Raw genomic sequence first — 83,202 nt, 5'->3', positions numbered from 1 at the left:
AGCGGTGACGGTCATCCATCTCGGGTGGCCGTTGCCGACCACCTCCAGCACCCTACCCGCGTGCTCGGGCGGGCAGCCCTCCAACGCACGCTGTCTGGGCTTGCTCCGGATGGGGTTTACCGAGCCGGCCTGGTCACCCAGGCCGCTGGTGGTCTCTTACACCACCGTTTCACCCTTACCCGCACCTCACGGCGCGGGCGGTCTGTTCTCTGTGGCACTGTCCCGCGGGTCGCCCCGGGTGGCTGTTGGCCACCATCCTGCCCTTCGGAGCCCGGACCTTCCTCGGCGGTGGGAGACCCACCGACGCGACCGTCCGCCCGACTCGTCCGCGGGACAGTCTAGGGGTCACCCGCGCCGGAGCAGGACGGTCCCCGTCGCGACGTCGGCGGTCTCGACCCGGACGGCGACGGTGTCGCCGAGCTTCCCGCGGTCGCCCACCGCGTTCGCGAGCACCGGCAGGTCGACCAGCTGGACCTCCATGCCCTTCTCGGTGTGGTCGACGACGACGGCGTCGAGGGAGTCCCCCGTCCGGCTGCTGAGGACGGCCGCCTCGGTGGCGTCCGCGCAGGCCCGCTCGGCGGTGCGCGCCGTGCGGTCGGTGCTCCGCATGAGGTCCGGGACCTCCGGGAGCGCGGCCCGCACCTCGGCCGGCACCTCGGCGCCACGGCACAGCGCCTCGCACACGACGAGGCCGAAGCGGTCGACGAGCCGTCGGAGCGGTGCGGTGACGTGCGCGTAGGGTGCCGCGACGGCCGCGTGCTCCGTCTGCTCCGGAACGGTGCCGTCGAGCGCGGTGTACGACGCCCCGCGGAACAGCGAGGTGGCCTCGTGGATGAGGGCGAGGTGGCAGGGGTCGGTGCGGTCGAGCCCGCGGACGAGGTCGCCGTACGGCTGGCCCTCGGGCCACTCGACGCCCAGTCCCCGTGCGGCGCGCCGGAACCGGGCGACCGCCTCGTCGGTGGGCGCCGGCATGGTGCGCAGCACTCCGACCCGGGCGTCGAGCATCATCCGCGCCGCGGCCATACCGGTGAGCAGGGAGATCTGGGCGTTCCACTCCTCGGCCGCGACGGGTGGCCGGAACTCGAGGGTGAACCCGCCCTCCGGACGGGGGGTGACCTCCTGCTCGGGCATCGGCAGGCTGGCCCCGCCGCGGGCCCGCTCGCGGGCGATCCGGAGCTCGCCGACCTTGCGGAGCAGCAGCATCTGCTCGTCCGCCGTGCCGGCGTCGACGTCACGCTGCACGCCGTCGTAGTCGAGCCGCGCCGTGCTGCGCACGAGGGCCCGGTGGACCTCGGCCGTCCCCAGCACGCCCTCGGCGTCGAGCCGGAGGTCCCAGACGAACGCCGGCCGGACCCGGCCGGGCAGCAGGCTCGCGGCGTCCTCCGACAGCACGGGCGGGTGCAGCGGCACCCGGGTGTCCGGGCAGTACACGGTCTGGCCGCGCTCGCGGGTCGCGTGGTCCAGCGCCCCACCCAGCCGGACGAAGGCAGGCACGTCGGCGATGGCGTAGCGGACCCGATAGCCGTCGCCGGAGCGTTCGATGTGCAGTGCCTGGTCGAGGTCCATCGAGCCGGGCGGGTCGAGCGTGACGTACGGGACGTCGGTACCGTCCCGATCCGGGAGGTCCGGGCCGTCGGCCAGCACCCGTTCGGCCTCGGCGAGCGCGTCCGCAGGGTAGGGGCCGTCGATGCCGAGCTCGGCACGGACCGAGGCGAACCGGGCGAGCAGGGCCGCCTCGACGTCGCGGGGCGTGTCCACGTCGGTGGGCCGGAGCACGACGATGGGGTGCGGCATGTTCCCCAACCTAACCTCCGTACGCTGCCCCTGTGCTCGTCCTCCTCCCGCCGTCGGAGTCCAAGTGGAACCGTCGCCGCGGCCACCCGGCCGACCCTGCGACCTGGTCCTTCCCCACCCTCGCACCGCTGCGGGCACGGGTGGCGGCAGCGCTCGCGGAGGTGAGTGCCACGCCCGACGCCGCCGCAGTGCTCGGCGTGTCCGAGGGTGTGCTGGACGAGGTCGGCCGCAATGTCGAGCTCGCGACCCTGCCCGCCACGCCGGCGGCGCAGGTGTACACCGGAGTCCTCTACGACGCGCTCGACCTCCCCGGGCTCGACGCCTCGGCACGCCGGCGGGCCAACCGGTGGCTCGTCGTCGTCTCCGCCCTGCACGGGGCGGTCCGGCCCACCGACCGGATCACCGCCTACCGGCTCGCGATGGGCGTCACCCTGCCGGGAGTGGGACCGTTGGCGACCGCCTGGCGGGAGGCCCTCGACGCCCCGCTCACCGAGGCCGCCGGACGCGGCGTGCTCGTCGACTGCCGGTCCGCGGCCTACGTCGCCGCGTGGCGTCCCCGCGGCACGCTCACGGAGCGGTGGGTGCAGGTCCGCGTCCCCGGAGCGAGCCACATGGCGAAGCACACCCGCGGTCTCGTCGCACGGCATCTGTGCGAGGCCGGGGTGGCGGCACGGTCGGTGCCCGCGGTCGCGGACGTCGTGTCCGGAGCGTTCGCCACCACGTTGCACGAACCCGACCGTGCCGGCACGCCCTGGGTGCTCGACGTCCGGGCGCCCTGACCCAACCTTCGACACCCGGAAGCGCGACGGGTCCATCGTCCGTTGGACGTGGTGGACCCCACGGCGGACGGAGGCACATGACGGTCATCGACGGCATCGGCCGGGCGGCGCAGCGCCGGTTGGGCCACGCCCTGCGCGCCCGGGTGGCGGGCGAGGACGCCCCGGAGCGCGCCGCGGTCATCTGGGGCCGCCGTGGGGAGCGCTGGTTCCGGCCCGACGACCCCGTCTGGCGGGTGCACGCGGAGGCATCCATGTTCCCCGGCGGTGTCGCCGCCCTGCTCCTGCAGTCCCTCCACCCTTCGGCGATGGCAGGCGTGGCGGGGCACAGCGGATACCGGGGCGACCCGTGGGGCAGGCTGCAGCGGACGTCACGGTTCCTCGCGACGACGACGTTCGGCACCGTGCCGGACGCCGAAGAGGCGATCGAACGCGTCCGGGACGTCCACGACCGGGTCCGCGGTCGGGACGACGACGGTGTCCCCTACCGGGCGTCCGACCCGGACCTCCTGCGCTGGGTGCACGTCGCGGAGGCCTGGAGCTTCCTGCGCGCCTTCCAGCGTTACGCCGCCGAACCGCTCACCGACGGTGAGGCCGACACCTACGTCGCCCAGGCGGCCGTGGTGGCCCGCCGGCTCGGGGCCGCGGACGTCCCCACCGACGTCGCGGCGCTGGACGACGCGCTCACCGCCTACCGCCCCGTGCTGCGGGCCACACCGGCGGCCCGGGACGCCGCCCGCTTCCTGCTCCTCGACCCTCCCCTGCCGTGGACCGCCCGGCCCGGGTACGGGCTCATCGCGTCCGGCGGTGTGGCGCTGCTCCCGCCGTGGGCACGTCGGCAGCTGCGGCTACCCGTCACCGGGCCGGTGGCCGGGACGGCGGGCGCCCTGGGGCTCGTGGGCACCAAGGCCGTGAGATGGGCGATGGCGGGCGTCGCGGAGGAGCGTCGGGCGGCGGTCGAGGGCGACTGACCGAGGGATGAGGGCCGCCCCCCGCACGTCCGATTCACGGTGAGCCCAGGCCGTCGTCCGGCCGGTCCCCACCTCGGAGCGGGGCCCAGGCGTCAGCCGCCCGTGACGAGCTCGTCGATGCGCTCGAGCGTCGACGCCATGTTGCGCCGCGTCATCCCCTCCATCCGGCGCACGGCCGGCTTGCTGAACGCCGCCTCCTGCGAGATGTCCCAGGACTCGGTGACGAGCGTGCCGCCGTCGACCGGCTCGAGCTCGTAGCGCCAGATGCGTCCGCCGACGAACCTGCTCAGGACGCCCCCGGCCAGCGTCTGCCAGGCGATCCGGCGGTTCGCCTCGTACTCGATGACCGTGTTGCTCGTCGAGTAGGGAGCCCCGATCTTCATGTCCATCCCGAACCGGTCTCCGAGCGTCAGGCGCCGGCCGCCGCTGCGCGCGCCGCGCACCGATCCGCCGCCGTCGATCCGGGTATGGCCCGCGGGGTCGACGAGGAGGTCGAAGATGGGCTCCGGGGCCGCGGGGATGAGGCGCTGGACGGAGACGACGTCGCGAGAGGGCATGGCGCGACGCTAACAGCGCGGTGGCCTCACCGCTCAGCGCGTGGCCGCCTCGGCCGCCGCGAGGGCGTGGTCGAGGTCCTCGAGGAGGTCCTCGGTGTCCTCGAGGCCGACCGAGACCCGGACCGTGCCGTCGGTGATGCCGACGGCAGCACGGGCCTCCGGGGTGAGCCGGCGATGTGTCGTCGTCGCCGGATGGGTCGTCAGGGACTTCGCGTCGCCGAGGTTGTTGGAGATGTCGACGAGCCGGAACGCGTCGAGCATCGCGAAGGCCGCGCCCTTGCCGCCCACGACCTCGAAGGTGACGACGGTACCCGCGCCACCTTCGAGCTGACGCAGTGCGAGGTCGTGCTGCGGGTGGCTCGGCAGGTGCGGGTAGACGACCCGGGTCAGGCCCCGGCCGTCGGCCATCCACTGCTCGAGCCTCTGCGCGATGTGCAGGGTGGAGTCGGCCATCGCGCGGACCCGGAGGTCGAGGGTCTCCAGACCCTTGGTCATGACCCACGCGTTGAACGGGGAGAGGGACGGGCCGGTGTGCCGCATGAGGTTCTTCACGGGGCCGTCGATGTACTCCGCCGGGCCGAGGACGGCACCACCGAGAGCCCGGCCCTGACCGTCGATGTGCTTGGTCGCGGAGTACACGACGACGTCCGCGCCGTGCGCGAGCGGGTGGCTGAAGACCGGGGTGCCGAAGACGTTGTCGACGACGACGGTGGCCCCGGCGGCGTGGGCGAGGTCGGAGACGGCCCGGATGTCGACGAGCTCCTGCATCGGGTTGCTCGGGGTCTCGAAGAACACGGCGGTGGTCGGGGTGGCGAGGGCGTCCTGCCACTGGTCGAGGTCGGCGCCGTCCACGAACACGGTCTCGACTCCCCAGCGCGGCAGGATCTCGTCGAGGATGACGAAGCACGAGCCGAACAGGGCCCGCGAGGCGACGACGCGGTCACCCGCGCCGCACAGCGCGGCCATCGCCGTGAAGACCGCCGCCATCCCGGAAGCGGTGGCGAAGCAGGCCTCGGCGCCCTCCATGAGGCGCATCCGCTCCTCGAAGACCGTGACGGTGGGGTTGCCGTACCGGCTGTAGATGTAGTGCTCGACCTCGTCCTTGAAGGCCGCCTCCGCCTGGGCTGCGGACTCGTAGACGAACCCGGAGGTCAGGTAGAGCGACTCGGCGGTCTCGTCGAAGCCGCTGCGCTCGAGGCCGCCGCGGACCGCGAGCGTGCGCGGCCGGAGCGCGTGCTCGGGGCCCGGGGCGTCGCTCACTGCTGCCGCCAGGGCAGCCCGTCGACCTTCCAGCCGGACACGCTGCGGTGGCCGGCCGGGTCGACCGGCCCCTCGAAGCCCTCGACGATGTTGTACGCGGGGCCGAGGCCGGCCGCGGTGGCCGCCTCGGCGGCGGCGACCGAGCGCACGCCGGACCGGCACAGGAAGTAGACCGGCCGGCCGGGCTCGAGGCCCGCGGCCCGGAGCTCGTCGACGAAGCCGTCGTTGACCGCGCCCCCGGGGAAGCGGTTCCACTCGACGAACAGCGGCCGGCGCCCCGAGGAGCCGAGCTCCGGCACGCCGACGAAGGACCACTCGGCGGAGGTGCGCACGTCGACGAGCACCGCGTCGTCCGGACCGGTGACCGCCGTGTACGCCTCGGGCGGGGTGACGTCTCCTGCGTAGGCCATGCCGACGAGGGTAGACACGTCGGCACGGCCCTGTCCCGATGTCTCATCGGACACGGTGGCCCGCGTCGGTCTCCTGGCCCGCCCTGCCTCCGGTCAGGTGCGGTTGGTGAAGGCCACGGACACGTCGTCGCCCGCCCACACCTCGACGCCGGCGAGCGAGCCCGGCGCGACCGCGAGGCGTCCGGAGCGCCCTGCGGGCATCCCGAGCACGTGGCCGAGCACCGCGCGGACCGTGTCGGGCGGGCACACGACGACCGTGGTCCCTCCTCGCCCGACGACCCGTCCCCAGGCGTCCGCCGGATCCACCCCCACGTCCCAGCCGGCGTCGACGACGGGGTCCACACCGAGCGCGTCCCCGACCTCGGCCGCGGTCTCGACGGACGCCTCCCCCGGCGCCGTGAGCAGCCGGCGGGGCGCACCGCCGAGCAGCCGTTCGACGGCCTGCGCAGCCGTCCTCGACGCCGCGCCCGTGGCCTCGGCGACGAGGACCACCCGCACCGGCGTCCCGCTCCGCACCGTGGCCGGGTCGCACGCGGCGGCCTCCCCGTCCTCCGCCTCGGAGCCGACGTCGTCGTGCCGGCGGTCGACCGTCAGACCGTCCATGCCGTCGTTGGAGAGCGCGTCTGCGTCGGAGTTCTCGGCCCGCGGGATCCACTCGTAGCGCACCGACCCCCCGGCGGTGCGGATGGCCGCCGCGACGTCGCGAGCCCGCAGCGCGAGGCGCTTCATGTCCTCGTGCTTGATCTTCCAGGTGCCGGACATCTGCTCGACGACGAGCTTGGAGTCCATCCGCACGACGACGTCGGCCCCCGGCTCGATGGCGTACGCCGCCTCGAGGCCGGCGATGAGCCCGCGGTACTCCGCGACGTTGTTCGACGCCTTCCCGAGCGGCTCGGCCCGCTCGGCGAGCAGCGCGCCGGTGGCGCCGTCCCGGACGAGCGCGCCGTAGCCGGCCACCCCCGGGTTGCCGCGCGAGCCGCCGTCGGCCTCGACCGTGAGGCGCCGGCTCACAGCCCGGACTCGGGGGTGCGCACGAGGATGCGGCTGCACTCCTCGCAGCGGACGACCTCGTCCTCGTCGGCGCTCCGGATGCGGGAGATGTCGACGGGGTTGAGCTCCAGCCGGCACCCACCGCAGCGGCGCTGGCTCAGCGCGGCCGCCCCGGTACCGCCCGAGCCGGCCCGGATCTTCTCGTACAGGGTGACGAGGTCCTCCCCCACCTCGCCGACGACGGTGGGGCGGGGCGCGGCGACCTCCGTGGCCTCGGTGTCCAGGGTGGCGAGCGCCTCGTCCCGCGCGGACTCGAGCCCGGTGATCCGTTCGGCGAGCTCGGCGCGCCCGCGCTCGAGCTCGGCGACGTCGTGCTCGGCCGCCTCGGCACGCTCCATGACCTCGAGCTCGACGTCCTCGAGCTCGGACTGGCGGCGGCCGAGCGACTCGAGCTCGTGCTGCAGCGCCTGGAGGTCCTTGGCCGTGCCCACCCCCGAGTCGAGCCGCTTCTGGTCCCGCTCTGCGCGGTCACGGACGAGCTGGACGTCCGACTCCGCCTTCGCGACCTCACGCTGGACGTCACCGAGCTCGGTGCGCGACCGCACGAGCTGGTCGTCGAGGAGGCGGGCCTTGCCCTCGAGGTCGGCGAGCTCGGCCAGCTGCGGCAGGGTGCGCCGCGCGTGGGCGATCTGGTCGAGCCGGGTGTCGATGGCCTGGAGGTCGAGCAGCCGCTGCTGGCGGGCGGACTCGGCTCTCACGGGGTACCTCCCTCGTCGGCACCGACGACGAACGTCCAGGGGTCGGTGCGCACTGTGCTGATGTGGGTCTCCACCCTAGTGGCGGCCTCCCCGAGGCCGGCACGCAGCGCCCCCTCGGCCCGGGCGAGCCACACGTGCTCGCTCGCCCAGTGCCCGGCGTCGACGAGGTACGGGGTCCCGTCGCGGGCCTCCTCCCGTGCCTCCAGCGCCGGGTGATGACGCAGGTCGGCCGTGACGTACACGTCGGCGCCGCACGCCCGCACCGCGTCGAAGAGGTCGTCTCCCGAGCCCCCGAGCACGGCGACGCTCCGGACCGGGGCGTCCGGCGGGCCGGCGACCCGCACCCCACCCGCCGTCGGCGGCAGGTGGACGACCAGCGCCTCGACGAAGTCACGCAGTGTCGTCGTGGCGTCGAGCTCACCGACCCTGCCGAGCGGCCGGCCCTCGACGACGAGCAGCGGTTCGGTGTGTCCGAGCCCGCAGGCGTCCGCGAGCGCCTCGCACACTCCCTCGTCCGCGACGTCGGCGTTCGTGTGGGCGACGTACAGCGCGACGTCCCCGACGACGAGACCGGTGACCGTCGCACCCTTGGCCGAGGTCGTGGCCACCGAGTGCACGCCCCGCAGCAGCAGGGGGTGGTGGGTCAGCAGGAGGTCGGCCCCGAGGTCGCGTGCCTCCTCGACGACCGCGAGGGTCGGGTCCACGGCGAGGTGCACCCGGCGCACCGGCTGGTCCGGGTCGCCCGTGACGAGCCCCACGCGGTCCCAGGACTGCGCGTGCTCGGGCGGGTACAGGTGCTCGACGACGTCGAGCACCTCGCGCAGGGTGGGTGCCTCGTCGCTCATGTGGGCCCGGCCGGGATCGAACCGACGACCGACGCGGTGTAAACGCGGCGCTCTACCAGCTGAGCTACAGGCCCCGAAGGGCTCACCCTGCCACGGCGGCCGGGGAGCCGCGAGCATTCTGGCAGGTCGCCGTCCCGCGTGCTCAGACCGACAGCGACTCGACCTCGGCCGTCAGGCCCGAGAAGTCCCGGGCCTCCCCCACGCCGTTGACGAGCGTCCAGCGCACCGTGCGGTCCCGTCCGACGAGGAAGGTGCCGCGCAGGGCGGCGCCGGTGCGCTCGTCCAGGACGCCGTACGCCGAGGCCACCGCACCGTGCGGCCAGGCGTCGGACAGCAGCGGGAAGAAGTACCCCTGGATGTCGGCCCAGGCACGGACACTGAACATCGGGTCGCACGAGACGCACACGACCTGGAGGTCGTCGCCGACGAAGTTCTCGAGGTGGTCGCGGATCTCGTCGAGCTCCCCGGTGCAGATGCCCGAGAAGGCCCACGGGTAGAACACGACGACGACGTTCTTCTCGGCGGTGAGCTCAGAGAGCGTGACGTCGGCGCCGTTCTGGTCGCGGAGCGTGAAGTCCGGAGCGAGGTCGCCGGGCTCCAGCGGGCTCGTGCGGGTCATGGGGCTCATCCTGCCAGTCCGGGCCGACACGATCGCGCCGGACGTCGAACCCCGACGCCCGCCGCCCGGGGCCGACGGTCAGCGGCGGGCCGACTTGGGCGCGACCAGCTTGTGGGCCCGCCAGTCGTCCGCGGCGTTGAACGTCCCGGCCAGGTGCAGACCGGTGACGACCGCCGCCTCGTCGATGTCGCTGGGGTCGACCTCGTCCTCGCCCCGCGGGGTGAGCAGGACGACGAAGCCACCGTCGTCGAGGACACCCACCATGTCGACGAGCGCGTCCCCGAGGTCGCCGTCCTCGGGCCGGAACCACAGGAGGACGGCGTCGGCGACGCCGGTGTACTCGTCGTCCTCCATCTCGGCGCCGCAGGCACCCTCCACCGCGAGCCGGAACGCGTCGTCCACGTCGGTGTCGTAGCCGAACTCCTGGACGACGAGCTCCCGGGCGAAGCCGAGCCGCTCGACGGCACCGGAACCGGCGGAGCCGGGATCAACCGGCGGAGGGGCGGGGGTGTTCACGCTGTCAACCTCTCATCTCTGACGACCCTGCGCGGCCTAGTCCACCAACCGCGGCGCGTCCGGTGCAAGAGGTGCGACCGCGAGCGGCGTGTCCCCGGACGTCGCGGTGCCGGTGCGACGCCGCGCCACGCGGGTGCGCTCGCCGACGACGTCGAGGAACCGTTCGGCGTCCGGGACGGTCAGGTGCCGCACCCCCGCGGACACCGGGCCGGGCGTCGAGACGAGCTTCGCGCTCGCGAGGCCGAGCCGGGCCTCGATCGGGCCCTGGCCGAGGGTCGTCGACTGCACCCGCGCGTACGGCACGATGGCGACGCGGCGTCCGAGCCTCCCCGAGCGCAGGTGCACGGTGGCGTCGGAGAGCGCGTAGCCGATCCGCCGCCAGGACAACGGGTCGAACCAGCGCGCGGCACGCGGCGGGCCCACCCAGCCGCCGTCCGGGCCCGAGCCGTGCAGTGCCGTGGCGACGAGCGGGTCGTCCGACCGGGCACCGAGGATCGCGAGGACCGCGAGCGTCTCCTCCAGCGTGCCCACCGGCAGCAGGGTGGTCTCGCCGTCGTCACCGTCGCTGCCGTGGACACCGGCGACGTTGACCCGTAGCCGCCACCACCCGAACGGCCGCCACCACAGCGGCTGGACGGCCTCGACGGCCTGCACGCGGTGCAACGGCACGCTCGCGGCCCGCAGCTCGGTGAGGCCGTGCCGGATGCGCAGGGCGGTCCCCGTCCGGCTCAGCGCGAAGTTGCCGTGGACGAGAAGCTCCTTGACCCGCACGACCCCGAGGCCGAAGACCACCGGGACGAGGGCGGGGGCGGCGCCGAGCACGACGACCCCGAGCTCGAGCGCACCGGCGGAGCCGAGCGCGAGAGCGGCGATGAGCGCGAGGGCCAGACTCGACCCGTGGAGGATGGTCGCGACGAACAGCCGCCCGTTCGGCACCGTGACGACCGGCTCCTCCTCGGTGGCCGCGCGGTGGGTCGTGACCCCCACGGGCCCGTCTCCGGGCCCGACCACGGCCCCCGCGACCGTCTCGTCGGCCTGTCCGGCCAGCTCGAGGAGGTGGGCCCGCACCTCCTCCGCGCGAGCCTGGTGCAGGTAGGCGAGGGCGAGATGGGAGTCCGACCCCCCGGCCGACTGGACGACGACCTGCGAGAGCCCCGTGAGCCGCGCGAGCAGCGGGCGGGTGGTCTCGACCGCCTGGATGCGCTCGAGGGGCACCTGCCGGTGCTGTCGGAAGAGCACCCCCGAGCGCAGCTCGACCTGTCCGTCCGCGACCCGGAAGCGCGCGAACCGCCACGACACCCAGCTACCGACGCCGATGAGGGCCAGCACGACGACGAGCACCGAGGCGCCGACCAGCGGCATGCGGGCCAGGAACTCCAGCCCCTCCGTCGTGTCCGGTGCACCCGGGACCCCGAGCGAGTCGTCGACCGAGCGCAGCGTGCGGTCCACGACACCGCTGACGAGGTAGCCGACCACGGCGACGAGGAAGAGCCCCCCGCGGAGCATCGGCGACAGCGGGTGCAGCCGCTGCCAGCCCTCGTCGCCGGTCCGGTCCTCGGGCGGTTCGGGCGGAGGCTCGGCGGTGCTCACAGCCCGGCCCGCTGGGCCTCGCCGCGACGGGCGAGCCGCGCCCGCAGCTCCTCGGCCTCGGCGGTCGGTAGGCCCGGCAGCGCGCCACCGCTCTCGGGCGAGGCCGTGTGCAGCTCGCAGGACGCGATGCCGAAGGCCCGCATCAGCGGACCGGACTGGATGTCGACGTACTGCAGCCGTCCGTACGGGACGCTGACGAGGGTCCGGAACAGCCGGCCCCGGCGGATGACGATCTCCTCGTCGAGCTCGACCCAGGAGATCGCGCTGACCTGCCTCCGGACGATCCAGACCCCCCACGCGGCGACGAGCAGCACGGCGAGCGTCCCGAGCCACACCCACGGGGTGACCAGGACCGCGACGACGACCGACACCACGAGCGGGGCGACGAGCACGCACCCGAGGACGATGAGCCGCACCGTGGCGAGGGCGGAGGAGACCGGCCGCCAGCCGAGGTCCCCACCGCGCAGGGTCACGTGGTCGGAGTCGTCCCCCGTCGGACCGGGCGACCCCGTGAGCGTGTCCGTCATGGCCACAGTGTGCCCGAGGACGTCGCCGGGACACCGGGCCGGGGCCGGGGTGTGTTTGGATGCCGTCATGGGTCGGGTCACCACGCGCGTCCCGCGCACCCGGGTCGACCTCGGGCGCGCGGCGACCGTGGGGCGCCCGGACACGGTCGCCGTCGAGGAGCCCCTCGAGGTGCGCGTCGACGGAGCCGTCGTCACGACGACGATGCGGACCCCGGGCGACGACTTCGACCTCACCCTGGGCCACCTGGTCACCGAGGGCATGGTCGCCGGCGCTGACGCCGTGGCGACGATGATGCACTGCACCGACCTCGGGCCGGACGGCTCGCCCACCTTCAACGTCGTCGAGGCCGCGCTCGCCCCGGGCGTCTCGCTGCTGCGTCCCGCCCGTGACCGCACCGAGGCCATGACGAGCGCCTGCGGGGTGTGCGGTGCTGCCTCGGTGGACGCCGTGCGCACCGTGAGCCGGGTCGACGTCGCGGCCGACCCGGTCACGGTCACCCCGGAGGTGCTGGCGTCCCTGCCGGACGCGCTGCGCGAGCGTCAGCCCGTCTTCGACCGCACCGGTGGCGTGCACGCCGCCGGCGTCACCACCCCCGACGGCACGGTCCTCGCCGTGCGCGAGGACGTCGGCCGGCACAACGCGGTCGACAAGGTCGTCGGCGCCCTCGCCCGAGAGCGCGACCTGCCGTTCGCCGGGACCGTGCTCGTCGTCAGCGCCCGGGCCAGCTTCGAGATCGTCCAGAAGGCGGCCGTGGCAGGTGTCCCGGTGGTCGTGGCCGTCGGGGCACCGACGTCCCTCGCCGTCGAGCTCGCGGCCGAGAGCGGCATCACCCTCGCGGCGTTCGCCCGCGGCCCACGCTTCTCCCTCTACAGCCGCACCGACCGCGTCCGCGCCTGACCGCCCTCGACGTACCGTCCAGTAGGGGGACCCGGGTTGTGACGGAGGCCGCGTCAGGGTGAAAGATGGGAGGAACGGCCCCCGACCGGGGCACGGTTCGCGAGCGCGGAAAGGACGAGCGCGTGGCTCTCCACGAAGACGTCGGACCCATCCTCAACGGCATCCCGACGCACCTGCCGGACATCGACCCTGGTGAGACAGCGGAATGGCTCGCGAGCCTCGACTCCGTCATCGACGGACCGGGCCGGATGCGCGCCCGCTACCTCATGCTCCGCCTCCTCGAGCGCGCTCGCGCGATGCAGGTCGGGGTGCCCTCGCTGACGACCACCGACTACGTCAACACGATCAGCCCCGAGCAGGAGCCGTGGTTCCCCGGCGACGAGGACGTCGAGCGACGCTTCCGCGCGTACCTGCGCTGGAACGCAGCCATGGTCGTGCACCGCGCGCAGCGACCGGGCGTCTCCGTCGGCGGCCACATCTCGACGTACGCGTCCGCGGCGACGCTCTACGAGGTCGGGATGAACCACTTCTTCCGCGGCAAGGACCACGAGGGCGGCGGCGACCACGTCTTCTTCCAGGGGCACGCCTCCCCCGGGATGTACGCCCGGGCCTTCCTCGAGGGCCGGATCAGCGCCGAGCGGCTCGACGGCTTCCGCCAGGAGAAGTCGCACGTCGTCGACGGCTCGCCGCTCGCGCTGCCCAGCTACCCGCACCCGCGGCTCATGCCGGACTTCTGGGAGTTCCCCACGGTGTCGATGGGCATCGGCCCGATGAACGCCATCTACCAGGCCCAGTTCGACAAGTACCTGCACAACCGCGGCATCAAGGACACCTCGCGGCAGCACACCTGGGCGTTCCTCGGCGACGGCGAGATGGACGAGCCGGAGTCCCGCGGCCTGCTGCAGCTCGCGGCGCAGGAGGAGCTCGACAACCTCACGTTCGTCGTCAACTGCAACCTGCAGCGGCTCGACGGACCGGTGCGCGGCAACGGCAAGATCATCCAGGAGCTCGAGGCGTTCTTCCGGGGTGCCGGCTGGAACGTCATCAAGGTCGTCTGGGGTCGCGGCTGGGACCCGCTGCTCGCGGCGGACGGCAACGGCGCGCTCGTCCACCTCATGAACTCCACCTCGGACGGCGACTACCAGACCTTCCGGGCCAACGACGGCGCCTACGTCCGCGAGCACTTCTTCGACCGCGACCCGCGCACCCGCAAGCTCGTCGCGGACTGGTCCGACGACGACATCTGGTGGAAGCTCAAGCGCGGCGGGCACGACTACCGGAAGGTCTACGCGGCGTACAAGGCGGCGCTCGGCCACACCGGCCAGCCCACGGTCGTCCTCGCCAAGACCATCAAGGGCTACGGCCTCGGCACGTCCTTCGCGGGCCGCAACGCCACCCACCAGATGAAGAAGCTGAGCCTCGACGACCTCAAGGGCCTGCGGGACTCGCTCGACATCCCGGTCACCGACGAGCAGCTCGAGAAGGACCCGTACGACGCGCCCTACTTCCACCCGGGCGCCGACGACGACGTCATCCGGTACGCCCTCGAGCGCCGCTCGAAGCTCGGCGGCGGGCTGCCCGAGCGCCGCTCCCGCCACGTGCCCCTCCACCTTCCCGGCGACTCGGCGTACGAGCAGGTCAAGAAGGGGTCGGGCAAGCAGGAGGTCGCCACGACGATGGCGTTCGTCCGGCTCCTCAAGGACCTCATGCGGGACAAGGAGTTCGGCAACCGGATCGTGCCGATCATCCCGGACGAGGCCCGCACGTTCGGGATGGACTCGTTCTTCTCGACGATCAAGATCTACAACCCGCACGGGCAGCGCTACACCCCGGTCGACGCCGACCTCATGCTCGCCTACCGCGAGGCCACCGACGGGCAGATCCTCCACGCGGGCATCAACGAGGCAGGCTCGATGGCGGCGTTCACCGCGTCCGGGTCCTCGTACGCCACGCACGGCGAGCCGATGATCCCGGTGTACGTCTTCTACTCGATGTTCGGGTTCCAGCGCACCGGCGACTCGATCTGGGCGGCCGCCGACCAGATGACCCGGGGGTTCCTCATCGGGGCCACGGCCGGGCGGACGACGCTGACCGGTGAGGGCCTGCAGCACGCCGACGGCCACTCCCCGCTGCTGGCCTCGACCAACCCGGCGGTCGTCCACTACGACCCCGCGTTCGCGTTCGAGATCGCGCACATCGTCCAGGACGGCCTGCACCGGATGTACGGCTCGGACGACTCGCTCACCGACGACCAGCGCAACGTCATCTACTACCTCACGGTCTACAACGAGCCGATCCGCCAGCCGGCCCAGCCCGAGGACCTCGACCGTGAGGGCCTCGTCAAGGGCATGTACCTCTACGCCGAGGGCTCCGAGGAGGGACTGCCGACCGACGCCCCGCGGGTGCAGCTGCTCGCCTCCGGGGTCGCGATGCCGTGGGCCCTCGAGGCACAGGAGCTGCTGCGGGACGACTGGAACGTCGTCGCGGACGTCTGGTCCGTCACGTCGTGGAACGAGCTGCGACGGGACGGCCTCCGCTGCGACGAGGAGCGCTTCCTGAACCCCGAGCAGGACGCCCCGACGCCGTGGGTGACCGAGAAGCTGCAGGACCGCAAGGGTCCGACGGTCGCGGTGTCCGACTACATGCGGGCCGTCCAGGACCAGATCGCCCCGTGGGTGCCCGGCGAGTACGCGACCCTCGGCGCGGACGGCTTCGGCTTCTCCGACACCCGTCCCGCGGCCCGTCGCTTCTTCCACATCGACGGTCCGTCGATGGTCGTGCGGGCCCTCGAGATGCTCGCCTCCCGGGGCGAGGTCGAGACCTCGGTGCCGAAGGAGGCCATCACCCGGTACCGGCTGCACGACGTGACGGCCGGGACCTCCGGCAGCCTCGAGGGAGCCGACGCCTGACCCTTTCGCCTGATGCCGGAACGTTCGGTCACGCACCCCGAAGCTCGGGGTGTCCGACCGGAGGTCGCGGTGCGTCCGGCAACCGTGACCCCGACATCGGAGGAACGTCCATGATCGTCGCGTTCAGCATCGCCGGTACGCCCGACGAGTCCGGCTCCTACGCCGAGTCCGTCGCCGAGGTCGTCCGCATCGTCCGGGCGTCCGGCCTGCCGCACGAGACCAACTCGATGTTCACCAACGTCGAGGGCGAGTGGGACGAGGTGATGGCCGTCGTCAAGCGGTGCGTCGACGCGATGACGGCGCACTCGCCCCGGGTCTCGCTCGTCGTCAAGGCCGACATCCGCCCCGGGCACACCGGGATGCTGGAGTCGAAGGTGCGCCGGGTCGAGGACCTCCTCGACGAGGGCTGACGCCGGGCGGCGACTGAGGGCCGGACGCCGCACGGCGTCCGGCCCTCAGTCGTCGCGCTCGGGTCAGGAGTGGAGGTCGAACCGGTCGTTCTCCATGACCTGGACCCACGCGGCGACGAAGTCGTCGAGGAACCGCTGCTCGCCGTCGGCGCTGCCGTAGACCTCCGCGATCGCGCGCAGCTGGGCGTGCGAGCCGAAGACGAGGTCGGCGGCTCCGGCGCTCCAGCGGCCGTCGCTGCTCTCGTAGACGTCCTCCTGGGCGGAGGTGGACCACGTGACGCCCGGCGCCAGGACGGTGGAGAAGAACCCGTTCGTCAGCTGTCCGGGGGTCTCGGTGAGCGAGCCCCCGACGCCCACGGACCGCAGACCACCGACGAGAGCGGTCATCTGCGGCGCGGTGAGGCCGAGCATGAAGGCGCGCTCGAGGAGGAGCTGTTCCGGACGGGCCTTGTCGCCGGAGCGCAGGTACCCGCGGAAGCCGTCGGCACGCGGCTCGAGCCACGCGACCGACTCGACCTCGGTCATCTCCTGGGTGGCGTCGGTACGGCCCGGCGTGAAGGGGACGGTGAGCTCGTGCCCGGCGTCCTTCGCCGCCTTCTCGAGCCCTGCGGAGCCGCCGAGGACGATGAGGTCGGCCAGCGAGACGGACCGGCCGCCCGCGTCGTCGAAGTCCTTCTTCACGGACTCCAGCGTCGACAGGACGGAGGCGAGCTCATCCGGCTCGTTGAGCTCCCAGGAGCGCATCGGCTCGAGGGCGATCCGGGCGCCGTTGGCCCCGCCGCGCATGTCGGTGCGCCGGAACGACGCCGCCGAGGCCCACGCGGTCCTCACGAGCTGCTGCACCGTCAGGCCGGAGTCGAGCAGCGCCTGCTTGAGCTGCGCGACGTCGTCGTCGGTGAGCGCATCGCCCGTGCGGGCCGGGACGGGGTCCTGCCACAGCTGGGGCTCGGCCACCCACGGCCCGAGGAACCGCTCGACCGGGCCCATGTCGCGGTGGAGCAGCTTGTACCAGGCCTTGGCGAAGGCGAGCCGGAACTCCTCGGGGTTCTCGTGGAACCGCCGCGAGATCTTCTCGTACTCCGGGTCGAAGCGCAGCGAGAGGTCAGTGGTGAGCATCGTCGGCGGACGCGACAGCGAGCCGTCCTCCGGGTCGGGGACGGTGTCGGCCCCGGCCCCGTCCTTCGGCTGCCACTGGTGCGCGCCGGCCGGGCTCTTGGTCAGCTCCCACTCGAAGCCGAAGAGGTTCTCGAAGAACTTGGTGCTCCACTGGGTCGGTGTCTGGGTCCAGGTGACCTCGAGACCGGAGGTGATGGCGTCGCGGCCCTTGCCGCTGCCGTGCTCGCTCTTCCAGCCCAGGCCCATCGCGTGGACGGGGCAGCCCTCCGGCTCGGTGCCGACGAGGTCGGGGTCTCCCGCGCCATGGGTCTTGCCGAAGCTGTGGCCGCCGGCGATGAGGGCGACGGTCTCCTCGTCGTTCATCGCCATCCGGCCGAAGGTCTCGCGGATGTCGCGCGCGGCCTTGACGGGGTCGGGCTCGCCGTTCGGCCCCTCGGGGTTGACGTAGATGAGGCCCATCTGGACCGCGCCGAGGGTCTGCGTGAGCTCACGGTCGCCGCTGTAGCGCGCGTCGCCGAGCCAGGTGTCCTCGGTGCCCCAGTTGACCTCCTCCGGCTCCCAGACGTCCGGGCGGCCGAAGCCGAAGCCGAAGGTCTCGAAGCCCATGTCCTCGAGCGCGACGTTGCCGGCGAGGACGAGCAGGTCGGCCCAGGAGACGGCCTGGCCGTACTTCTGCTTGACCGGCCAGAGGAGCCGGCGCGCCTTGTCGAGGTTGGCGTTGTCCGGCCACGAGTTGAGCGGGGCGAACCGCTGCTGCCCGCGGCCACCACCTCCGCGGCCGTCCTCGACGCGGTAGGTGCCGGCGGCGTGCCAGCTCATCCGGATGAAGAGCGGGCCGTAGTGCCCGAAGTCCGAGGGCCACCAGTCCTGCGAGGTGCGCATGACCTCGACGAGGTCGGCCTTGAGGGCGTCGACGTCGAGCCCGGCGAACGCCTCGGCGTAGTCGAACGTGCCGCCGAGCGGGTCGGCCTTGGCGTTGTTCGTGTGCAGGACCGACAGGTCGAGCTGGTCGGGCCACCAGTCCTGGTTGGTGCGGGGCCGGGCCCCGGTGGCGGGCGTGGGGCTGTCGATCGCCGGGTTCTCGCTCTCGCTGCCCTGCGGGGTCACGCCGGAGTGCTGGTCGGTCACGTGGGTCCATCTCCTGTTCGATGCGGGTGGTACGGATCGTGGTCGGACGCGCCTGTGGTGGCGCACGAGGAGCAGGTGCCCCAGTACACGACCTCGGCCTCGTCGATGGTGAAGCCGTGGTCGTCGGACGCGGTGAGGCACGGGGCCTCCCCGACGGCGCAGTCGACGTCGGCGATCGTGCCGCAGCCGCGGCAGACGACGTGGTGGTGGTTGTCGCCCACACGCGACTCGTAGCGTGCGACGGAGCCCGGGGGCTGGATACGGCGGATGAGGCCGGCATCCGTGAGCACGCGCAGGACGTCGTAGACGGCCTGGTGCGAGACGGCCCCGAGACCCGCGCGGACGACGCGGGTGATGGCGTCGGTGTCGGCGTGCGGGTGCTCGTGCACGGCACCGAGAACGGCCAGGCGCGGCCGCGTGACGCGCAGCGCGGCGTCACGGAGCATCCGGTCGTACGTCGAGGACATCGACGCCCAGCATTGCGGCTTTTCTGGAACCGGTCAAGAACTGCTGTTCAGGGCGGCGCGTCGCCCGTGCAGGCCGGTCGTCCGCTCCCGTCTCACCCGGCCGCGCGACCCCTCAGCCTCTCCCGGGCGGCGACGCAGACGTCCGGCTGGTCGCAGAAGACGCCGTCGACCCCGGCGCGCAGGTACTCCAGCACCTCGTCGGCCATCCGACCGTGCGCTGCCGGGTCGGCGCCGACCCGGTGGTCGGCAGGGAGAAAGGTGTTCTCCGCCCGGAAGGTCCAGGGGGTCACCGCGAGCCCCGCGGCGTGTGCGTCCGTGACGAGCCGGGTCGGCCCCCCCAGGCTGTCGTCGGCCTCCCACGGGATGACGAGCCGCTTGTCCGGACCGATGGCGTCCACGGTCCTGGCGAGCCGCCGCAGGGAGCGCGCCGAGAGCATCTCCTCGTAGGTCCGAGGCACGCCGGCGGCCTCCAGGTCGTACGGACCACCCGTGCGGCTCGCGAGGAACACGAGGCGGGCACGGTAGTGGTGGCGCTCGCGCAGGGCCACGAGGTTGGTCCACTCGAACGACTGCGTCCACAGCGGGGCGTCCCGGTGGTTGAGCCCGGCGCGGGTCACGGCCCGGACGAGGGCCCGCTCGGGGTCCAGACCGGCGGCGTGCAGGTACGTGGAGTGCTTGATCTCCGGGATGATCCCGATGCTCCGGTGGTACTGGCGGCTGAGCCGAGCCCGCAGCCGCAGGACCTCCTCGAACGTCGGCACGGGGTACGCGCCGTCGTACGCGGCACTGTCGGGGCGCAGGTCGGGGAGCCGCTCGACCGCGCGCAGCGTCCGCAGCTCGCCGAGGGTGAAGTCCTCGACGAACCAGCCCGTGACCGCCTCGCCGTCCACCGTCCTGCTGGTGCGGCGGTCCGCGAACTCCGGGTGCGAGGCGACGTCGGTCGTCCCGCTGATCTCCGGCTCGTGGCGGTCCACGAGGACCCCGTCCTTGGTCATGACGAGGTCGGGCTCGATGACGTCGGCCCCCATCCGTACGGCGAGCTCGTAGGCGGCGAGGGTGTGCTCGGGGCGGTAGCCCGACGCGCCGCGGTGGGCGATGACGAGGGGCTGCGCGGCGTGGCGCGGGTCCTGGTGGCCGGCCGACGCCGTCGCTGCGGACGGGACGGCGAGGGCTCCGAGAGCGAGCATGGTCACGGCGACTCCTGTCAGGCGTCGGATCATGGCTTCGACGCTAGGGAGCGACGGGCGAACGGCGGCCCACGTCCACGTGACCGTTGGCCGTCGGGTCGGCGAAGACCACCCGACACACGAGCGTCGTCTTTGTAGATATTCGGAGTCCTGCATATACTTGCACCGTGTCCAAGGTCCTCACCTCCCTGCCCGTCGGCGAGCGCGTCGGCATCGCCTTCTCGGGGGGTCTCGACACCTCCGTCGCCGTCGCGTGGATGCGCGAGAAGGGTGCGGTCCCGTGCACGTACACGGCCGACCTGGGCCAGTACGACGAGCCCGAGATCGACACCGTGCCGGGCCGTGCCGGGCAGTACGGGGCCGAGGTCGCCCGGCTCGTCGACTGCCGTGCCGCGCTCGTCGAGGAGGGCCTGTCCGCCATCGCCTGCGGCGCCTTCCACATCCGCAGCGGTGGCAAGACCTACTTCAACACCACCCCGCTCGGCCGGGCGGTCACCGGCACACTCCTGGTGCGCGCGATGCAGGCCGACGACGTGCAGATCTGGGGTGACGGCTCGACCTTCAAGGGCAACGACATCGAGCGGTTCTACCGCTACGGGCTGCTCGCCAACCCCGACCTGCGCATCTACAAGCCGTGGCTCGACGCCGACTTCGTCGCCGAGCTCGGCGGCCGCCACGAGATGAGCGCGTGGCTCACCGAGCGCGCCCTGCCCTACCGGGACAGCCAGGAGAAGGCGTACTCGACCGACGCCAACATCTGGGGTGCGACGCACGAGGCGAAGACGCTCGAGCACCTCGACACCTCGCTCGAGGTCGTCGAGCCGATCATGGGCGTGCGCTTCTGGGACCCCGCCGTGAGCATCGACTCCGAGGACGTCACGGTGTCGTTCGTCGAGGGCCGCCCGGTGGCCGTCAACGGCCTCCGGCTCGACCCCGTCGCACTGGTCCGTGAGGCGAACACGATCGGTGGCCGGCACGGCCTCGGGATGTCGGACCAGATCGAGAACCGGATCATCGAGGCCAAGTCCCGCGGCATCTACGAGGCACCAGGGATGGCGCTGCTCCACATCGCCTACGAGCGCCTGCTCAACGCCGTCCACAACGAGGACACGATCACGAGCTACCACCAGGAGGGCCGCCGCCTCGGCCGGCTGCTCTACGAGGGGCGCTGGCTCGACCCGCAGAGCCTCATGCTGCGCGAGTCCGTCCAGCGCTGGATCGCCTCGGTCGTCACCGGCGAGGTGACCCTCCGGCTGCGGCGGGGCGACGACTACACCGTCCTCGACACTCGCGGCGAGAACTTCAGCTACCACCCCGACCGGCTCTCGATGGAGCGCGTCGAGAACGCCCCGTTCGGGCCGATGGACCGCATCGGCCAGCTGACGATGCGCAACCTCGACATCGCCGACAGCCGCGCCAAGCTCGAGCTGTACGCGAACCAGCCCGTCGACCAGGGGCAGCTGCTCGTCGAGAACGGCACGCTGTTCGGCGAGCTCCCTGCCGGTGGCTACGACCGCATCACGGACAACCCGGCGGTCGACGGGGACGAGGAGGACGCGCTCGACCGCGCGGCGATGGAGCTCGGCACCGACTGAGCGCTCGCTTGTCCGGGCCGCACAAATACACTGCGGGGATGACCACCGCCTCCTCCGCCGACACCCGCGCCCGGGTGACCCGTGCCGCGGGTGACCTCGGAGCTCTCGCGGTCAAACAGATGGAGGCCGACCACGAGTGGTTCCGGGCGCTGTCGGCGGAGAACCGTTCGTGGGTGGGGCTGGTCGCCCAGGCCGGCATCACGAGCTTCGTCGACTGGTTCGGCGGCGACCAACGCACCCCGGCGGTCATCGCGGACGTCTTCGGCACCGCGCCCCGTGAGCTGACCCGGTCCATCTCGCTCGCCCAGACCCTCGACCTCATGCGCACGGTCATCGGCGTCGTCGAGCGCGAGATCGCCGGGCTCGCCGCGCCAGGCGAGGCCGACCTCGCCCGCGAGGCCGTCCTGCGCTACAGCCGTGAGGTGGCGTTCGCGGCGGCCGAGGTCTACGCGGAGGCCGCCGAGTCCCGCGGCGCGTGGGACGCCCGGCTCGAGTCCCTCGTCGTCGACGCGGTCATCCGGGGTGAGGCCGACGAGTCGATGCAGTCCCGGGCGGCCGGACTCGGCTGGGGCGACGTCACGGACGTCGCGGTCGTCGTCGGCTCCACCCCACGCGGCGCGAGCGGTCCCGTGGTCGACGAGCTGCACCGCACCGCGCGCCGCACGGGCCTGGAGCTCCTCGTCGCCATCCACGGCCCGCGCGTCGTCTGCATCGGGGGCCGGGTCGCCGACCCGATGGCGCTCGCGACCTCGCTCGACCCACAGCTCGGCGACGGGCCACTCGTCGTGGGCCCCACGGTGCCGCACCTGTTCGCCGCGGGGCGCAGCGCGCGTGCGGCCATCTCGGGCCACACGGCCGCTCGCGCCTGGCCGGCCGCGCCCCGTCCGGTCCATGCCGACGACCTCCTCGCCGAACGTGCCCTGCTCGCCGACCTGCCCGCACGGCACGCTCTCGCCCAGCGGATCGTCCGGCCGCTCGAGGAGGCGAGCGGAGGCGCCCTGCTGGCCACCGCGGCCGCCTACCTCGACGACGGGCTCGGCGTCGAGGGCACGGCCCGGACGCTCATCGTGCACGCCAACACGGTGCGCTACCGGCTCGCGAGCATCGAGAAGGCGACGGGCTACGACCTCACCGACCCGCACGACGCGCAGACCGTGCGCACCGCCCTCGCCTTCCACCGCCTCGGCCCGGCGACCCGGACCACACCACGATGACCGCGCACACCGCAACTGTGGGATCCCTACAAATCGCGCCCGCCAGGTTCGTCCCTCTTCGTCGGGAGAGGGTCACGCCCGGCACGCCATGCTCGACACGTGATCGTCATCGTCTGCCCCGGTCAGGGCTCGCAGACCCCGGGCTTCCTCGCCCCGTGGCTCGAGCCCCCCGGCGCCCGTGAGCACCTGACCGCGCTCTCCGAGGCCGCCGAGGTCGATCTCGTCGCCCACGGCACCACCTCCGACGAGGACACGATCAAGGACACCGCCGTGGCCCAGCCGCTGCTCGTCGGGGCCGGGCTGCTCGCGCTGCGCGCCCTCGGCGGGGTCGACGGCGCCGGGGCCCTGTCCGGCCACTCGGTCGGTGAGGTCACCGCCGCCGCGGCGGCCGGCGTCCTCCCCGAGGAGGACGCGATGCGCCTCGTCGCCATGCGCGGCCGCGGGATGGCCGAGGCCAGCGCGGTGACAGCCACCGGCATGAGCGCGGTGCTCGGCGGCGACCCGGACGAGGTCCTCGCCGCGATCGAGGCCCGCGACCTCACCCCCGCCAACGTCAACGGCGCCGGCCAGGTCGTCGCGGCCGGCGCGCTGGACACCCTCGCCGGACTGGCCGAGGAGCCGCCGGCCAAGGCCCGGGTCATCCCCCTCAAGGTCGCCGGCGCGTTCCACACGGCCTACATGCAGCCGGCGGTCGAGGCGCTCGAGGCGGCCGCGGCCGGCCTCTCCCCCGCCGACGCACGGGTCCCGCTCGTGTCGAACCGCGACGGCGAGGTCGTCACCGGTGGCCGCGAGGTCCTGGACCGCCTCGTCGCCCAGGTCTCCAACCCGGTCCGCTGGGACCTCTGCATGGAGCAGTTCGCCGACCTCGGCGTCACCGCCGTCATCGAGGTGCCGCCGGCCGGCACCCTCGTCGGGCTCGCCAAGCGAGCGCTCAAGGGCGTCGAGCTCCTCGCGGTCAGGACCCCCGACGACCTCGACGCCGCCCGCACCCTGATCGAGGAGCACTCCGCATGACCGTCACCCCCAAGGGCTTCGCCGGCGAGCTGCGCACCAGCCCGGTCTCCCACGCCACGATCACCGGCATCGGCGGCTACCGCCCGAAGCGTGTGGTGCCGAACTCGGAGATCGTCGAGCGCATCGACTCCTCGGACGAGTGGGTCCGCGAGCGCTCCGGCATCATCGAGCGGCGTTTCGCCGGCGAGGGCGAGTCGGTCGTCGACATGTCCGTCTTCGCCACCGAGCCGGCGCTGGCCATGGCCGGGATCGAGGCCGGGCAGCTGGACGCCGTGATCGTCGCGACGGTCAGCTGGCCGTACCAGACCCCTGCCGCAGCGCCGATGATCGCCGAGCGGCTGGGGTCGAAGGCGGCGGCGTTCGACATCTCGGCCGCGTGTGCCGGGTATTGCCACGCGGTCTCGCTGGCCACCGACATGGTGCGCGCCGGCACGGCACAGCACGTGCTCGTCGTCGGGGTCGAGCGCCTCTCCGACTTCACCAGCCCGGACGACCGGGGCACGGCGTTCATCTTCGCCGACGGCGCGGGCGCGGCGGTCGTCAGCCGCTCCGAGTCGCCGGGCATCGGGCCGACGGTCTGGGGCTCCGACGGAGCGCAGTGGGAGGCCATCTCGCAGACGGAGAGCTGGATCGACGTCCACGAGAAGAACCTCGGCTGGCCGCACATCGGGATGGCCGGGCAGACCGTCTTCCGCTGGGCCGTCTGGGGCATGGCGCCGGTCGCCCGGAAGGCGATGGACGCCGCCGGGGTCACCGTCGACCAGCTCGACGCCTTCATCCCGCACCAGGCGAACGTGCGGATCGTCGACGCGATGGCCAAGCAGCTGGGGCTGCCGGCCGACCTCCCCATCGCCCGCGACATCGCGTACACGGGCAACACGTCGGCGGCGTCGATCCCGCTGGCCATGGAGCGGATGGTCCGGCACGGTGAGATCCCGAGCGGTGGCCTCGCACTGCAGATCGGCTTCGGCGCCGGGCTGTCCTACGCCGCGCAGGTCGTCGTCATCCCCTGACCTCCCGTGGGCCCACGGGTCACCCGGGCCGAGAAGTACCGCATCCCCCACAGAAGGAGAGAGCAGTGGCAGACCAGCAGGAGATCCTCAGCGGCCTGGCCGAGATCGTCAACGAGGAGACGGGCCTGGACCCCTCCGACGTGCAGATGGAGAAGTCCTTCACCGACGACCTCGACATCGACTCGCTGTCGATGATGACCATCGTCGTCAACGCCGAGGAGAAGTTCGGCGTGCGCATCCCCGACGACGAGGTCAAGAACCTCACGACGGTCGGCGACGCGGTCAGCTACATCCAGTCCAACCAGGGCTGAGCGCAGGCCCGGCCTCACGCCGACCGCGGAGGCCGGGCCCGCGCCGTTCCACCCCGCACCCACAAGGAGCATCAGCACCATGAGCGAGCGTCGCGTCGTCGTCACCGGACTCGGTGCCACCACGCCCCTCGGCGGCACCATCGCCGAGACGTGGGAGGGCATCCTCGCCGGCCGGTCCGGAGCCAAGCCGCTCCCCTCGGAGATGGTCGAGAGGTACGAGCTGCCGGTCCACTTCGCCGCCTCGATCGCGCAGGACCCGGCCGAGGTGCTGAGCAAGGTCCAGCTGCGCCGGATGGACCCCAGCGCGCAGTACGCCGTCATCGCCTCGCAGTCCGCGATGGAGGACGCCGGCTCGCCGGAGGTCGACCCGCTGCGCCTCGGCGTGGCGATCGGTACCGGCATCGGCGGTGTGTGGACCCTCCTCGACCAGTGGGACACGCTGCGCGAGAAGGGTCCGCGCCGGGTCTTCCCGCTCGCGGTCCCGATGCTCATGCCGAACACGTCCTCGGGCAACGTCTCGCTGCTGCTCGGCGCGCGCGCCGGGGCGCACACGACGGTCTCCGCCTGTGCCTCCGGCGCCGAGTCGATGGGGACCGGGTTCGAGATGATCCGCGCCGGCCGGGCCGACATCGTCGTGGCGGGAGGCACGGAGGCGGCGATGCACCCGCTCTGCTTCGCCGGGTTCTCCCAGATGCAGGCCCTGTCGACCCGCAACGACGACCCCATGGCCGCGTCCCGGCCCTACGACACCGGCCGGGACGGCTTCGTCATGGGTGAAGGCGCCGCGGTCATGGTGCTCGAGGAGTACGAGCACGCCGTCGCGCGTGGCGCGCGGATCTACGCGGAGTTCGCCTCGATCGGCATGTCCGCCGACGCCCACCACATCACCGCGCCCGAGCCGGAGGGTGCCGGGGCGAGCCGCGCGATGCAGGAGGCGGTCGAGCGGGCAGGTCTCACCGACGCCGACATCAGCCACATCAACGCACACGCCACGTCGACCCCCGTGGGTGACATTGCCGAGGCCAACGCCATCCGGCGGGCCTTCGGCGCCGCCGCGGACGGGATGTGCGTCAGCGCCACGAAGTCGATGACCGGGCACCTGCTCGGGGCGGCCGGCGCGCTCGAGGGACTGCTCACCGTGCTGTCGGTGCACCACCGCACGGCGCCCGCTGCGGTCAACATCGACGAGCTCGACCCGAAGATCGACCTCGACGTCATCCGGGGCGAGCACCGCTCGCTGCCCGACGGTGACATCGCCGCGCTCAACAACTCGTTCGGATTCGGCGGCCACAACGTCGCCCTCGTCATCAAGAGCGTCTGAGCCCGCATCGGGCCGAAGCCGCACGGGCGGCCCGGGCCGCCGTTACCCTGTCGCCGTGCAGGACGGGACGAACGACGGTGTCGGCGGCGTCGCGGAGCGGCGGGCCTCGGCGTCGTACGTGAGCACCCGTGAGGTCATCGCCCGGGAGTCGTCCGTCCTCGTCGAGGACATCGAGGGCGCGCCGGGGTACTGGCGGCGGTTCACGGTGCACCACGTGCTCGTCGCCGCGGTGTTCCTCGCCCTCGTGGTCGTCCTCCATGCCCTGGGACGCACCGACGGCCTCGCGGGGACGGTCCGCGGCACGACGGCGTTCCTCGGCGTTTTTGCACTCCTGACGGGCTTCGACCTCTGGCACGCGAAGCGGACGCTGCGTCGCGATATGCGCCAGCAGGTCGAGCTCCGCTGCTCGGTGGGCACGCTCGTGTCGGCGGAGTACACCCCCGAGCGGTTCACGTTCGTCCTGCCGTCTCACGAGGTCGTCGTCGACCCCGCCACCGTCACGCGGGCCCGCTACGTCCGCGGCGTGTTGCTCCTCGACCAGGCCGGGGCAGAACGGGCGTGGGCGGTCCCCATCGAGCTCCTCGGGGCTGACGGGCTCGCCCTCCTGCGGGACACCCTGGGCACCCGCTTCGTGGAACGGCTCCGGTAGCCGGCCCGGTCTCCCGCCTCGTGCCGCGGCCACCCTGCGCCCGCGGAGCCGTTCTGTCGGTCAGCCGACCTTGTGCAGCCAGCGCACCGGCGCGCCCTCGCCGGCGTAGCGGAACGGCTCGAGCTCCTCGTCCCACTCGGCCCCGAGCAGCTCCTCGAGCATCTCGGCCATGGCGTCCGGGCTGCCCTGGGCGAGCGCGACGACCTCGCGGAGGCGGTCCTCGTTGACGACCGCGTCGCCGTTGGCGGAGGTCCAGGTGTGGTGGATGCCGAGCCGGGGCGTGTGCGACCAGCGCGAGCCGTCGCAGCCGGGGCTCGGCTCCTCGGTGACCTCGTAGCGCAGGTGGTCCCAGCCCCGCAGAGCGCTGGCGAGCAGGGCGCCCGTGCCGGACTCGCCGGCCCAGCTGAGCTCGGCGCGCACCATGCCGGGGGCTGCGGGCTGGTCGGTCCAGTGCACGCTGACGCGGGCGCCGAGGACTCCCTCGATCGCCCAGACCACATGCGGGCACAACGCCTTGGGGGTCGAGTGGACGTAGACCACTCCCCTGGTTGCGGTGCGCGGCATCGCGACAGACATCCTGGTCTCCTTCACGTGCGGTGGACGTCTTCCCCAACGCCGTCGCGCGTGCGAGACCGGTGCGTGCTGCCGGTGCTTCAGCTGTACGGGCCCGTCGTGGACGAACCGGTTGTCACGGCCATTGTGCACCACACACCGCACCCGCACCAGGAATCCCACGAATCACGTGGTCCCGGTGCGGGTGTGGAGGACGGGAGGGCGTCCGGGTCAGACCGTCGAGGTCGTCGCTCCCGTCGTGCTGCCCGTGCCGTTGGCGTCGCTCGGGTCGCTCGACTGCCCCTGCTGCCCTCCGGGCCCGCCGTCGCCGCCACGCGTCCCGCCGGGGCCGCCCTGGCCGTGCTCCTCGGTGCCGGTGACCTCGAAGTCGGCGCTGACGAGGACGTCGACACGGCCGGAGTCGTTCGTGACGGTCACCTCGTAGGTGCCGTCGGACATGGCGCGGACGCCGGTGACGGTACCGCCGTCGAGCTCGCCCTGGGCCGCCTCGACCGCCTTGCTCGCGGCGTCGGCGGTCAGGGTGCCGCCGCCGTCCATCCCGGGGCCGCCGCCCTGGCCCTGCGGGCCACCGCTCGTGCCGCTCCCGCCGGGCTCACCGCCCTCCGGGAGGGTGTCGGTGCTGCCGCTGCCGTTGGCCTGCGCGCCCGAGCCGGCGCTCGCCGAGGAGGACGCGGCCGTGCGGGAGGTGTCGTCGGCGTTGGCGAGCGCGGCGCCGGTCAGGCCGAGGGCGACGGCGGCGGCGATGCCGACACCGCCGATGGCCATGGTCTTGGTGTTGCGGTCCATGAGAGCTCCTTCGTCGTCGGGGACCTGCTGACACCACGGTCGGCCGGTGGTCTGTGCCGGACCTGTCGCGGTCGTCGGGCGACCCTGTGACCTCCCGGCGCCGGCCGCAACGTCCGCTCCGACAGGCATAAACCCCCTCGCGACGGGCGGTCTCGGTCCCGTCCCGCCTCGATCCTGGTCGACACCTCCCCCGGTCCCCGTCGCGTCGGGTGTTGCCTGTCCGATGCTCCGGCCGGCGCCGGGCTGGCCGACGATAGGCTCACCGAGCCGCGGCACCCGCCGCGCGAGGGGCGTTAGCTCAGTCGGTCAGAGCAGCGGACTCATAATCCGCCGGTCGTCGGTTCAAGCCCGACACGCCCCACCCACAGCCCGCTTCAGTTCACGGTGATGGTGAACGTCGAGGTCGTGTTGCGGATGTCCTGCGCGTTGTCGGAGAGCTCCAGGTTCGTGAAGGTCGCCGAGCCGACCGCAGGGCCTTGGCCCTGCTCGGGCATCTCGTTCGCCCAGATGCCGAAACCGGACTTCGCGTCGAACGCGTCGCCGCTCTTGTGCGCCCCGGTGATCGTGACGTTCTCGAAGGTCGTGTCCCGGATGGGCTGCTGCGCCGACCCGCCGGAGTAGTTGGTCTGGAACATGATCCCCGAGTAGGTGGGGTCGACGATGTCGACGTTGCGCACCCGGATGCCCGTGAACGTCTTCTGCGCCGAGAACAGCCACATGCCGGGGAAGGTCTGCGAGCCCCAGAAGTGGCCGCCCGACCGTTCGATGGTGATGCCGTCGAAGATCGTGGTGCCGCTGAAGCCCTCCATCGGGATGCCGAAGTCGAGCGAGGAGATCGTCACCCCTGAGTAGACCAGGGTGTCGGCGATCCGCATGTTGCGCACGGTGTTGTCCGACCCGCCGTACACCGCCAGCCCCGCGGCGCGCCAGGTCAGGCGTGACGTGAGGTTCTCGAACACGTTGCCGGACTGGCCCGAGCCCCCGTTGTCGGTGGCTGCGAACATGGCGAACGAGTCGTCACCCGTGGTCCGCGCCTCGATGTTCCGGATCGTGTTGCCGGAGCTGCCGTTGGTCATGTTGATGCCGTCGGCCCAGGTGTTGCGGATGCGTGAGTCGGTCACCGTCGAGTCGTCGATGTTCGACGCCCAGAACATGCACACCATGTGCTCCACCCAGACGTCCGAGATCGTCATGTCCGAGACGTTGGTGAGGTCGAACGCCTTGCCCGGCCCGTCGATGCGCTGTACGTAGTTGCCGAAGAACCCCATCTGGGAGAACGTCGACCCGCTCGCTCCCGACTGCCCGTTGAAGCCGATGTCGGTGTTCGAGCTGCCCGGCGCAGCGGTGATCCGCGTGTACCACGGCCCGGCCCCGGTGATCGTCATCGCGCGTCCGTAAACCTGGGCCTTGTTCCCCATCGTGTAGGTGCCCGCCGGGAGGTAGACACCGGCCTTGCCGGGGTCCTGGATGACCGTGTCGATGGCGGCCTGGATGGCCTGCTGGTCCCTGCCGCGAGGCTCGACGTACCTCGTGGGGTCGGGGTTCGCGACCGGGGCGACCTCCTCGAGGTCGACGAAGTCCAGCGAGTAGTAGGCCGCGGAGTTCGCCTGGTCCTTCTGCAGCCTGATCCGGGCTCCGGCGGGCACCGTGGAGTCCAGGAGCACGTTCGCCTCGTCGTAGATGTGCCGCTGCTGGTTCTCCACCGGGGTGTTGCCCGGGTTGGTCTCGTTCCCGTAGACCCAGGCGTACCGGCTGGTCAACGGGATGGAGCGTACGAACCGGCCGTCGACGTAGAGGTTGATCGACGAGTCGATACCACCGCCGCCCGGAGCGTCCGGCATGGCGAACCGGGCCACGAGGGTGTTGGTCGCCACCGGGGTCGTCCACTCCACGTACTCCCCCGTTGCGTCGAGGACCACCGCCCGTCGGCCGGACGCCTCTCCGGCGAGGTCCCCCACGGTGCGGTTGGGGCCGACGACGGTCGCACCCCCACCGGCGGTGCCGTCCTCTGCCTCGAGCTCGGTCCACGGCACGCTGGCGCCGCGACCCACGAGCAGCGGAGTGGTCCCGGTGTTGTTGCCCCGCCGGGCGGCGATCTCGTTGTCGTCGTCGGCCACCGTCGTCGTCACGGACCAGCTGCCGTCAGCAGCCCTCCACGAGCCGACGTCGACGGCCGGGCTCGTCGCGCCCGGAGCGATCGCCCCGGCGACCGACCCGGTCAGGGTCCTGTCGGAGCCCGAGCCACCCGCGATCCGCACGGTGACGGCGTGCGGATCCGAGGACGTCGCCCGGGAGCCGACGTTGCGGACCGCCACCGAGAAGGTCACTGTCTGGCCGGCTCGAGGCGCCTGGGGCGAGAACGTCAGGACCGGCACGAGGTCCGCGCTGGGGGTCTCGGCGACCGCGACCGGGGCGCTACCGGTGTTGTTCGACTCGTCGAGCTCGGCCTCCTCCTCGTCCGGGTCGACCATGGCGGTGACGGTGTGACTACCGGCAGGCTGCGCCGGTGCGGACACGCTCACGGTGGCGGAACCACCAGGCTCCAGCGCAGGAACCGCGGTGGTGTCGACATCGGCGTCGTCGACGGAGAAGCGCACCGAGCTCGGCGACGATCCCGCGGTACCGACGTTCTCCACGGTCGCGGACAGCGTCAGCTCACTCGACTCGGTCGGGCTCTCCGGGGACGACGTGACCGACGAGACCGTGAGGTCCGGCGTCGGGGCCGGGGTGCCCCACACCTCGAGCTCCGCGACCTGCCCGTTGCCTGCCCCGGTGTTCGCGGTGAAGCGGAGCCGGACCTCCGAGATGTCCGCACCGCTGACCGGGATCGTCACCGTGTTGCCGGTGGACGGGTCGAAGGAGTAGGTGTCTCCGGCTGTGAGCGTCCGCAACTCTGTGGAGCCGCTCGTTCGCCCGAGGACCGACAGGGTCTGGGCCCGAGGCGACCATGCCTGGTCCGGGTTGAGAGCGATGGTGAGGCGGTCGAGCGATGCCGGGGCGCCGAGAGCCACGGTGAGGGTCGACGGGTACTGCCCGGCGGCGCCCTCCCAGTAGGTCGTCCGGTTACCGTCGTTGGCGTGTGCGGCGACATAGGTCTGCTGAGTCGACGACGCACTGATGCTCTTGCCCCGTGCCAGCTCGACGACCGACCCGCCCGACGGTGTGGGCGAGGGGGTCGGGGACGCATCCTCCGTGCCCAGCACCTGCAGCTCGGAGAGCTGACCCGCCGGCCACACGGTGTTGGCGGTGAAGGTCAGGCGGACGACCCGGGCGTCGAGATCCGGGACGTCGATCTCGACGGTGTTGCCGGACACCGGAGCGAAGGTGTAGTCGGCAGCCGCCTTCACGGTGGAGAGTGCGGACCCGCCGGCACCGGCCGACACCGCGATGGTCTGGCTCCGCGCCTCCCATCCGGCCGGCAGCTGCAGGCGCAGGCTCTGCACGGTCGCGCTCCGGCCGAGGTCCACCTGAACCCACTGCGGGAACGACCTGTTCGCGCTCTCCCAGTAGGTCGCGCGGTCCCCGTCGGTGATGTTCGAGGACGGGTACACGTCCGCGTGGCTGGACTCTCCGGTGGCACGTCCAGCAGCCAGGTCGACCGGTGCGGCGGACGCCGCCGCACCGAAGGACACCCCCGAGGTCACCAGCAGCGCGGTCACGACCGCGATCGCTGCACCGAGCGGCCGGACCCGTCGACGTCGTGTCTCCATCGTGGTGTACCACCCTGTCCCTTGTTCATGCGGTGCACCGACCCGAATGGTGCCACGCCGTCGTGACCTGGTGGACGACTGTCCACCTGACCGAGGACGCTACGCGCGGGCATAGCAAGCAGACAACAGCAGAGTGCAATATTTTGACATTTTCTTGGCATCTCATGACTTTGACGAGTGGGAGAACGGAGCCGAGCGCGCGTGCCACCGCTGGCCCGGGCCGTCTGCGTGGACTCCCGATCGTCAGGTAAGGTTATCCTTAGTTAGGATGACCTAACCAAGGAGCAGTCCGTGGCTACCACACGCACCGTGCACGAGCTCGCCCGCTGGGCGCGAGCTGCTGTCCGCACCCCCATGGAGGCGACACTCGCCGTCGACGACGTGAACCGCACGGGGCACGACGACGGCATTCTCGCCCTGTCCGACGTCGAGGGAATGCCCACCGTCCACTGCTCGATCGACTCCGCACTCGCCGGAGCGGCACGCGCCGGAGCCGGAGCCGTCCTCAAGGTGCGCAGTGACGTCGCCGGGCCTCCCGGCACCTGGGTCCGGCTCTCCGGCAGTCTCGCCGTCGCCGACATCCATCTCCACCTCCCGGTCCCCAGGATGGAGGTGCGCCTGGTCCCCCTGTTCGTCAGCGTCCACAGCGGTGAGTCGGACACCAGGGGCGCCGTGGTCCCACTGGCCGCGTACGACGGTGCGGTCGAGACGGCCCCCGACCTTCCGTCGGTCGCCGACGCCTTCGTGGCTCACTCGCGCGAGTGCCACGGCACCGAGGTCCGCGCCTTCGTCGCGCGCCGGATGGCCATCCCCGTCGAGGCGGTCGCCGCGGCCGAGCTGACCTCCGTCGACGAGCTGGGCGCCGAGGTCTCGTGGGTCGACGCTCGAGGGGCCCATCGCATCGACCTGCCCTTCGCCGCCCCGGCGCGGTGCCCCCACCAGATCGCCGAGGCCCTCCGGGCGACGTTCGACGCCTGACCCCGGCCGCGCGGTGCCGTGACAGCATGACGGCATGCAGAACGACCACCGCCGCGAGCTCTGGGAACGCCGCACGGAGTGGCCGCTGACCATCGGCGCCGCCGTCTTCCTCGTGGCCTACGCGTGGCCCATCCTGCAGCCGTCGCTGTCGCAGCAGACGGTGTTCGCCCTGGAGATGGCGTCACTCGTGGCGTGGGCCGTCTTCATCGTCGACTACGGCGTCCGGCTCGCCCTCGCCGAGCAGCGGCTGACGTTCGTGCGCGGCAACCTGCTGGACCTCGCGGTCGTCCTGCTCCCCCTGCTCCGGCCGTTGCAGCTGCTGCGGCTGGTCACGCTGCTCGGGGTCCTCAACCGCAAGGCCGGCGGGTCACTGCGCGGGCGGGTCGCCGTCTACGTCGTCGGCGGCACCCTGACGGTCATCGTCGTCGCCGCGCTCGCCATGCTCGACGCCGAACGCGGCGCCCCCGACGCCACCATCGCGAACGTCGGCGACGCCCTGTGGTGGGCGACCGTGACCGTCACGACGGTCGGGTACGGCGACACCTACCCGGTCACGGTCGAGGGCCGGGTCGTCGCGGTGGGACTCATGCTCGCCGGCATCGCCCTGCTCGGTGTCGTGACGGCGACGTTCGCGAGCTGGCTCATCGAGCGCGTCCAGGACATCGAGGAGGAGTCCGAGGCCGCGACGCGGCGGGACGTCCACGAGCTGTCGGACCAGATCGCCGAGCTGCGCGCCCTCGTCGAGCGCCTGGGCGGCGAACCCGACCCGGACGCGTAGCGCTCAGCTGTCGAAGCCGACACCCAGCCGGTCCAGGGCCCTGAGCCACGGGCCACGACGCCCCGTGCGGTCCTCGGCGGCCAGCGCCGCCCGGGTCAGACGGATACCCGCACCGCGCACCGGCTCCGGCGGGAAGGGCAGCGGCTTGCGGCGCACCATCGACAGCCGCGTCGCCTCGGTGTCCCGGCCGTCCACGAGGTCGAGCGCGACCCGCGCCCCGAACCGCGTCGACGCCACGCCGAGGCCCGTGTAGCCCACGGCGTACGACACCCGCCCGCCGAGCGCCGTCCCGAACACCGGGGTGAACCGCGTCGTGGTGTCGATGACCCCGGCCCAACGGTGGGTGAACCGGATGCCCTCCAGCTGCGGGAAGATCTCGAGGAAGTGCCGGGCCAGCAGGTCGTGCGACGGCGACTGCTCGTAACGCGGGTCGATCCGCCCCGGGAAGTGGTAGCTCGCGTCGTAGCCGCCGAACAGCACCCGGTCATCGAGGGTGCGCCGGTAGTAGTGGAACTGGTTGCCGGCGTCGGTGATCCCCTCCCGCCCCTCCCAGCCGACCTCGGCCAGCTGCGTCGCGCTGAGCGGCTCGGACATGAGGACGTGGTCGTACACCGGCACCGTCCAGTACCGCAGCCTCCGCAGCGGCCCGGGGAAGGCGCCGGTGCCGAGGACGACGCGCCGCCCGGTCACGGCTCCCCACTCGGTGGACACCCGCACCCCCGACCCGTCGACGTCGAGCCCGGTGACGGCGGTGTCCTCGTGCAGCCGCACCCCGAGCCGCTCGGCGACGTCCGCGAGACCCCAGACGAGCCGGGCCGGGTCGACGAGCCCAACGGTCGGGTCGAGCATCCCGGCGAGGTACCGGGGCGAGTCGACGAGCGCCCGGGTGGCCTCGGCGTCGAGCAGGGCTACCGGAACGCCGTGCTCGCGGTGCAGGTCGTGCAGCTCGCGGACCGTGGTCACCTGGTGCTCGGTGAGCGCCGTCGTCAGCTCGCCCGGCACGTGGAGGTCGGCATCCACCCCGTGGCGCTCCAGTGTGGCGATGAACGCGGCCATGTTCTCGGCGCCCAGCCGCTCGAGCCGCCCGATCTCGTCCGGCCAGCACGCCACCCCCTGCGCCAGCCCGTGGGTGAGCGACGGGCTGACGAAACCGCCGTTGCGCCCGGACGCCGCGATGCCGAACCGGCCGGCCTCGAGCAGAACGACGTCGCGGGACGGGTCGTCCTCCTTCGCCTGGACCGCGGCCCACAGACCGGTGAACCCGCCTCCGACGACCACCAGGTCCGTACGGAGGCCACTGCCGGTCAGCGCGGGCCGCGCGACGGGGCGCAGCGCGGGACGGTCCATCCAGTAGACATCGGGCACCGCGTCCGTGAGCGCCGCCCGGACCGCGGCCGGGGAGACGGTCATGGCGCCATCATGCCGCCGCCCGCACCCCTGGTGCCATGCGCGAGCAGCACGAGCGTCTTGGTCTCGGAACGGTCACGATCGCCCCCATTCGTTCTCACCTTGTTGACCGTCGGCGGTCCGGCATCGCTAGGTTCTCGGCATGAGCGAGCCTCTCGTCGTCCTCGAGGACGTCAACAAGCACTTCGGTGACCTCCACGTCCTCAAGGACATCAACCTCACCGTCGGACGCGGAGAGGTCGTCATCCTCATCGGTCCGTCGGGCTCCGGGAAGTCCACCCTGTGCCGCACGATCAACCGCCTCGAGACCTTCGAGTCCGGCTCGATCACCATCGACGGCAAGGAGCTCCCCGAGGAGGGCAAGGAGCTCGCGAAGCTTCGCTCGGACGTCGGGATGGTCTTCCAGTCCTTCAACCTCTTCGCGCACAAGACGATCCTCGAGAACGTCACCCTCGGACCCATCAAGGTCCGTGGCCAGAAGAAGGCCGAGGCCGAGAAGCGCGCCATGGAGCTCCTCGAGCGGGTCGGCATCGGCCACCAGGCGCACAAGTACCCGGCCCAGCTCTCCGGCGGCCAGCAGCAGCGCGTCGCGATCGCCCGCTCGCTGGCCATGGAGCCCAAGGTCATGCTCTTCGACGAGCCCACGTCCGCGCTCGACCCCGAGATGATCACCGAGGTCCTCGACGTCATGGTCGAGCTCGCCGAGAGCGGCATGACGATGGTCGTCGTCACCCACGAGATGGGCTTCGCCCGCAAGGCGGCCAACCGCGTCGTCTTCCTCTCCGACGGCGCCATCGTCGAGGAGGCCGAACCGGAGGAGTTCTTCACCAACCCCAAGAGCGACCGCGCCAAGGACTTCCTCGGCAAGATCCTCACCCACTGACACCCGGGGCCCTCGCACGGGGGCACCCGGTCCGGCCCTCGGGTCGGCGAACACAGGAGGAGCACGACACATGAGAAGCACTCGGATCGGACTCGTCGCGGCGGCGGCGGTGCTCGCGCTGACGGCGAGCGCCTGCGGCTCGGACGACGGCGGCGACAGCGGCTCGGGCGACGGCGGGAGCGAGTCGATCAAGATCGGCATCAAGTTCGACCAGCCCGGTCTCGGCCTCAAGCAGGGCAACGACTACACCGGCATGGACGTCGACATCGCCACGTACGTCGCGAAGGAGCTCGGCTACGAGGCGGACGCCATCGAGTGGGTCCAGGCCCCGAGCGCGCAGCGCGAGAACCTCATCTCGACCGACCAGGTGAAGCTGATCTTCGCCACCTACTCCATCACCGACGAGCGCAAGGAACAGGTGTCCTTCGCGGGCCCGTACTTCATCGCCGGCCAGGACCTCCTCGTGCGCGCCGACGACTCCTCGATCACCGGCCCGGACACCCTCGACGGCAAGAAGCTGTGCTCGGTCACCGGCTCGACGTCGGCGCAGAAGGTCCAGGACGAGGTGCCCGGGGTCAACCTCCAGGAGTTCGGCACGTACTCCGAGTGCGTCGCGGCGCTCGTCTCCGGCGCCATCGACGCCCTGACGACCGACGACACCATCCTCGCCGGCTACGCCGCCCAGCCCCAGTACGAGGGCAAGCTCAAGGTCGTCGGCAGCACCTTCTCCGAGGAGCGCTACGGCGTCGGCCTGAAGAAGGGCGACACCGAGCTCTGCCAGCAGGTCACCGACGCCATCACCAAGATGGTCGAGGACGGCGCCTGGCAGGCAGCCGTCGACGACAACCTCGGCAAGGCGGGCTACACCCCGGGTGCGGGCAACCCCCCGACCCCCGACGCCTGCTCCTGACCCGTCGTCATCGGTGACGCCGTCCGTCCGTCCGGGACGGGCGGCGTCCCGGTGCACGGCTCCTCACGTCCGTCGGCCGAAAGGTGAGGTGAATGGGCGACTTCTTCGCTGACTACGACATCGTCGGTGCCTTCTGGGTGACCATCCAGCTGTCGGTGCTCTCCGCCGTCGGAGCCCTGGTCCTCGGCACGTTCGTCGCCGTGTTCCGGGTCTCGCCCGTGGGTGTGCTCCGGCTCATCGGGTCGCTGTACGTCAACCTCATCCGGAACACCCCGCTGACGCTGCTCATGGTCTCGAGCATCCTCGGGCTGACCTTCATCCTCGGCCTGCAGATCTCGGAACAGGCGACCCGCAACGCCTACTGGTGGGCCGTCATCATGCTGAGCATCTACCATGCGGCGTTCGTCTGCGAGGCGCTGCGCAGCGGTGTCAACACCATCCCCGAGGGGCAGGCCGAGGCGGCCCGCTCGATCGGGCTCACGTTCGGGCAGTCGATGCGCGAGGTGCTCCTCCCGCAGGCCTTCCGCGGTGCCATCGCCCCGCTCGGCTCGACCCTCATCGCGCTCATCAAGAACACCACGGTCGCGGCCGTCATTCTCGGCACCGCGGAGTCGGCCGGCCTGCTGGCGAAGATCACCGAGAACGAGGGTGCCAGCCTGCCCCTGTTCTTCGTCTTCGCCCTCGGCTTCGTCATCCTGACGCTGCCGATCGGGATCGCCGTCACCACCCTCTCGCGACGACTGGCGGTGAAGCGATGAGCGCCGAGAACGTCCTGTTCGACGCCCCCGGGCCCCGGGCCCGGCTGCGGCACAACGTCCTCACCGGGGTGGGTGTCCTCCTCTTCCTGGTGGTGCTCTGGGTCGTCTACCGCCGTATGGACCAGGCCACGCAGCTCGAGAGCTACCTGTGGACCCCGTACGTCACCGACCCCGCCGTCTGGACGGCCTACATCCTCCCGGGCCTGTGGGAGACGCTGAAGGCGGCCGTGATCTCGATGGTGCTGGCCGGGCTCTACGGCTTGGCCTTCGGCATGGGCCGGCTCTCGGAGCACCGTGCCGTCCGGTGGGTCAGCAGTATCGTCGTCGAGTTCTTCCGGTCGGTACCGGTGCTGCTGATGATGGTCTTCTTCTTCTACGGGTACTTCGCCCGAGCGGGCTGGCTGTCCAGCGAGTACGCCCCCCTGGCCGCCGTGGTGCTGGGGCTCACCCTGTACAACGGCTCGGTCATCGCCGAGCTCGTCCGCTCCGGCGTGCACTCGCTCCCGAAGGGACAGTCCGAGGCCGGCCTGTCCGTGGGGCTCACACCCTCACAGACGCTGCGGTCGATCCAGCTGCCCCAGGCGCTGCGGGCCATGTTGCCGGCACTCATCGGCCAGCTCGTCGTCGTGCTCAAGGACACCGCACTCGGGACGGTCGTGCTCTACCCCGAGCTGCTGACCCAAGGTGGCCGGACTCTGGGCTCGGCCTACGGCAACACCGTGCCTGCCTACATCGTCGTGGCGGCGATCTTCATCGCCATCAACTACTCGCTGACCAAGGTCGCCGGGTACGTCGAGCAGCGGATGAAGCGCAAGCGTCGCTCCGCCGGCGGCCCCACGACGAACGCGATGCCCGGAGCGCCCGGCGGGACCGGCGCGATGGCCAGCTCCGGCCTCGGCGGCGGCAACGTGCAGAACATCGACGCCACCAACGCCGGGCAGTAGCCCTCCTCGGCGGCGGTCCGCCGCCGAGGAGGGGTGTTCCCTCGCCCGCAGATCTTCTGTACGCTCTCCTCGCTTGGTCATTTTCAACCACGTAACCCGGGGGGGTTTCACATGAGAAAGCTCGTACCACTGCTCGCTGCCGTCTGTCTGGCCGGCACCGTCGCACCGGCCTCGGCCCAGCCACCGACGCAGGCGCCATCCCAGCAGAGAACGCAGACACCAGCGGCGGTCCAGGCGGCCGCCACCAGCCTGCCCGGCGACAACGACCCCACCTGGGAGAAGGTCTTCGAGGACGGGTTCAACCTGCCGCACGCGGTCACGACCGACGCGGACGGCCACAGCGCCTACCAGGTCGGGAACGACATCGTCTGGAGGAACGTGGGCGTGGCACCGCCCGGGTCTATCGACCGGTGCGCGCCCATCGACACCTCGGCCGGGGTGATGACCCTGAAGCCGTTCCCCAACGGCGGAGGCGACCGGTGGGAGTGCCGCATCACGTCGACCCGGATGTTCTCGGGCGCACCCCACATCTTCGCCGCGCGGGTCAAGGTCCACCGCTCGAAGGGGCACCTGAGCTCGTTCTGGCTCAACACGGACCCGAAGAGTGGCCAGCCGATCAACGAGATCGACGTCATCGAGAACACCGGTGCCAAGTCGCTGCCGAACGGGTGCAAGGGCAGCCCCACCGTACAGACCAACGCCAGCGCGTACTACGGCCTGAACCACTCGTACTACTCGGCGTACAAGCCGCAGGTGGCCGGGATCAAGCACTGTCTGCCGCAAGGTGTGGCCACGCCCCTGCAGGACGACCAGTTCCACACCTTCCACGCGGAGTGGGCGCCTGGCCAGTACATCCGCTTCTACACGGACGGCACCCTCTCGGCCAGCTTCGGGCCGGAGTACGCCGTGGACACGCCGCTCAACGCGATCCTCACCAACATCGACCAGCAGGACGCGGCCAACCCCGCCAAGTCCTTCGAGGTCAACTGGGTGAAGGTGTGGAAGCAGCGGCCACCGGCTCCCCAGTGCGACAACGAGTGCTGGCGCGGTCAGCTGGGCGGCCAGAACTACACCTACCACCCCAGCTCCAACCCGAGCGACCCGCGGCTGATGCGGATCATCTTCGACAGCCAGTTCTACCTCGACCGGTATCCCTCCGTCCTAGAGTGGGCCCAGGGCAAGGTGGCCAGCCAGGGCGGCAACATCTACGAGCATGCTGAGTGGCACTGGCGCAACTACGGCATCTCGGGGGGTCTCATGGGCTCGGCGACGTTCGACCCGATCCACTACATGAACACCCAGCCGGATGTCGCGGCAGCCTTCGGCGCGACCAACTACCTCGCAGCGATCCAGCACTTCGTCACCTACGGGCGCCACGAGGGACGCCGCTCCTCGCTGGTCTTCGACACCACCTTCTACCGCAACCGGTACCCCGACATCGCCGCGCACAGCGTCGGCTACGCGGTGGAGCACTTCGCCGTGTGGGGCGCGAGTGAGGGGCGTCAGGGCTCGGCCGAGTTCGCGACCGCGTGGTACCTCGGGGTGAACCCCGACGTACGCCGCGTGTTCGGGAGCAACAACTACCGTCGCGGGATCATCCACTGGCACAACCACGGACGCGCGGAAGGGCGCCCCGGGGCACCGTAGGACCGGTGTCGGGACGGTGACGGTGCGCTGCCAGCACCCGAGCCGAGACGCCCGGACGCACGAAGGGCCCGGACCATGTCGGTCCGGGCCCTTCGTCTGTCCGGCTCCCCCGGTTGGACTCGAACCAACAACCCTCCGGTTAACAGCCGAATGCTCTGCCAGTTGAGCTACAGGGGAAAGGCCACCACGGGATCGCCGCAGCAGCGGAGCCACGATAGCAACACCGCCCACGCCCGACGAAATCGGATCCGGTGCGGGAGCCCGTCAGTCCAGACCCACCTGTTCTCGCACCCGCGCGAGCCCGGCACGCACCTCCTCGGCCACCCCGGGATCGGCCGGCCGGACCCCCGACCCGAGAACGGCCTGCGAGAGCAGACGGCCGGTGGTGAGGTCGCGCCGGACCACCACCTTCGCGGTCCGGCGCGGCCCGAGGTCGAGGGTCTCGGCGAGGACGACGGACGCCTGCACGCGCTCGCGGAAGGTCTCGGGGAACATCCCCGGCTCGTCGACCGCGACCCGCAGCAGCGGCTCGCCGTCGACCCAGGTGACCCGCAGGACACCCTCCTCGGACCACGTGCCGGCGTCGACGAGATGCCAGGGGCGCGAGACCCGCACCTGGTGCGCACCCTCGGTGTCCGGCGCGACGACGTACAGGTACCGACGTCCGGCGACCACGGTCTCCCCGGCCGTCGTCGTCGCCCAGGCGAGCAGCCGCTCGCCGTCGGACGGCGCGACCGCCGCGGCGACGGCCTCCGGGACCGGGGCACGCCGCAGACCGGACCATCGCAGCCTCACGCCGTCCCCACCCCCTGTCGCAGACGGACCCGCTCGAGCTCGAGGGCGTGCAGCGCCGTAGTCCTCTCGCGCAGAGCGTCAGGGGTGGCCCCGGGGTCGTTCTGGGCCTGACGCAGCGTGGCCATGGCGTCCGCGATCCGGCGCCCGAGGTGGGCGTCCCGGACCCCGACGACGAGGCTGTCGACGTAGCGCTGTGGCGGCAGGCCCGTGGAGGTGTCGTAGCGCACCGGCAGTGGGGCGACCGAGAGCTCGGCGACCAGGCGCTTGACCGAGACCGGCGAGGCCTCGCCCACCGCGGCGACCCAGGCCGCCGACGACCCCGTACGGTGCCCCCCCGCCGCCGCGATGCGGATGCCGTCGAGCACCGCGCGGTGCGCCGGGGCGCTGAGGGCGTCCGCCTCGAGGGTGTCGACCACCGTGTCCGGGAACTGCTGCGGGTACTGCACGAGCGCCTGCAGCAGCTGCCGCTCGGCCGACACGACCGGGTCGCGCAGGTCGGGTGCGGGCAGCGCCGCCCCCTCCCCCGCGGCCGGCTCGGGGACCTCGTCGGTCCCGGCCGGAGCCCGCCGGTCCGGGGCGTCCTGGGGGTTCGGGAGGCGCCCGGCACGGCGCACGGCGTCCGCCATCTGCTCGACCTCCACGCCGAGCCAGCCGGACACCGTACGGGTGTACTCCGGGCGCAGGCTCGTGTCGCGGATGGAGCCGACGATCGGCGCGACGGCCTTCATCGCCTGCACCCGGCCCTCGGCGGTGTCGAGGTCGAAGCGGTGGATGGTGGTGCGCACCGCGAACTCGAACATGGGCACCGCGCCGTCGACGAGCGCCGCGACCTCGGCGTCCCCCTTGGCGAGTCGCAGCTCGCAGGGGTCCATGCCGTCCGGCGCGACCGCCACGAAGGACTGCGCCGCCCAGCGCTGGTCTTCCCCGAAGGCCTTCATCGCGGCCTTCTGTCCCGCGGCGTCGCCGTCGAACGTGAACACGACCTTCGCGGGTGCGAGGTCGGCCTCGTCACGCATGATCCGGCGGAGCACCTTGATGTGGTCGACACCGAACGCCGTGCCGCACGTGGCCACCGCGCCCTCGACCCCCGACAGGTGGGCCGCCATGACGTCGGTGTAGCCCTCGACGACGACGGCCCGACGGTCCGTGGAGATCGCCTTCTTCGCGAGGTCGAGGCCGTAGAGCACCTGGGCCTTCTTGTAGATCGGCGTCTCGGAGGTGTTGAGGTACTTGGCCTGGATGCGGTCCTCGTCGAACAGGCGCCGCGCCCCGAATCCCACCGTGTCACCGGTGGTGTCGCGGATCGGCCAGACGAGGCGGCCGCGGAAGCGGTCGTACAGCCCGCGGCTTCCCCGCCCGCTCAGGCCCCCGGTCGTCACCTCGTCCTCCGAGAAGCCCCGCTGGAGCAGGTGTCGGGTCAACGCGTCGCCGTCGGCAGGGGCGAACCCGACGCCGAACCGCTCGGCGGCCGCGGAGTCGAAGCCCCGCTCGCGCAGGAAGTCCCGACCCGTCCGGGCATCCGCGCGCCCGCGGTCGAGGAGCATCCCCGTGTAGTACTCCTCGGCCACCCGGTGTGCCTCGAGCAGGCGGGAGCGCCGCCCGAGCGAGGCGCCGTCGCGCGGACCGCCGCCCTCCTCGTAGCGCAGCTCCATGCCGACCTTGGCCGCGAGCCGCTCGACGGCCTCGGTGAAGGAGAGGTGCTCGACCTTCTGCACGAAGTCGAGGACGTCGCCCCCCTCGCCGCAGCCGAAGCAGTGGTACGTGCCGACGGCCGGGCGGATGGTGAAGCTCGGGGTCTTCTCGTCGTGGAACGGGCAGAGACCCTTGAGCGAGCCCACGCCGGCGGGGCGCAGCGTCACGTGGTCGCGGACGACGTCCTCGATGGACGAGCGTTCCTTGACCGAGGTGATGTCCTCGGCCCTGATCCGACCCGGCACTGCGGCCTCCCTCGCTGTGACAGCGCGAGTCTAGGTCGTCGCGGTGTCAGGCCGTCGGCCGCCGGCACCAGCGCCGGTGCAGCCCGAGCGCCCGGACGTCGGTGAGCGAGGCCACCTGGTCGACGAGCACCCGGCGGACGGCTGCGTCGTCGGTGGCGTCGTCGAGGTCCGCCCGCAGCCAGGGGTCCAGACGGGTCGGGTCGGTCTCGTACGCGTCGACGAGACCGGCGACGACGTCCCGCTGCTCCTCGTAGACCGCGACGCGCTCGGCGGAGAGCATGACGAAGTGCGCCGCGACCGCCTTGAGCACGACGGTCTCGGCGCGTGCGCCGTCGGGCACGACGAGCGACGCCTCGTGGCGGACCAGCGCGCTGTCTCCGTGGGCCTCACGGGTGGCGCTCTCGACGGCGACGGCGAAACGGCCGATGAGGCGCGAGGTCATGTCCTTGAGCGCCGCGAGGGCGCCGCGCGACCCGTCGTGTCCGGCCGGGACGGCGCCGGAGGCGAGCACCCGCTCGAGAGCCGACCCGAGGGCGTCCGCCCCGACGTCCGGCTCGTACACCCGTGCGGCGACGTCGAGGACCGCCTCGACGTCCGCGCGGTCGCGCAGCCGGCGCGGGTCGAGCCACCCGGACGCGACGGCGTCCTCCACGTCATGGACCGAGTACGCGACGTCGTCCGCCCAGTCCATGACCTCGGCCTCGAACGCCCGACGGCCCTCCGGAGCACCGTCGCGCATCCAGTCGAACACGGCGAGGTCGTCCTCGTAGACGCCGAACTTCGTCGTCGGCACCGGGCCGTGTCCGCGCCGCCACGGGTACTTCGTGGCTGCGTCGAGGCTGGCCCGGGTGAGGTTGAGCCCGGCGGGACGCCCGTCGGCGTGCGTGCGCTTCGCCTCGAGCCGGGTGAGCAGGCGCAAGGTCTGGGCGTTGCCCTCGAACCCGCCGATGTCACCGGCGAGGGCATCCAGCGCCGCCTCTCCGTTGTGCCCGAACGGCGGATGGCCGAGGTCGTGGGCGAGGCACGCGGTGTCGACGAGATCCGCGCTGCAGCCGAGGGCGGCCCCGAGCTCGCGGCCGATCTGTGCGACCTCCAGGGAGTGGGTGAGGCGGTTACGCACGAAGTCGTCCGACGCGGGAGCCACGACCTGGGTCTTCGCGGAGAGCCTCCGGAGAGCGGCGGAGTGCAGCAGCCGGGCGCGGTCACGGGCGAAGTCGTCGCGGTCGGAGCGCTTCTGTGCCGGGTCCTCCGCGACCCAGCGCTCCCGGTCGCGGGCGGCGTACGTCACGCGGGCGAGCCTACGACCCCCGTGCTGCGGCAGCCGCAGCGGCGGCTCGGGCCAGCCAGGCCGGCTCGTCGCCGTAGCGCTGGAACTTCACGAGCCGACCGGCGGCGGAGTCCTCCACGAGCTGGGCGAGGCGGCGGTCGCGGGTGGTCTGCTGCTTCGCCCCCGCGACCCAGTGCGCGACGATCTTGCGGTAGCCCGCAGTGGCGGCGTCCCAGAAGGCCGCGGCTGCGGCATCGGCGCGCAGGGCGGCCTCGTGCTCGGGTGTCAGACCTTCGTCCGGGCGCTCGAAGGAGTAGACGCCGGTGCGGTCCTCCCGGCGGCCCGCGAAGGCCGCCAGGCCGCTCGGCTGCATCCGGCCCTCGGCGGTGAGCTCCTCGACGGCCTTGACGTTGACCGCGCTCCACGTGCTGCCCTTCCGCCGCGGGGTCCAGCGCTGACGGCGGGCGGAGTCGTCGACCCGCTCGACGTGGCTGTCGATCCAACCCCAGCACAGGGCCTCGCGGACGGCCTCGGGCCACGTGATGCCGCCCTTGCCGGAGGCCTTGTTGTAGATGCCCATCCACAGCTCGCCGGCCGTGTCGTGGTGCGCCGCGAGCCAGCGCCCGAACTCGGCCCCGTCGGCGAAGAACAGCGCCGGCTGCTCGGCGGTACCGCCCGGCGTCCCGATGTCGCTCACTGTCGCAGCATCCCGTACCGCACCGACAGCGCCGCCGGAAACCCGGGTGGTGACGCCGGTTTCTCCGGGCGCTGTCGGCCGGGCCGACGGGGCCTGTGGACGACGCACCGACGGCGGCGCCGCCTTCGGGCATGCTCCGGTGATGGATCTCGATGCGCTGGTCAGGGCACAGCACGGCGTGTGCACGACGCAGCAGGCGCTCGCGCGCGGGCTCACCGAGAACGCCGTACAGTGGCGCGTCTCCAGCGAACGGTGGACGCGACTCGGTCGATGCCTGTACGTCGCACAGACCCGCCGCTGGACCGGCTCGGGCGGGCGCACGCGGCGGCGCTGCGCGGGCGGGCCGGGCTGCGCTCTCGCCCTCGACGCCGCGGCACATCTGCACGGGACACGCCCGGACCCGCCACCGGTGATCGTGGTCTGGGTGGCGAGGGGGGCGCTCCGTGACGCGCCTTCCGGGGACGCGCTACCGGGAGCGGAGCACCCTCCGGCCGTCGCGTCGGAGGGGCCTGCCGGTGACCGGCGCCGCCGACACGGTGCTCGACCTCGCCGACGTCCCGGGGACGTCCTGGCACGAGGCGGTGGACATCGCGGCCCGGTGGGTCCAGCGACGTCGAGCGCCGTCACGGCCTGCCGAACGCCCGGCTCCAGGTCCCGGCCGGCTCAGAGGGGAACCGGCTGCGCCAGGACGCCGAGTACGAGGAGTGGGGCGTCGTGCTCGAGCTCGACGGACGGCTCGGCCACGAGGGCGAGTTCGTCGCGCATGACCGGCGACGCGACCGAGCGGCGGCGCGTGCAGGGAGGCTCACGATGCGGGCCGGGTGGGTGGATGTCGACCAGGACCCGTGCGGTCTGGCCGTCGACGTCCATGAGACGCTGCGCAGCCGCGGCTGGCGTGGTCGCGGCCGGGCGTGTGGCCCTCGGTGCGCGCTGAGGCACGTCGTCGCCGGAGCCGCATGACCCCGACCCGGAGAAACCGGCGTCACGGCCCCGGTTTCTCCGGGCGCCGGTCGACGGGGCACCCGGTGGCGGGCACGGCCGGTCGGCCGGGTCAGCCGCCGGAGACGGACAGCTCGGCCTGGGCGACCTGTGCCCGCTGCGCCTCGTCGAGATCGCGGCCACGCAGCCAGTTCTCGGGCAGTGCGACGACCCGAGGAGAGCCCGCCCGGCCACGCGGGCCCTCGGCCGGGTCGCCCGGCCACGGCGCGTCGAGGTCCATCCCGGCGATGAGCCGGTCGAGCGCCTCGAGCGAGTCGACGAGGGCCAGCTGGTTGCGCACCGTCGACCCCGCCGGGAAACCCTTGAGGTACCAGGCGATGTGCTTGCGGATGTCACGGCAGCCGCGCTGCTCGTCGCCGTCGTAGAAGTCCACGAGGTACTCGGCGTGTCGGCGCAGCACGGAGGTGACCTCGCGCAGCCCGGGCCGTACGCGCGCGTCCGACCCCGCGAACGCGGCCGCGAGGTCGGTGAACAGCCACGGCCGGCCGAGGCATCCGCGCCCCACGACGACGCCGTCGCAGCCGGTGCGCCGGACCATCTCCAGGGCGTCCTCCGCCGACCAGATGTCACCGTTGCCGAGGACCGGGATGCTGGTCACGGCCTCCTTGAGCCGCGCGATGGCGTCCCAGTCGGCCTGCCCGGAGTACGCCTGGGCCGCGGTGCGGCCGTGCAGCGCGACCGCGGCGGCGCCCTCGGCCTCCGCGATCCGCCCGGCGTCGAGGTATGTCACGTGGTCGTCGTCGATCCCGACCCGCATCTTCACCGTGACCGGGACGTCGTGAACGGACGCCTCCCGGACGACCGCGCGCACGACGCCGCGGAAGAGGTCGGTCTTCCACGGCAGGGCCGCTCCCCCGCCCTTACGGGTGACCTTGGGCACGGGGCAGCCGAAGTTGAGGTCGATGTGGTCGGCGCGGTCCTCGGTGACGAGCATCCGCGCTGCGAGCCCGGCGGTCACGGGATCGACGGAGTACAGCTGCACCGAGCGCGGCGACTCTCCCGGATCGTGCGAGATGAGCCGCATCGTCTCGGGGGTCCGCTCGACGAGCGCCCGCGACGTCACCATCTCCGCGACGTAGAGGCTCGTCGCCCCGGACGCCCCACCGCCCTCGAGACCCGCGGCGCCGTACTCGCGGCACAGCCGGCGGAAGGCGCGGTTCGTGATGCCGGCCATCGGTGCCAGCACGACCGGCGACTCCACGACGTGCCGCCCGACCCGCAGCGGAGGCAGGACCGGGGTGTGCACCGGGGTGGCGGTTGTGAGCGACATGGCGCCGCCCATTGTCGCGCGGGCGCCCCGGATCCCCGAATCGCCGCCCCTGCGTCGTGCTCATCCGGCGCGGCGACCGGCCCAGGCGATCAGCTCCCACAGCGCCGCGGCGGTCTCGGCCGGGTGGGTCAGCGGGAAGACGTGCAGGCCCCGGGGGACGGTGACGACCCGCACCCACGGCGCCGACCGGGCCGCCCGGCGGAACCGGCGGACGTCGACGCGCAGCTGGTCGAGCTGGCCGTTGAGCAGGAGCACCGGTGCCGTGACCTCGGCGAGCATCTCGGGACGGCACTCGCGCATCACCGAGGACCAGGCCGCCGGGATGCCGTCGAACCCGTAGCCGAGGTCCTTGATCGCGGCCGCGAGGGCCGGCGGCAGCAGGGCCTCGAACTCGCGGTCCATCCCGCGCGACATCCGGTCGACCCCGAGCCGCTGCTGCACCCGTGCCAGGGTGCGGTAAGCCGACGCCCCCGGGCCGGCCGGCACACCGGACGCCCCGATGAGCGCGAGGCCCGCCAGACGGTGCGGGTTCCGGGCGGCCCAGGCGAGCACGACGTAGCCCCCGAGGCTGTGCCCCGCGAGGACGACCGGGGTGCCGTCGTCCGGCCCGACGGCCGCGTCGAGGGTGGCGAGCGCGGCGTCCCACGAGAAGGTCTCGGCCCGCCGGTCACCGTGGGCGGGCAGGTCGGGTGTCACGACGTCGACGTCCGGGCCGAGGAGGGCCGGGTACCGCGTCCAGACGGCACGGTTGACCTGCGACCCGTGGACGAGGACGAGACGGACGCGGCGCACCTCGCCATCCTCGCGCACCGGACGTCCGGGGGGACCGGTGGTTGGATGACCGGGTGCGCGCACTCATCTCCGCCGACGAGCTGGCCACTGCCTCCGGCCGGGGCGAGGTGCGCGTCCTCGACGTGCAGTTCGCCCTCACCGGCACCCCCGGACGCGAGCTCTACGCCGCCGGCCACGTCCCGGGCGCGCCCTTCCTCGACCTCGACACCGCCCTCGCGGGCCCGCCCGGCCGGGCCGGACGCCACCCGCTCCCGGACCCGGCCACACTCGAGGATGCCCTGCGCCGCAGCGGAGTCTCGGCGGACGACGACGTCGTCGTGTACGACCAGCGCACGTCGTTGTCCGCGGCGCGGGCCTGGTGGGTCCTGCGCTGGGCGGGGCATCCGCAGGTGCGCGTGCTCGACGGCGGTCTCGACGCGTGGGTGCGTGGCGGCCACCCGGTGACGACGGAGGTGCCGTCGCCGGAGCCCGGGGACATCCGCGTCCGACCCGGCTCGGTCCCGGTGCTCGACGCCGACGGCGCCGCCGCCATGGCGCGCTCGGGTGTCCTGCTCGACGTCCGCGCAGCCGAGCGCTACCGGGGCGAGGTCGAGCCGCTCGACCACGTCGCCGGGCACATCCCGGGCTCGGTGAACCTGCCGATGACCGAGCTGCTCGCCGAGGACGGCACCTTCCTCCCGCCGGACGAGATACGGGCCCGGGCGGCCACGGCCGGGGTGCACCGCGACACGCCGGTGGGGGTGTCCTGCGGCTCGGGCGTCACCGCGGCCCAGATGGCCCTCGCGCTGCACCTCGTCCGCGTCGAGGCCGTCCCGTACGTGGGCTCCTGGAGCGAGTGGATCGAGGACCCCCGGCGTCCGGTCGCCACCGGCGACGGGGAGGGCTGAGGGCGTCTCAGAGCGACCAGGCTCCGCTGAACCCCTGCTCGAAGGCGGCACCCTCGGGTGCCGGCGGGTCGACATCGGCCACGAACGCCATCCGTCCGCCGATGACGTCCCAGGCGAGCACCCGCACCACCGGCCCCCCGCCGGCCGGGTCCGTGGACCGGGACTCGAGCAGCACGGTGTCCCGGGGTCCCCACGCCAGCGGGCGGTACGCCGCCGGCGGCACCGCGTCCGCCGCGGGGGCCGCGAGGATGCGCGGGAGCGGACGCAGGTCGCCCTGCACCGCGACCAGACCCTGACCGCGACCCTGGACCTCCGGTGCGGACGCGAAGAACCCCGCGCAGCAGGCCCAGCCCTCGGTGTTCGACACCGACGGCCCGTACGCGTCGAACGCCGGCCCTTCCATCCTGCGCACCTCCACGAGGCGGCCGCTGCCCGAGAACCGCTGGACGAAGGCGGCACCGGACGTGACCCGGATGTCCGCCCAGCCCGGGTTCACCGGGTTGCCGGCGCGCCGGACGTCCTCGGTCCGGCTGTCCACGAGCCAGCCCGACCGGGCGCTACGGGCGATGACGGTGCGTCCGTCCGTGGCCCAGCCGGCCTCGGAGAGCGCGTCGTCCGGCACCGCGATGCGTCGCGCACGGGCCGAGCGCACCTCGAGCACCACGACGGCTCCGGGCTGCGCGAAGACGAGACGGTGCCGGTCGGCGTCGACGGTCCGGGGCCCGAGCGCCACCGACACGTTCCCCGCCGGGTCCTCGGTGGGCCGGAGCGGAGCCATCGCGACCACCTGCGGCTGCGGCGACTGCCGCGGGAGCAGGAGCGCCGGCTGGTAGCGGTCCTCCCCCACCCGGACGAGGTAGACCGCCCGCACCGACGCCTGCGAGCCGGCCGGGGACAGGATCGGCAGCGGCCGTGCGGTACCGGGTCCGAGCCGGGCGGGCAGCGCGAGGGAGGCGGCGTCCGGGTAGGCGGGGAGGTCCACCTCGTCCTCCGGTGCGGGCGCGAGATGCACCGTCGCGCCGGCCAGCGCCACCGAGGACAGCCGGCCGTCGGATGGGCGGTGGCTCGGCTCCGGACGGGGGCCGCCCGGCCTCTCACGTGCCAGGACCCAGGTCAGTGCTCCCCAGGCCAGCGCTGCCCCTCCCGCGACGACCACCCGTCTGCGGGCTGTGCGGCGGCGTGTCACCGCGCTCTCCCACGCCTCCTGGACGAGCCCCGGAGCGACGGGCTCGGGCACGGCGCTCTCCAGCCGGTCGCGGAGCTCCGCCTCCGAGAGGTCCTCGGGTCCCGCGGCGAGCGCGGCCGTCAGCGCCGCGGTCATCGCCGCCGCCGCGGTGACCCGGTCGGCGCGCACGGTCTCGAGCGGACGACCCACCACGGCTGCCACCTCGTGGTCGGTCCGGTCCTCGAGCAGAGACAGCCCGAGCACCACGCGCTGCTCGGGCGGGAGGCGGTCGAGAGTCATCCGGACAGCGACGTCGGGGTCGTCCGGGTCCGGGGCTGCCGCCCCGGCCTCCGCGCCGTCCGCGGGGGGTACCGACAGCGCCTCGGCGACGGCTCGCCGCACGACCTCGCTCCGCAACCAGTGGGCCGGCCCGCTCTCCCGCGCCTCGCCCCAGTGCCCTGCGAGCCCGACCAGCGCGTGACGCACGACGCCCTCCGCCACGGCCGGCGAGCGGGTCACGAGGAGGGCGAGCCGCAGCGCCGGCCCTCCGTGGGCGGCGGCCAGCTCGGCGAACTCCTCCGCCTCGTCGGCCGCCTCGGCATCCCGCCGCGCCATGGGCACCTCCTCCGTGGCGTCATCGTGCCACCCGGCGAGCCTGGGCCACGGCGGAGTCCGCCCGTCTGGTTCGATCGGTGCATGACCGGGGCGAACCAGAGCTTCCACGTCGACCTCAGGGGCGTGGTGGACCTCCTGTCCCATCACCTGTACTCCAGCCCCCGGGTGTACCTGAGAGAGCTCGTCCAGAACGCCGTCGACGCCATCGCTGCACGCCGGGAGGAGGACCCCACGGCACCCGGGGCGGTCCGCATCGTGCCCGCCGACGTGTCCCCGGACGGCCGTCTCCACGTCGTCGACACCGGGGTCGGGCTCGACGAGCACGGGGTACGCACGGCGCTCGCGACGATCGGCGCGTCCACCAAGCGCGACGCCCTGGGCATGGCTCGGGAGTCCTTCCTCGGCCGCTTCGGCATCGGGCTGCTGTCGTGCTTCCTCGTCACCGACGAGATCGAGGTGGTGACCCGCGCGGCCGGGAGCGGTGAGGGCCTGCGCTGGCGGGGCCGGGACGACGGCGCCTACACCCTCGAGGCCCACGGCCGGGACGAGCGGGGCACCGACGTCGCTCTCGCCCCGCGCGGCAGTGCCGCCGAGCTGCTCCGCACCGCCTCGGTCCTGCGGCTGGCCCGCACCTACGCCCGTCACCTCGAGGTCGACCTCGTCGTGGAGACCGCCGACGGGCCGGTCCCGGTCGCGGGTGAGCGCTTCCCCTGGGAGGGCGAAGGGCCCACGGCCCTCCGCGGCACGCCCGCCTGGTGCGAGCAGGTGCTCGGCTTCACCCCGCTCGACGTCGTCGCGCTCGCCGACCCCGCCAGCGGTCTGCGGGGGCTCGCCTTCGTCCTGCCCAGCGCGTCCGCGGGCCGTCCGACGGCGCGGGTCCACGCGCGCCGGATGCTCGTCTCCGAGGCGGAGCCCGACCTCCTGCCACCGTGGGCCACGTTCGTCCGGGCTGTCGTCGATGTCGACGGGCTCGACCTCACGGCGTCCCGCGAGTCGCTGCGCGACGACGACTCCCTGGCGGCGACCCGGGACCACCTCGGCGAGCAGCTGCGCACCTGGCTGGTCCGGATCGCCGCCACTGACCGCCAGCGCGCCGACCGCTTCTTCGCGGTGCACCACCTGGGGGCGAAGGCCATGGCCGCGACCGACGACGCGATGCTCGACGTCGTGGCGTCGGTCCTGCCGTGGGAGACGACGCTCGGGACGATGACCCTCGCCGAGTTCGCGGCGCAGCACCGGGTCATCCCCTATGTCGACAGTGTCGAGCACTACCGGCAGGTGTCCACGGTGGCGACCGCGCAGGGAGTCCCCGTGCTCAACGCCGGGTACGCCTACGACAGCGCCATCGTCGAGCGCTACGTCGCCGTCACCCCGGGTGCCGAGTCCCGGCGGATGCCACCCGAGGAGCTGACGGCCCACGTCGAGCGGCTCGACGCCGACGACGAGTCGGCCTTCGCGGCACTGCTGGACATCGCCCGCAGCGTCCTCGCCCGCTCCGACGCCGAGCCCGTCGTGCGACGGTTCCGACCCGAGTCGATGCAGTCGGTTCTCCTCGTCGGCGACAGCGCGACCCGGGAACGGGACCGCCACACCGTGGCCGATGCGGCCGACGGCCCCTGGGCCGTCGCCCTCGAGGCGCTGACCTCACCGCACCCGAGCGGGCCGTCCTTCGTCCTCAACGCCGGGAACGACTCGGTCCGCCGGCTGGCCGAGAGCCGCGACGCGGAGCTGCAGCGGCTGGCGGTCGAGGCGCTGTACGCCCAGGCCCTGCTCGCCGGCCGACACCCGCAGACGCCGTTCGACAGCGCTCTCGTCGCCCGAGCGCTGCCCGCCCTCATCGACCGCGTCATCGCGGGGAGGGACCTGTGATGCAGTGGGAGCAGGTCTCACCCGAGTTCGCGGACCTCTCGCTCGCCGCCGACCGGCTGCCGCACGGCCCCGCGCAGGTGCGGGCGCACGAGGAGGCGCTGCGGCTCGCCCGGCAGCACGGGTCGTTCGCCGAGGAGTTCGTGGCCCGTCAGGACATCGTCACCGCCCTGTACTACGTTCCCGACGACCCGGTGATGCTCACGCACATCGCGTGGCTGCGCGCCGCCCTGGCCCCGGGGAAGGGCCTGGAGCAGGTCGAGCGCAACGAGGTGCTGTGGAAGCTCAAGTGGGCCGTGGACAAGATCGAGAAGATGCCCGAGGTCCCGCTCGACGCCTGGGCGGCCACCGTCGACGACCTCGCCGCGGCGCTGGGCGAGGACGGGTTCCACCTGCGTCCGGCGTACGCCGCCAGGGCCTGGCTGGCGGTCGCGCGCGGCGACGACGACGGGCGGGACGAGGCCCTGGCCCGCTGGCTCGAGGAGCCGCGCGACGAGCAGAGCGACTGCTTCGCCTGTGAGGCCCGGGAGCAGGCGCTGCTCGCCCACCGGTCCGACCCGCAGCGGGCCCTCGACCTGCTCGCGCCCGTCGTGGCCGGCCGGCTCTCGTGCGGCGAGGAGCCGCAGACCTGCCTGTCCCACGATGCCGAGATCCGCGCCGGACAGGGTGACCTCGACGGCGCCGCGGGCTCCTTCCGCCGGTCCTGGCAGCTCGTGGCGGACGACGCCGCGGAGGCGACGACCGCGGCCCGATGCCTGCGGGTCCTCGTCCGTCTCGGCAACACCGACCGTGCGCTCGACCTCCTCCTCCCCCGCCTCGGCTGGCTCGACGAGCTCCACACGGCGTTCGACCGTATGTGGTTCGCGGCCACCGCGGCGTGGGTGCTCGGACACGCACGCCGGGTGGGGCTGGCCCCTGACACGGTCGACGGCCGGCCCACCGCGCAGGTCGAGGACGAGCTGCGGGCGCTGGGCGCGGAGCTCGCCGCACGCTTCGACGACCGCAACGGGACGTCCGTGGTCGGGGACGCGGTCGGGGCTGCGCTCGACGACGGCGTCGTCGCCGAGGAGCCGACCCTGCCGCCGACGCACCTGCCGAGCACCGAACCTCGGCCGGAGCGCGGAGCGCCCCAGCCGACCAGCGGCGACGAGGTCGTCCACCTCGCGGCCCGGGTCCAGCAGGCGCGCCACGAGCTCGACCCCACGCTCGAGAAGGCCCTGCGCGGCTGGCTCCGCTCGCGCGAGGAGGTGCTCGGCATGCTCAGCACCCCCGCGGAGTGGGCCGCTGCGGCGGTGCTCGACCGCTCGTCGTGCCCCCTGCTGCGTGACCCCGAGGCGGTCCGCGCACGGCTGGACGCCGCGGCGTCCGAGGCCATCCGTGGCGGCGACGGCCTCGAGGCCACGATGGCCAGGGCCGACCTCGCCGCGCTCGAGGTCACCGAGGCACTCGCCGCGCACGGCCCGTCGTCCCCCGAGGTCGCGCACGCCCGGACGGCCGCTCGCGCGCTGCACACCGTCATCGAGGAGGACGGCCACACCGCGGAAGCCGCCTCAGCCCTGCGCTGGTACGCCCTGACCACCGGGCCGGACGACGCGGTCGAGCTGCTGCTCCACGCCGCGTCGCTGTACGGCCGCTCCGGTGGGGTCGCCCGTCAGGCGCTCTGCCTGCTCGACGCCTCCCCGGTCGCCTTCGCGGCCGACCCCGCCCGCGCCGCGGCCATGATCGAGGAGGCCGCTGCGCTGGCCGGGGAGCGGCCCGCACTGCAGGTCCGGATCCTCGACCTGCGTGCGCGGCTCGCCCGCATCGAGGGCGACGACGAGCAGGCCGATGCGCTCTACCTGGAGGCCCTCGCGTCACCCGGTGCCGTCGAGGGCGCCCGGATGACCCTCCTCTTCGCCTACTGCGACCTCCTCGTCCAGCAGGGCGACTACCCCCGGCTCGAGCCCCGCGCGGCCGACGCGGTCGCCGTCGCGACCGCGATGCGCGAGCCGGTCGCCCTCGCCGTGGGGCAGCGCCTGCTCGGGCTCTCCTGGCTCGAGACCGGCCGTCCGGTCGAGGCCGCCGAGCTGCTCGAGGCCGCGTTCCCGGTCATCCGGCAGAACGTGCCGGACCTCGTCGGTCCCACCGGCTGGGCGCTCGGCAACGCCCTCTCGGCCGTGGGCTCGCCGGCACAGGCCCGCACCGCGTACGCCACCGCGTCCGCCGCCTTCGAGGCGGCCGGGAGGCTCGAGGAGGCCGGCCACAGCCAGGTCCGGGCCGGCACCAGCGCTTGGGACGCCGACGACCCCGAGGCCGCGCGCGCGCACTTCGACGACGCCATCGACAAGACCCGCTCCAGCGGCACGCTCGACGCCCTGCTGGCGGCGCTCCGCTACCGCGCCGGGCTCGTCGCCGGCCAGGACGACGTCGACGCCGGTCTCGTCGAGCTCGACGCCGTCCTCGAGGAGGTCCAGCTCGTCGCCGACGCCCTCCCGGACGGGCGCGGTGACGCGTTCGACGCCGAAGAGCTCGAGCCGGACCTGCTCCGGCAGGGCGGTCACCTGCTGGCCCGTGCCGGCCGCACCGACGACGCCGTCGCCCGGATGCGTGCCGCGCGAGCCCTCGTCGGTGGGCACTACGAGACCGTGCTCGGCGCCGAGGAGGCCGCCATGCTCGCGGAGGCCGACCGGATCGCGGAGGCCGAGCCCCTGCTGCGCACGGCGTTGACCGACCTGCGGTCGGCCGGCCTGCACGCCGAGCGGGTCGAGGCCGCGGGAGCCCTGGCCCGCGCACTCGACCGCGCCGGGCGCCCGGACGACGCCCAGGCGGTGTGGGAGGAGTTCGGCCCGGAGGCCTGACGTGCGCTCGAGGCTCAGCAGCCGACGAGGCGCTGGGCCAGGTACCCCTCCACCTGGTCGAGGGCGACCCGCTCCTGGGTCATCGCGTCCCGCTCGCGGACGGTCACCGCGTGGTCCTCGAGGGTGTCGAAGTCGACGGTGATGCAGAACGGGGTGCCGATCTCGTCCTGGCGGCGGTAACGGCGGCCGATGGCGCCGGCGTCGTCGAAGTCGACGTTCCAGTGCCGTCGGAGCGTGGCGGCGAGGTCCTTGGCCTTGGGCGAGAGGTCGGCGTTGCGCGAGAGCGGGAGCACGGCCGCCTTCACCGGAGCGAGCCGCGGGTCGAGCCGCAGCACCGTCCGGGTGTCGACGCCACCCTTGGTGTTGGGGGCCTCGTCCTCGGTGTAGGCGTCGACGAGGAAGGTCATCAGGCTGCGGGACAGGCCGGCCGCCGGCTCGATGACGTACGGGGTGTATGTGGAGCCGGTCGCCTGGTCGAAGTACACGAGGTCGGTGCCGGAGTGCTTCGTGTGGGTCGAGAGGTCGAAGTCGGTGCGGTTGGCGATGCCCTCGAGCTCACCCCACTCGCTGCCGGAGAACCCGAAGCGGTACTCGATGTCGACGGTGCGCTTGGAGTAGTGCGAGAGCTTGTCCTGCGGGTGCTCGAAGTGCCGGAGGTTCTCGGAGCGGATGCCGAGGTCGGTGTACCAGCGGGTCCGCTCGTCGATCCAGTACTGGTGCCACTCCTCGTCCTCCCCGGGGGCGACGAAGAACTCCATCTCCATCTGCTCGAACTCGCGGGTCCGGAAGATGAAGTTGCCGGGGGTGATCTCGTTGCGGAAGCTCTTCCCGGTCTGGGCGATGCCGAAGGGCGGCTTGCGGCGCGAGGCCTGCATGACGTTGAGGAAGTTGACGAAGATGCCCTGCGCGGTCTCGGGCCGCAGGTAGTGCAGGCCGGACTCGTCCTCGATCACGCCGAGGTAGGTCTTGAGCATCATGTTGAACTCGCGCGGCTCGGTCCACTCCCCCCGCGTGCCGCAGCTCGGGCAGGCGATCTCCGAGAGCGGGACGGAGTCGGGGTCGACCTCCTTGCCCTTCTTCGCCGCCTTGTCGGCGACGGCCTCCTGCATGTGGTCGACCCGGAAGCGCTTGTGGCAGGACTGGCACTCGGTGAGCGGGTCGGAGAACTCCCCGACGTGGCCGGAGGCGACCCACGTCTGGCGCGGGAGGATGATCGAGGAGTCGAGCCCGACGACGTCCTCGCGCGCGGTGACCATCGCCTTCCACCACTGCCGCTTGATGTTCTCCTTGAGCTCGACGCCGAGCGGGCCGTAGTCCCAGGCCGAGCGGGTGCCTCCGTAGATCTCGCCGCACGGGAAGACGAAGCCCCGGCGCTTGCACAGGGAGACGACGGTGTCGACGACGGAGGTGGAGGATGCCATGTCGGAAAGGCTATCCGCCGGGCGGTGCGCCTCTCGCACCGGTTTCCGGCGGCAACCGTACGCTGGGTGACCGTGTCGAGCCTGCGCCAGTCATTCGAACGTGCCAGCCTGCCCGCCGTGACGTGGCTCAGTGGCCTGCCGCGCGTCGTCCCGTTCCTCCTCGTCCTCGGTCTCGTCGTCGCCGGCCTGTTCCTGCCGGGCATCGGATGGGTCCTCATCCTGCTCGTCGTCCTCGCCCTGACCTGGATCCTGGCGCTCGCCTGGCCCCGGCTCGGGCCCGCCGAGCGGCTCATGCGGGTGGCCGTCGTCGCGCTCATGGTCGCCGTGCTCGTCACGCAGGTCTTTCCGCGCACCTGACCGGCTCGACCCACTTGACAACGGTTCTCATTTCATTTGAGAATGATTGTCATGAAGCGTGCTCTCACCGCCCTCGCCACGACCTCGGCCCTCGCCCTCACGGGATGCGGCTCGGCCGACCCCGGGTCCGACGGCTCCGGCACGTCGCTCGACGTCGTCGCCGCGTTCTACCCGCTGGAGTGGGCCTCCCAGCGGGTCGGGGGTGACCACGTGTCCGTCACCGCTCTCACGAAGCCCGGTGCCGAGCCGCACGACCTCGAGCTCACCCCCAAGGACGTCGCCGGAATGACGAGTGCCGACCTCGTCGTCTACCTCGCCGACTTCCAGCCCGCCGTCGACGAGGCGGTCGCGAACGAGGCCTCCGACGCGAGCTTCGACGTCTCCCCCGACGCCGACCTGTCGCTCGCCGCACCCGAGGGGGGCGAGCACTCCGACGAGGAGGGCGAGCACGCCGAGGAGGACGGGGACCACGCCGAGCACGAGGGCCAGGACCCGCACTTCTGGCTCGACCCCGTCCGCTACGAAGCCGTCGTGACGGCCATCGGCGAGCGGTTCGCGGAGGCGGACGCCGGTCACGCCGAGGACTACCGCGCCAACGCGGCCGCTCTCGTCGCGGACCTCCGGTCGCTCGACCGCGACATCGAGTCGGGGCTCGCGGGCTGCTCGAGCACCGACCTCGTCACGAGCCACGTGGCCTTCGGCTACCTGGCCGAGCGCTACGGCCTGCACCAGCAGGGCATCGCGGGGATCTCTCCGGACATCGAGCCGGACGCCGCGACCCTCAGGGACCTCGCGGCGTACGTGCAGGAGCACGACGTCACCACCATCTACAGCGAGACCCTGGTCTCCCCCGACCTCGCCGAGACCCTGGCCCGTGAGACCGGCGCACGGGTCGAGGTGCTCGACCCCGTCGAGGGGATCACGGACACCTCCGCCGGCAGCGACTACCTTGAGGTGATGCGCAGCAACCTCGCGACGCTCGAGAAGGGACAGGGCTGTTCGTGACGCCCGCTCCGTCCCTCATCGAGCTGCGGTCGGCGTCCTTCGGGTACGGCGACCGCAGCATCGTGTCCGGCGTCCACGTCACCGTCGAGCCGGGAGAGGTCGTCGCCCTGCTCGGGCCGAACGGCTCCGGCAAGTCGACCCTCGTCAAGGGACTGCTCGGTCTCGCCGACCACCAGGGCGGCGAGGTCCTCCTGCTCGGCGTCCCGCGCGACCGGTTCCGTGAGCACACCCGCATCGGGTACGTCCCGCAACGGCACTCGCTCTCCGCGTCGGTGCGCGCGACCGTCGCCGAGATCGTCGCCGTGGGGCGGCTGCCGCATCGCCCCTGGTGGAAGCCCGCGAGCGCCGAGGACCGCGCCGTCGTCGCCGAGTCGATCGACGCCGTCGGCCTGTCCGACCGGGCCGACGAGGAGGTCGCCTCGCTCTCCGGCGGGCAGCAGCGCCGGGTGCTCATCGCCCGGGCGCTGGCCGGCCGGCCGGATCTGCTGGTCATGGACGAGCCGACGGCCGGCGTCGACACCGCCAGCCAGCACGCGCTGACGGACGTCCTCGCCCGTCTCGTCGCGGGCGGCACCTCCATGCTCGTCGTCACGCACGAGCTCGACGCCCTGCACGACGTCGTGACGCGCATCGTCTGCATGGACGCCGGGCACCTCGACTTCGACGGCACGCCCCCCGAGTACGAGGCGCACCTGGCCCTGCGCGCGCACCACCACGGCTCCGGGCACCACCACGACGACCCCGGACGACCCGGGGTCCGCCGCGTCCTCGGAGGCGGACCGCTCGACCCCACCGCACAGGCGGTGGCCGGTGAGTGACATGCTCGCGCTCGACTTCATGCGCCAGGCGCTCCTCGCCGCGCTCCTCGCCGGGATCGCCGCCCCCCTCGTCGGCACCTTCCTCGTCCAGCGTCGGATGTCGCTCATCGGGGACGGCATGGGGCACGTGGCGCTCGCCGGTGTCGCGGTCGGTGTCCTGACCGGCCAGCAGCCGGTCCTCACCGCGCTCGTCGCGGCGGTGGCCGCCGGGGTCGCGATCGAGCTCATCCGGGCCTCCGGACGCACCAGTGGCGATGTCGCCCTGGCGGTGATGTTCTACGGCGGCATCGCCCTCGGCGTGGTCCTCATCTCCCGCTCGAGCGCCGGAAGCCCGTCGAACCTCACCGCCTACCTCTTCGGCGCCATCCTCACGACCAGCCGCGGCGACCTCGTCGTCCTGGCAGCCCTCGCCGCGACCGTGCTCGGGGCGACCCTGCTCCTCCGACCGCGCTTCTTCGCGGTCGCGAACGACGAGGAGTACGCCCGTTCGGCGGGGATGCCGGTCATGGCGTACAACCTCGTCCTCGCGGTGCTCACCGCCGTCACGGTCGTCGTGTCGATGCGCGTCGTGGGCCTGCTGCTCATCAGCGCACTGATGATCATCCCCAACGCCACGGCCCAGCTGCTCTCGCGCAGCTTCGCCGCCAGCGTGAGGTGGGCCGTCGTGATCGGGGTCCTGAGCAGCGTCGGTGGCGTGGTCGTGTCCTACGAGGCCGAGACACCCTCCGGCGGCACGATCGTCCTCGTCGCGATCGCCACCTTCCTCGTCGTCACCGCGGTCTCCGCCGTGCACGGACGGCTCCGCCGCGCCGCGCACGCCCGCGCCGAGCGGCACGACCACGAGCACGGTCCACGGTGCGGCCACCCGGCGGTGCCCCACGGAGACCACGTCGACTACCTGCACGACGGGCACCGGCACGCGGCGCACCAGGGCCACTACGACGAGCACGGCGAGCACGAGGAGGTCACGGCACGATGAGCGGACAGGCCCGCACCGAACGACGCCCCACCCGCCAGCGCGCGGCCATCGCCGAGGCGCTGGCCGATGCCACGGAGTTCCGGTCCGCCCAGGAGATCCACGCCGACCTCGCATCCGCCGGGGATCGGGTCGGGCTCGCCACCGTGTACCGCAACCTCCAGGCCATGGCCACCGACGGCGAGGTCGACGTCATCCGCACCGCCGACGGGGAGAGCGTCTACCGGGCGTGCGCCACCGAGGACCACCACCACCACGTGGTGTGCCGCGGCTGCGGTCTCGCCGTCGAGGTCACGGCCGACGCCGTCGAGCGGTGGGCGGAGACCGTCGCCGCGTCGCACGGCTTCACCCAGGTGCGGCACACGGTGGAGGTCGACGGCCTGTGTCGTCGGTGCTCGTCCGGCTCCTCCTGAGTCCGACCGGCTCGTACATCTCCGTTTCACCGGCGAGCCGGCCGTCCGAGGAGCTACCGTTCCGGCCGTACTGACCCACCTCCATGCACGGGGAACGGACCACGCCATGACCCGCTCACGACGGGCGTTCGCCGCCCTCACCGCGACCGCCCTGTGCGCGACCCTCTCGGTGGCCACACCGGCCGCCACAGCACACGCCGCCACCACGTCGTGCGCGGCGAAGGCCGTTGCCGTCGCCGACCGCAAGGACCCGGCCCTCGCGCGCAAGGCGCTCGTCGGTGTCGCGAGCTACAACATCCTCGGGCAGAGCGCCGGCGGGACGTGGACGAACTGGCCGGCCCGCCGCACTGCCATCGCCGACCAGATCGCGAAGTGCCTCCCGGACGTCGTCGGGCTCCAGGAGGCGTCGCAGGGCTGGGTCCGCGAGACCCGGACGGCCACCCCTCGCCACATCTCGCAGTACGAAGACCTCACGGACCTGGTCAACGCCCGCACCCTGTCGGCCGGAAACCTCTACATCCCCGTCAACCGCTTCCGCCCGTCCTGCTCGTCCACCCCCGAGTGGAACGGCCGGTGGAAAGGACAGGCGGCTCCGTGGCGCACGTGCTACACGAGCCCGACCAAGGGTCCGAACGACAACCGCCTCCTGTACAACTCCCGGACCACCCGGTTGCTCACCCACGGGTCGGCGAACCTCCGGAGCTCGACGACGACGCGTCGCACCGTGGAGTGGGCCGTCCTCGAGCAGCGTGCGACCAAGCGACGCTTCCTCGCGGTCAACACCCACCTCGACGCCAAAGCAACCGACGCGTTCCGAGTCGCCCAGATGAAGCAGGCGCTCGGGGTCGTCGCCAAGCACCGGACGTACCAGGGGGCGTCTCTCCCGACCTTCGTCGTCGGCGACCTCAACTCCTCGCGCTACACCGAGGCGAGGACCGCAGCCGACGTGCTCACGTCCGCGAAGTGGGTCGACATCGTCGGCAACGACCGGCGGATGAAAGCCAGCGGGAGCGGCCTGGGCTGGTGCCGACGCCTCACGCCGCGGGCCCCGAGCGTGCCGATGGCGGCCCCCCGGTTCGTCAACGTCGTCTACAACACGACGAACAAGAGCACCTACTCCTGCACCTTCCCGGAGGGCAACACCTCGCGGCCGCGCCTGGACCGCTCCCAGTGGTGGAAGTACAACGGCAGCGCCATCGACTACATCTTCGTCTCGTGGGGCGTCCGGGCCCGGACCTGGGAGACGGTCGTCCCGGCGGGCAGCGCCTACGGCAAGGCCAAGAACCCGCCATCCGACCACAACATGATCATGACCTGGGCGTACGTCTGAGCCGGTCTTGGCGATGTCCGGTCCCGCTCAGAACGCGCTGACCGGCCCCACTGCTCGCTGTGGCCGGCTCAGAGCCCGGACGAGCGCGACCTGGCCGTGTCGCTCCGCGGCCACGGCCGCGAGCAGCGCGAGGACCTCGCGCACCGGCTCGGCGGGGAGCTCCGGCGTCGGCAGCCCGACGCTCGCGGCGAGGTCGTCGGTGTGCACGACGCACTCCATCGTCCGCGTGAGGAGGAAGTCCGCCGTCGAGAGCGACCATCCCTGCCACGGCAGATGGACCGCGTCAGGGACCCGCGCGCCCCGGATCACGGGGTCGAGGGCGTCAGGAAGGGCCTCGAGGTCGGCGTCCATCCGAGCCAGCAGTGCGTCAGGGCCGCTCGCTGCCGAGGCGTCGGCAGAGCTCCGGATCTCGACGTTCTGGTCGTCGTCGAGGCTCGTGTGCACCCACGCCGCCCTGCGGTAGTGGTCGAGCACCGAGATGACCTCGTCGGCACCGGGCGCCGCAGAGAGCAGGGTGACGACGTGCGAGGTCTGACGCGCCACGTGGTGGGCGAGACCACCGACCGTCATCCCCGCGCACGCGCTCTCCGCGTGCCAGTGCCGGGCGACCTCGGGGCTGCGGACCAGCCGGGCGACGACGGCCGCGACCTCCGGGTACTGGGTGACGACACTCGAGAGAGCCATGCCGGGTGAGGCTACCGGGAGTCCGCTCGTGGGGCGTCCACCGCACCGCCGTAGCGGCGGTCACGGGCCACGTACGTCTCGATCGCCGACCACAGGTCCCGGCGGTCGTAGTCGGGCCAGAGACGGTCCTGGAACACCATCTCGGCGTAGGCGCTCTGCCAGAGCAGGAAGTTGCTCGTCCGCTGCTCCCCCGAGGAGCGGACGAAGAGGTCGACGTCCGGCATGTCGGGCTCGGGCAGGTACCGCGCGACCGTGCGCTCGTCGACGGCGGACGCCTTGAGCCGGCCGCGCGCGACGTCCTCGGCGATGCGCCGGGTGGCGTCCCCGACCTCGGCCCGGCCGCCGTAGTTGACACAGAAGTAGAGGGTGAGGCCGGTGTTGTGCCGCGTCAGCTCCTGCGCGGTCTCGAGCTCCTTGATGACCGAGCCCCACAGTCGCGGCCGGCGACCGACCCAGCGCATCCGGACCCCCCACGAGTGCAGCTGGTCGCGGCGGCGGCGGATCACCTGACGGTTGAAGCCCATGAGGAAGCGGACCTCGTCCGGGCTTCGCTTCCAGTTCTCGGTGCTGAACGCGTACGCCGACAGGTGGGTGACCCCGACCTCGATGGCGCCGGCCACGACGTCGAGCAGGGCCGCCTCCCCCGCCTCGTGTCCCTTGGTGCGGGGCAGCCCGCGCTGGTTCGCCCACCGTCCGTTGCCGTCCATGACGATGGCGACGTGGCCCGGCATCCGCTCGGCGGGCACCGGCGGCGGAAGGGTGCCGCTCGGGTGCCGGAAGGGCTGCTCGTACCGGGTCGGCGCGCTCACCGCTCCACCATACGGAGGCTGCGGATGCCGCGTTCGAGGTGCCACTGGAGGAACGCCGCGGTGAGCCCGCTGCCCTCACGACGGTGCCGGGGGTCGGAGATGTCGGCGAGCGCCCAGTCACCGGCCAGCAGGGCGGCGAGGAGGCGCAGCGTGTCCGGGTGGGGTGCCGTGGAGCCCGGGGGGCGGCAGACCGGGCAGACGACACCCCCGGCGGCGACGTGGAAGGCTCGGTGTGGTCCGGGGGCGCCGCACTTGGCGCAGTCGTGGAAGCTCGGCGCGTAACCCCCGACGGCCATCGCGCGCACGAGGTAGGCGTCGAGGACCAGACCGGGGTCGTGCTCGCGGTGGGCGAGGCTGCGCAGCGCCCCGGCGAGCAGGAGGTACTGCTGCAGGGCCGGCTCGCGCTCCTCGGTGAGTCGCTCACAGGTCTCGAGGACGGCTGTGGCCGCCGTCCAGGCGTGGTACTCGCGGGCGATGAGGTCGCCCCACGGGTCGAGGGTCTCGACCTGCGTCACGGTGTCGAGGGTGCGGCCCTCGTAGCACTGGACGTCGATGTGCATGGCCGGCTCGAGCCTGGCCCCGAACCGCGACTTCGTCCGGCGCACCCCCTTGCCGACCACGCGGAGCTTGCCGAGACGCCGCGAGAGCACGGTGACGATGCGGTCGGCCTCACCCAGCTTGTGGGTGCGCAGGACGATCGCCTCGTCGCGGTAGAGGGGCACCCGGCCATTGTCGGGGCTGGGACCGACATCCCCGCGCTGCCCCGCCGTCGTCAGCGCGGCGGGTCGAGGGCGTGACGGGTCCAGAGGTGGACGACGGCCAGCGAGCGGTACGGACGCCATGCCTCCGCCAGGCGGGCGGCCTCGGCGGCCGGGACGCCCCCGAGCGCCTTGCGCAGGACGAGGTCACCGGGGAGGAACACGTCGGGGTCGCGCAGGCAGCGCATCGCGACGAGGTCGGCCGTCCAGGGACCGACCCCCGGCAGTGCGAGGAGCCCGGCCCGGACCTCGGCCCGGGCGATGGGGTCCGGCTGCGGACCGAGGTCGAGACCGCCCTCGACCGCTCGGGCGAGCGCGACGAGGGACCGCGCGCGACCGCCCGTGACCCCCACCTCACGCCGGACCGCGGCGGGGTCGGCACGCGCCAGGTCCCGCACAGCGGCGCCGCGCGCCGCGAGACGGGCGGCGAAGACCCGGCCCGCCACGAGGGACACGTGCTGTCCCACGATGATGCCGACGGCGGCCTCGAACGGGTCGGGGGCACCGGGCACCCGGACGTGCGGCCGTGAGGCGACCAGCGGCCCCAGCACGGGGTCCGTCCCCAGCGCCGCCACCCCGGACGCGACGTCGAGGTCGACCCCGAGCCAGCGTCGCCCGACCTCGACGGCCTCCTCGGTGCCCGGACCGCCGACCCGGAGGACGGGAGTCGCTCCTGCCGCGAGGACCACGGCGAGCTCCACGGAGCCACGAGCGGTGCCGACACGCCGGGTGACCGTCGTGCCGCCCGCCTCGGCGGTCACCCGGTCGACTCCCTCGACCGCGTGGGCGAGCAGCCACGCCCGGGCGGCCCGGACGTCGACCGGATTGCTGACGGCGTGCTCCACGGCGTCCTCCATGGTGGCCATCCTGCCGGGCGGGGGACACAGGGTGTGGACAGGTGTTCGATTCGTTCCTACACTCGAGACATGTCCGTGCTCCAGGGCTCCCTCCTCGACCTCGCCGACGGCATCGAGGTCCGGCCGCTCGGAACCGCGGTCCAGCGCATCGACCTCGGGAAAGGTGCCTGGGTCGACCGCCGCACGGGCTGGGTCGGTGGTGCGGACGAGCTCTACGGGGCCCTGCGCCGTGACGTGCCCTGGTACGCCGAGCGCCGCCAGATGTACGAGGGCATCGTCGACGTCCCTCGCCTCCTGACGTTCTACGGCGAGGGACGGCCACTCCCCCACCCCGTGCTCGACGAGTGCCGCGACGCGCTCACCGCGCACTACCGCGACGAGCTCGGCGAGCCGTTCGTCACCGCGGGCCTCTGCCTGTACCGCGACGGCCAGGACTCGGTCGCCTGGCACGGCGACCGGGTCGGACGCAGCCGGGACGAGGACACCATGATCGCCATCCTCTCCGTCGGGGCTCCGCGCGATCTCGCCCTGCGCCCCCGTGACGGCGGCTCCTCGGTACGGTTCGCCGCCGGGCACGGTGACCTCCTCGTCATGGGTGGGTCGTGCCAGCGCACCTGGGACCACTGCGTCCCCAAGACCGCCAGACCCGTCGGGCCGCGGATCAGTGTGCAGTTCCGGGTGCGCGGCGTCCGCTGAGCCACCCGGACGCTCAGCCCCGGATCTCCCCGACCCGGAACTCGACGACCCGGCGGACGAGGTCGAGCGGCAGCGGCTCGGTGTGCGGGAACAGCACCGAGCTCCTCGGTGTCGATGCCGGTGGTCAGTGCTGCTCGGCCCAGCCCCGTGCGCCGGACGCACCCACCGAGCGGCTCGCGACCCCCACCGCCGCGGCGAGCATCCCCGGGAGGTCGGCCGTGCCGTCGCGGGCGACCTCGGCGAGCAGAGCGCCGTGGAGGACGTCCCCAGCACCCAGGGTGTCGACGACGTCCATGACCGGGACGTCGACCTGTCCACCGCGGCCGTCGGCAGCCGACCAGCGCACCGGCCCGGCGCCGTCGGAGCACGCGACCCACCCGGGGCCGGCGTCGAGCAGCGTCTCGAACCCGCCTCCGCCGGGCTGTGAGAACGCGGCCGAGACCACGGCGATGTCCACGTCCGCGATGAGCTCCTCGAGCCCGGGCTTCCACGAACCGCCGTCGAGGAGCACGGGCACGCCGCGCTCCCGGGCACCCCGGGCGACCCCGAGTGCCACCGGGAGGTGGTGGCCGTCCACGAGTACCGCGGTGACACCCTCGAGGAGGGCGTCGAGGTCGCGGTCCGCGAGCGCACGGTAGTCCGCCGTCCCCACGGCGTTGCGCGAGACGACGGCCCGCTCCCCCGTCGCCTCCGTCACGAGCACCGTCGACAACGGTGGCTCGAAGGCGGCGGGTGCGAGGTCGGTGACGGCCACCCCGTGGGTCGCGAGGTCACGCAGCACGACGGCGGACAGCGGGCCGCTGCCGACAGCCCCGACGAAGCGGGTCTCGACGCCGAGCAGGGCCGCCGTCATCGCCGCGTTGCACGCCGGCCCACCCGCCGCCACGGTCGACGCCAGGGCGACGACCTTCTCGTCCGGCAAGGGCGGCGCCGCGACGACCTGGACGACGTCGACCGTCGCCAGCCCGCACGCGAGCACCGCACCCATGCGTCCGGAGCCTCAGTCGGTCTCGGCGCCGGCGCGCTCGGCCCGGTTCACCGCCGAGAGGATGGCGCGCAGCGATGCCTTGACGATCGACTCGTGCAGGCCGACACCCCACAGGACGCGGTCGCCCACGGCGCACTCGACGTACGCCGCCGCGCGGGCGTCCCCGCCGGCCGAGAGCGCGTGCTCGTGGTAGTCGAGCACGCGGACGTCGACGTCGAGCGTCGCCAGAGCGGCGGTGAAGGCGTCGATCGGGCCGTTGCCCCGGCCGTGGATCTCGGTCTCGGTGCCCTCGACGCGCACGACCGCGTCGATGACGTCCTGGCCGTCGTCGGTGCCGGTGATCGTGGAACGGACCGGCGTGAGCCTCCCCCAGCGCTGCTCGGCGTCGTCGGCGTGCAGGTACTCGTCGGCGAACATCGCCCAGATCTGGGTGCCGGTGAGCTCGCCCCCCTCGGTGTCGGTTCGGCGCTGGACGACGTGGCTGAACTCGACCTGCAGCCGGCGCGGGAGGTCGAGTCCGTGCTCGCTCTTGAGCAGGTACGAGACCCCGCCCTTCCCGGACTGGCTGTTGACGCGCACGACCGCCTCGTAGGAGCGGCCGATGTCGTGCGGGTCGATCGGCAGGTACGGCACGCCCCAGTCGAGGTCGTCGATGCTCGTGCCGGCCGCCTTGGCCCGGCCGTCCATGTCCTCGAAGCCCTTCTTGATGGCGTCCTGGTGGGAGCCGGAGAAGGCCGTGTAGACGAGGTCGCCGCCCCACGGGTGCCGCTCGTGCACCGGCAGCTGGTTGCAGTACTCGACCGTTCGCCGGATCTCGGCCATGTCGGAGAAGTCGATCTGCGGGTCGATGCCCTGGCTGAAGAGGTTCATCCCGAGCGTGACGAGGCAGACGTTGCCGGTGCGCTCGCCGTTGCCGAAGAGGCACCCCTCGATCCGGTCCGCTCCGGCGAGATAGCCGAGCTCGGCGGCCGCGACCCCTTCGCCGCGGTCGTTGTGCGGGTGCAGGCTGACGACGACGGACTCGCGCCGGTCCAGGTGGCGGACCATCCACTCGATGGAGTCGGCGTAGACGTTCGGGGTGGCCATCTCGACGGTCGCCGGGAGGTTGACGATCATCTTGTGGTCGGGGGTGGGGTCGATGACCTCGATGACCTCGTTGCAGATGCGAACCGCGAACTCGAGCTCGGTGCCCGTGTAGGACTCCGGCGAGTACTCGTAGTAGACGGTGGTCTCGGGGACGGTCTCCTCGAGCTTGCGGCACAGCCGGGCCGCCTGCAGGGCGATGTCGACGATGCCGTCCTGGCTCATGCCGAACACCACACGCCGCTGCAGCACCGAGGTCGAGTTGTAGAAGTGGACGATGGCCTGTTTCGCGCCACGGATCGCGTCGTAGGTGCGCTCGATGAGGTGGTCCCGACACTGGGTGAGGACCTGGATCGTCACGTCGTCGGGGATGTGACCGCCCTCGATGAGCTCGCGGACGAAGTCGAAGTCGGTCTGGCTCGCGCTCGGGAAACCGACCTCGATCTCCTTGTAGCCCATCTTCACGAGCAGCTGGAACATCCGGAGCTTGCGCTCGGCGTCCATCGGGTCGATGAGCGCCTGGTTGCCGTCGCGGAGGTCGACGGCGCACCAGCGCGGGGCCGTGGTCATGACCTGGTCCGGCCAGGTGCGGTCGGGGAGCTCGACGCGGATCTGCTCCTGGAACGGGACGTACTTCTGCGTCGGCATCCCGGAGGAGTGCTGGGGGTGGATCATCTGCTCACTTCGCCTTCGACTCGTCTGCGGTGGGACCGGCCGATGCAGCAGTGACTCCGCGACGAGGGGCGGCCAGTGTCAGGCCCCGCCGCGGCAGCGAAGGAGGAGGCGCGAGGAACGCACGGAAAGAGCATGCCACACGCGGGCGCGCCACGCCCATGGTCGTCCACGGCTCAGTCGGTCGTCCCGAGGACCATGCAGCCGTCCACGCGTCGCCCTGAGCGCGTCGGGGAGTGGTCGGAACCGCACCCGGGAGGCCTACCGGGTGCACGTCGTGACCGACCCTCGGGGCTGACCCGGGCGTGCCGCGAACGTCCGACTAGGAGCGCAGCGTCTCGACGGTGTCGACGTACTGGGTCATGGCCTCGTCCCGCGGTGTCCCGCTGACCGCTGCCCAGGCGTCGAACTTGGCGCGGCCGATGGGGTTGGTGAACCCGGGACGGGCGCCCGAGACATCACCTTCAGTGGCTTGCTTGTAGAGGGCGTAGAGACGCAGCTTGGTCTCGACGCCCGGGTCCTTCGTCATCGCGGACACGGCCGCGACCGCGGCGTCGAAGTCCTCGTCAAGCCATGCCATGGCGCAACTCTACGACCGCTCACCCACCGCGGCATCCCTCGTCAGGCGCGCTTGGCCAGCTCCTCCGCGACCTGCACCGCGTTGAGCGCGGCGCCCTTGCGGAGGTTGTCGCCGACGACGAACAGCGCCAACCCTTTTCCGTCCGGTGCGGCCTGGTCCGCGCGGACCCGCCCGACGAACACCTCGTCGCGCCCGGCGGCCTGGAGGGGGTTCGGGACGTTCGTCACGACGACCCCCGGCGCCTGGGTGAGCACTGCCACGGCATCCTCCGGGGTGATGTCGTGCTCGAACTCCGCGTGGACGGCGAGGCTGTGACCGGTGAAGACGGGGACGCGCACGCACGTGCCGGACACCCGGAGGTCGGGGATGTGGAGGATCCTGCGCGACTCGTTGCGCAGCTTCTGCTCCTCGTCGGTCTCGAGACTGCCGTCGTCCACCACCGAGCCGGCGAGCGGGACGACGTTGAAGCCCACCGGAACCGCGTAGACCTGGGGCTCCGGGAGAGCCAGGGCGTCGCCGGCCAGGGCGAGCTGCTTGGGGTCGCCGGCCGCGTACCCGCCGCGCAGCTGGTCGTCGAGCTCGGTGAGGCCCTTGCCTCCGGAGCCCGAGACCGCCTGGTAGCTGCTGACGTGGAGCCGGACGAGGCCTGCCCGTGCGTGCAGCGGCGCGAGGACCGGCATCGCCGCCATCGTGGTGCAGTTGGGGTTGGCGACGATGCCCTTGGGGATGTCGTCGAGGTCGTCGGGGTTGACCTCGGAGACGACGAGCGGGACTTCGGGGTCCTTCCGCCAGGCGCTGGAGTTGTCGACGACGGTCGCGCCGGCCTCGGCGACCCGAGGGGCCCACTCCTTCGACGTCGTACCGCCGGCGGAGAAGAGCGCGATGTCGAGACCCGAGAAGTCGGCGGCCGCGGTGTCCTCGACGACGACCTCGCGGTCCCCCCACGGCAGCGTGCTCCCCGCTGAGCGCGCTGAGGCGAAGTAGCGAATCTCCTCCACCGGGTAGTTCCGTTCGTGGAGGAGGGTACGCATGACCTTGCCCACCTGACCGGTGGCACCGAAGACTCCGACTCGCATGCACCTAGTCTAGGGAGACGGGGCGTGGGCGCCGGCCCGGACCGTCATCCGAGCGGATGGCGTGGCCGGAGCGCCCCCACCCCTGGAACGGCGCACCCGGCCACGCCCGCTCTCCGCCCCGGAGGTCCGTACGTGGCGCGACGGCCGGCCGTCGAACGGTCGCCGTCGCATGACTACTGTGAATGTGCTGTCCAGCCGGAGTCCAGCGACTTTGCGAGAGTTCGCAAACGGAGACCTCCACCTGGCCGGAAGGGGCCACGCGTTTCGCGATCGGGACAGTGCTGCCCACTGCGCTTCTCGAACACGCCGCTACCGGCCCTGTCGCTGACCTGGTTCGGACGCGGGCCTCGATAGCATCTCCAGACGCACGGACCCAGGGATGTGCCCCGCTGGTGGGCAGGGCTCAGGAATGGAGGAGGACAGGTGCGGACCCCCTCGGAGCCGACGTCCGCTCGAGCGTTCTTCGACCACGTTCACGCCCTCATGCTCGCCGACGACCCCCGCCTCACCCTGCTCGGACCACTCACGTCCGCGGACGAGCACCTTGACCGCCGGTACGCGCAGACCCGCCACAGCTTGTGGAACCAGCAGGTCACGGTCAGCGTGCGCTCCACGACGAACGGATCGCGGAGCTTTGACAGGCACCACCCCGGTGGTCTCCCAGAGGAGCGAGGTCTGGTTGATGCTCGTGGCCTGGCGGATAACCCCCTCTTTCCGAGTCTCCACCCCCAGGATCGGATTCACTTCGTGAGCGACCCGATGCTCATCACCGACGAAACACATGTCTTGCTGGCAGGTCCCTTGGGCACCAGGTACGCCGACACCATCTGGGAGTCGGTGCACACCGATATCGTCGGACCTGCGTGCCACATATTTCTCGCCGCGTGGACGGTCGGCCGCCCGATCACCGACGTCGTCGACCGCCCACTGCTAGAACCTCGCCCCCTCCAGGTCGCCCTCCACCTCGCCGGCGGCGCCACCGACCGCGAGATCGCCACCGCGCTGGGAACCAGCCACCGCACCGTCTCCACCGAGGTCCGCCACATCATCGACTGGCTCGGCGCACGCAACCGCGCCCACGCCGTCGCCATGCTCGTCGGCACCGAGCACTGAGCAGGCGACCCCCCTGCCATGAACACCCCCACCGCCCGACACGACGACTTCTTCCACCACGTCGCCCGGCTCATGCTCGCCGACGAGCCCCGCCTCACCCTGCTCGGCCAGCTGCCCGATGCTCCAGCCCACATTGCCAACCGAGTGGGCACGACTCGGTCCAGTCTGTGGAATATGCAGCTCACGTTACCTCTCCTGGCGATGCGCGACGGGATCCACACGGCCGCCGAACTAGGCCTGGGCTCCGTCAGGGACGTTCGCGAGATGGTCACCGAAACCAGTCTGAGGACGAATCCGCTCTACGCCAGCGTCGAGCCACTGTCCCGGGTCGCAGATGTCTCAGCACCCCTCCTCGTCGTCGACCAGACGCACGCTTTCCTCGCTGGACCTGATGGGACCCGTCACGAAGCGACCATCTGGGAGACCACCGATCCCGGGCTCGTCGCCCACGCCTGCCAGGTCTTCCTCACCACCTGGGAAGGGAGCCGACCCATCACCGAAGTCACCGACCGGCCACTGCTACCCCCGCGACGTCTCCAGGTCGCCCTCCACCTCGCCGACGGCGCCACCGACCGCGACATCGCCCACTCCCTCCGCATCAGCCAACGCACCGTCTCCACCGAGATCCGCGCCGTCATCGACTGGCTCGGCGCCCGCAACCGCGCCCACGCCGTCGCCATGCTCGTCGGCGCCGACCAGTGAGGAGATACCGGCGGTGACCGACCCCCTCCAGACCGGCTTCTTTGATCACGTCGCCCAGCTCATGCTCGCCAACGACCCCCGCGTAACACTCTTGGGCCCCTTGGCTGACGCCTCCCGACACCTCACGCGCGGCCTCGGTGGAGCTCGGGTGCACACCTGGAACATGCAAGTGTCGGTGAACATTCCGGCATTGCGAGAAGGCCTTCGACGCGAACAGGCACTCACCCACCTGGGATCTCTCGACATGTGCGAGATCACTACACGGACCACGCTGCGCATCAACCCCCTCTACGCGAGTGCCGAACCGAAGTCCCGCGTCGCAGATGTCGCAGCGCCCCTCCTCATCGTCGACCAATCGCAGGCGTTCCTCGCCGGACCCGACGGGACGCGCCATGAGGCGACAATCTGGGAGACCACCGACCCCGGCCTGGTCGCACGCGCCTGCGAGACCTTCCTCGCCACCTGGGTCAACAGCCGCCCCATCATCGAGATCGTCGACCGTCCACTGCTGGAGTCCCGCCGCCTCCAGGTCGCCCTGCACCTCGCCGAGGGGGGCACCGACCGCGAGATCGCCACCGCGCTGGGAACCAGCCAACGCACCGTCTCCACCGAGATCCGCCACATCATCGACTGGCTCGGCGCACGCAACCGCGCCCACGCCGTCGCCATGCTCGTCGGCGCCGACCAATGAGGAGACGCCACCGGTGACCGACCCCGTCGCAACCCAGACCGTATTCTTCGCGCTACTCGCCGAGCTGATGCTGACGGATAACCCGCGCGTACGGCTCCTCGGCCATCAGACCCAGGCCGCGCACTTCGTGAGGGCTCGGGCCCACCGGACAAGCGACAGCGTCTGGAACCAGCAGCTGTCGGCGACGGTCCGCGATGTTCGCGAGGGAATGACGACGTACACCCAGGCACACCAGGTCCCTCTGCCCCGCGATCGCGACCTCGTCACGGAGGGTTTGATCGCCTCGAACCCTCTGTCCGCGTCCGTATGTCCACAGGCGCGGGTCGGCGCGATCGTCGCACCGATGCTCATCACCGACTCGGTGCATGCCTTCGTCTCGGGACCTGACGGCACGCAGCTCGCGGGAACCGTGTGGGAGACGACCGACGAGGACCTGCTCCGGCGTGGCGTCGAGGTGTTCGAGGCGGCGTGGGCGGTTGCACGACCCGTCTCTCAGATGGTCGACCGGGCCCTGCTCTCCGGACGCAGGCTCGAGACGGCCATGCTGCTCGCGGAGGGACGTTCGGACCAGGAGATCGCGGAAGCACTGGACGTCAGCCCGAGGACGGTCTCGACCGAGGTCCGCGCCGTCACCGACTGGCTCGGTGACCGAGACAGGGCACACGCGGTCTCGACCCTCAACCACGGCGCGCGATGACCCCTCGACGGCACGCCGACGACTCCCGGCGCACGAACCCTCCCACGACATGAGCGGCCGCCCTCGTACACTCTCGGCGGGGCGACCGGGGCAGGTGGCCGCGGACAGCGAGGGAGGCTTCTGTGGGGACGACCGGTGCCGAGCCGTGCGTCGACGAGAGGGCGAGTGCTCACCGGGTCCACGAGGACCACGGAGGAGTCGGGCCCACCTCGCTCGTGCGATGACCAGCACACCCGACGACGGGCCTCGGCAGTTCTTCCACTGGGTCGAGGGCCTCGTTCACGCCGGAGACCCTCGGCTGACCTCCTTGGGCGCGGCCGGCGGCGCCATTCGTGCGGGAGTGGACGACCTCGCCCGCTCCGTCCGCAGGTCCCTCTGGCACATGACGGCGCTGCCCTCCTGGGGAGAGGTCGGCGCTGCACGGCCCTTGGCCGAGGTCGCGGACTCGCCGCGGGTCGAGTACCGGTACGTCACGACGCCCCGGGCCACCGGCCGACTCCCGATGCTCACGAGCCATCACCGCGGAGTCCGGCTGGCTCCGGTCGTCGCTCCCCTGCTCATCGTCGACGCCTCGCTCGTTTTCGTCGGCGTCCCGCGGGGCAACCCGCTCACGGGTGGCGTCTGGAGCAGCACCATCCCGCACGTCGTCGCGGCAGCGGTCCGGTGCTTCGAGCACGTGTGGCAGGGTTCCGAGCCGGCGGTGCCGCCCGGGGAGGACCCACCGTTCACGCGGCGCATGGTCGACATCGCGTTCCTCCTCACGGACGGTGCCAGCGACCGGCAGATCGCTCGGCAGCTGCACGTGTCGGAACGAACGGTCTCAGCGGACGTCTCGGAGGTCATCCGCCGCCTGGGGGCCCGCAACCGCTCGCACGCGATCGCCCTGATCGGCAGCGGAACCTACTGATCGCCCGCTGTCAGAACCCCAGCCGCTGGAGCTGCTTCGGGTCTCGCTGCCAGTCCTTGGCGACCTTGACGTGCAGGTCGAGGTGCACTCGCTGGCCGAGCAGCGCCTCGATGCCCCGCCGCGCCGTGGTCCCGACCTCCCGCAGACGTGAGCCACCACGTCCGATGACGATGGCCTTCTGGCTGTCGCGCTCGACGAACACGTTGACGCGCACGTCGAGGAGCGGGTCGTCCTCTGGCCGGTCCTCGCGCGGAACCATCTCCACGACGACCACCGCGAGACTGTGCGGCAGCTCGTCACGCACCCCCTCGAGGGCGGCCTCACGGACGAGCTCGGCGACCATGACGGCCTCGGGCTCGTCGGTGAGCTGCCCGTCGGGGTACAACGGACCCGGTGACGGGGGGAGGTGCTCGGACAGCACCCGGGCCACGACGTCGACCTGGTCGTCCCCGGTGGCCGAGCACGGGACGATCGCAGCCCACTCCCCCAGCTGGTCGACGGCGATGAGGTGCTCGGCCAGGCGCTGCTTGTCGACCCGGTCGGACTTCGTCGCGATGGCCACGACCGGTGTGCGCCTGCCCCGCTGCAGCTCGGCGAGCTCTGCCGCGATGAACTGGTCACCGGGACCGACCCGCTGGTCGGCCGGCAGGCAGAACCCGATGACGTCGACCTCGAGCAGCGTCTCGCGGACGAGGTCGTTGAGCCGCTCCCCGAGCAGTGTTCGGGGCCGGTGCAGACCCGGCGTGTCGACGAGGACGAGCTGGCTGCGCTCGGTCGTCACGATGCCGCGGATGGTGTGCCTCGTGGTCTGCGGCTTGCTCGAGGTGATCGCGACCTTCTGCCCGACGAGCGCGTTCGTCAACGTCGACTTGCCCGCGTTCGGGCGGCCCACGAAGCAGGCGAAGCCGGCGACGTACCCACCGTCCTCGGGCGCGGCTGTGACCTCACTCATCCGACCCGCTCCTCCAGCTCGTCCTCGGCCGCGACGGGAGCGACCCGCTCGACGACGACGGTCGCGACCCGGTGCCGCCGCCCGGACATCCGCTCGGCGGTCAGTCGCAGACCGGCGACCTCGCACGTCGACCCGAGGATCGGCACCATGCCGGTGGTCTTGCCGATCAGCCCTCCCACGGTGTCGACCTCGTCCTCGTCGAGATCGACCTCGAAGAGCTCGGCCAGATGGTCGACGTGCATCGTCGCCGACACGCGGGTCCGGCCGTCGGGGAGCTGCTCGGTCTCGGGACCTTCCCGGTCGTACTCGTCGGTGATCTCCCCGACGATCTCCTCGAGGATGTCCTCGATCGTCACGATGCCGGCCGTCCCGCCGTACTCGTCGACGACGACGGCGAGGTGGGTCTGCTCGAGCTGCATCTCGCGCAGCAGCGCGTCGACGGGCTTGCTGTCCGGGACGAACCGGCCCGGACGCATGACCTCGGTGACCGGCAGCGTCTCGGCGTCCGGGTCGGCGTTGAGCCGGCGGATGACGTCCTTGAGGTAGAGCAGCCCCACGACGTCGTCGACGTTCTCACCGACGACGGGGATGCGTGAGAACCCCGAGCGCAGGAAGAGCTTCATCGCCTGGCGGCAGACACGGTCGGCGTCGATCGCCACCATGTCGGTGCGCGGAACCATGACCTCGCGCGTGTACGTGTCGCCGAGCTCGAAGACGGAGTGGATCATCGCGCGCTCGTCGGCCTCGATCAGCCGGTTCTCGCGGGCGACGTCGACCAGGCCCCGCAGCTCCGACTCGCTCTCGAACGGGCCGTCCCGGTAGCCCTTCCCGGGGGTGACGGCGTTGGTCAGGGCGATGAGCAGCCGGGCGAAGGGGCCGAGGAGCCGGCGCAGCCAGATCACGACGGGCGCAGCGACCAGCGCGACACCGGTGCTGTGCTGACGGCCGAGAGTCCCCGGAGAGACGCCCACGATCGCGAACGACACCAGCGCCATAACCCCGATCGCGACGAGGAACGGCTGCCACGTGCCCTCCACCGCGTCGACCGCGGCGAGCGTGACCATCACGGCGGCGGTGGACTCGGCGATGACGCGGAGGAAGGACAGCACCGACAGGTAGGCGGCGGTGTCGGCCACGACCCGGACCAGCGCGGCCGCCCCGGGTCGCTCCTCGTCGACGAGCTCGTCGGCGCGCACCCGGGACATGCGCGCGATGGCGGACTCGGCCATCGAGATGAGGAAGGCGAACACGGTGGCCAGCACCGCGGCGAGGACGATCCGGGTCATGGCGGGGTCAGGCCCCCGGACGGCCGCGGGTCGCGAGGAAGGTGAGGAGCAGCTGGCGCTGCAGCTCGAACATCTCCTTCTCCTCGTCCGGCTCGGCGTGGTCGAACCCGAGGAGGTGGAGGATGCCGTGCGTCGTGAGGAGGAGCAGCTCCTCCTCGGTGGCGTGGCCCGCCTCGCGCGCCTGCTTCGCGGCGACGCTCGGGCAGAGCACGAGGTCACCGAGGACGCCTTCCTCGGGGGGCAGGCCGTCCCGCCCCGGACGCAGCTCGTCCATCGGGAAGCTCATGACGTCGGTGGGGCCGGGGAGGTCCATCCACTGCACGTGGAGAGTCTCCATGGCCGGCTCGTCGACGAGCCGGATGCACAGCTCGGCCTGGGGATGGACCTTCATCCGGTCCAGGACGTACCTGGCGCACGCGACGAGCTCGAGCTCGTCGAGCACGTGGTCGGTCTCGTTGAGGACGTCGATGCTCACGGCGCCGGCCGCTCCTGCTCGCCGCGGCGGGTGCGGGGGCGACGTCCCTCGTGCGTGTCCCGCGGGGTGCGGCGCTGCTGACCGGCGTCCCACCGACCGTAGGCGTCGACGATCTCGCCGACGAGCCGGTGCCGCACGACGTCGACGGCCGTCAGCTCGCTGAAGTGGACGTCGTCGAGGTCGTGGAGGATGTCGCGCACGACCCGCAGGCCGCTCTGGTTGCCGCCCGGCAGGTCGACCTGGGTCACATCGCCGGTGACGACCATCTTCGAGCCGAACCCGAGCCGGGTGAGGAACATCTTCATCTGCTCGGGCGTGGTGTTCTGCGCCTCGTCGAGGATGACGAACGCACCGTTCAGAGTCCTACCCCGCATGAACGCCAACGGCGCGACCTCGATCGTGCCGGCCGCGAGGAGCCGCGGGATGGAGTCGGGGTCGACCATGTCGTGCAGCGCGTCGTACAGCGGGCGGAGGTACGGGTCGATCTTGTCGTTGAGCGTGCCCGGCAGGAACCCGAGCCGCTCCCCCGCCTCGACCGCCGGCCGGGTGAGGATGATCCGGTTCACCTGCTTGGCCTGGAGCGCTGCGACGGCCTTCGCCATGGCGAGGTAGGTCTTGCCGGTGCCGGCCGGGCCGATGCCGAAGATCACGGTGTGCTCGTCGATGGCCTCGACGTACCGCTTCTGCCCGAGCGTCTTGGGGCGGATCGTGCGGCCCCGGTTGCTGACGATGTTCATCGTCAGCACGTCGGCCGGCCGCTCGACGGTCTGCGCGCGGAGCATCTGGATCGACCGCTCGACAGCGTCCCGGTTCAGTGGCTGGCCGCCCTCGAGGACCGCGAGCAGCTCGTCGACCAGACGCTCGACGAGGGCGACCTCGGAGCTCGGGCCGGCGATGTGGAACTCGTTGCCCCGGACGTGGATCTGCACCTGCGGGAACTGGCGCTCCATCGTCCGCAGGAGCTCGTCGCGCGGGCCGAGCAGGGTGACCATCTGGACCTCGGGAGGGATGGTGACCGTGTGCTGGGGCACGTGGGGCTGGGTGGAGCCGGAGGGCACGACGGGATCGTCGGAGTGCGGGTCAGTCATCGTGGCCCCAGTCTACGGGCCCGCACCGACGACAGGCACACGAGAAACCGCCGCTCAGCCGGGGGGCCACGTCATGTCGCGGCCACCCAGGACGTGCAGGTGGGCGTGGAACACGGTCTGGTGCGCCCGGGCGCCGGTGTTGGCGACGAGGCGGTACCCGTCGTCGAGCCCCTCCTGGGCCGCCACGGCGGCGGCGAGGACGACGGCGTCGGTGAGCTCGTCGGGGTGGTCGGCGAGCTCACCGACGGTCGCGACGTGACGCCGTGGGATGACGAGGCAGTGCGTCGGCGCCTGGGGCTCGATGTCCCGGAAGGCGAGCGAGTGCTCGCTCTCGGCGACGACGTCGGCGGGGACGTCACCGCCGACGATCCGGCAGAAGAGGCAGTCCGGGCTCGTCTCGCTCATGCCCCGACCCTAGGGGCAGCGCTCTCGGACGTCGACGGCGAGCCGGACCACGACGGTCTCGCCGCCCGCGATGCGGCGGTCAACGCCAGCGAGCAGCCGCGCTGAGCACGGCGAGCGCCGCGGGGCCGGCGCTCGACGAGCGCAGCACGGTGGGGCCGAGGCGCACCGGACGGGCCCCGGCGGCCTCGAGCGCCTCGAGCTCCTCGGGGGCGACCCCACCCTCGGGGCCCACGACGACGAGCACCTCCCCCGCCTCCGGCAGCGTCGCCCCAGCGAGCGGCAGGGTCGCGTCCTCGTGCAGGACCAGCGCGAGGTCCGCCGTGCCGACGCGCGCGACGAGAGCCTCCGTCGTGGCCGTCGCGCCCAGCACCGGCCGACGCGTCCGGCGGGACTGTTTCGTCGCCGCGACGATCACCGCGTCCCACTTGCGTCGTGAGCGCTCGCCCCGCTCGCCCCGCCACCGTACGACGCTGCGCGCCGCCTGCCACGGGACGACCTCGTCCACACCGCACTCGGTGGCCGCTTCGACCGCCTGGTCGTCCCGGTCGCCCTTGGCCAGGGCCTGGACGAGCACGAAGCGTGGGCTGGGCTCGGGCTCGTCACGGACCGCGTCGACCCGGACGGCGAAGGTGTCGCGGTCGACCTCGGCGACCTCCCCCTCGGCCGAGCACCCCGCCCCGTCGGCGAGCACGACCCGCTCCCCCGCCCGCGTGCGTCGGACGGCCACGGCGTGCCGCGCCTCGGGGCCGTCGACCCGGACGACGTCGCCGGCCTCGCAGCCGTCCAGCAGACCCCCGGCGACGAGGTAGACCGGCAGCGTCACCGGGCTCAGCGCACCTTGAACGCGTCGCGGAGCTTGCCGAAGAGCGACCCTTCCGCGGGGTTGGTGGCCTTGCCCTCCGGTCGCTCCTCACCACGGAGCGTGGCGAGGCGGCGCAGGAGCTCCTCCTGCTCGGCGTCCACCCGGGTCGGGGTCTGCACCATCCAGTGCACGACGACGTCGCCGCGTCCGCCGCCGCGCAGGTGGGTGACCCCGAGGCCGCGCAGCGTGCTCGTCTCACCGGACTGGGTGCCGCGGCGCAGGTCGAGCTCCTGGCCGCCGTCGAAGGTGTCCATGGCGAGCGACGCGCCGAGGGCCGCGGCGGTCATCGGCACCTCGATCGTCGCGTGGAGGTCGTCACCCTGCCGCTGGAAGACCGGGTGGCGGCGCACCGCGACCTCGACGTAGAGGTCCCCCGCCGGCCCGTTGCCCGGGCCGACCTCACCACGTCCCGCGAGCTGGATGCGCGTGCCGGTGTCGACACCCGCCGGGACCTTGATCGTCATCGTGCTCCGGGTACGGACCCGGCCGTCGCCGCTGCACTCGTAGCAGGGGTCGGTGATGATCTCGCCGAAGCCCTGGCACGTCATGCACGGACGGGTCGTCATGACCTGCCCGAGGAAGCTGCGCTGCACCTGCCGGATCTCGCCGCGACCCTCGCAGACGTCGCACGTCCGGGTCGAGGTGCCGGGCTGCTTGCCGTCGCCGTGACACGTGCTGCACCCGACCGCGGTGTCGACGCTCAGCTCCTTCTCCGCCCCGAACACGGCGTCGGCGAGGTCGAGGTCGAGGCGGACGAGGGCGTCCTGACCACGGGCCTGCCGCGAGCGTGGCCCCGTCGCCCCCGCGGCCGTGCCACCGAAGAAGGCGTCCATGATGTCGCTGAACGAGAAGCCCTGGCCGAAACCGCCGGCCGCGCCCGCGTAGGGGTCGGACCCCATGTCGTACGCCTGCTTCTTCTGCGGGTCGGACAGGACGTCGTAGGCCTGCGAGACCTTCTTGAACTCGTCCTCGGCCTCGGCGCCCGGGTTGACGTCCGGGTGCAGGCGGCGTGCCGCACGGCGGTAGGCGCGCTTGATGTCCTCGGGGCTCGCGTCGCGGGCGACGCCGAGGTCGGCGTAGTAGTCGTTCACGGGTGGGTGGTCCTCCGTGGCAGGTGGTCGGTGGGTGGCGGGGCTCGCTCGCGTCAGTCCGCGAGGATCCGGGAGACGTAGGTGGCGACGGCGCGCACGGCGGCCATGGCCCCGGGGTAGTCCATCCGGGTGGGGCCGACGACGCCGAGGGCGGCGACGAGGTCGCTCCCGGCGCCGTAGCCGGTCGAGACCATGGAGGTGCTCTGCAGGCCCGCGTAGGGGTTCTCGCCCCCGATGCGGACCGCGACGGCATTGCCCTGTTCGGCGACGGTGCCGAGCAGCTTGAGGAGGACGACATGCTCCTCGAGGGCCTCGAGGACCGTCCCGATGCTCGTCGAGAAGTCCCGGTCGGAGCGGACGAGGTTGGCCGTGCCGGCGAGGACGACACGCTCCTCACGCTCCTCGGCCAGCGAGTCCTCGAGAGCCGCGACGACCGCGCGCACGACTTCGCCGTGGGCGGGGTCGAGGCGCTCGGGCACGACGGCGAGCTCGGCGGAGGCGTCGGCGAGGGTGCGCCCGCTCGTGGCGGCGTTGAGCTCGGTCCGCAGCAGGGACAGCGTGGCCTCGCCCTCGGTGGTGAGCAGGTCGGTGCCGACGTCGATGACCCGCTGCTCGACGCGTCCGGTGGTCGTGATGAGGACGACGAGCAGCCGCGGGCCACCGATCGGGACGAGCTCGACGTGCCGCACCGAGGAGCGGGACAGCGACGGGTACTGCACGACGGCGACCTGACGCGTCAGCGACGCGAGGAGGCGGACGGTGCGGTCGACGACGTCGTCGAGGTCGACGGCGCCCTCGAGGAAGTGCCCGATGGCGCGCTGCTCGGCGACCGTCATCGGCTTGATCTGCGAGAGACGGTTGACGAAGAGGCGGTACCCGGCATCGGTGGGGATGCGCCCAGCGCTCGTGTGCGGCGCCGCGATGAGGCCCTCCTCCTCGAGCGCGGCCATGTCGTTGCGCACGGTCGCGGCGGAGACCCCCAGCCGGTGGCGCTCGAGCAGGGCCTTGGACCCGACGGGCTCGGAGGTCTCGACGTAGTCCTGGACGATGGCTCGCAGGACCCGGAGCCGGCGGTCGTCGTTCACGGTCGTCCTCCTCCGGGCGTCGTCGGGGCTTGCTGCGCGCGGGCGGAGCACGTGCTGGCACTCTCGCCGCCGGAGTGCCAATCCTACGCGCCGCGCCCGGACGATGCGAAAGCCGGAACCGCCGCGCGGCGGTCCACGCCGCTCCCGGCTGGGCGGGCTAGCCTCGCGGCCGTGGTGGACAGGTACGGGACGGACGTGCTCTCGGGCGACTGGCGCGCCCCTCGTCGGGGGCGCGCGGTCGAGCTGCCCGCCGAGCCCGGCACCGTCGTCGAGGACGCGGAGACCGGGTGGGTCGGGGCGGTCGTCCGGGTCGAGAAGGCCGGGGGCATCCACGTCGTCCACCTCGAGGACCGCCGCGGACGGACGAAGGGTTTCCGGCTCGGGCCGGGTTTCCTCGTCGACGGTGCGCCGGTCACGTTGGTCCCGCCCACGGCGGCCCAGGCGACCCGGCTCTCCGCCGCGCGTGCCGGCTCGTCCCGGACGGCCAGCGGTTCCGTCGCGGTCCGGGGGGCGCGGGCCCGGGTCGCCCGCGGCTCCCGGATCTACGTCGAGGGCCGCCACGACGCAGAGCTCGTCGAGAAGGTGTGGGGCGACGACCTGCGCGTCGAGGGCGTCGTCGTCGAGATGCTCGACGGCGTCGACGACCTCGCCGCCGTCATCCGCGAGGTGCGGCCCGACGCCGAGCACCGGATGGGGGTGCTCGTCGACCACCTCGTCCCGGGGAGCAAGGAGTCCCGCGTCGTCGACGAGGCCCGCCGGGTCCGGCCCCACGCGGACCACGTCCTCGTCGTCGGCCACCCGTACGTGGACGTGTGGCAGTCGGTGAAGCCCCAGCGGCTCGGGATGGACGCCTGGCCGGTCGTCCCCCGCGGCACGTCGTGGAAGCACGGCATCTGCGCCCATCTGGGATGGCCGCACGAGACCCAGGCCGACCTCGCCCGGGCCTGGAAACGGATCCTCGCGGCCGTCGACTCCTGGACCGACCTCGAGCCCGAGCTCCTCGGCCGCGTCGAGGAGCTCATCGACTTCGTCACCGCGCCGTAGCCGCACCGGGCCGACGAGGTCCGTGGACCCAGGTCGGTGCCGCCCGGCGCATCCCGATGGGGGTCGGCCCTGACCGGACCCCGATGCAAACCCCGACTCGCCCCGGAGGTCCGTGCGTCAGGGCGATGTCGGGGTGTGAGATAGGGGCAGACCGCAAGGAGGAGAGCATGAGCGAGAAGAAGCCCCGAGACGACGCGTCGAGCACCGAGCCCACCGAGGTCGTCGCACCGCCCCCGGCCCCGCAGGACGGGGACACCGTCGCGCCCGAGACCACCCCGGACCCCGAGACCACCCCGGACCCCGAGCCAGAGCCGGCCCACGAGCCGAGCCCACCGCCGCCCGCCGCCGACGTCCCACCGCCACCGCCCCCGGCCGGCCCGCCGCCGCCCGGGGCGTCGGCCACCCCTCCCCCTCCGCCCCCGCCTGGCGCTCACGGTCAGGCCCCGGGGTACGCCCCGGCCGGCCAGACCCCCATGACGGTGCAGGAGGAGAAGACCTGGGGCCTCGCGGCCCACGGCATCACCCTCGCCGTCATGGTCGTCACGAGCGGGACGCTCGGGTTCGTCGCCGCACTCGTCATGTACCTGCTGTACCGGGACCGGGGCCCCTTCGTGCGGTCCCACACGGCGAACGCGCTGAACATCCAGATCACGACGATCATCGGCATCGTGGTCTCGATTGTCCTCATGTTCGTGCTCATCGGGTTCGTGACGATCTTCCTCGTCGCCGTGTACAGCCTCGTCATGCCCGTCATCGGCATGGTCAAGGCGAACAACGGCGAGTGGTGGGACCCGCCGATGACGCCGAAGTTCGTCCGCTGACGCAGGCATCACACCGCTGACCCGTGGGGGGGGGGGGGGGGGGGGGGGGGGGGGGGGGGGGGGGCGGGGCGGGGGGGGGGGCGGGGGGCGCCCCGCCCCCGCCCCCCGCCCCGC

At 72.5% G+C, this 83,202-nt stretch carries 78 protein-coding genes, 3 tRNA genes and 1 other RNA gene; 37 read left to right on the top strand and 45 right to left on the bottom strand.

Annotated elements, in window-relative coordinates; genetic code table 11:
• Window positions 1-325, bottom strand: an RNA gene (gene rnpB, locus JQN72_RS12775) — RNase P RNA component class A; the annotation flags it as partial.
• A 20-nt stretch (window positions 326-345) separates the two neighbouring features.
• Complete coding sequence (locus JQN72_RS12770; protein WP_204134119.1) at window positions 346-1,794, bottom strand: RNB domain-containing ribonuclease; 1,449 nt, start codon at window positions 1,792-1,794, stop codon at window positions 346-348.
• A 32-nt stretch (window positions 1,795-1,826) separates the two neighbouring features.
• Here JQN72_RS12770 and JQN72_RS12765 point away from each other — a divergent pair, with 32 nt between their 5' ends.
• Window positions 1,827-2,573: a YaaA family protein gene (locus tag JQN72_RS12765; protein WP_204134118.1), complete on the top strand. Its 747-nt coding sequence runs from the start codon at window positions 1,827-1,829 to the stop codon at window positions 2,571-2,573.
• A 77-nt stretch (window positions 2,574-2,650) separates the two neighbouring features.
• On the top strand, window positions 2,651-3,541 hold the full coding sequence (locus JQN72_RS12760; RefSeq protein WP_204134117.1) for an oxygenase MpaB family protein: 891 nt from the start codon (window positions 2,651-2,653) through the stop codon (window positions 3,539-3,541).
• 92 nt (window positions 3,542-3,633) lie between these two features.
• On the opposite strand, the gene JQN72_RS12755 is transcribed toward JQN72_RS12760, so the two are convergent.
• The 11 genes from JQN72_RS12755 to JQN72_RS12705 form a co-directional block, all read right to left on the bottom strand.
• The gene (locus JQN72_RS12755; RefSeq protein ID WP_204134116.1) at window positions 3,634-4,098 is read right to left on the bottom strand and encodes an SRPBCC family protein; all 465 of its coding nucleotides are present in this window, start codon (window positions 4,096-4,098) and stop codon (window positions 3,634-3,636) included.
• 33 nt (window positions 4,099-4,131) lie between these two features.
• Window positions 4,132-5,358, bottom strand: a complete 1,227-nt coding sequence (locus tag JQN72_RS12750; protein WP_204134115.1) for an O-succinylhomoserine sulfhydrylase — start codon at window positions 5,356-5,358, stop codon at window positions 4,132-4,134.
• The gene (locus JQN72_RS12745) at window positions 5,355-5,768 is read right to left on the bottom strand and encodes a rhodanese-like domain-containing protein (protein WP_204134114.1); all 414 of its coding nucleotides are present in this window, start codon (window positions 5,766-5,768) and stop codon (window positions 5,355-5,357) included. The genes JQN72_RS12750 and JQN72_RS12745 overlap by 4 nt, the downstream gene beginning before the upstream one ends.
• 93 nt (window positions 5,769-5,861) lie before the next feature.
• A complete protein-coding gene (locus tag JQN72_RS12740; protein WP_204134113.1) occupies window positions 5,862-6,779 on the bottom strand; it encodes a reverse transcriptase-like protein in 918 nt (305 codons plus the stop codon).
• Window positions 6,776-7,516 (bottom strand): zinc ribbon domain-containing protein, encoded by a 741-nt coding sequence (locus tag JQN72_RS12735; RefSeq protein WP_204134112.1) that lies wholly within the window; start codon window positions 7,514-7,516, stop codon window positions 6,776-6,778. Before JQN72_RS12735 ends, JQN72_RS12740 begins: the two co-directional genes overlap by 4 nt.
• Entirely contained in the window at window positions 7,513-8,361 is an 849-nt protein-coding gene (locus JQN72_RS12730; RefSeq protein ID WP_204134111.1) for a Nif3-like dinuclear metal center hexameric protein, read from the bottom strand. Before JQN72_RS12730 ends, JQN72_RS12735 begins: the two co-directional genes overlap by 4 nt.
• A gap of 1 nt (window position 8,362) precedes the next feature.
• Window positions 8,363-8,435: transfer RNA gene (locus JQN72_RS12725), tRNA-Val, on the bottom strand.
• A 68-nt stretch (window positions 8,436-8,503) separates the two neighbouring features.
• Window positions 8,504-8,980, bottom strand: coding sequence for a peroxiredoxin (locus tag JQN72_RS12720; RefSeq protein WP_239100146.1), 477 nt, complete (start codon window positions 8,978-8,980; stop codon window positions 8,504-8,506).
• Window positions 8,981-9,058: 78 nt separating this feature from the next.
• Window positions 9,059-9,496, bottom strand: a complete 438-nt coding sequence (locus JQN72_RS12715; protein WP_204134109.1) for a DUF3052 domain-containing protein — start codon at window positions 9,494-9,496, stop codon at window positions 9,059-9,061.
• Between the two features lie 36 nt (window positions 9,497-9,532).
• Window positions 9,533-11,086, bottom strand: a complete 1,554-nt coding sequence (locus tag JQN72_RS12710; protein ID WP_204134108.1) for a PH domain-containing protein — start codon at window positions 11,084-11,086, stop codon at window positions 9,533-9,535.
• Window positions 11,083-11,613: a PH domain-containing protein gene (locus JQN72_RS12705; RefSeq protein ID WP_204134107.1), complete on the bottom strand. Its 531-nt coding sequence runs from the start codon at window positions 11,611-11,613 to the stop codon at window positions 11,083-11,085. Before JQN72_RS12705 ends, JQN72_RS12710 begins: the two co-directional genes overlap by 4 nt.
• 67 nt (window positions 11,614-11,680) lie before the next feature.
• Here JQN72_RS12705 and fdhD point away from each other — a divergent pair, with 67 nt between their 5' ends.
• The 3 genes from fdhD (at window position 11,681) to JQN72_RS12690 (ending at window position 15,830) form a co-directional block, all read left to right on the top strand.
• Window positions 11,681-12,511, top strand: a complete 831-nt coding sequence (gene fdhD / locus JQN72_RS12700; protein ID WP_204134106.1) for a formate dehydrogenase accessory sulfurtransferase FdhD — start codon at window positions 11,681-11,683, stop codon at window positions 12,509-12,511.
• Window positions 12,512-12,633: 122 nt separating this feature from the next.
• Window positions 12,634-15,420: a pyruvate dehydrogenase (acetyl-transferring), homodimeric type gene (aceE, locus tag JQN72_RS12695; RefSeq protein WP_307812428.1), complete on the top strand. Its 2,787-nt coding sequence runs from the start codon at window positions 12,634-12,636 to the stop codon at window positions 15,418-15,420.
• 110 nt (window positions 15,421-15,530) lie between these two features.
• A complete protein-coding gene (locus tag JQN72_RS12690) occupies window positions 15,531-15,830 on the top strand; it encodes a thiamine-binding protein (protein WP_204134104.1) in 300 nt (99 codons plus the stop codon).
• Between the two features lie 63 nt (window positions 15,831-15,893).
• On the opposite strand, the gene katG is transcribed toward JQN72_RS12690, so the two are convergent.
• From katG to JQN72_RS12675, 3 genes are all read right to left on the bottom strand, one after another.
• The gene (katG, locus tag JQN72_RS12685; RefSeq protein ID WP_204134103.1) at window positions 15,894-18,074 is read right to left on the bottom strand and encodes a catalase/peroxidase HPI; all 2,181 of its coding nucleotides are present in this window, start codon (window positions 18,072-18,074) and stop codon (window positions 15,894-15,896) included.
• Window positions 18,071-18,541: a Fur family transcriptional regulator gene (locus JQN72_RS12680; protein ID WP_204134102.1), complete on the bottom strand. Its 471-nt coding sequence runs from the start codon at window positions 18,539-18,541 to the stop codon at window positions 18,071-18,073. The genes katG and JQN72_RS12680 overlap by 4 nt, the downstream gene beginning before the upstream one ends.
• A 92-nt stretch (window positions 18,542-18,633) precedes the next feature.
• Complete coding sequence (locus tag JQN72_RS12675) at window positions 18,634-19,761, bottom strand: glycerophosphodiester phosphodiesterase (RefSeq protein WP_204134101.1); 1,128 nt, start codon at window positions 19,759-19,761, stop codon at window positions 18,634-18,636.
• Window positions 19,762-19,895: 134 nt separating this feature from the next.
• On the opposite strand from JQN72_RS12675, the gene argG reads away from it, so the two are divergent.
• The 7 genes from argG to JQN72_RS12640 all read left to right on the top strand — a co-directional run bounded on the left by argG (window position 19,896) and on the right by JQN72_RS12640 (window position 26,845).
• Entirely contained in the window at window positions 19,896-21,323 is a 1,428-nt protein-coding gene (gene argG, locus JQN72_RS12670; RefSeq protein WP_204134100.1) for an argininosuccinate synthase, read from the top strand.
• Between the two features lie 38 nt (window positions 21,324-21,361).
• Window positions 21,362-22,537, top strand: a complete 1,176-nt coding sequence (locus tag JQN72_RS12665) for a CdaR family transcriptional regulator (protein ID WP_239100145.1) — start codon at window positions 21,362-21,364, stop codon at window positions 22,535-22,537.
• Between the two features lie 99 nt (window positions 22,538-22,636).
• A complete protein-coding gene (locus JQN72_RS12660) occupies window positions 22,637-23,551 on the top strand; it encodes an ACP S-malonyltransferase (RefSeq protein WP_204134099.1) in 915 nt (304 codons plus the stop codon).
• Window positions 23,548-24,564: a beta-ketoacyl-ACP synthase III gene (locus JQN72_RS12655; protein WP_204134098.1), complete on the top strand. Its 1,017-nt coding sequence runs from the start codon at window positions 23,548-23,550 to the stop codon at window positions 24,562-24,564. The genes JQN72_RS12660 and JQN72_RS12655 overlap by 4 nt, the downstream gene beginning before the upstream one ends.
• 65 nt (window positions 24,565-24,629) lie before the next feature.
• Window positions 24,630-24,875 (top strand): acyl carrier protein, encoded by a 246-nt coding sequence (locus JQN72_RS12650; RefSeq protein ID WP_204134097.1) that lies wholly within the window; start codon window positions 24,630-24,632, stop codon window positions 24,873-24,875.
• Window positions 24,876-24,954: 79 nt separating this feature from the next.
• A complete protein-coding gene (fabF, locus tag JQN72_RS12645; protein ID WP_204134096.1) occupies window positions 24,955-26,196 on the top strand; it encodes a beta-ketoacyl-ACP synthase II in 1,242 nt (413 codons plus the stop codon).
• A gap of 55 nt (window positions 26,197-26,251) precedes the next feature.
• A complete protein-coding gene (locus JQN72_RS12640; protein ID WP_204134095.1) occupies window positions 26,252-26,845 on the top strand; it encodes a hypothetical protein in 594 nt (197 codons plus the stop codon).
• 60 nt (window positions 26,846-26,905) lie between these two features.
• On the opposite strand, the gene JQN72_RS12635 is transcribed toward JQN72_RS12640, so the two are convergent.
• Both JQN72_RS12635 and JQN72_RS12630 read right to left on the bottom strand, forming a co-directional pair.
• On the bottom strand, window positions 26,906-27,421 hold the full coding sequence (locus tag JQN72_RS12635) for a DUF3145 domain-containing protein (protein WP_204134094.1): 516 nt from the start codon (window positions 27,419-27,421) through the stop codon (window positions 26,906-26,908).
• Window positions 27,422-27,628: 207 nt separating this feature from the next.
• Window positions 27,629-28,204: a PepSY domain-containing protein gene (locus tag JQN72_RS12630; RefSeq protein WP_204134093.1), complete on the bottom strand. Its 576-nt coding sequence runs from the start codon at window positions 28,202-28,204 to the stop codon at window positions 27,629-27,631.
• Between the two features lie 287 nt (window positions 28,205-28,491).
• On the opposite strand from JQN72_RS12630, the gene JQN72_RS12625 reads away from it, so the two are divergent.
• A tRNA-Ile gene (locus tag JQN72_RS12625) sits at window positions 28,492-28,565 on the top strand.
• 13 nt (window positions 28,566-28,578) lie between these two features.
• Here JQN72_RS12625 and JQN72_RS12620 read toward each other — a convergent pair.
• Window positions 28,579-31,863 carry a CARDB domain-containing protein gene (locus JQN72_RS12620; protein WP_307812427.1) on the bottom strand — a complete coding sequence of 1,095 codons (3,285 nt, stop codon included), beginning with the start codon at window positions 31,861-31,863 and terminating at the stop codon, window positions 28,579-28,581.
• 342 nt (window positions 31,864-32,205) lie between these two features.
• On the opposite strand from JQN72_RS12620, the gene JQN72_RS12615 reads away from it, so the two are divergent.
• Complete coding sequence (locus JQN72_RS12615) at window positions 32,206-32,892, top strand: hypothetical protein (protein WP_204134091.1); 687 nt, start codon at window positions 32,206-32,208, stop codon at window positions 32,890-32,892.
• A gap of 34 nt (window positions 32,893-32,926) precedes the next feature.
• The gene (locus JQN72_RS12610) at window positions 32,927-33,670 is read left to right on the top strand and encodes a potassium channel family protein (RefSeq protein ID WP_239100144.1); all 744 of its coding nucleotides are present in this window, start codon (window positions 32,927-32,929) and stop codon (window positions 33,668-33,670) included.
• Between the two features lie 3 nt (window positions 33,671-33,673).
• Here JQN72_RS12610 and JQN72_RS12605 read toward each other — a convergent pair whose 3' ends face one another.
• The gene (locus tag JQN72_RS12605; RefSeq protein ID WP_204134090.1) at window positions 33,674-35,080 is read right to left on the bottom strand and encodes an FAD-binding oxidoreductase; all 1,407 of its coding nucleotides are present in this window, start codon (window positions 35,078-35,080) and stop codon (window positions 33,674-33,676) included.
• Between the two features lie 139 nt (window positions 35,081-35,219).
• Between JQN72_RS12605 and JQN72_RS12600 the strand changes: the two genes are divergently transcribed.
• The 5 genes from JQN72_RS12600 to JQN72_RS12580 all read left to right on the top strand — a co-directional run bounded on the left by JQN72_RS12600 (window position 35,220) and on the right by JQN72_RS12580 (window position 40,219).
• Window positions 35,220-35,960, top strand: a complete 741-nt coding sequence (locus JQN72_RS12600) for an amino acid ABC transporter ATP-binding protein (RefSeq protein ID WP_204134089.1) — start codon at window positions 35,220-35,222, stop codon at window positions 35,958-35,960.
• 70 nt (window positions 35,961-36,030) lie between these two features.
• Window positions 36,031-36,870, top strand: coding sequence for a glutamate ABC transporter substrate-binding protein (locus JQN72_RS12595; RefSeq protein ID WP_204134088.1), 840 nt, complete (start codon window positions 36,031-36,033; stop codon window positions 36,868-36,870).
• Between the two features lie 92 nt (window positions 36,871-36,962).
• The gene (locus JQN72_RS12590) at window positions 36,963-37,628 is read left to right on the top strand and encodes an amino acid ABC transporter permease (protein ID WP_204134087.1); all 666 of its coding nucleotides are present in this window, start codon (window positions 36,963-36,965) and stop codon (window positions 37,626-37,628) included.
• Entirely contained in the window at window positions 37,625-38,572 is a 948-nt protein-coding gene (locus JQN72_RS12585; RefSeq protein WP_204134086.1) for an amino acid ABC transporter permease, read from the top strand. The genes JQN72_RS12590 and JQN72_RS12585 overlap by 4 nt, the downstream gene beginning before the upstream one ends.
• A 111-nt stretch (window positions 38,573-38,683) precedes the next feature.
• The gene (locus JQN72_RS12580) at window positions 38,684-40,219 is read left to right on the top strand and encodes a family 16 glycosylhydrolase (protein ID WP_204134085.1); all 1,536 of its coding nucleotides are present in this window, start codon (window positions 38,684-38,686) and stop codon (window positions 40,217-40,219) included.
• 104 nt (window positions 40,220-40,323) lie between these two features.
• On the opposite strand, the gene JQN72_RS12575 is transcribed toward JQN72_RS12580, so the two are convergent.
• From JQN72_RS12575 to JQN72_RS12545, 7 genes are all read right to left on the bottom strand, one after another.
• Window positions 40,324-40,396: transfer RNA gene (locus JQN72_RS12575), tRNA-Asn, on the bottom strand.
• Window positions 40,397-40,483: 87 nt separating this feature from the next.
• A complete protein-coding gene (locus JQN72_RS12570; protein ID WP_204134084.1) occupies window positions 40,484-41,014 on the bottom strand; it encodes a hypothetical protein in 531 nt (176 codons plus the stop codon).
• Window positions 41,011-42,951, bottom strand: a complete 1,941-nt coding sequence (dnaG, locus tag JQN72_RS12565; protein WP_204134083.1) for a DNA primase — start codon at window positions 42,949-42,951, stop codon at window positions 41,011-41,013. Before dnaG ends, JQN72_RS12570 begins: the two co-directional genes overlap by 4 nt.
• Before the next feature lie 46 nt (window positions 42,952-42,997).
• Window positions 42,998-44,239 (bottom strand): deoxyguanosinetriphosphate triphosphohydrolase, encoded by a 1,242-nt coding sequence (locus tag JQN72_RS12560; protein ID WP_204134082.1) that lies wholly within the window; start codon window positions 44,237-44,239, stop codon window positions 42,998-43,000.
• A gap of 10 nt (window positions 44,240-44,249) precedes the next feature.
• The gene (locus JQN72_RS12555) at window positions 44,250-44,915 is read right to left on the bottom strand and encodes a YdeI family protein (RefSeq protein ID WP_204134081.1); all 666 of its coding nucleotides are present in this window, start codon (window positions 44,913-44,915) and stop codon (window positions 44,250-44,252) included.
• Window positions 44,916-45,966: 1,051 nt separating this feature from the next.
• Complete coding sequence (dusB, locus tag JQN72_RS12550; RefSeq protein ID WP_204134080.1) at window positions 45,967-47,184, bottom strand: tRNA dihydrouridine synthase DusB; 1,218 nt, start codon at window positions 47,182-47,184, stop codon at window positions 45,967-45,969.
• Window positions 47,185-47,244: 60 nt separating this feature from the next.
• Window positions 47,245-47,976, bottom strand: a complete 732-nt coding sequence (locus tag JQN72_RS12545; RefSeq protein ID WP_204134079.1) for an alpha/beta fold hydrolase — start codon at window positions 47,974-47,976, stop codon at window positions 47,245-47,247.
• A gap of 53 nt (window positions 47,977-48,029) precedes the next feature.
• On the opposite strand from JQN72_RS12545, the gene JQN72_RS12540 reads away from it, so the two are divergent.
• Window positions 48,030-48,863 (top strand): sulfurtransferase, encoded by an 834-nt coding sequence (locus JQN72_RS12540; RefSeq protein ID WP_204134078.1) that lies wholly within the window; start codon window positions 48,030-48,032, stop codon window positions 48,861-48,863.
• Between the two features lie 7 nt (window positions 48,864-48,870).
• On the opposite strand, the gene JQN72_RS12535 is transcribed toward JQN72_RS12540, so the two are convergent.
• A complete protein-coding gene (locus tag JQN72_RS12535) occupies window positions 48,871-50,643 on the bottom strand; it encodes a hypothetical protein (RefSeq protein WP_204134077.1) in 1,773 nt (590 codons plus the stop codon).
• An 81-nt stretch (window positions 50,644-50,724) separates the two neighbouring features.
• Here JQN72_RS12535 and JQN72_RS12530 point away from each other — a divergent pair, with 81 nt between their 5' ends.
• Window positions 50,725-52,512, top strand: coding sequence for an HSP90 family protein (locus JQN72_RS12530; protein WP_204134076.1), 1,788 nt, complete (start codon window positions 50,725-50,727; stop codon window positions 52,510-52,512).
• Window positions 52,512-55,346, top strand: a complete 2,835-nt coding sequence (locus JQN72_RS12525) for a hypothetical protein (RefSeq protein WP_204134075.1) — start codon at window positions 52,512-52,514, stop codon at window positions 55,344-55,346. Before JQN72_RS12530 ends, JQN72_RS12525 begins: the two co-directional genes overlap by 1 nt.
• Window positions 55,347-55,360: 14 nt before the next feature.
• On the opposite strand, the gene JQN72_RS12520 is transcribed toward JQN72_RS12525, so the two are convergent.
• Window positions 55,361-56,767, bottom strand: a complete 1,407-nt coding sequence (locus JQN72_RS12520; protein WP_204134074.1) for a glycine--tRNA ligase — start codon at window positions 56,765-56,767, stop codon at window positions 55,361-55,363.
• Between the two features lie 66 nt (window positions 56,768-56,833).
• On the opposite strand from JQN72_RS12520, the gene JQN72_RS12515 reads away from it, so the two are divergent.
• The 6 genes from JQN72_RS12515 (at window position 56,834) to JQN72_RS12490 (ending at window position 61,666) form a co-directional block, all read left to right on the top strand.
• Window positions 56,834-57,124 (top strand): DUF6703 family protein, encoded by a 291-nt coding sequence (locus tag JQN72_RS12515; RefSeq protein WP_307812426.1) that lies wholly within the window; start codon window positions 56,834-56,836, stop codon window positions 57,122-57,124.
• A gap of 51 nt (window positions 57,125-57,175) precedes the next feature.
• Window positions 57,176-58,129 (top strand): metal ABC transporter substrate-binding protein, encoded by a 954-nt coding sequence (locus tag JQN72_RS12510; protein ID WP_204134073.1) that lies wholly within the window; start codon window positions 57,176-57,178, stop codon window positions 58,127-58,129.
• A complete protein-coding gene (locus JQN72_RS12505; protein ID WP_307812425.1) occupies window positions 58,126-58,947 on the top strand; it encodes a metal ABC transporter ATP-binding protein in 822 nt (273 codons plus the stop codon). The genes JQN72_RS12510 and JQN72_RS12505 overlap by 4 nt, the downstream gene beginning before the upstream one ends.
• The gene (locus tag JQN72_RS12500) at window positions 58,940-59,926 is read left to right on the top strand and encodes a metal ABC transporter permease (RefSeq protein ID WP_204134072.1); all 987 of its coding nucleotides are present in this window, start codon (window positions 58,940-58,942) and stop codon (window positions 59,924-59,926) included. Before JQN72_RS12505 ends, JQN72_RS12500 begins: the two co-directional genes overlap by 8 nt.
• Window positions 59,923-60,336, top strand: coding sequence for a Fur family transcriptional regulator (locus JQN72_RS12495; RefSeq protein WP_204134071.1), 414 nt, complete (start codon window positions 59,923-59,925; stop codon window positions 60,334-60,336). The genes JQN72_RS12500 and JQN72_RS12495 overlap by 4 nt, the downstream gene beginning before the upstream one ends.
• A 106-nt stretch (window positions 60,337-60,442) precedes the next feature.
• Window positions 60,443-61,666: an endonuclease/exonuclease/phosphatase family protein gene (locus JQN72_RS12490; RefSeq protein ID WP_204134070.1), complete on the top strand. Its 1,224-nt coding sequence runs from the start codon at window positions 60,443-60,445 to the stop codon at window positions 61,664-61,666.
• A 27-nt stretch (window positions 61,667-61,693) separates the two neighbouring features.
• Here JQN72_RS12490 and JQN72_RS12485 read toward each other — a convergent pair whose 3' ends face one another.
• Genes JQN72_RS12485 through JQN72_RS12470 form a run of 4 tightly spaced genes read right to left on the bottom strand, consistent with a single transcriptional unit; the run spans window position 61,694 to window position 64,774 of the window.
• Entirely contained in the window at window positions 61,694-62,350 is a 657-nt protein-coding gene (locus JQN72_RS12485) for a maleylpyruvate isomerase N-terminal domain-containing protein (protein WP_204134069.1), read from the bottom strand.
• A gap of 11 nt (window positions 62,351-62,361) precedes the next feature.
• Complete coding sequence (locus JQN72_RS12480) at window positions 62,362-63,159, bottom strand: isoprenyl transferase (protein ID WP_204134068.1); 798 nt, start codon at window positions 63,157-63,159, stop codon at window positions 62,362-62,364.
• Window positions 63,156-63,881, bottom strand: coding sequence for a DNA repair protein RecO (gene recO / locus JQN72_RS12475; RefSeq protein ID WP_204134067.1), 726 nt, complete (start codon window positions 63,879-63,881; stop codon window positions 63,156-63,158). Before recO ends, JQN72_RS12480 begins: the two co-directional genes overlap by 4 nt.
• A gap of 50 nt (window positions 63,882-63,931) precedes the next feature.
• Window positions 63,932-64,774, bottom strand: coding sequence for an AlkA N-terminal domain-containing protein (locus JQN72_RS12470; protein ID WP_204134066.1), 843 nt, complete (start codon window positions 64,772-64,774; stop codon window positions 63,932-63,934).
• A gap of 69 nt (window positions 64,775-64,843) precedes the next feature.
• Between JQN72_RS12470 and JQN72_RS12465 the strand changes: the two genes are divergently transcribed.
• Window positions 64,844-65,470, top strand: coding sequence for an alpha-ketoglutarate-dependent dioxygenase AlkB (locus JQN72_RS12465; protein ID WP_204135507.1), 627 nt, complete (start codon window positions 64,844-64,846; stop codon window positions 65,468-65,470).
• A 124-nt stretch (window positions 65,471-65,594) separates the two neighbouring features.
• On the opposite strand, the gene JQN72_RS12460 is transcribed toward JQN72_RS12465, so the two are convergent.
• The 4 genes from JQN72_RS12460 to JQN72_RS12445 form a co-directional block, all read right to left on the bottom strand.
• On the bottom strand, window positions 65,595-66,458 hold the full coding sequence (locus tag JQN72_RS12460) for a PfkB family carbohydrate kinase (RefSeq protein ID WP_204134064.1): 864 nt from the start codon (window positions 66,456-66,458) through the stop codon (window positions 65,595-65,597).
• A gap of 12 nt (window positions 66,459-66,470) precedes the next feature.
• Entirely contained in the window at window positions 66,471-68,216 is a 1,746-nt protein-coding gene (gene leuA, locus JQN72_RS12455; protein ID WP_204134063.1) for a 2-isopropylmalate synthase, read from the bottom strand.
• Between the two features lie 319 nt (window positions 68,217-68,535).
• Window positions 68,536-68,793 (bottom strand): acyl-CoA-binding protein, encoded by a 258-nt coding sequence (locus JQN72_RS12450; RefSeq protein WP_204134062.1) that lies wholly within the window; start codon window positions 68,791-68,793, stop codon window positions 68,536-68,538.
• A gap of 41 nt (window positions 68,794-68,834) precedes the next feature.
• Window positions 68,835-69,869 (bottom strand): aspartate-semialdehyde dehydrogenase, encoded by a 1,035-nt coding sequence (locus JQN72_RS12445; RefSeq protein ID WP_204134061.1) that lies wholly within the window; start codon window positions 69,867-69,869, stop codon window positions 68,835-68,837.
• Between the two features lie 423 nt (window positions 69,870-70,292).
• Here JQN72_RS12445 and JQN72_RS18935 point away from each other — a divergent pair, with 423 nt between their 5' ends.
• From JQN72_RS18935 to JQN72_RS12420, 5 genes are all read left to right on the top strand, one after another.
• Window positions 70,293-70,982 carry a helix-turn-helix transcriptional regulator gene (locus JQN72_RS18935; protein WP_204134060.1) on the top strand — a complete coding sequence of 230 codons (690 nt, stop codon included), beginning with the start codon at window positions 70,293-70,295 and terminating at the stop codon, window positions 70,980-70,982.
• 18 nt (window positions 70,983-71,000) lie between these two features.
• Window positions 71,001-71,684, top strand: coding sequence for a helix-turn-helix transcriptional regulator (locus tag JQN72_RS12435; protein WP_204134059.1), 684 nt, complete (start codon window positions 71,001-71,003; stop codon window positions 71,682-71,684).
• A 13-nt stretch (window positions 71,685-71,697) separates the two neighbouring features.
• Window positions 71,698-72,375, top strand: a complete 678-nt coding sequence (locus JQN72_RS12430) for a helix-turn-helix transcriptional regulator (RefSeq protein ID WP_204134058.1) — start codon at window positions 71,698-71,700, stop codon at window positions 72,373-72,375.
• A 13-nt stretch (window positions 72,376-72,388) separates the two neighbouring features.
• A complete protein-coding gene (locus tag JQN72_RS18930) occupies window positions 72,389-73,072 on the top strand; it encodes a helix-turn-helix transcriptional regulator (protein WP_204134057.1) in 684 nt (227 codons plus the stop codon).
• A gap of 220 nt (window positions 73,073-73,292) precedes the next feature.
• A complete protein-coding gene (locus tag JQN72_RS12420) occupies window positions 73,293-73,979 on the top strand; it encodes a helix-turn-helix transcriptional regulator (protein WP_204134056.1) in 687 nt (228 codons plus the stop codon).
• Between the two features lie 10 nt (window positions 73,980-73,989).
• Here the strand turns inward: JQN72_RS12420 and era are convergent, their stop codons facing one another.
• The 8 genes from era to hrcA all read right to left on the bottom strand — a co-directional run bounded on the left by era (window position 73,990) and on the right by hrcA (window position 81,223).
• Window positions 73,990-74,931, bottom strand: coding sequence for a GTPase Era (era, locus tag JQN72_RS12415; protein ID WP_204134055.1), 942 nt, complete (start codon window positions 74,929-74,931; stop codon window positions 73,990-73,992).
• Window positions 74,928-76,217, bottom strand: a complete 1,290-nt coding sequence (locus tag JQN72_RS12410) for a hemolysin family protein (RefSeq protein WP_204134054.1) — start codon at window positions 76,215-76,217, stop codon at window positions 74,928-74,930. The genes era and JQN72_RS12410 overlap by 4 nt, the downstream gene beginning before the upstream one ends.
• Window positions 76,218-76,224: 7 nt before the next feature.
• Window positions 76,225-76,692, bottom strand: a complete 468-nt coding sequence (gene ybeY / locus JQN72_RS12405; RefSeq protein ID WP_204134053.1) for an rRNA maturation RNase YbeY — start codon at window positions 76,690-76,692, stop codon at window positions 76,225-76,227.
• A complete protein-coding gene (locus JQN72_RS12400; RefSeq protein ID WP_204134052.1) occupies window positions 76,689-77,780 on the bottom strand; it encodes a PhoH family protein in 1,092 nt (363 codons plus the stop codon). Before JQN72_RS12400 ends, ybeY begins: the two co-directional genes overlap by 4 nt.
• A 54-nt stretch (window positions 77,781-77,834) precedes the next feature.
• The gene (locus JQN72_RS12395) at window positions 77,835-78,185 is read right to left on the bottom strand and encodes an HIT domain-containing protein (protein WP_204134051.1); all 351 of its coding nucleotides are present in this window, start codon (window positions 78,183-78,185) and stop codon (window positions 77,835-77,837) included.
• Between the two features lie 79 nt (window positions 78,186-78,264).
• The gene (locus tag JQN72_RS12390) at window positions 78,265-79,008 is read right to left on the bottom strand and encodes a 16S rRNA (uracil(1498)-N(3))-methyltransferase (protein ID WP_204134050.1); all 744 of its coding nucleotides are present in this window, start codon (window positions 79,006-79,008) and stop codon (window positions 78,265-78,267) included.
• Window positions 79,009-79,013: 5 nt separating this feature from the next.
• Window positions 79,014-80,138, bottom strand: coding sequence for a molecular chaperone DnaJ (dnaJ, locus tag JQN72_RS12385; RefSeq protein ID WP_204134049.1), 1,125 nt, complete (start codon window positions 80,136-80,138; stop codon window positions 79,014-79,016).
• A gap of 53 nt (window positions 80,139-80,191) precedes the next feature.
• On the bottom strand, window positions 80,192-81,223 hold the full coding sequence (gene hrcA / locus JQN72_RS12380; RefSeq protein ID WP_204134048.1) for a heat-inducible transcriptional repressor HrcA: 1,032 nt from the start codon (window positions 81,221-81,223) through the stop codon (window positions 80,192-80,194).
• Between the two features lie 171 nt (window positions 81,224-81,394).
• Here hrcA and JQN72_RS12375 point away from each other — a divergent pair, with 171 nt between their 5' ends.
• Together JQN72_RS12375 and JQN72_RS18435 are read left to right on the top strand one after the other, a co-directional pair.
• Entirely contained in the window at window positions 81,395-82,267 is an 873-nt protein-coding gene (locus JQN72_RS12375) for a DUF3097 domain-containing protein (protein WP_204134047.1), read from the top strand.
• A gap of 167 nt (window positions 82,268-82,434) precedes the next feature.
• Window positions 82,435-83,088 (top strand): DUF4870 domain-containing protein, encoded by a 654-nt coding sequence (locus JQN72_RS18435; RefSeq protein ID WP_239100143.1) that lies wholly within the window; start codon window positions 82,435-82,437, stop codon window positions 83,086-83,088.
• The last annotated feature ends 114 nt before the right edge of the window (window positions 83,089-83,202 follow it).

It is taken from the genome of Phycicoccus sp. CSK15P-2 (assembly GCF_016888005.1).
Lineage (GTDB): Bacteria > Actinomycetota > Actinomycetes > Actinomycetales > Dermatophilaceae > Phycicoccus.
The sequence above is the reverse complement of the archived record's forward strand: the minus strand, read 5'-3'. Positions and strand labels throughout refer to the sequence as shown.

Excerpts from the sequence above, each read along its gene's own strand:
- fdhD (WP_204134106.1), top strand. The coding sequence starts at position 11,681 with ATGGGTCGGGTCACCACGCGCGTCCCGCGCACCCGGGTCGACCTCGGG.
- JQN72_RS12760 (WP_204134117.1), top strand. The coding sequence starts at position 2,651 with ATGACGGTCATCGACGGCATCGGCCGGGCGGCGCAGCGCCGGTTGGGC.
- leuA (WP_204134063.1), bottom strand. The coding sequence starts at position 68,216 with ATGATCCACCCCCAGCACTCCTCCGGGATGCCGACGCAGAAGTACGTC.
- JQN72_RS12600 (WP_204134089.1), top strand. The coding sequence starts at position 35,220 with ATGAGCGAGCCTCTCGTCGTCCTCGAGGACGTCAACAAGCACTTCGGT.
- JQN72_RS12630 (WP_204134093.1), bottom strand. The coding sequence starts at position 28,204 with ATGGACCGCAACACCAAGACCATGGCCATCGGCGGTGTCGGCATCGCC.
- JQN72_RS12525 (WP_204134075.1), top strand. The coding sequence starts at position 52,512 with ATGCAGTGGGAGCAGGTCTCACCCGAGTTCGCGGACCTCTCGCTCGCC.
- JQN72_RS12510 (WP_204134073.1), top strand. The coding sequence starts at position 57,176 with ATGAAGCGTGCTCTCACCGCCCTCGCCACGACCTCGGCCCTCGCCCTC.
- JQN72_RS12770 (WP_204134119.1), bottom strand. The coding sequence starts at position 1,794 with ATGCCGCACCCCATCGTCGTGCTCCGGCCCACCGACGTGGACACGCCC.
- JQN72_RS12465 (WP_204135507.1), top strand. The coding sequence starts at position 64,844 with ATGTCCGTGCTCCAGGGCTCCCTCCTCGACCTCGCCGACGGCATCGAG.
- JQN72_RS12580 (WP_204134085.1), top strand. The coding sequence starts at position 38,684 with ATGAGAAAGCTCGTACCACTGCTCGCTGCCGTCTGTCTGGCCGGCACC.
- era (WP_204134055.1), bottom strand. The coding sequence starts at position 74,931 with ATGAGTGAGGTCACAGCCGCGCCCGAGGACGGTGGGTACGTCGCCGGC.
- JQN72_RS12520 (WP_204134074.1), bottom strand. The coding sequence starts at position 56,767 with ATGGCATCCTCCACCTCCGTCGTCGACACCGTCGTCTCCCTGTGCAAG.
- JQN72_RS12535 (WP_204134077.1), bottom strand. The coding sequence starts at position 50,643 with ATGGCGCGGCGGGATGCCGAGGCGGCCGACGAGGCGGAGGAGTTCGCC.
- JQN72_RS12450 (WP_204134062.1), bottom strand. The coding sequence starts at position 68,793 with ATGGCATGGCTTGACGAGGACTTCGACGCCGCGGTCGCGGCCGTGTCC.
- JQN72_RS12585 (WP_204134086.1), top strand. The coding sequence starts at position 37,625 with ATGAGCGCCGAGAACGTCCTGTTCGACGCCCCCGGGCCCCGGGCCCGG.
- JQN72_RS12590 (WP_204134087.1), top strand. The coding sequence starts at position 36,963 with ATGGGCGACTTCTTCGCTGACTACGACATCGTCGGTGCCTTCTGGGTG.
- JQN72_RS12460 (WP_204134064.1), bottom strand. The coding sequence starts at position 66,458 with ATGGGTGCGGTGCTCGCGTGCGGGCTGGCGACGGTCGACGTCGTCCAG.
- fabF (WP_204134096.1), top strand. The coding sequence starts at position 24,955 with ATGAGCGAGCGTCGCGTCGTCGTCACCGGACTCGGTGCCACCACGCCC.
- JQN72_RS12530 (WP_204134076.1), top strand. The coding sequence starts at position 50,725 with ATGACCGGGGCGAACCAGAGCTTCCACGTCGACCTCAGGGGCGTGGTG.
- JQN72_RS12690 (WP_204134104.1), top strand. The coding sequence starts at position 15,531 with ATGATCGTCGCGTTCAGCATCGCCGGTACGCCCGACGAGTCCGGCTCC.
- JQN72_RS12445 (WP_204134061.1), bottom strand. The coding sequence starts at position 69,869 with ATGCGAGTCGGAGTCTTCGGTGCCACCGGTCAGGTGGGCAAGGTCATG.
- JQN72_RS12395 (WP_204134051.1), bottom strand. The coding sequence starts at position 78,185 with ATGAGCGAGACGAGCCCGGACTGCCTCTTCTGCCGGATCGTCGGCGGT.
- JQN72_RS12730 (WP_204134111.1), bottom strand. The coding sequence starts at position 8,361 with ATGAGCGACGAGGCACCCACCCTGCGCGAGGTGCTCGACGTCGTCGAG.
- JQN72_RS12400 (WP_204134052.1), bottom strand. The coding sequence starts at position 77,780 with ATGACTGACCCGCACTCCGACGATCCCGTCGTGCCCTCCGGCTCCACC.
- JQN72_RS12635 (WP_204134094.1), bottom strand. The coding sequence starts at position 27,421 with ATGTCTGTCGCGATGCCGCGCACCGCAACCAGGGGAGTGGTCTACGTC.
- JQN72_RS12605 (WP_204134090.1), bottom strand. The coding sequence starts at position 35,080 with ATGACCGTCTCCCCGGCCGCGGTCCGGGCGGCGCTCACGGACGCGGTG.
- JQN72_RS12470 (WP_204134066.1), bottom strand. The coding sequence starts at position 64,774 with ATGGAGGACGCCGTGGAGCACGCCGTCAGCAATCCGGTCGACGTCCGG.
- JQN72_RS12420 (WP_204134056.1), top strand. The coding sequence starts at position 73,293 with ATGACCAGCACACCCGACGACGGGCCTCGGCAGTTCTTCCACTGGGTC.
- JQN72_RS12680 (WP_204134102.1), bottom strand. The coding sequence starts at position 18,541 with ATGTCCTCGACGTACGACCGGATGCTCCGTGACGCCGCGCTGCGCGTC.
- dusB (WP_204134080.1), bottom strand. The coding sequence starts at position 47,184 with ATGTCGCTCACAACCGCCACCCCGGTGCACACCCCGGTCCTGCCTCCG.
- JQN72_RS12655 (WP_204134098.1), top strand. The coding sequence starts at position 23,548 with ATGACCGTCACCCCCAAGGGCTTCGCCGGCGAGCTGCGCACCAGCCCG.
- JQN72_RS18435 (WP_239100143.1), top strand. The coding sequence starts at position 82,435 with ATGAGCGAGAAGAAGCCCCGAGACGACGCGTCGAGCACCGAGCCCACC.
- JQN72_RS12705 (WP_204134107.1), bottom strand. The coding sequence starts at position 11,613 with ATGACGGACACGCTCACGGGGTCGCCCGGTCCGACGGGGGACGACTCC.
- JQN72_RS12495 (WP_204134071.1), top strand. The coding sequence starts at position 59,923 with ATGAGCGGACAGGCCCGCACCGAACGACGCCCCACCCGCCAGCGCGCG.
- JQN72_RS12410 (WP_204134054.1), bottom strand. The coding sequence starts at position 76,217 with ATGACCCGGATCGTCCTCGCCGCGGTGCTGGCCACCGTGTTCGCCTTC.
- JQN72_RS12745 (WP_204134114.1), bottom strand. The coding sequence starts at position 5,768 with ATGGCCTACGCAGGAGACGTCACCCCGCCCGAGGCGTACACGGCGGTC.
- JQN72_RS12720 (WP_239100146.1), bottom strand. The coding sequence starts at position 8,980 with ATGACCCGCACGAGCCCGCTGGAGCCCGGCGACCTCGCTCCGGACTTC.
- JQN72_RS12490 (WP_204134070.1), top strand. The coding sequence starts at position 60,443 with ATGACCCGCTCACGACGGGCGTTCGCCGCCCTCACCGCGACCGCCCTG.
- JQN72_RS12485 (WP_204134069.1), bottom strand. The coding sequence starts at position 62,350 with ATGGCTCTCTCGAGTGTCGTCACCCAGTACCCGGAGGTCGCGGCCGTC.
- JQN72_RS12595 (WP_204134088.1), top strand. The coding sequence starts at position 36,031 with ATGAGAAGCACTCGGATCGGACTCGTCGCGGCGGCGGCGGTGCTCGCG.
- JQN72_RS12435 (WP_204134059.1), top strand. The coding sequence starts at position 71,001 with ATGAACACCCCCACCGCCCGACACGACGACTTCTTCCACCACGTCGCC.
- JQN72_RS12610 (WP_239100144.1), top strand. The coding sequence starts at position 32,927 with ATGCAGAACGACCACCGCCGCGAGCTCTGGGAACGCCGCACGGAGTGG.
- JQN72_RS12665 (WP_239100145.1), top strand. The coding sequence starts at position 21,362 with ATGACCACCGCCTCCTCCGCCGACACCCGCGCCCGGGTGACCCGTGCC.
- JQN72_RS12755 (WP_204134116.1), bottom strand. The coding sequence starts at position 4,098 with ATGCCCTCTCGCGACGTCGTCTCCGTCCAGCGCCTCATCCCCGCGGCC.
- JQN72_RS12675 (WP_204134101.1), bottom strand. The coding sequence starts at position 19,761 with ATGATCCGACGCCTGACAGGAGTCGCCGTGACCATGCTCGCTCTCGGA.